Source organism: Micromonospora sp. NPDC049366 (assembly GCF_044466625.1).
In the GTDB taxonomy this organism is placed as follows: domain Bacteria; phylum Actinomycetota; class Actinomycetes; order Mycobacteriales; family Micromonosporaceae; genus Micromonospora.
In genome coordinates this window covers 1-111,498 of sequence record NZ_JBITMV010000006.1, presented here as the reverse complement: position 1 = coordinate 111,498, position 111,498 = coordinate 1, and the positions used below count along the sequence as shown (strand labels likewise).

The 111,498-nt window shown below is 73.0% G+C and carries 110 protein-coding genes, 3 tRNA genes and 4 pseudogenes (1 of these 117 only partly in view); 71 read left to right on the top strand and 46 right to left on the bottom strand.

The window, feature by feature from the left end:
• Window positions 1–188 carry the 5' end (the start) of a PP2C family protein-serine/threonine phosphatase gene (locus tag ACIBTV_RS11260; protein ID WP_396703875.1) on the bottom strand. 1,483 nt of this gene lie to the left of the window's left edge, so 188 of the gene's 1,671 nt are visible here — the first part of the coding sequence; its start codon is at window positions 186–188; the stop codon falls past the left edge of the window.
• A gap of 138 nt (window positions 189–326) precedes the next feature.
• Window positions 327–1,565 carry an ROK family protein gene (locus ACIBTV_RS11255; RefSeq protein ID WP_396703874.1) on the bottom strand — a complete coding sequence of 413 codons (1,239 nt, stop codon included), beginning with the start codon at window positions 1,563–1,565 and terminating at the stop codon, window positions 327–329.
• Window positions 1,566–1,640: 75 nt separating this feature from the next.
• Between ACIBTV_RS11255 and xylA the strand changes: the two genes are divergently transcribed.
• The 3 genes from xylA to ACIBTV_RS11240 all read left to right on the top strand — a co-directional run bounded on the left by xylA (window position 1,641) and on the right by ACIBTV_RS11240 (window position 5,884).
• Window positions 1,641–2,828: a xylose isomerase gene (gene xylA / locus ACIBTV_RS11250; protein WP_396703873.1), complete on the top strand. Its 1,188-nt coding sequence runs from the start codon at window positions 1,641–1,643 to the stop codon at window positions 2,826–2,828.
• 10 nt (window positions 2,829–2,838) lie between these two features.
• Window positions 2,839–4,290, top strand: coding sequence for a xylulokinase (gene xylB, locus ACIBTV_RS11245; RefSeq protein ID WP_396703872.1), 1,452 nt, complete (start codon window positions 2,839–2,841; stop codon window positions 4,288–4,290).
• Between the two features lie 163 nt (window positions 4,291–4,453).
• Window positions 4,454–5,884, top strand: a complete 1,431-nt coding sequence (locus ACIBTV_RS11240) for an MFS transporter (RefSeq protein WP_396703871.1) — start codon at window positions 4,454–4,456, stop codon at window positions 5,882–5,884.
• A gap of 57 nt (window positions 5,885–5,941) precedes the next feature.
• On the opposite strand, the gene ACIBTV_RS11235 is transcribed toward ACIBTV_RS11240, so the two are convergent.
• The 5 genes from ACIBTV_RS11235 to ACIBTV_RS11215 all read right to left on the bottom strand — a co-directional run bounded on the left by ACIBTV_RS11235 (window position 5,942) and on the right by ACIBTV_RS11215 (window position 12,238).
• On the bottom strand, window positions 5,942–7,615 hold the full coding sequence (locus ACIBTV_RS11235) for a glycoside hydrolase family 13 protein (protein WP_396704022.1): 1,674 nt from the start codon (window positions 7,613–7,615) through the stop codon (window positions 5,942–5,944).
• A gap of 68 nt (window positions 7,616–7,683) precedes the next feature.
• The gene (locus ACIBTV_RS11230; RefSeq protein WP_396703869.1) at window positions 7,684–8,748 is read right to left on the bottom strand and encodes a LacI family DNA-binding transcriptional regulator; all 1,065 of its coding nucleotides are present in this window, start codon (window positions 8,746–8,748) and stop codon (window positions 7,684–7,686) included.
• A gap of 63 nt (window positions 8,749–8,811) precedes the next feature.
• Window positions 8,812–9,780 carry a carbohydrate ABC transporter permease gene (locus ACIBTV_RS11225; RefSeq protein ID WP_396703868.1) on the bottom strand — a complete coding sequence of 323 codons (969 nt, stop codon included), beginning with the start codon at window positions 9,778–9,780 and terminating at the stop codon, window positions 8,812–8,814.
• 1 nt (window position 9,781) lies between these two features.
• On the bottom strand, window positions 9,782–10,828 hold the full coding sequence (locus tag ACIBTV_RS11220) for a carbohydrate ABC transporter permease (RefSeq protein ID WP_396703867.1): 1,047 nt from the start codon (window positions 10,826–10,828) through the stop codon (window positions 9,782–9,784).
• A gap of 66 nt (window positions 10,829–10,894) precedes the next feature.
• Window positions 10,895–12,238 carry an ABC transporter substrate-binding protein gene (locus tag ACIBTV_RS11215; RefSeq protein WP_396703866.1) on the bottom strand — a complete coding sequence of 448 codons (1,344 nt, stop codon included), beginning with the start codon at window positions 12,236–12,238 and terminating at the stop codon, window positions 10,895–10,897.
• A 238-nt stretch (window positions 12,239–12,476) separates the two neighbouring features.
• Here ACIBTV_RS11215 and ACIBTV_RS11210 point away from each other — a divergent pair, with 238 nt between their 5' ends.
• Entirely contained in the window at window positions 12,477–13,250 is a 774-nt protein-coding gene (locus tag ACIBTV_RS11210; RefSeq protein ID WP_396703865.1) for a peptidoglycan DD-metalloendopeptidase family protein, read from the top strand.
• Window positions 13,251–13,302: 52 nt separating this feature from the next.
• Here ACIBTV_RS11210 and ACIBTV_RS11205 read toward each other — a convergent pair whose 3' ends face one another.
• The 5 genes from ACIBTV_RS11205 to ACIBTV_RS11185 all read right to left on the bottom strand — a co-directional run bounded on the left by ACIBTV_RS11205 (window position 13,303) and on the right by ACIBTV_RS11185 (window position 15,743).
• The gene (locus tag ACIBTV_RS11205; RefSeq protein WP_396703864.1) at window positions 13,303–13,797 is read right to left on the bottom strand and encodes a TspO/MBR family protein; all 495 of its coding nucleotides are present in this window, start codon (window positions 13,795–13,797) and stop codon (window positions 13,303–13,305) included.
• Window positions 13,798–13,963: 166 nt separating this feature from the next.
• Window positions 13,964–14,110 (bottom strand): GPGG-motif small membrane protein, encoded by a 147-nt coding sequence (locus ACIBTV_RS11200; protein WP_172836512.1) that lies wholly within the window; start codon window positions 14,108–14,110, stop codon window positions 13,964–13,966.
• Between the two features lie 5 nt (window positions 14,111–14,115).
• A complete protein-coding gene (locus ACIBTV_RS11195) occupies window positions 14,116–14,877 on the bottom strand; it encodes a metallophosphoesterase (RefSeq protein ID WP_091595672.1) in 762 nt (253 codons plus the stop codon).
• 9 nt (window positions 14,878–14,886) lie between these two features.
• Window positions 14,887–15,162, bottom strand: coding sequence for a hypothetical protein (locus ACIBTV_RS11190; protein ID WP_396703863.1), 276 nt, complete (start codon window positions 15,160–15,162; stop codon window positions 14,887–14,889).
• Window positions 15,159–15,743 carry a nucleotidyltransferase gene (locus ACIBTV_RS11185; protein WP_091595676.1) on the bottom strand — a complete coding sequence of 195 codons (585 nt, stop codon included), beginning with the start codon at window positions 15,741–15,743 and terminating at the stop codon, window positions 15,159–15,161. The genes ACIBTV_RS11190 and ACIBTV_RS11185 overlap by 4 nt, the downstream gene beginning before the upstream one ends.
• Before the next feature lie 158 nt (window positions 15,744–15,901).
• Here ACIBTV_RS11185 and ACIBTV_RS11180 point away from each other — a divergent pair, with 158 nt between their 5' ends.
• Window positions 15,902–16,627: a dTMP kinase gene (locus tag ACIBTV_RS11180; RefSeq protein WP_396703862.1), complete on the top strand. Its 726-nt coding sequence runs from the start codon at window positions 15,902–15,904 to the stop codon at window positions 16,625–16,627.
• A gap of 11 nt (window positions 16,628–16,638) precedes the next feature.
• Here ACIBTV_RS11180 and ACIBTV_RS11175 read toward each other — a convergent pair whose 3' ends face one another.
• Window positions 16,639–17,328 carry an SDR family NAD(P)-dependent oxidoreductase gene (locus tag ACIBTV_RS11175; protein ID WP_396703861.1) on the bottom strand — a complete coding sequence of 230 codons (690 nt, stop codon included), beginning with the start codon at window positions 17,326–17,328 and terminating at the stop codon, window positions 16,639–16,641.
• 195 nt (window positions 17,329–17,523) lie between these two features.
• Between ACIBTV_RS11175 and ACIBTV_RS11170 the strand changes: the two genes are divergently transcribed.
• From ACIBTV_RS11170 to ACIBTV_RS11160, 3 genes are all read left to right on the top strand, one after another.
• Entirely contained in the window at window positions 17,524–18,438 is a 915-nt protein-coding gene (locus tag ACIBTV_RS11170; RefSeq protein WP_396703860.1) for a MurR/RpiR family transcriptional regulator, read from the top strand.
• A complete protein-coding gene (gene murQ, locus ACIBTV_RS11165; protein ID WP_396703859.1) occupies window positions 18,435–19,394 on the top strand; it encodes an N-acetylmuramic acid 6-phosphate etherase in 960 nt (319 codons plus the stop codon). Before ACIBTV_RS11170 ends, murQ begins: the two co-directional genes overlap by 4 nt.
• Before the next feature lie 412 nt (window positions 19,395–19,806).
• Entirely contained in the window at window positions 19,807–20,796 is a 990-nt protein-coding gene (locus tag ACIBTV_RS11160; protein ID WP_396703858.1) for an RNA polymerase sigma factor RpoD/SigA, read from the top strand.
• A gap of 73 nt (window positions 20,797–20,869) precedes the next feature.
• Here ACIBTV_RS11160 and ACIBTV_RS11155 read toward each other — a convergent pair whose 3' ends face one another.
• Window positions 20,870–21,844 carry an NlpC/P60 family protein gene (locus ACIBTV_RS11155; protein ID WP_396703857.1) on the bottom strand — a complete coding sequence of 325 codons (975 nt, stop codon included), beginning with the start codon at window positions 21,842–21,844 and terminating at the stop codon, window positions 20,870–20,872.
• A gap of 548 nt (window positions 21,845–22,392) precedes the next feature.
• Between ACIBTV_RS11155 and ACIBTV_RS11150 the strand changes: the two genes are divergently transcribed.
• Complete coding sequence (locus ACIBTV_RS11150; RefSeq protein WP_396703855.1) at window positions 22,393–22,875, top strand: DUF6232 family protein; 483 nt, start codon at window positions 22,393–22,395, stop codon at window positions 22,873–22,875.
• Between the two features lie 43 nt (window positions 22,876–22,918).
• Here the strand turns inward: ACIBTV_RS11150 and ACIBTV_RS11145 are convergent, their stop codons facing one another.
• Together ACIBTV_RS11145 and ACIBTV_RS11140 are read right to left on the bottom strand one after the other, a co-directional pair.
• Complete coding sequence (locus ACIBTV_RS11145; protein ID WP_396703854.1) at window positions 22,919–23,245, bottom strand: DUF3817 domain-containing protein; 327 nt, start codon at window positions 23,243–23,245, stop codon at window positions 22,919–22,921.
• A 25-nt stretch (window positions 23,246–23,270) separates the two neighbouring features.
• Window positions 23,271–23,708: a hypothetical protein gene (locus ACIBTV_RS11140; RefSeq protein WP_396703853.1), complete on the bottom strand. Its 438-nt coding sequence runs from the start codon at window positions 23,706–23,708 to the stop codon at window positions 23,271–23,273.
• Between the two features lie 132 nt (window positions 23,709–23,840).
• Here ACIBTV_RS11140 and ACIBTV_RS11135 point away from each other — a divergent pair, with 132 nt between their 5' ends.
• From ACIBTV_RS11135 to ACIBTV_RS11125, 3 genes are all read left to right on the top strand, one after another.
• On the top strand, window positions 23,841–24,179 hold the full coding sequence (locus tag ACIBTV_RS11135; RefSeq protein WP_396703852.1) for a DUF6158 family protein: 339 nt from the start codon (window positions 23,841–23,843) through the stop codon (window positions 24,177–24,179).
• On the top strand, window positions 24,179–24,517 hold the full coding sequence (locus ACIBTV_RS11130; protein ID WP_396703851.1) for a hypothetical protein: 339 nt from the start codon (window positions 24,179–24,181) through the stop codon (window positions 24,515–24,517). The genes ACIBTV_RS11135 and ACIBTV_RS11130 overlap by 1 nt, the downstream gene beginning before the upstream one ends.
• A 108-nt stretch (window positions 24,518–24,625) precedes the next feature.
• Window positions 24,626–25,171, top strand: a complete 546-nt coding sequence (locus ACIBTV_RS11125; protein WP_396703850.1) for a DUF1360 domain-containing protein — start codon at window positions 24,626–24,628, stop codon at window positions 25,169–25,171.
• A gap of 53 nt (window positions 25,172–25,224) precedes the next feature.
• Here ACIBTV_RS11125 and ACIBTV_RS11120 read toward each other — a convergent pair whose 3' ends face one another.
• The 3 genes from ACIBTV_RS11120 to ACIBTV_RS11110 all read right to left on the bottom strand — a co-directional run bounded on the left by ACIBTV_RS11120 (window position 25,225) and on the right by ACIBTV_RS11110 (window position 27,107).
• Window positions 25,225–25,434, bottom strand: a complete 210-nt coding sequence (locus ACIBTV_RS11120; protein WP_396703849.1) for a hypothetical protein — start codon at window positions 25,432–25,434, stop codon at window positions 25,225–25,227.
• 35 nt (window positions 25,435–25,469) lie between these two features.
• Window positions 25,470–25,703 (bottom strand): hypothetical protein, encoded by a 234-nt coding sequence (locus ACIBTV_RS11115; RefSeq protein ID WP_377520120.1) that lies wholly within the window; start codon window positions 25,701–25,703, stop codon window positions 25,470–25,472.
• A gap of 309 nt (window positions 25,704–26,012) precedes the next feature.
• Window positions 26,013–27,107: a 3-deoxy-7-phosphoheptulonate synthase gene (locus tag ACIBTV_RS11110; RefSeq protein WP_396703848.1), complete on the bottom strand. Its 1,095-nt coding sequence runs from the start codon at window positions 27,105–27,107 to the stop codon at window positions 26,013–26,015.
• A gap of 287 nt (window positions 27,108–27,394) precedes the next feature.
• On the opposite strand from ACIBTV_RS11110, the gene ACIBTV_RS11105 reads away from it, so the two are divergent.
• On the top strand, window positions 27,395–27,607 hold the full coding sequence (locus ACIBTV_RS11105; RefSeq protein WP_396703847.1) for a hypothetical protein: 213 nt from the start codon (window positions 27,395–27,397) through the stop codon (window positions 27,605–27,607).
• On the opposite strand, the gene ACIBTV_RS11100 is transcribed toward ACIBTV_RS11105, so the two are convergent.
• Entirely contained in the window at window positions 27,574–28,320 is a 747-nt protein-coding gene (locus ACIBTV_RS11100; protein WP_396703846.1) for a phosphodiesterase, read from the bottom strand. The genes ACIBTV_RS11105 and ACIBTV_RS11100 overlap by 34 nt on opposite strands.
• A gap of 134 nt (window positions 28,321–28,454) precedes the next feature.
• On the opposite strand from ACIBTV_RS11100, the gene ACIBTV_RS11095 reads away from it, so the two are divergent.
• The 3 genes from ACIBTV_RS11095 (at window position 28,455) to ACIBTV_RS11085 (ending at window position 32,411) form a co-directional block, all read left to right on the top strand.
• A complete protein-coding gene (locus ACIBTV_RS11095) occupies window positions 28,455–29,747 on the top strand; it encodes a M16 family metallopeptidase (protein WP_396703845.1) in 1,293 nt (430 codons plus the stop codon).
• On the top strand, window positions 29,744–31,090 hold the full coding sequence (locus ACIBTV_RS11090; RefSeq protein ID WP_396703844.1) for a M16 family metallopeptidase: 1,347 nt from the start codon (window positions 29,744–29,746) through the stop codon (window positions 31,088–31,090). Before ACIBTV_RS11095 ends, ACIBTV_RS11090 begins: the two co-directional genes overlap by 4 nt.
• 295 nt (window positions 31,091–31,385) lie before the next feature.
• The gene (locus tag ACIBTV_RS11085) at window positions 31,386–32,411 is read left to right on the top strand and encodes an aspartate-semialdehyde dehydrogenase (protein ID WP_396703843.1); all 1,026 of its coding nucleotides are present in this window, start codon (window positions 31,386–31,388) and stop codon (window positions 32,409–32,411) included.
• A 78-nt stretch (window positions 32,412–32,489) separates the two neighbouring features.
• On the opposite strand, the gene ACIBTV_RS11080 is transcribed toward ACIBTV_RS11085, so the two are convergent.
• Window positions 32,490–32,963, bottom strand: a complete 474-nt coding sequence (locus ACIBTV_RS11080; protein WP_396703842.1) for a PPOX class F420-dependent oxidoreductase — start codon at window positions 32,961–32,963, stop codon at window positions 32,490–32,492.
• 136 nt (window positions 32,964–33,099) lie between these two features.
• Between ACIBTV_RS11080 and ACIBTV_RS11075 the strand changes: the two genes are divergently transcribed.
• From ACIBTV_RS11075 to ACIBTV_RS11050, 6 genes are all read left to right on the top strand, one after another.
• Window positions 33,100–33,516 (top strand): CBS domain-containing protein, encoded by a 417-nt coding sequence (locus ACIBTV_RS11075; RefSeq protein WP_396703841.1) that lies wholly within the window; start codon window positions 33,100–33,102, stop codon window positions 33,514–33,516.
• A 221-nt stretch (window positions 33,517–33,737) separates the two neighbouring features.
• Entirely contained in the window at window positions 33,738–34,109 is a 372-nt protein-coding gene (locus ACIBTV_RS11070; RefSeq protein WP_396703840.1) for an SCP2 sterol-binding domain-containing protein, read from the top strand.
• Entirely contained in the window at window positions 34,109–36,169 is a 2,061-nt protein-coding gene (locus tag ACIBTV_RS11065; protein WP_396703839.1) for a glycogen debranching N-terminal domain-containing protein, read from the top strand. Before ACIBTV_RS11070 ends, ACIBTV_RS11065 begins: the two co-directional genes overlap by 1 nt.
• A 181-nt stretch (window positions 36,170–36,350) precedes the next feature.
• On the top strand, window positions 36,351–37,085 hold the full coding sequence (locus tag ACIBTV_RS11060; protein ID WP_396703838.1) for a lysophospholipid acyltransferase family protein: 735 nt from the start codon (window positions 36,351–36,353) through the stop codon (window positions 37,083–37,085).
• A gap of 150 nt (window positions 37,086–37,235) precedes the next feature.
• A complete protein-coding gene (locus ACIBTV_RS11055) occupies window positions 37,236–37,841 on the top strand; it encodes an isochorismatase family protein (protein ID WP_396703837.1) in 606 nt (201 codons plus the stop codon).
• A gap of 2 nt (window positions 37,842–37,843) precedes the next feature.
• On the top strand, window positions 37,844–38,821 hold the full coding sequence (locus ACIBTV_RS11050; protein WP_396703836.1) for a GlxA family transcriptional regulator: 978 nt from the start codon (window positions 37,844–37,846) through the stop codon (window positions 38,819–38,821).
• On the opposite strand, the gene ACIBTV_RS11045 is transcribed toward ACIBTV_RS11050, so the two are convergent.
• The 4 genes from ACIBTV_RS11045 to ACIBTV_RS11030 all read right to left on the bottom strand — a co-directional run bounded on the left by ACIBTV_RS11045 (window position 38,706) and on the right by ACIBTV_RS11030 (window position 42,679).
• Entirely contained in the window at window positions 38,706–39,440 is a 735-nt protein-coding gene (locus ACIBTV_RS11045; protein WP_396703835.1) for a hypothetical protein, read from the bottom strand. The genes ACIBTV_RS11050 and ACIBTV_RS11045 overlap by 116 nt on opposite strands.
• Window positions 39,441–39,514: 74 nt before the next feature.
• Window positions 39,515–40,228, bottom strand: a complete 714-nt coding sequence (locus ACIBTV_RS11040; RefSeq protein ID WP_396703834.1) for a response regulator — start codon at window positions 40,226–40,228, stop codon at window positions 39,515–39,517.
• Window positions 40,201–41,343, bottom strand: a complete 1,143-nt coding sequence (locus ACIBTV_RS11035) for a hypothetical protein (protein WP_396704021.1) — start codon at window positions 41,341–41,343, stop codon at window positions 40,201–40,203. Before ACIBTV_RS11035 ends, ACIBTV_RS11040 begins: the two co-directional genes overlap by 28 nt.
• 157 nt (window positions 41,344–41,500) lie before the next feature.
• The gene (locus ACIBTV_RS11030) at window positions 41,501–42,679 is read right to left on the bottom strand and encodes a sensor histidine kinase (protein WP_396703833.1); all 1,179 of its coding nucleotides are present in this window, start codon (window positions 42,677–42,679) and stop codon (window positions 41,501–41,503) included.
• A 245-nt stretch (window positions 42,680–42,924) separates the two neighbouring features.
• Here ACIBTV_RS11030 and ACIBTV_RS11025 point away from each other — a divergent pair, with 245 nt between their 5' ends.
• Window positions 42,925–43,899 (top strand): hypothetical protein, encoded by a 975-nt coding sequence (locus ACIBTV_RS11025; protein WP_396704034.1) that lies wholly within the window; start codon window positions 42,925–42,927, stop codon window positions 43,897–43,899.
• An 89-nt stretch (window positions 43,900–43,988) separates the two neighbouring features.
• Here the strand turns inward: ACIBTV_RS11025 and ACIBTV_RS11020 are convergent.
• The 3 genes and pseudogenes from ACIBTV_RS11020 to ACIBTV_RS11010 form a co-directional block, all read right to left on the bottom strand.
• Window positions 43,989–44,213, bottom strand: a pseudogene (locus ACIBTV_RS11020) (GrpB family protein); the annotation flags it as partial.
• A 178-nt stretch (window positions 44,214–44,391) separates the two neighbouring features.
• Window positions 44,392–45,009, bottom strand: coding sequence for a YdeI family protein (locus ACIBTV_RS11015; protein ID WP_396703832.1), 618 nt, complete (start codon window positions 45,007–45,009; stop codon window positions 44,392–44,394).
• A 105-nt stretch (window positions 45,010–45,114) separates the two neighbouring features.
• Window positions 45,115–45,190, bottom strand: a tRNA-Arg gene (locus ACIBTV_RS11010).
• Window positions 45,191–45,301: 111 nt separating this feature from the next.
• Between ACIBTV_RS11010 and ACIBTV_RS11005 the strand changes: the two genes are divergently transcribed.
• Entirely contained in the window at window positions 45,302–46,006 is a 705-nt protein-coding gene (locus ACIBTV_RS11005) for a hypothetical protein (RefSeq protein WP_396703831.1), read from the top strand.
• 282 nt (window positions 46,007–46,288) lie between these two features.
• Here the strand turns inward: ACIBTV_RS11005 and ACIBTV_RS11000 are convergent, their stop codons facing one another.
• Both ACIBTV_RS11000 and ACIBTV_RS10995 read right to left on the bottom strand, forming a co-directional pair.
• Window positions 46,289–47,413, bottom strand: a complete 1,125-nt coding sequence (locus ACIBTV_RS11000; protein WP_396703830.1) for an alpha/beta hydrolase — start codon at window positions 47,411–47,413, stop codon at window positions 46,289–46,291.
• Window positions 47,414–47,519: 106 nt separating this feature from the next.
• Window positions 47,520–47,951: an HPF/RaiA family ribosome-associated protein gene (locus ACIBTV_RS10995; RefSeq protein ID WP_396703829.1), complete on the bottom strand. Its 432-nt coding sequence runs from the start codon at window positions 47,949–47,951 to the stop codon at window positions 47,520–47,522.
• A gap of 288 nt (window positions 47,952–48,239) precedes the next feature.
• Between ACIBTV_RS10995 and ssb the strand changes: the two genes are divergently transcribed.
• The 3 genes from ssb (at window position 48,240) to ACIBTV_RS10980 (ending at window position 51,708) form a co-directional block, all read left to right on the top strand.
• Complete coding sequence (gene ssb, locus ACIBTV_RS10990) at window positions 48,240–49,049, top strand: single-stranded DNA-binding protein (RefSeq protein ID WP_396703828.1); 810 nt, start codon at window positions 48,240–48,242, stop codon at window positions 49,047–49,049.
• Between the two features lie 104 nt (window positions 49,050–49,153).
• Window positions 49,154–50,173 carry a cobalamin biosynthesis protein gene (locus tag ACIBTV_RS10985; protein ID WP_396703827.1) on the top strand — a complete coding sequence of 340 codons (1,020 nt, stop codon included), beginning with the start codon at window positions 49,154–49,156 and terminating at the stop codon, window positions 50,171–50,173.
• On the top strand, window positions 50,170–51,708 hold the full coding sequence (locus tag ACIBTV_RS10980) for a cobyric acid synthase (RefSeq protein WP_396703826.1): 1,539 nt from the start codon (window positions 50,170–50,172) through the stop codon (window positions 51,706–51,708). Before ACIBTV_RS10985 ends, ACIBTV_RS10980 begins: the two co-directional genes overlap by 4 nt.
• Window positions 51,709–51,861: 153 nt before the next feature.
• On the opposite strand, the gene ACIBTV_RS10975 is transcribed toward ACIBTV_RS10980, so the two are convergent.
• Complete coding sequence (locus ACIBTV_RS10975; RefSeq protein ID WP_396704020.1) at window positions 51,862–52,263, bottom strand: rhodanese-like domain-containing protein; 402 nt, start codon at window positions 52,261–52,263, stop codon at window positions 51,862–51,864.
• 226 nt (window positions 52,264–52,489) lie between these two features.
• Here ACIBTV_RS10975 and ACIBTV_RS10970 point away from each other — a divergent pair.
• From ACIBTV_RS10970 to ACIBTV_RS10955, 4 genes and pseudogenes are all read left to right on the top strand, one after another.
• Window positions 52,490–53,199 (top strand): annotated as a pseudogene (locus ACIBTV_RS10970) (uridine kinase); the annotation flags it as partial.
• Window positions 53,189–54,535, top strand: coding sequence for a dipeptidase (locus ACIBTV_RS10965; protein WP_396704019.1), 1,347 nt, complete (start codon window positions 53,189–53,191; stop codon window positions 54,533–54,535). The pseudogene ACIBTV_RS10970 and the gene ACIBTV_RS10965, both read left to right, overlap by 11 nt.
• A gap of 77 nt (window positions 54,536–54,612) precedes the next feature.
• On the top strand, window positions 54,613–54,819 hold the full coding sequence (locus tag ACIBTV_RS10960; RefSeq protein WP_396703825.1) for a hypothetical protein: 207 nt from the start codon (window positions 54,613–54,615) through the stop codon (window positions 54,817–54,819).
• Between the two features lie 61 nt (window positions 54,820–54,880).
• A pseudogene (locus ACIBTV_RS10955) lies at window positions 54,881–56,472 on the top strand (ATP-dependent DNA ligase).
• A gap of 45 nt (window positions 56,473–56,517) precedes the next feature.
• Here the strand turns inward: ACIBTV_RS10955 and ACIBTV_RS10950 are convergent.
• On the bottom strand, window positions 56,518–57,339 hold the full coding sequence (locus ACIBTV_RS10950; RefSeq protein ID WP_396703824.1) for an SURF1 family protein: 822 nt from the start codon (window positions 57,337–57,339) through the stop codon (window positions 56,518–56,520).
• Window positions 57,340–57,503: 164 nt separating this feature from the next.
• Here ACIBTV_RS10950 and ACIBTV_RS10945 point away from each other — a divergent pair, with 164 nt between their 5' ends.
• Both ACIBTV_RS10945 and ACIBTV_RS10940 read left to right on the top strand, forming a co-directional pair.
• Window positions 57,504–58,907, top strand: coding sequence for a cobyrinate a,c-diamide synthase (locus tag ACIBTV_RS10945; protein ID WP_396703823.1), 1,404 nt, complete (start codon window positions 57,504–57,506; stop codon window positions 58,905–58,907).
• Window positions 58,904–59,473, top strand: coding sequence for a GNAT family N-acetyltransferase (locus ACIBTV_RS10940; RefSeq protein ID WP_396703822.1), 570 nt, complete (start codon window positions 58,904–58,906; stop codon window positions 59,471–59,473). The genes ACIBTV_RS10945 and ACIBTV_RS10940 overlap by 4 nt, the downstream gene beginning before the upstream one ends.
• Window positions 59,474–59,578: 105 nt before the next feature.
• Here the strand turns inward: ACIBTV_RS10940 and ACIBTV_RS10935 are convergent, their stop codons facing one another.
• Window positions 59,579–61,705, bottom strand: coding sequence for a transglycosylase domain-containing protein (locus ACIBTV_RS10935; RefSeq protein WP_396703821.1), 2,127 nt, complete (start codon window positions 61,703–61,705; stop codon window positions 59,579–59,581).
• A gap of 132 nt (window positions 61,706–61,837) precedes the next feature.
• Between ACIBTV_RS10935 and cobC the strand changes: the two genes are divergently transcribed.
• From cobC to cobA, 4 genes and pseudogenes are all read left to right on the top strand, one after another.
• A complete protein-coding gene (cobC, locus tag ACIBTV_RS10930) occupies window positions 61,838–62,941 on the top strand; it encodes an Rv2231c family pyridoxal phosphate-dependent protein CobC (protein ID WP_396703820.1) in 1,104 nt (367 codons plus the stop codon).
• Window positions 62,941–64,026, top strand: a complete 1,086-nt coding sequence (gene cobT / locus ACIBTV_RS10925; protein WP_396704018.1) for a nicotinate-nucleotide--dimethylbenzimidazole phosphoribosyltransferase — start codon at window positions 62,941–62,943, stop codon at window positions 64,024–64,026. Before cobC ends, cobT begins: the two co-directional genes overlap by 1 nt.
• Complete coding sequence (locus ACIBTV_RS10920) at window positions 64,023–64,157, top strand: hypothetical protein (protein ID WP_396703819.1); 135 nt, start codon at window positions 64,023–64,025, stop codon at window positions 64,155–64,157. The genes cobT and ACIBTV_RS10920 overlap by 4 nt, the downstream gene beginning before the upstream one ends.
• A pseudogene (gene cobA, locus ACIBTV_RS10915) lies at window positions 64,154–65,350 on the top strand (uroporphyrinogen-III C-methyltransferase); the annotation flags it as partial. The gene ACIBTV_RS10920 and the pseudogene cobA, both read left to right, overlap by 4 nt.
• Window positions 65,351–65,353: 3 nt before the next feature.
• On the opposite strand, the gene otsB reads toward cobA, so the two are convergent.
• Together otsB and ACIBTV_RS10905 are read right to left on the bottom strand one after the other, a co-directional pair.
• Window positions 65,354–67,960, bottom strand: a complete 2,607-nt coding sequence (otsB, locus tag ACIBTV_RS10910; RefSeq protein WP_396703818.1) for a trehalose-phosphatase — start codon at window positions 67,958–67,960, stop codon at window positions 65,354–65,356.
• Window positions 67,957–69,357 carry a trehalose-6-phosphate synthase gene (locus tag ACIBTV_RS10905; protein ID WP_396703817.1) on the bottom strand — a complete coding sequence of 467 codons (1,401 nt, stop codon included), beginning with the start codon at window positions 69,355–69,357 and terminating at the stop codon, window positions 67,957–67,959. Before ACIBTV_RS10905 ends, otsB begins: the two co-directional genes overlap by 4 nt.
• 408 nt (window positions 69,358–69,765) lie before the next feature.
• On the opposite strand from ACIBTV_RS10905, the gene ettA reads away from it, so the two are divergent.
• The 4 genes from ettA to ACIBTV_RS10885 all read left to right on the top strand — a co-directional run bounded on the left by ettA (window position 69,766) and on the right by ACIBTV_RS10885 (window position 73,390).
• Complete coding sequence (gene ettA / locus ACIBTV_RS10900; RefSeq protein WP_091595776.1) at window positions 69,766–71,442, top strand: energy-dependent translational throttle protein EttA; 1,677 nt, start codon at window positions 69,766–69,768, stop codon at window positions 71,440–71,442.
• 24 nt (window positions 71,443–71,466) lie between these two features.
• On the top strand, window positions 71,467–71,910 hold the full coding sequence (locus ACIBTV_RS10895) for an acyl-CoA thioesterase (protein ID WP_396703816.1): 444 nt from the start codon (window positions 71,467–71,469) through the stop codon (window positions 71,908–71,910).
• A complete protein-coding gene (locus ACIBTV_RS10890; protein WP_396703815.1) occupies window positions 71,907–72,674 on the top strand; it encodes a hypothetical protein in 768 nt (255 codons plus the stop codon). Before ACIBTV_RS10895 ends, ACIBTV_RS10890 begins: the two co-directional genes overlap by 4 nt.
• 131 nt (window positions 72,675–72,805) lie before the next feature.
• A complete protein-coding gene (locus tag ACIBTV_RS10885; RefSeq protein ID WP_396703814.1) occupies window positions 72,806–73,390 on the top strand; it encodes a YbjN domain-containing protein in 585 nt (194 codons plus the stop codon).
• 56 nt (window positions 73,391–73,446) lie between these two features.
• Here ACIBTV_RS10885 and ACIBTV_RS10880 read toward each other — a convergent pair whose 3' ends face one another.
• The 3 genes from ACIBTV_RS10880 to ACIBTV_RS10870 all read right to left on the bottom strand — a co-directional run bounded on the left by ACIBTV_RS10880 (window position 73,447) and on the right by ACIBTV_RS10870 (window position 76,633).
• Window positions 73,447–73,827, bottom strand: coding sequence for a globin (locus ACIBTV_RS10880; RefSeq protein WP_396704017.1), 381 nt, complete (start codon window positions 73,825–73,827; stop codon window positions 73,447–73,449).
• A 156-nt stretch (window positions 73,828–73,983) separates the two neighbouring features.
• Window positions 73,984–75,372 (bottom strand): MFS transporter, encoded by a 1,389-nt coding sequence (locus tag ACIBTV_RS10875; RefSeq protein WP_396703813.1) that lies wholly within the window; start codon window positions 75,370–75,372, stop codon window positions 73,984–73,986.
• A 238-nt stretch (window positions 75,373–75,610) separates the two neighbouring features.
• A complete protein-coding gene (locus tag ACIBTV_RS10870) occupies window positions 75,611–76,633 on the bottom strand; it encodes a mechanosensitive ion channel family protein (protein WP_396704016.1) in 1,023 nt (340 codons plus the stop codon).
• A gap of 314 nt (window positions 76,634–76,947) precedes the next feature.
• Between ACIBTV_RS10870 and ACIBTV_RS10865 the strand changes: the two genes are divergently transcribed.
• Entirely contained in the window at window positions 76,948–77,481 is a 534-nt protein-coding gene (locus ACIBTV_RS10865; protein WP_091599477.1) for an HNH endonuclease, read from the top strand.
• 26 nt (window positions 77,482–77,507) lie between these two features.
• On the opposite strand, the gene ACIBTV_RS10860 is transcribed toward ACIBTV_RS10865, so the two are convergent.
• From ACIBTV_RS10860 to ACIBTV_RS10850, 3 genes are all read right to left on the bottom strand, one after another.
• Complete coding sequence (locus ACIBTV_RS10860) at window positions 77,508–78,284, bottom strand: class F sortase (protein ID WP_396704015.1); 777 nt, start codon at window positions 78,282–78,284, stop codon at window positions 77,508–77,510.
• A gap of 81 nt (window positions 78,285–78,365) precedes the next feature.
• On the bottom strand, window positions 78,366–78,905 hold the full coding sequence (locus ACIBTV_RS10855; protein ID WP_396703812.1) for a hypothetical protein: 540 nt from the start codon (window positions 78,903–78,905) through the stop codon (window positions 78,366–78,368).
• 98 nt (window positions 78,906–79,003) lie between these two features.
• Entirely contained in the window at window positions 79,004–79,486 is a 483-nt protein-coding gene (locus ACIBTV_RS10850) for an Lrp/AsnC family transcriptional regulator (RefSeq protein ID WP_396703811.1), read from the bottom strand.
• 146 nt (window positions 79,487–79,632) lie between these two features.
• Here ACIBTV_RS10850 and ACIBTV_RS10845 point away from each other — a divergent pair, with 146 nt between their 5' ends.
• From ACIBTV_RS10845 to ACIBTV_RS10780, 14 genes are all read left to right on the top strand, one after another.
• Window positions 79,633–80,535 (top strand): tryptophan 2,3-dioxygenase, encoded by a 903-nt coding sequence (locus ACIBTV_RS10845; protein WP_396704014.1) that lies wholly within the window; start codon window positions 79,633–79,635, stop codon window positions 80,533–80,535.
• A 20-nt stretch (window positions 80,536–80,555) separates the two neighbouring features.
• A complete protein-coding gene (gene kynU, locus ACIBTV_RS10840; protein ID WP_396703810.1) occupies window positions 80,556–81,863 on the top strand; it encodes a kynureninase in 1,308 nt (435 codons plus the stop codon).
• Window positions 81,860–83,194, top strand: a complete 1,335-nt coding sequence (locus tag ACIBTV_RS10835; RefSeq protein WP_396703809.1) for an FAD-dependent oxidoreductase — start codon at window positions 81,860–81,862, stop codon at window positions 83,192–83,194. The genes kynU and ACIBTV_RS10835 overlap by 4 nt, the downstream gene beginning before the upstream one ends.
• A 23-nt stretch (window positions 83,195–83,217) precedes the next feature.
• Window positions 83,218–84,699 carry a 2-hydroxymuconic semialdehyde dehydrogenase gene (locus tag ACIBTV_RS10830; protein WP_396704013.1) on the top strand — a complete coding sequence of 494 codons (1,482 nt, stop codon included), beginning with the start codon at window positions 83,218–83,220 and terminating at the stop codon, window positions 84,697–84,699.
• Between the two features lie 83 nt (window positions 84,700–84,782).
• Window positions 84,783–85,577, top strand: coding sequence for a 2-keto-4-pentenoate hydratase (locus tag ACIBTV_RS10825; protein WP_396704012.1), 795 nt, complete (start codon window positions 84,783–84,785; stop codon window positions 85,575–85,577).
• Complete coding sequence (locus ACIBTV_RS10820) at window positions 85,574–86,521, top strand: acetaldehyde dehydrogenase (acetylating) (protein ID WP_396703808.1); 948 nt, start codon at window positions 85,574–85,576, stop codon at window positions 86,519–86,521. The genes ACIBTV_RS10825 and ACIBTV_RS10820 overlap by 4 nt, the downstream gene beginning before the upstream one ends.
• Window positions 86,518–87,573 (top strand): 4-hydroxy-2-oxovalerate aldolase, encoded by a 1,056-nt coding sequence (dmpG, locus tag ACIBTV_RS10815; protein ID WP_396703807.1) that lies wholly within the window; start codon window positions 86,518–86,520, stop codon window positions 87,571–87,573. Before ACIBTV_RS10820 ends, dmpG begins: the two co-directional genes overlap by 4 nt.
• Window positions 87,570–88,343, top strand: coding sequence for a 2-keto-4-pentenoate hydratase (locus ACIBTV_RS10810; protein ID WP_396703805.1), 774 nt, complete (start codon window positions 87,570–87,572; stop codon window positions 88,341–88,343). The genes dmpG and ACIBTV_RS10810 overlap by 4 nt, the downstream gene beginning before the upstream one ends.
• Window positions 88,340–88,795, top strand: a complete 456-nt coding sequence (locus tag ACIBTV_RS10805) for a RidA family protein (protein ID WP_396703804.1) — start codon at window positions 88,340–88,342, stop codon at window positions 88,793–88,795. The genes ACIBTV_RS10810 and ACIBTV_RS10805 overlap by 4 nt, the downstream gene beginning before the upstream one ends.
• Window positions 88,792–89,316: a 3-hydroxyanthranilate 3,4-dioxygenase gene (locus ACIBTV_RS10800; RefSeq protein WP_396703803.1), complete on the top strand. Its 525-nt coding sequence runs from the start codon at window positions 88,792–88,794 to the stop codon at window positions 89,314–89,316. The genes ACIBTV_RS10805 and ACIBTV_RS10800 overlap by 4 nt, the downstream gene beginning before the upstream one ends.
• Complete coding sequence (locus ACIBTV_RS10795) at window positions 89,316–90,350, top strand: amidohydrolase family protein (RefSeq protein WP_396703802.1); 1,035 nt, start codon at window positions 89,316–89,318, stop codon at window positions 90,348–90,350. The genes ACIBTV_RS10800 and ACIBTV_RS10795 overlap by 1 nt, the downstream gene beginning before the upstream one ends.
• Before the next feature lie 133 nt (window positions 90,351–90,483).
• On the top strand, window positions 90,484–91,947 hold the full coding sequence (locus tag ACIBTV_RS10790; RefSeq protein WP_396703801.1) for an amidase: 1,464 nt from the start codon (window positions 90,484–90,486) through the stop codon (window positions 91,945–91,947).
• Window positions 91,948–92,022: 75 nt separating this feature from the next.
• Window positions 92,023–92,313, top strand: coding sequence for a hypothetical protein (locus ACIBTV_RS10785; protein WP_091595806.1), 291 nt, complete (start codon window positions 92,023–92,025; stop codon window positions 92,311–92,313).
• Window positions 92,300–92,707 (top strand): DUF5130 family protein, encoded by a 408-nt coding sequence (locus ACIBTV_RS10780; RefSeq protein WP_396703799.1) that lies wholly within the window; start codon window positions 92,300–92,302, stop codon window positions 92,705–92,707. The genes ACIBTV_RS10785 and ACIBTV_RS10780 overlap by 14 nt, the downstream gene beginning before the upstream one ends.
• Window positions 92,708–92,764: 57 nt before the next feature.
• On the opposite strand, the gene ACIBTV_RS10775 is transcribed toward ACIBTV_RS10780, so the two are convergent.
• On the bottom strand, window positions 92,765–92,890 hold the full coding sequence (locus tag ACIBTV_RS10775) for a hypothetical protein (RefSeq protein WP_396703798.1): 126 nt from the start codon (window positions 92,888–92,890) through the stop codon (window positions 92,765–92,767).
• A 59-nt stretch (window positions 92,891–92,949) separates the two neighbouring features.
• Entirely contained in the window at window positions 92,950–95,499 is a 2,550-nt protein-coding gene (pepN, locus tag ACIBTV_RS10770; RefSeq protein ID WP_396703797.1) for an aminopeptidase N, read from the bottom strand.
• A gap of 242 nt (window positions 95,500–95,741) precedes the next feature.
• Between pepN and ACIBTV_RS10765 the strand changes: the two genes are divergently transcribed.
• The 4 genes from ACIBTV_RS10765 (at window position 95,742) to ACIBTV_RS10750 (ending at window position 98,718) form a co-directional block, all read left to right on the top strand.
• Entirely contained in the window at window positions 95,742–96,344 is a 603-nt protein-coding gene (locus ACIBTV_RS10765) for a disulfide bond formation protein DsbA (RefSeq protein ID WP_396704011.1), read from the top strand.
• Window positions 96,345–96,502: 158 nt separating this feature from the next.
• Window positions 96,503–96,835 (top strand): hypothetical protein, encoded by a 333-nt coding sequence (locus tag ACIBTV_RS10760; RefSeq protein WP_396703796.1) that lies wholly within the window; start codon window positions 96,503–96,505, stop codon window positions 96,833–96,835.
• 121 nt (window positions 96,836–96,956) lie between these two features.
• Window positions 96,957–98,156, top strand: coding sequence for a DUF1015 family protein (locus ACIBTV_RS10755; protein ID WP_396703795.1), 1,200 nt, complete (start codon window positions 96,957–96,959; stop codon window positions 98,154–98,156).
• 94 nt (window positions 98,157–98,250) lie between these two features.
• Window positions 98,251–98,718 (top strand): ribose-5-phosphate isomerase, encoded by a 468-nt coding sequence (locus tag ACIBTV_RS10750; RefSeq protein ID WP_396703794.1) that lies wholly within the window; start codon window positions 98,251–98,253, stop codon window positions 98,716–98,718.
• 29 nt (window positions 98,719–98,747) lie between these two features.
• Here the strand turns inward: ACIBTV_RS10750 and ACIBTV_RS10745 are convergent, their stop codons facing one another.
• Window positions 98,748–99,077, bottom strand: coding sequence for a hypothetical protein (locus ACIBTV_RS10745; protein WP_396703793.1), 330 nt, complete (start codon window positions 99,075–99,077; stop codon window positions 98,748–98,750).
• A gap of 210 nt (window positions 99,078–99,287) precedes the next feature.
• Between ACIBTV_RS10745 and ACIBTV_RS10740 the strand changes: the two genes are divergently transcribed.
• The 5 genes from ACIBTV_RS10740 (at window position 99,288) to ACIBTV_RS10720 (ending at window position 104,411) form a co-directional block, all read left to right on the top strand.
• Complete coding sequence (locus tag ACIBTV_RS10740) at window positions 99,288–99,854, top strand: hypothetical protein (protein WP_396703792.1); 567 nt, start codon at window positions 99,288–99,290, stop codon at window positions 99,852–99,854.
• A 476-nt stretch (window positions 99,855–100,330) separates the two neighbouring features.
• Window positions 100,331–101,374 carry an L-dopachrome tautomerase-related protein gene (locus tag ACIBTV_RS10735; RefSeq protein ID WP_396703791.1) on the top strand — a complete coding sequence of 348 codons (1,044 nt, stop codon included), beginning with the start codon at window positions 100,331–100,333 and terminating at the stop codon, window positions 101,372–101,374.
• Between the two features lie 774 nt (window positions 101,375–102,148).
• Window positions 102,149–102,496, top strand: a complete 348-nt coding sequence (locus tag ACIBTV_RS10730; protein WP_396703790.1) for a hypothetical protein — start codon at window positions 102,149–102,151, stop codon at window positions 102,494–102,496.
• A 328-nt stretch (window positions 102,497–102,824) separates the two neighbouring features.
• The gene (locus ACIBTV_RS10725) at window positions 102,825–103,412 is read left to right on the top strand and encodes a tyrosine-type recombinase/integrase (RefSeq protein ID WP_396703789.1); all 588 of its coding nucleotides are present in this window, start codon (window positions 102,825–102,827) and stop codon (window positions 103,410–103,412) included.
• A 66-nt stretch (window positions 103,413–103,478) separates the two neighbouring features.
• Window positions 103,479–104,411: a hypothetical protein gene (locus ACIBTV_RS10720; protein WP_396703788.1), complete on the top strand. Its 933-nt coding sequence runs from the start codon at window positions 103,479–103,481 to the stop codon at window positions 104,409–104,411.
• A 129-nt stretch (window positions 104,412–104,540) separates the two neighbouring features.
• On the opposite strand, the gene ACIBTV_RS10715 is transcribed toward ACIBTV_RS10720, so the two are convergent.
• A tRNA-Gly gene (locus ACIBTV_RS10715) sits at window positions 104,541–104,614 on the bottom strand.
• Between the two features lie 319 nt (window positions 104,615–104,933).
• On the opposite strand from ACIBTV_RS10715, the gene ACIBTV_RS10710 reads away from it, so the two are divergent.
• From ACIBTV_RS10710 to ACIBTV_RS10685, 6 genes are all read left to right on the top strand, one after another.
• A tRNA-Pro gene (locus ACIBTV_RS10710) sits at window positions 104,934–105,007 on the top strand.
• A 143-nt stretch (window positions 105,008–105,150) separates the two neighbouring features.
• Window positions 105,151–106,503 (top strand): trigger factor, encoded by a 1,353-nt coding sequence (tig, locus tag ACIBTV_RS10705; protein WP_396703787.1) that lies wholly within the window; start codon window positions 105,151–105,153, stop codon window positions 106,501–106,503.
• A 174-nt stretch (window positions 106,504–106,677) separates the two neighbouring features.
• Complete coding sequence (locus ACIBTV_RS10700; RefSeq protein ID WP_091595840.1) at window positions 106,678–107,319, top strand: ATP-dependent Clp protease proteolytic subunit; 642 nt, start codon at window positions 106,678–106,680, stop codon at window positions 107,317–107,319.
• A 10-nt stretch (window positions 107,320–107,329) separates the two neighbouring features.
• Window positions 107,330–107,992 (top strand): ATP-dependent Clp protease proteolytic subunit, encoded by a 663-nt coding sequence (locus ACIBTV_RS10695; RefSeq protein ID WP_396703786.1) that lies wholly within the window; start codon window positions 107,330–107,332, stop codon window positions 107,990–107,992.
• Window positions 107,993–108,201: 209 nt separating this feature from the next.
• Window positions 108,202–109,497, top strand: coding sequence for an ATP-dependent Clp protease ATP-binding subunit ClpX (gene clpX / locus ACIBTV_RS10690; RefSeq protein ID WP_091595844.1), 1,296 nt, complete (start codon window positions 108,202–108,204; stop codon window positions 109,495–109,497).
• 107 nt (window positions 109,498–109,604) lie between these two features.
• Window positions 109,605–110,402 (top strand): carbon-nitrogen hydrolase family protein, encoded by a 798-nt coding sequence (locus ACIBTV_RS10685; RefSeq protein ID WP_396703785.1) that lies wholly within the window; start codon window positions 109,605–109,607, stop codon window positions 110,400–110,402.
• 19 nt (window positions 110,403–110,421) lie between these two features.
• Here the strand turns inward: ACIBTV_RS10685 and ACIBTV_RS10680 are convergent, their stop codons facing one another.
• Window positions 110,422–110,643, bottom strand: coding sequence for a hypothetical protein (locus ACIBTV_RS10680; protein WP_396703784.1), 222 nt, complete (start codon window positions 110,641–110,643; stop codon window positions 110,422–110,424).
• Between the last annotated feature and the right edge of the window lie 855 nt (window positions 110,644–111,498).

Below are 111,498 nucleotides of genomic sequence, written 5' to 3'. Positions count from 1 at the left end.
ATCGCGTTGATCAGGGTGACCCGGCCGGCGCCGTCGGTGGTGACGACGGCCTCGGCCAGGCCGGCCAGCAGCTCACGGGTCAGCCCGGGGTCGGCCGGCGGGCCGGTCGGGGCGGGCCGCCGGGCCGGTGGGCGAGGCGCCGCGTCGTCGACCGGCTCGGTGGTGCCGTCCCGACGGGTCGCGGTCATCGCCGCCGGTCGCCGGTGGCCCCGGTCCGTCGCCCTGTCCGCATCGCCGCTCCCCGCACCCTCCGCCGGGCATCGTTGCCTGGCGGCAAGCGTACCGATGGGTGCCACCACCGGCGCAGGCGCGCGGGTGGGCGGGGCTCAGGCCGCGCGGGCGAGCCAGCCGGCCGGTCGGGCGATGATCCGGCGGACCACCGAGCCGGCCGCGCCCACCGCGGCGGCGTCGGCGCCGAGCGTCGCCGACCGCACGGTGACCGGCGACCAGGCCGCGGTCAGCACCCGACGGGAGATCTCGGTGAGCACCGGCGGCCCCAGCCAGGGGGTGAGCGGGGCGTAGCCGCCGCCGAGGACCACGGTGTCGAGGTCGAGCAGGTTCACCACGCCGGCGACGGCCACCCCGAGCGCGGTGCCGGCGTCCTGCAGCGCGCGGAGCGCCTCGGCCGTGCCGGCGTCGGCCAACTCCGCCAGCCGTGCCGCGGCGGTGTCCGCCGGCAGGTCCGCCCCGGTCAGGCCGGCGGCGGCGAGGATCGCCTCCTGGCCCGCGTACTGCTCCAGGCAGCCCCGGCCGCCGCACCGGCAGGGGCGCCCCTCGGGCCGTACCGGCATGTGCCCGATCTCGCCGCTCCAGCCCCGGACGCCGCGGAAGAGGGCGCCGTCGAGCACGATCCCGGCGCCGATGCCGACCTCGCCGGAGATGTGCAGGAAGCTCGCCGGCCCGCCCCGGTCCGCGTGCAGTTCGCCGAGCGCGGCCAGGTTGGCCTCGTTGTCGACCACCAGCGGCGGTACGCCCTCGACCGGATCGGTGAGCGGCGGATGCGCGGCGAGCAGCGCCGGCACCGGCACGTCCCGCCAGCCGAGGTTCGGCGCGAGCCGGACGAGCCCGGCGTCGTCCACCAGCCCGGGCACGGCCAGCGCCGCGCCGGCCAGGGTGAGACCCTGCTCCGCCGCGTCGGCCCGCGCCCGCCCGGCCAGCTCGACCAGCCGAGCGAGCGCGTCGGTGGGCGCGACGGGCCGTAGGTCGGCCCGGTGCACGGTGTGGTGGCGCACCTGCCCGGCCAGGTCCACCACGCAGACGGCCAAGTAGTCGACGTTGATCTCCAGGCCGAGACCGGCGGGGCCGTCACCGGCCAGCACCAGCCCCCGGGCGGGTCGGCCGGCACCGGCGCGCGGCGCGGGGTCGGCCTCGGTGACCAGTCGGCCGCTGATCAGGTCTTCGACGACCGCGGAGACGGTGGCCCGGGTGAGGCCGGTCTCGGCGGCCAGATCGGCCCGCGAGGGCGCACGCTCGGCGGCGGCGATGCGGCCGAGCACCACGGCGAGATTCAGCTCGCGCAGGCTGCCTTGGCGGACGGCCGAGGCGGGAGCGGTGGCAGGTGACACCCCTTGACAGTGCCACAGGTCAGGCAAATAATTCAATCGCTGAACAAAATAATGGACCACACCCCGGAGGTTGCCATGGCACCCCGTCCCACCCCCGCCGACAAGTTCTCCTTCGGGCTCTGGACCGTGGGCTGGTCGGCCCGCGACCCGTTCGGCGACGCCACCCGCCCCGACCTGGACCCGGTCGAGTCGGTGCACCGGCTCGCCGAGCTCGGCGCGTACGGCGTCACCTTCCACGACGACGACCTGATCCCGTTCGGCGTCGACGCGGCCACCCGCGACCAGCACATCGCCCGATTCCGCAAGGCCCTCGACGAGACCGGCCTGGTGGTGCCGATGGTCACCACCAACCTCTTCACCCACCCCGTCTTCAAGGACGGCGGCTTCACCAGCAACGACCGCGACGTCCGGCGCTACGCGCTGCGCAAGGTGCTGCGCAACGTCGACCTGGCCGCCGAGCTGGGTGCCAAGACCTTCGTGATGTGGGGCGGCCGGGAGGGCTCCGAGTACGACGTCGCCAAGGACGTCCGGGCCGCGCTGGAGCGCTACCGCGAGGCCGTCGACCTGCTCACCCAGTACGTCATCGACCGCGGCTACGACCTGCGCTTCGCCCTGGAGCCCAAGCCGAACGAGCCGCGTGGTGACATCCTGCTGCCCACGGTCGGGCACGCGCTCGCCTTCATCTCCACCCTGGCCCACCCCGAGCTGGTCGGCCTCAACCCCGAGGTCGGCCACGAGCAGATGGCCGGGCTCAACTACGCCCACGGCATCGCCCAGGCGCTCTGGCAGGGCAAGCTGTTCCACCTCGACCTCAACGGCCAGCGCGGCATCAAGTACGACCAGGACCTGGTGTTCGGCCACGGCGACCTGATGAACGCCTTCGCGCTCGTCGACCTCCTGGAGAACGGTGGCCCGGGCGGCGCACCCGCGTACGACGGTCCCCGGCACTTCGACTACAAGCCGTCCCGCACCGAGGACATCGCCGGGGTCTGGGCGTCCGCCGAGGCGAACATGGCGACCTACCTGCTGCTCAAGGAGCGGGCCGCGGCGTTCCGCGCCGACCCGGAGGTGGCCGAGGCGCTCGCCGCCAGCAAGGTGACCGAGCTGGCCACCCCGACGCTCGCCGACGGGGAGAGCTACGCCGACCTGCTCGCCGACCGCTCCGCGTTCGAGGACTTCGACGTGGACGCGACCGCCGCGCGGGGCTTCGGTTTCGTCCGGCTCAACCAGCTCGCCGTCGAGCACCTGCTCGGCGCGCGCTGAGGCGGTCGTCATGCCGCTCGTCGCGGGGGTGGACTCGTCCACCCAGTCGAGCAAGGTCGTCGTCCGTGACGCGGAGAGCGGCGCCCTGGTCCGGCAGGGCCGGGCACCGCACCCGGACGGCACGGAGGTCGACCCGGCGGCCTGGTGGACCGCGCTGCGGGCGGCGGTCGACGCCGCCGGCGGGCTGTCCGACGTGGTCGCCGTGTCGATCGGTGGTCAGCAGCACGGCATGGTGGCGCTGGACGAGGCCGGCGAGGTCGTCCGGCCCGCCCTGCTGTGGAACGACACGCGCTCGGCCGACGCCGCCGCCGACCTGATCGCGGAGGCGGGCGGCGGGGAGACCGGCCGACGCTTCTGGGCCGACGCGGTGGGCAGCGTGCCGGTCGCCAGCTTCACCGCGACCAAGCTGCGGTGGCTGGCCCGGCACGAGCCGGAGAACGCGGCCCGGGTGGCGGCGGTCTGCCTGCCGCACGACTGGCTGACCTGGCGGTTGACCGGCGCGACCGACCTGGCCGCGTTGCGTACCGACCGGGGTGACGCCAGTGGCACCGGCTACTGGTCGCCGGCCACCGGTGAATACCGGTTCGACCTGCTGGAGCAGGCGTTCGGCCGGCGCCTGCGGGTGCCGACCGTGCTCGGGCCCGCCGACCCGGCGGGGGAGCTGCACTCGGGCGCCCTGCCGACGGACGGCCGGCCGGCCGGTCCCGCCGGTGGTGGGGTGCTGCTGGGGCCGGGGACCGGTGACAACGCGGCCGCCGCGCTCGGCGTCGGCGCCGGCCCGGGTGACGTGGTGATCTCGATCGGCACGTCGGGCACGGTGTTCAGCGTCGCCGAGGGGCCGTCCGCGGACGCCACCGGGATCGTGGCCGGCTTCGCCGACGCCACCGGCCGGTTCCTGCCGCTGGTGTGCACCCTCAACGCGGCCCGGGTGCTCGACGCCGCCGCGTCGATGCTCGGGGTCGGCCTCGACGAGTTGGCCGACCTCGCCCTCTCCGCGCCGGCCGGCGCGGACGGGCTGGTCATGGTGCCCTACCTGGAGGGTGAGCGGACCCCGAACCGGCCCACCGCCACCGGCGCGGTGCACGGGTTGACCCTGCGCACCGCCACCCCGGCGCACCTGGCCCGGGCGGCCGTCGAGGGCATGCTCTGCGCCCTCGCCGACGGCCTGGACGCGATCGTGGCGCAGGGGGTGACCCCGCGGCGGGTGATCCTGGTGGGCGGTGGCGCCCGCTCGGCGGCCGTCCGTCGGATCGCGCCGCAGGTGTTCGGCTGCCCCGTGGTGGTGCCGCCGCCCGGCGAGTACGTCGCCGACGGCGCCGCCCGTCAGGCCGCCTGGGTCGCGCTCGGTGGAAAGACGCCCCCGGAGTGGGCGGTCGAGGGCACCGAGGAGTACGCGGCGGAGCCGGTCCCGGCGGTCCGGGAGCGCTACGCCGAGGCCCGGGACCAGGTGATCAACCGCTGAACCGTCTCGTTGTCGATCCGCGGCAACTGTCGTAAATGAGCCCCCGGTCGATCCGACCGGGGGCTCGGCCGTCGTTCCGGCTCGAACCGGTGGCCGCGTTGCGGACCGACGGCTGAGCCACCCGGGCCACGCACCCCCCTCCCGGCCTGGTTGGCTGTCAGGCATGACCGTGGCCCGGGGTGGGATGGCGCGGGCCTGGGGCGGCGGTCCCGGGCACCGGCTGTACAGCGTCGTGGTGTTCGTGCTGCTCGCCTCGCTGGACAACGTGGCGATCGGGCTGATTCCGCCGCTGTACGGGCCGATCTCCGCGGCGTTCGAGGTGCCGCAGCGGCTCCTCGGGCTGGTCACCGCGGTGAGTTTCCTGGTCAGCGCGGTGGCCGCGGTCTGCTGGGCGTACGTGGGCGACCGGACCCACCGCAAGCCGCTGCTCATGATCGGCACGCTGCTCTGGGCGATCGGCACCGGCGGCAGCGCGCTCGCCGGCAGCTACGGCGTGTTCCTGATCGCGCAGTTCGTGGCCGCGATCGGCCTCGGCGCGGTCGGGTCCGTCGGATTCTCCGTGGTCACCGACCTCATCTCGCCCCGCCGTCGAGGTCTGGTGATGAGCTTCTGGGGGCTGTCCCAGGGCGCCGGGACGCTGGCCGGGACGCTGGTCGGTGGCCTGCTCGGCAGCGCCGACTGGCGGCGGCCGTTCTGGGTGCTGGCCGTCACCGGGCTGGTCGCCACCCTGGCCTACCTGTTCACGTACGACATCCGGCGCGGGCAGAGCGAGCCGGAACTGGCGGGCGCGCTCGCGGCCGGCGGCGACTACGACTACCGGATCAGCCGCGCCGACGTGCCCCGGATCCTGGGCCGGCGGACCAACCGGTGGCTGATCCTCCAGGGGCTGACCGCGCAGGCCGCCTTCGGCTCGCTGGTCTGGTTGCCGGTGCTGTTCACCCAACGCGCGGAGGCGCAGGGCTACTCCACCGCGACGGCGGTCGCCGTGGGCAGCGTCTTCGCCACCCTGTTCCAGCTCGGCGGCGTGTTCTCCATCGTCGGCGGGCTGATCGGCGACGCGGTGCAGCGGCGTACGCCCCGGGGACGCGCGATGGTCGCGTCGATCGGGATCCTCGCCGCGCTGCCGTTCTACCTGGTGCTCTTCTTCGTGCCGATCCGCATCGACGTGCCCGACGGCGCCGGCACCGGCGCGGTGGTCGGCGCCGTCCTGGGCAGCGTGTTCACCGAGCCGTCGGTCGGGCTCAGCCTGCTCGCCGCGCTGCTCGCGCTCGCCCTGACCTCGGCGAACGCGCCGAACTGGTTCGCGCTGATCGCCGACGTCAATCCGCCGGAGCACCGGGGGACGGTCTACAGCCTGGGCAACCTGGTCAACGGTGTGGGGCGGGCGACCGGCAACTACCTCGTCGGGGCCGCCTTCCAGGCCCTGCGTACGGCGTTCCCGCCGCCGTTGAACTACGCGGTCGGCCTGGCCGCGTTCCAACTCTTCTTCGTGCCGACCGGCGTCATGTACTGGCTGGCCTCGCGCACCTCGCCGCGGGACATCGACACCGTGAACCACCTGCTGCACAACCGGGGCGAGCGCCTGGAGGAGTGAAGACGGCGATGGGGGCCCCGGCGCGCCGGAGCCCCCTGGTCGGTGCCGTTGGTCGGGTCAGCCGCGGTACCAGACGGTGACGTCGGTCCCGACCGCCCCGTCGCCGGTGAGCGGGGCGCTGGAGTGCAGCACCTGCGCGCCGGACGGCAGCGGAACCGGCGACTCGCCGAAGTTGGTGAGCACGGTGAGCACGCCGTTGTCGAAGGTCAGCACCGTGTCACCGGACTCGCGCCAGCGCAGCGTCCCGTGGCCCAGCCCGTGCTCGTGGCGCAGCCGCAGGGCGGTCCGGTACATCTCGTACGTCGACCCGGGCACGTCCCGCTGCCGGTCCAGGGCGTACTCGGCCCAGGTCGCCGGCTGCGGGAGCCAGCTCGCGTCGGTCGGCCCGAAGCCGTACGACGGGGCGTCGGCCTCCCACGGGATCGGCACCCGGCAGCCGTCCCGGCCGCGCTGGGTGTGCCCGCTGCGCGCCCAGGTCGGGTCCTGGCGGGCCTCGTCGGGCATCGTGGTGTGCTCCGGGAGGCCCAACTCCTCGCCCTGGTACAGGTACGCCGAGCCGGGCAGCGCGAGCATCAGCAGGGTGGCCGCCCGGGCGCGCCGCAGGCCGAGCACGCCGTCCGGCTGCGGGTCGCCGATGCCGATGCCGTTCGGGCGCGGGGTGCCCACCGGCAGACCCAACCGGGAGGCGTGCCGGACCACGTCGTGGTTGGAGAGCACCCACGTGGTCGGGGCGCCGACCGCGTCGGTCGCCTCCAACGAGCGGGTGATCACCGCGTACTGGGCGGGCGCGGTCCACGAGGCGAGGAGGTACTCGAAGTTGAACGCCTGGTGCATCTCGTCCGGCCGCACGTAGCGGGCCAGCCGCTCGGCCGGCTCCACCCACGCCTCGGCGACCAGGACGCGCTCGCCGGGGTAGCCGTCCAGCACCCGCCGCCAGTCGCGGTAAATCTCGTGCACGCCGTCCTGGTCCCACATGGGCGGGCGGGGGCGGTCACCCTCGTTGCCGGAGAGGATCTCCTGGGGCTCCTGCCAGTCGGCCAGGTCGGCCTGCTTGATCAGGCCGTGCGCCACGTCCACCCGGAAGCCGTCCACGCCCCGGTCCAGCCAGAACCGCAGGACGTCCAGGAACTCGGCCCGGATCTCGGGGTTGTCCCAGTTGAGGTCGGGCTGGCCGGTGTCGAACAGGTGCAGGTACCACTGGCCGGGGCGGCCGTCCGGCTCGACGACCCGGGTCCAGGCCGGCCCGCCGAACACGCTCTGCCAGTCGTTCGGCGGCTGCTCACCGTCCGGGCCACGACCGTCCCGGAAGATGTACCGGGCCCGCTCGGGGCTGCCGGCCGGGGCGGCCAGCGCCGCGGTGAACCACCGGTGCGCGGAGGAGGTGTGGTTGGGCACCAGGTCGACGATCACCCGCAGGCCGCGCGCGTGGGCCTCACCGATCAGCTTGTCCGCGTCCGGCAGGCCGCCGAAGAGCGGGTCGACGTCCCGGTAGTCGGCCACGTCGTAGCCGGCGTCGGCCTGCGGCGACGGGTAGAACGGGGAGAGCCAGACCGCGTCGACGCCCAGCTCGGCGAGGTGGTCGAGGCGGGACGTGATGCCCGGCAGGTCGCCGATCCCGTCGCCGTTGGAGTCGGCGAACGACCGCGGATAGATCTGGTAGATCACCGCTTCGGTCCACCAGCCGGTGATCGGGTCGCCGGACGGACTCTGCTGTGACTGGTTGGTGTTCAGGGCCTTCTCCCGTGTGTTGTGCGGTCGTGCGGGTGCGGGGCCTCCGGCGGCGGTGGCGGAAGTCCCGTTCAGTGTGCCCGCGGTGGGGCGGTCGACTCACGGACGACGAGCCGAGTGGGCAGGATCACCGGCGGGTTCGCGGTGCCCGGGCCGGTGACCGGCGCGCGGGGCCGGACGGCGACGGAGTCGAGCGTCCGGCCGCCGAGCGGGTCGAGCAGGATGCGGGCGGCCAGCCGGCCCTGCTCCGCCGCCGGCTGCGCGATCGTGCTCAGGCCGAGCACGCCGGCCAGGTCGTGGTCGTCGATGCCGATGACGCTCACGTCCTGCGGTACGCGCAGGCCGGCGTCGCGCAGCGCGGTCATCGCGCCCATCGCCATCTCGTCGCAGGCCGCCACGATCGCCGTCGGTGGCTCGCCCCGGGCCAGCAGCTCCGTGGTGGCCCGGTTGCCGCCGTCGATGGTGAACTGTGACTCCACGTCGAGGCTCGGGTCCGGCCGGATGCCGGCGGCCCGGAGCGCCGTCTGGTAGCCGCGTCGCCGGTCGACGTGCGTGGTGTAGGCCAGCTCGTCGTCCGGGTCGCCGGAGATGTGCGCGATCCGCCGGTGGCCGAGGTCGAGCAGGTGCCGGGTGGCGGTCCGCGCGGCGGCCACGTCGTCGATGCGGACGCAGGGCCAGCCCGGCACGCCGGTGCCCGAGCTGATCGTCACGCCGGGCAGGTCGAGCGCGGCGAGCGCGGCCAGGTCGGCGGCGTGCAGCGGGGTGGCGACCAGGATGACGGCGTCCACCCGTTTCTGCAGGTTGGCGGTGCGCAGCACCCGTTGCCGGATCTGCTCCCGGCCGCCGAGGTTGTGCAGCAGCAGGTCGTAGCCGGACTGGTGGAGGAACTCCTCGACCGCCTCGACGACGGTGGCGAAGAACCATCGGGTGATCCGGGGGACCACCACCGCGACGGTGCCGGTCCGGCCGCCGGCCAGCCGGGACGCGCTCGGCGAGACCGCGTAGTCCAGTTGCTCGGCGGCGGCCAGCACGCGGCGGCGGGTCCCGGGCGAGACCGTCGGAAGGCCGCGCAGCGCCCGGGACACGGTGGCGGTGGAGACTCCCGCCAACCGGGCGACATCATCGATCCTCGTCACGGTTCCCCCGCTCCGTGTCCGCGTCCGCCGCCGCCCGTACGCCGGGCGGCGGCGGACGCGCGGTCAGCCCTTGACGCTGCCGGCGAGCAGACCTCGCACGAAGTAGCGCTGGAGGGACAGGAACACGATCAGCGGGATGACGATCGACACGAACGCGCCGGCGGTGAGCCGCTGCCACTCGTTGCCCCGCGTGCCGGCCATCTCGGCGAGGCGGACGGTGAGCGGGGCGGTCTCGTTGCTGCCGCCCGCGAAGATCAGCGCGACCAGCAGGTCGTTCCAGACCCAGAGGAACTGGAAGATGCCCAACGCGGCCAGCGCCGGGGTGATCAGCGGCAGCACGATGGTGCGGAAGATCCGCGGGTGGTTGGCGCCGTCGACGCGGGCCGCCTCCATCAGGTCGCCGGGGAGCTGTGAGATGAAGTTGTGCAGCAGGTAGACCGCGAACGGCAGGGCGAAACAGGTGTGCGCGAACCACACCTGGGCGAACTTCTGCTCGTCGACCAGGTCCCACGCCGGCAGCACCTGGATGCCACCGATGCTGACACCGGTGGAGAAGAACCGCAGCAGCGGCACCAGGGCCATCTGGAGAGGCACGATCTGCAGCGCGAAGATCGCGATGTAGACCCACTCCCGGCCGCGGAAATTGATCCACGCCAGCGCGTACGCGGCCAGCGCCGCGAAGGCGAGCGGGAAGAGCACCGACGGGATGGTGATCGCCAGGGAGTTGATGAAGTAGCTGGCGAGTTGCCCGGACGACGACGACCGCCCGAAGAGCACCTGCTGGTAGTTCTCCAGGGTGAACTGCGGGTTGGTGAAGGCGGTCCACCAACCGGTGGTCTTGATCTCGTCCTCCGGTCGGAGCGAGGAGATGAAGAGGCCGAAGGTCGGGATCGTCCAGACCACCGCGATGACGATCGAGACCAGGGTCGCCGTACGGCTGTTCAGCCGCTTGCGGACCCGTCCCGCGACGGTGGTGGAGGGGCCGGCGGTCTTCTGGGTGCCGGCGGCGACTGTGGGCGTGGCGGTGGTCATCTCAGCCCTCCCGCTGCTGACGGAGGTTGCGGATCTGGTAGATCACGACCGGGATGACCAGGATGAAGAGGAAGACCGCGAGTGCGGAGCCCTGCCCGTTCTGGCCGTACCGGAACGCCTGGTTGTACATCTCGTTGGCGATCACGCTGGTGTCGTAGTTGCCGTTGGTCGAGGTCCGGACGATGTCGAAGACCTTGAGCGTGGCGATGGTGATGGTCACGACGACGACGATCAGCGCCGGTCGGATGCTCGGCAGGGTGATCCGCCGGAACATCTGCCACGACGTGACGCCGTCGAGCCGGGCGGCCTCCACGATGTCCGCGGGGATCGCCTTGATGGCGGCGGAGAGCACCACCATGGCGAAGCCGGCCTGGATCCAGACCATGATCACGATCAGCAGCAGCGTGTTCAGCGGTGATTCGAGCAGCCACTGCTTGGGCTCGCCGCCGAGGCTGACCACGATCTGGTTGAGCAGGCCGATCTGGTCGCCCTCGCCCCGGTAGGCGTAGACGAACTTCCAGATGATGCTCGCGCCGACGAAGGAGATCGCCATCGGCAGGAAGATGAGGGACTTGGCGAACGCCTCGAACCTGACCCGGTCCACCAGCACGGCGTAGATCAGGCCGAACGAGGTCGCCACCAGCGGCACCAGGAGCACCCAGACCAGGGTGTTGATGAGTACCCGGACGATCGAGTCCTCGGAGAACAGCCAGCTGTAGTTGGCCAGCCCCACCCAGTTGTCGCTCTCCGCGTCCATCAGGGAGAGCAGCACGGTGCGGATGGCCGGCACGACCAGCCCGATGAGGAGCAGCAGCACCGTCGGCAACAGGAAGAAGAGCGCGAACAGGCCTTCCCGTGGCTTCTTCCGACGGGGGAGCGGGGCGCCGCTGGCGGACGCGGCGACGAGCTGCGCCTCCCGGCGGCGGGCGAACCAGGCCGGCACCACGTCGAGCAGGAGGAGCAGACCGCCCACCACCGCGACGAAAGCGATCAGCCCGTACATCAGCATGAGGAACTTCGGCTGTTCCTCCGCGAAGTCGAACTCCATCGACCCTCCCAGGTCCGGATCCGCCGGTGGGCCGGCCCGCGTGCGCGGGCCGGCCCACCGTTCAGATCACTTCCAGCTGCCTTCGATGCCCTGGAGCACCGACGCGGTGTCCTTGCCGTTGATCCAGTCGACCATGCCCTTCCAGAACGTGCCCGCGCCGACCGCGGCCGGCATCAGGTCCGATCCGTCGAAGCGGAAGACGCCGCTCTTGTCCTGCAGGATCTGGACGGAGAGCTTGTCGATCGGGCTGGCGACGTTGGCGATGTCCAGCTTGTTGTTCGCCGTGACCCAGTTGCCGAGCTTCGCGCGGCTGTTGACGTACTCGGCGGACGCCAGGTAGGTCTGCACCGCCTGGACCTCGGGGCGGTCGGTGTAGGCGACGACGAACTCGCCGGCACCCAGCACGGGCTTGCCCTTGGCCGGGTCGATGGCCGGAAAATAGAAGGCGAACGCGTCGCCGTCCTCGGCGACCTTCGTGCCCTCGGGGAACTGGTTCGCGTAGAACGACGCCTGGCGGTGCATGGCGCACTTGCCCGTGGTGACCGGCACGCCGGCCTCCTGGAAGGAGGTGGTGGCGATGCTCTTCACGCCACCGAAGCCGCCGTTGACGTACTTCTCGTTCTTGAGGATGGTGCCGGCCCGGTCGAGGGCGTCGGCGACCTTCGGGTCGTTGAACGGGATCGCGTGGGTCGTCCACTGGTCGTAGACCTCGGGGCCCTGCGTGCGCAGCAGCACGTCCTCGATCCAGTCGGTGGCCGGCCAGCCGGTGGCATCACCGGACTCGATGCCGGCGCACCACGGCTTGATGCCGCTGGCCGCGATCGTGTCGCTGAGCTTGATCATGTCGTCCCAGCTGGTCGGGACCGTCCAGCCCTTCTCCTTGAAGAGCTTCGGCGAGTACCAGACGAAGGACTTCACGTTGGCGCCGAGCGGCACACCGTAGAGGGTGCCGTTGATGGTGGCGTACTTCAGCCAGTCGGCCGGCATGTTCTGCTCGGCCAGCGCCTTGGTGTCGGCGCCGAGGGCCTTCAGCTTGCCGGCGTCGGCGAACCGCTTGACCAGACCCGGCTGCGGCACGAACGCCAGGTCGGGCGCGTTGCCGCCGTCGACCCGGACGGGGAGCTGCGCCTCGAACTCGCCGCTGCCCTCGTAGTCGATCTCGATGCCGGTGCAGTCCTCGAACTGCTTCCAGGAGTCCCGCAGCAGGTCAGCCTCGGCGTCACGGATGGACGCGTAGATGGAGACCTTCTTGCCGTCGTGACCCTCGTACTTCGAATAGGCGGCGCACTCGGCCGAGTCCGCTTTGTCGCTTCCCTTGTCGTTGCCGGTGCCGCAGGCGGTGGCGCTGAGCGCCAACCCGAGTACGCCGGCGATCACGAAGGCCTGGCGTGGTCTGGCAAAGACCGCCATGCCGTCCTCCTTTCTTGCCGGCGCGGTCGTGGTCGTGACCTGGCGCCGGTCCGATGGGCGTCCCCACATGTAAGCGCTTGCATCCGACGGGGTCCACCCCCTGTCAGACACGGACAAGTAACAATCTGGAAACCTCGCGGCCGGCCGTTGGTCGCGCTCCCACGCACCTTTCGAAGGCTGACGATATCTGTCACGCTGTACGCATCACATCGAAGGTTTTCAACATAGGAGGAGCTGGATGCGTAAGCGGTGGTTCAGCCTGATGGCGGCCGTCCTGCTGGTCGTCGGCGTGCTCGTGCCGGCGTCCCCGGCGGTGGCCGCGCCCACCTTCAAGGTGCCGTTCCCCTGCGGTCAGTCCTGGTCCGGCCAGACCCGCAGCGGCCACAGCCCGGCGTACGCGATCGACTTCAACCGCACCGACGACGCCGGCGACCCGGTGGTGGCCAGCGCCCCCGGCACCGTCGACCGGGTCACCGATCTCGGGGGTACCAGCTACGGAAAGTACGTCCGGATCAGTCACGCCGGCGGCTACCACACCTACTACGCCCACCTGAGCGGCTTCAACGTCTCCGTCGGCCAGAGCGTCGGCTACGGCAAGGTCATCGGCTGGGTGGGCAGCACCGGCGGCTCCACCGGCCCGCACCTGCACTACGAGCAGCGGCTCAACGGCAGTGACATCCAGGTCCGGTTCAACGGCGCCCTCGCCCTCTACTGGGGCACCAAGTCCTACAGCAGCGACAACGGCTGCTCCTCGGGCGCCGGCAGCGGCACGGTCGACACCAGCGGCACCCCGTTGACCGTCCGCTCCGGGCCCGGCACCGGCTACAGCTCGGTCGGCACGGTGGCCGACGGCACCCGGGTGACCATCCAGTGCCAGACCAGCGGCACCAGCGTCACCGGCACGTACGGCACCAGCTCGATCTGGGACCGGATCGGCTCCGGCCGCTTCATCTCCGACGCGTACGTCTACACCGGCTACGACGGCTACATCCCGAACGTCCCCCGCTGCTGATCCCGAGGCGACGGCGGTCCCCGGCGGGCGGCGCTCGCCGGGGACCGGTGGGTCAGGAGTTCAACCGCCAGATCGACAGGTTCAACGCGGCGGCGAACGTGACCCAGGCCCAGTAGGGCAGCAGCAGCGCCGCGGCCACCCGGGACACCCGGGCGAAGAGCACGACGGTGAGCCCGATCGCCAGCCACATCAGCACGATGTCGGCGAACGCCAGACCGTTGCGGCCCGCCCCGAAGAACAGCGGCGTCCAGATGGCGTTGAGCACCAGTTGGGCGGTCCACACCCAGAGTGCGGGGGAGAAGCCGACCCGACGCCACACCAGCCAGCCCGCGACTGCGATCAGCGCGTAGAGCAGCGACCACACCGGGCCGAACAGCCATGAGGGCGGCGCCCAGGCGGGCTGCCGCAGGTTCGCGTACTCGTCGGTGGTGCCCTGGACCCCCAGCCCGCCGATCGCGGCCGCGACGAACACCGCCGCCGCGAAACCGGCGAGGGCCCACCAGGCGCGTCGGCCGGAGGCGGCGGGCGCGTTCCGCGTGTTCCCCATGTCGCCCTCTTTCCCCCTGGTCGGCCAGGTCAGACCGCGCGGGACCGTCGTACGGCTGTCAGCGGGCCGGAGAAACAGCGCCGGAGTCGCCGTGTCCGGTGCTCCTGTCGGGAGGACGGAGACCGATCACGACGACCCCGGCGGGTCCAGGGGCCACGAGAGCCCGTCAGGTGTTGAAGATGCTGACGCCACCAGGGCCGACGAGCAGACCGACGATGATGAGGACGATGCCCCACAGGATCTGCCGGCGGAACAGTGCCAGGATGCCGGCAACGACCAGTACGACCGCGAGAATCCAGAGAATCAGCTCCATGGCGATCAGGTACCCGATGCGTCGACTCGGGAAACCTCGCCCGGATCGAGATGATCACCCAGGTGGAAGATGCTGTACGCCTGCTTGATCACCGGGTGCGCGACGTTGCGGACGCGTACGCCGCCCGGCGTCGTGCCGCGCTCCGAGCCCGCGTGCGCGTGCCCGTGCAGGGCCAGCGCGGTCGGCGCCGAGTCGATCGCCTGACCGAGCTGGTACGACCCGAGGAACGGGTAGATCTCCAGCGGCTCGCCGGCGAGCGTGTCGGGCACGGGGGCGTAGTGGGTCAGGGCCACCAGCAGGTCGCAGTCGAGGCTGTGCAGCGCGTCGGCCAGCCGGTCGGCGCTCTCCGTGGTCGTCCGGACGAACGCCTTCATCTCCGGCTCACCGAAGTCGCTGGCGCAGCGGCCGGCGAAGCCGCCGCCGAAGCCCTTGACGCCCGCGATCCCGAGCCGGCCACCGGCGCACTCCAGCACTACGCCCGTGCCCTCCAGCACGGTGATGCCCGCGTCCTCCAGCACCTTGACCACCTGCGGCACCTGGTCGCACTGGTGATCGTGGTTGCCGAGCACCGTGATCACCGGTACGCCCAACCCGCCGAACTCCTGCGCCACGCACTGCGCCTCGGCCTCGGTGCCGTGCCGGGTGAGGTCACCGGCGAGCAGTAGCGCGTCCGCGCAGTCGGGCAACTCCTCCAGCGCCGGCCGGAACCGGCCGACAACGTCCTTGTCCAGATGCACGTCGCCGACGGCAGCGATCCGGATCACCATGAACCTCCCTCAGGGCAGTTGCTCGATCTCCGTCGGCGCCTGCGTGCGGATCACCCCGATCTCGCTGGTGACCGGCAGGTCCGGGAACCGCTCGGAGACCCGGCGCAGGATCTCCTCCCGTCGGTGGCGGCTCTCGACCTCGCCGTAGAGGACGAGCCCGTTCTCCCGGCGGACCACGGTGATCCCCTGCTCGGCGACGGAGGGGTCCTCGGCCAGCAGCCGGTGGATCTCCGCCTCCAGGTACTCGTCGGGTGGCCCGATGCCGGTGTCGCGGTGCTGGGTCACGATGTCCCCTTCTCTGCCGAGGTGCCGGCATCCGGCACCACCTCGAGCCGGTCCAGCAGCACCAGGAACGCCTCGGCGTACGGCGAGTGCTGCGTCTCCTTCCGTACCCGTTCCCAGTCGATCTGCTCGCGCAGGGAGCGGGCCAACGGCAGCCCGCGGGCGAAGTCGCAGTAGTGCTGGGAGAAGCTGAGCAGCTTGTGCACCATGAGCTGGGTCGCGGAGAGCACCGGCATGTGGATCGCATCGACCGGGCGCACCACGGTGTCCGCGAACGTCTCCTCCGTCACCGGCGTCTCGATCGGCCGGTGGATCAGGTCCACCATCCGCCCGGCGTCGTAGACCTTCACGAGCCAGTCCTCCGGCGGACGCTCGGCGGTGAAGCCGGCCTCGACCAGCGCCTCCAGCGCCCGGTCGACGTCCTGCTCCCGGATGAGGAAGTCGACGTCGTGCTCGCTGGAGTGGCCGCCGTGCGCGTACACGGCGAAGCTCCCGCCGAGCGCGAACGGGATCTCGGACTGCTTGAGCACGGCGGCGACCTTCTTGAGGGTGTGTACCAGGGTCTCGTCCCCGCGCTCGGCCATCGGGTGCTCCCGTCGTCGTGAAACAGGCGGCTGGATTCGAACTCCCGTACCCGGCACTCCGCGCGCCCACACCTGCGTCCGTCGCGGGCAGGTGCGAACCGGGATCGAACGGGACATAACGCCAAGGCCGGCGGCGCCGGTCGGATAGCCTGTGCAAGGTGGTCAGATCACTGCGGGATCGCCGCCGTCGCCGCGGCCGACTGCGCACCGTCGCCCTGATCGGGATCGACGGTTCCGGCAAGACCACCCAGGCACATCGGCTCGCCGACGCGCTCACCGCGGCCGGCCGTCCCGCCACCTACCACCGCAACGCCGGGGGCCGCCGCTGGCTCGGCCGGATCGCGCAGCGGGTCGGCCGGTCCGACGCCCAGCGGCTCGTCGGCCGCGACGGCCTCCTGGCGGTCGAGTCCGTGCTGCGCTGGGTGGCCATCGCCGCCGCGCTGGTCAGCTGCCTGCTCACCGGGCGCACCGCCGTCATGGACCGCTACGCCGCCTGCCAGTACGCGAGCATCCGGGCGCACGGCGGGCACCGGTGGGAGCGCCTCGCCCGGGCGGGCTACCGGGTCTTCCCGAAGCCGCAGGTGACGTTCCTGCTCGCCGTGGACCCGGCCGAGGCGTACCACCGGATCGAGCGGCGCGGCACCGACCACGAGACGATGGGCTGGCTCACCGCGGCCGACACCGCCTACCGGACGTTGCCCGAGTATCCGACGTTCGTGCTGGTCGACGCCGGTCGCCCTGCCGAGGAGGTGTCCCGGCAGATCCAGCGGCACCTCGCGGGCTGGCTCCCGTCCGCCGAGGTGGGGGAGGCGCCGGCCGTATCGGACCCCCCGCCGGCACCCGGCGGCGTCGCCGCGCCGCTCGCCGCCCGGGGCCGCACCTGACCGGTCGCCGGTCAGGCCCGCCCGTAGACCGGCACCGCGGCGCCGCTGGTCGGTGCCGACTCGTCGGAGGCCAGGAAGCGGATCACCGAAGCGATCTCGGCCGGAGCCACCCACCGCGAGTGGTCGGCGTCCGGTTGCGCCGCCCGGTTGGCCGGGGTGTCGATGACGCTGGGTAGGACCGTGTTGGCACGCACGCCCGACCGCCGGTACTCCACGGCGACCGCGTTGGCGAAGGCGAGCACCGCCGCCTTGGCGGTCGCGTATCCGGCGGCCCCGGGGAACGGACTGAGCGCGGCCCGGGCCGAGACGCACACCACGGCGCCCCCGCCGGCGGCCACCAGGTGCGGCAGCGCCGCCCGGGTGACCAGGTAGGTGGGGCGCAGATTGACGGTGAGCATCCGCTCGAACTCGTCGACCGGCGTCTCGTGCACCAGCCCGCCGCTGGCGTAACCGCCGACGAGGTTCACCACCGCCCGCAGCGGCGCCGCCTCGTCACCGGCCGCCGTCTCGACCGCTCGCGTCGCGTCGGCCGGATCGGTGAGGTCCGCGGCCACCCGTACCAGGTCGTCGACCGCCGGCTCCGTGGCCGTGCTCCGACGCTCCGGTACGATCACCCGCCATCCCGCCTCGCGGAACGCGGCGGTGACCGCCCCACCCAGGCCGCCTGTCCCGCCGGTCACCAGTACGCTGCGTCGCACCATGGGGCCCACGCTAACCTCGCCGTCTGATCGCCGTACGCCGGGTGCCCGGTCGGCGGCGCGGGTCGTCCCGCTGGCCGACGCGGGGGCGTCGGGCGGATGCCACGCTGTCCCGGAGGGTGGGCCCGGTCGGCGGTAGTTTCCCCAACACGCGCGGTCATGGTTGACGCTCGCGCCTCATGAAAGTAAGTTTCATCCGTGGCGAAGAGTTCGAAGATTTCTGCGAGTCACGAGCCCGGTGGGCTGATCGTCCACATCAGTGGCTTGCTCCCGTCGCTGTCGCCGGCCGAGCAGCGCGTCGCCCGGCTGGTCGTCGCCGACCCGGCCGACGCGGCCCGCCGGACGATCACCGACCTCGCCACCGCGGCCGAGACCTCCGAGGCCACCGTCATCCGGTTCTGCCGGTCGGTCGGCATGGACGGCTACCCGCAGCTGCGCATTCGGCTCGCCGCCGAGGCCGCCCGCCGGATCGAGCCGCCGGACGCGCGCGTCGTCGGCGGTGACATCCCGCCGGGTGCCGACCTGGCGCAGATCATCGCGACCATCGCCTTCAACGACGCCCGCGCCGTCGAGGAGACGGCCGAGCAGCTCGACCCGGCCGTCTGCGAGCAGGTGGTGGACGCCATCGCCGGTGCCGGCCGGATCGACGTCTACGGCGCCGGCGCCAGCGGCTTCGTCGCCTCCGACTTCCAGCAGAAGCTGCACCGCATCGGCCGCACCGCCTTCTACTTCCCGGACGTGCACACGGCGTTGACCTCCGCCGCGCTGCTCGGGCGCGGTGACGTCGCCGTCGGCATCTCGCACACCGGCACCACCTCGGACGTGATCGAGGTGCTGGAACAGGCGCGTGGCCGGGGGGCGACCACCGTGGCGCTGACCAACTTCCCGCGCTCCCCGCTGACCGAGGTGGCCGACTTCGTCCTCACCACCGCGGCCCGGGAGACCACCTACCGGTCCGGCGCCATGGCGAGCCGGCTGGCCCAGCTCACCGTGGTCGACTGCCTGTTCGTCGGGGTGGCCGCGCGCAACCGGACCCGCGCGAAGAAGGCCCTGGAGGCGACGGCCGAGGCCGTCCAGTCGCACCGGGTGGGCGGCGGACGGAGGCGGGGATGACCGCCGGCGCCGTGGAGCCGGACGAGGTGTCGTCACCCAGCCCGGACCCCCGCCCGGTCATCCGGGTCGGCGCCCCCACCGAACGTCGTAACCCGCTCAGCGCCGACCTGGACCTGCTGTCGACGCGAGACATGCTCCGCGTGATCAACGACGCCGACCGGCGGGTGCCGGCCGCGGTCGCCGCGGTGCTCGACGAGATCGCCGCCACGGTCGACCTGGCCGTGGCCGCGCTGCGGGGCGGCCACCGGGTGCACTACTTCGGCGCCGGCACCTCCGGCCGGCTCGGGGTGCTCGACGCCGCCGAGCTCGCCCCCACCTTCAACTCGCCCCGGGGCTGGTTCTGTGCCCACCTGGCCGGCGGCCCGGACGCGATGTGGCAGGCCGTGGAGGACGCCGAGGACGACGACCGGGGCGGAGCGGCCGAGGCGGCGGAGTGCGTACGCGCCGGTGACCTGGTGGTCGGTCTGGCGGCCAGTGGACGCACCCCGTACGTCCTGGGGGCGCTCGCCGCGGCCCGCGCCAAGGGGGCCTCGACGGTGCTGCTCTGCGCCAATCCGGAGGCCGAGGCCGCCGGTTCGGTCGACGTGTTCATCGGGGTGGATTCCGGACCCGAGGTGGTCACCGGCTCGACCCGCATGAAGGCGGGCACCGCACAGAAACTGGTGCTCAACGCGTTCTCGACGGCCGTGATGGTCCGGCTGGGCCGGGTCTACTCGAACCTCATGATCGACATGGTCGCGACCAACGCGAAACTCCGGGGACGGATGATCTCGATCCTCGTGGAGGCGACAGGCTGCTCCGAGGAGGTCTCCCGCCGAGCGCTCGCCGAGGCCGACGGTGACCTGAAGACCGCCCTGGTCTCGCTGGTCTCCGGGGCCGGGGTTCCGGCCGCCCGCGCCGCCCTGGCACGCTCGGCCGACCAGGTCCGGGGAGCGCTCGCCCTGCTCGCTTCCTGACCCACCGGGCGCGCCGCCGGGCCCAGGGCATAGAACCGGGCTGCGGATTGTTCAACCAGGCGCGGGGTAATACCAACTCCGTGGATGAACCGACCCGTCCATCGGCGCGTATCCAGCAGTGACCAGGATCGCACCGCACTGGTGACCCGGGTCGCTGTGCCCCACGACATCGCGGTGTTGCCATATCGAGGGGCCGGCCGCGACCGGGGTCGCCGACCCGTCCGAGGTGCCCATCGGCGCGCCACCCGGGCGGGGTGCTGACAGCAAACATGGATTGGGCTCTCAGCTACTACTCAGGCATTCGTGACACTTTCGACTCACGACATGGAATCCCCGACACGTCTTATCTGTTGTGTAGGTGTCAGCGCCGGGGGGCACAGCGGAAGTTGCGGGGGAGCTGATGGACGTGGGGATGGCAAGGAACCGGGCAACCGGCGCGAGCGAGGGGACCGTGGGCAACGTGGACAAGAACATCGGCATGCGGACCGACGAGGTCGCCGAGGAGCGCGACCTGGTCGGCGTCTACCTGCACGAGATCTCCCGGACGCCACTGCTGGACGCCGCCAAGGAGGTCGACCTCTCCAAGGCGATCGAGGCCGGCCTCTACGCCGAGCACCTGCTCGACGAGGACCGCGTCCCCGCCGGTGTCGACCGGGCGGACCTGGAGCGGCTGGTCGTCGAGGGTGAGCGCGCGAAGGACCTGTTCATCCGCGCGAACCTGCGACTGGTCGTGTCGATCGCCCGTCGCTACGTGCGGTCGGGCATGCCCATGCTGGACCTGATCCAGGAGGGCAACACCGGCCTCGTCCGGGCGGTCGAGAAGTTCGACTACGAGCGGGGCTACAAGTTCTCGACGTACGCCACCTGGTGGATCCGCCAGGCGATCAGCCGGGCGATCGCCCAGCAGGAGCGCACCGTGCGACTGCCGGTGCACCTGGTGGAGGACGTCAACCGGATGCGCAACGTCGCCCGTCAGCTCACCCGTGAGCTGGGCAGCGACCCGGAGCCGGAGCAGATCGCGGCGGCGCTCGGCGTCACCGTCGAGCGGGTCAACGAGCTGGTCCGCTGGTCGCAGGACACCGTGTCGCTGGACACCCCGGTCGGCGACGACGGCGACACCAACCTCGGCGACCTGGTCGCCGACAGCGACGCCCCGTCGCCGGAGGACATCGTCCTGACCGGGCTGGAGCGGCAGCGCATCGAGGGTCTGCTCAACCACCTCGACGACCGCTCGGCGGGCATCATGCGGGCCCGCTACGGGCTGGAGGACGGCCGTGAGCACTCGCTCACCGAGGTCGCCTCGCGGTTCTCGCTCTCCCGGGAGCGGATCCGCCAGCTGGAGATCCAGGCCCTCGGTCGGCTCCGCGAGCTGGCCCGGGCCGAAGGGCTGCAGGCAGCCTGAGCTGGTAGTGAAGACGGCGAACGGCCGGCGTCCGATAGGGGGACGCCGGCCGTTCGCCGTCTTCCGGGTCGGGCTACCGCACCCGGCCGTAGCCGTGGATCGGCATCATGTTCATCCCGCGCTTGAGCACGTTGCGCCCGGCGCTGGGCGCGTCGATCACCTGGCCACCGCCGATGTACAGGGCGACGTGCCCGAGCCCGCTGTAGAACACCAGGTCACCCGGGCGGAGCTCGCCGCGACCGATGTGCGCCACCGCGGCCCACTGCATCCGGGCGTTGTGCGGCAGTGACTTGCCGGCCGCCCGCCAGGCCGCGAGGGTCAGGCCGGAGCAGTCGTAGCCGTTCGGGCCCTCGCCGGCCCACGCGTACGGCTTGCCGACCGCGCCGTACGCGTAGCGGACCGCCACCCCGGCCTGGCCGGAGATCGCCGGTGCCTCGTCTCGGGCGGCGGCCGGTCGCGGCGCCGGTGCCTCGGTCGCCCGGCCGTACGCCTGGCGGCGCAGCTCGTAGAGCCGGGCCAGGTCCCGCTCGATGCGTTTCTTGGCGTTGTCCAGCTCCCGGGCCTGGGCGGCCTGCCGGGCGAGCACCCGGCTCAGCCGGCTCTTCTCGTCGATGAGCTGCCGCTGGCTGGTGGTGAACCCCTCGATCTGCTCCTGGCGCTGCCGGGTCAGCTGGTCGATCGCGCCGAGCCGGTCGAGCACGGCGGCCGAGCCGCCCGGTCGCAGCAGCGCGTCGGCGGTCCGCAGGCCGCCCGTCTTGTACGCGGTCGCGGCCAGTTCGGCGACGTCCGCGCGGCTCTGCGCGGCCTGCCGTTCCAGCGGGCCGATGCGGGCCTGTAATCGGTCCGCCGCGGCCTTGTTGGACTTGATCTCCTCGGAGAGCTTGTTGTACGCCTCGACCACCCGCTCCAGCTCGCTGGAGGACTTCTCGATCTGCCGGGTGAGGTCGGCCGGAGACGGTTCGGCGTGCGCCGCCGTCGCCGGGGCGATCAGCGCGGCCGACAGGCCGGTGACCGCCAGCGTACGCAGCAGTCTGCTCAGGGATGACAAGAGCGGAAGGCTCCTCTCCCACGGCCGCCGGCGGCTTGCTGACGCCTTCGGCGGCACCGGACCGAGGCCCTCCGGGTGGTGGGCGCTGAGCCGGGCCGGCTCGCCGAATCTAACCCGGGACACCTGTCGCCCGCAGTGGAAGTCGGGGCGAATGTTGTCGAAGTGGTGGAAAGTGCGGCTGCGGCAGGTGACCCACCGTGATCACTAACGAGGCGAGCGCGCCGGAGACGCGCCTGGCTTGCGGCATTTGCAGGGGTGGATGACATTCGTCGTTGTCAGCGCATGCCGCCGGATTGCAGGCCGCCATAACCGACAAAGGCCGAAATGGATTCCCTTTCCCGGCAATGTCCCGTCGGACCCGGCCCCGGGTAGTCGGGGAAATGGCGGTACGTGTTGGCGACGCCACCACACAATGGACCGCGGAGCCGGGATTCCCGCCGACCGGCACCGATGCCACCACCTCGGCGGGGAGCCGACCCGGCCGACCGCCGCGGGAGGAATCCGTGAGTCCTGAAGGCGCCACCACACGAGCGCCGCGCTCACCGAGGGTGACCGGCGCGAAAACGACGCTGCTCTATGCCCGTCCCGGCATCATCGTGACCGTCGACCGATTCACCGTCGGCCGCCTCACCTTCCAGGTCGCCGAACTCACCCACCTGCGCAGCACCCGGGGCCCGCACGACCGGATCGCCGTGCGCGCCGTCGCCACCAGCGGAGCGGCGATCGGCGGCGTCGGGCTGCTGCTCGGCTTCAGCGGCGGGCTGCAACGGCTCACCGCCGGCGCGTACCTGCTCCTCGGCGCGGTGCTGCTGGTGCCCGTGCTGATCGCCGTCGCCGGCGACCGCTGGCGGCCGCCCCCGTACGAGCTGTGGGGGCTCTACCGGGGCGACAGTGTGCTGCTGTTCAGCACCGACGACGAGCGGCAGTTCGGCCAGGTCACCCGAGCCCTGGTGCGAGCCCGTGAGATGAACCGCTACGGCGGGTGGAACGAACCCCTCGCCTCGGTCGACCCCTGGCGACCGAGCCGCTGACCGGTCGGCGCCGGTCAGGCCGACCCCGGCCGGCGCCGACCGGTCAACCGGCGACCGGCTCCGGGGTGCGCTCGGCGGGGCGGTTGACCCAACCGGTCACCCGACGCTCGGCGTAGAACGAGACGAAGGGCACGGTGCCGGCCAGCATCACCGCGAGCATCCGCTTGAGCGGCCAGTCCGCCCGGCGGGCCAGGTCGAACGCGGCCACCAGGTAGACCATGTAGAGGAAACCGTGCGCCGGGCCGATGGTCTCCACCACGACCGGGTTGTCGAACACGTACTTCAGCGGCATGCCGACCACGACCAGCAGGATCAGCACCACGCCCACGATCCAGGCGATCGCGCGGTACCGGGTAAGGGCTCCGCCCACCTCTGTCCGTCCTTCCGAACCCGGCTCAGCCGGGGTAGTCACCGGGCTTCGCTCCCGGATTGGCGTTCAACCATGACAGGTAGTGGTTGTAGGCGGCCAGGTCGGCGTCCTCCACCCCGTCGGGTGCCACCGGCACCCGACGCACCCGCACCGGACGGCGTACCGCCGGTCGGTCGGCGACCGCCGCCGAGCCGTCCGTGACGGCGGCCGGAACCGGCGACGGCCCGCCCTCCGGCTCGGCGCCCGACGTCTCGTCGCCGCGCAGGGTGTGCCGCAGCTCACGCCACCACACGAAGACCACGAACGCCGCGAAGATCGGCCACTCGAAGGCGTACGCCCAGCTGAGCGTGTTGCCCGAGGCCGCGCGGCTGATCTGCCACCAACCCAGCGCGAGGAACGCGCCGACGAGCACGACCATGGCCACGTGGCGGGCGATCCACGCCGGTGTCCAGAGCCGATTCATGGCATCGAGGGTACCGGCACCCACGTGTCTCTCCGACGCGGCGTCGTAGTTGTGTCCGGCGATGTGAGGTTTGCTGGCACCCCGGTTGGGCAACCGTCTAGATGCCAGCCCAGACGAGACAGGGGGCCGACGATGACCGGATCGGTACGACAGGACGGATACCCGTCGAGCGGCGCTGCGGACGCCAGCCCCGAACAGCGGATGCCCGAGTGGAACGGCGACCACCTGGCCGACCCGGCCACCGCCGGCCTCGACGGCGGCGGTGAGCTGGGCATCGACCCGGCCGAGCTGGCCGACGAGGACCTGATCCGCGAGATGCACAGCCTGCACCGCACCCGGCTCGACACGCTGCGGCACGCCTCCGACTCGGCCCTCGCCAACCACCTGCGGCGCACGGCCGAGCTGGAGACCGAATACCTGGCCCGCCACCCCGCCCGTGAGGTCGACCCGAGCCGGCTGCGGGACGAGTGATGGGGGCACAGGCCGACCGCGGCATGTCCGCCCCACCGGAGGTCGTCTTCAGCACGGCGACCGACCCCGACCGGGCGTCCGCCTGGCTGCCCGGGGAGCTGCGCACCGACGGCGCCGCCGCGCCGGAGATCACCGGCGAGGAGCTGCGCGCCCGGTGGAACGCCCCGTCGCCGGCCGAGCTGTCCGGCGAGATCCGGGTCGACCCGGCGGACGCCGGGGGCGCGCGCGTCCGCTTCGAACTCCTGGGCGACACCGGCACGGCCGACGCCGACCGGCTCGCCGCGGAGGCGCTGGACGCCCTGGCCCGCGAGGTTGCCGACAACCTCCAGGCCGGCTGAGCCGGCCCGGGCCGGGCCGCGTCCGGCGGCACCGGACGGGCCGCCGTTCCCGCCGGCCGGGCCGACCCCGGCCGGCGACACCCGCAGGACGCGAGACGAGGAGATCGGGTGACCGACAGCGGCTTGAAGCAGAGGGTGGCGCGGCTGCGCCAGGCGTACGCGCCCCACGAGCACCGGCCACTCGGCGGCTACCTGGCCGCCATGGGCACGTACGCGGGCGTCACGGGCGCGCTCGCCGGCCTGGTCAAGGCGACCGGGCGGCCGGTGCCCGAGCGCCCCTCCCCGGCCGACGTGGTGCTGTTGTCGATCGCCACGCACAAGCTCAGCCGGCTGCTCTCCAAGGACGCCGTGACGAGCCCACTGCGCGCCCCGTTCACCCGCTACGACCGGCCCATCGGCAGTGGCGAGGTGATGGAGCAGGTTCGCGACTCGGGCAGCTCCGCCCGGCACGCGATCGGGGAGCTGCTGAGCTGCCCGTTCTGCCTCGCGGTCTGGGTGGCCACCGGGCTCACCGGCGGCCTGGTGCTCGCCCCGCGGCTCACCCGCCTGGTGGCCACCGCGCTGACCGCGGTCGCCGCGTCGGACTTCCTCCAGATGGGGTACGCCGTGGCGCAGCAGGCCGCCGAGGGCGGCGGTCACGACGACGAGGACTGACCGGGACACCAGGAGGGGCCGACGCGATCCGCGCCGGCTCCTCCTTCGTACGGTCAGGTCGGGGTCGTCCCGTGCTCCTGGCCGGCCCAGCCGCGGGGGGCCTCCGTCTCCCGCTCGTCCTCGTCGGCGTCGGTGATGACGTCGCGGTCCACCGCGGTGCGGTCGTGCTCGTTGGCGAAGTCCGGCTCGGGCAGCGTGTCCACGCCCTCCGGCGGTTGGCCCAGCGCCGGGACCTTCTCGTGCGGCTCCTCGTGATGGGACATCGGTTTCCTCCTTCCGCCGGGGGCGCGGGGGCTGGTCAGGTGACCGACCCGCCGAGCAGGTCCGCCGCCTCGTCCACCGCGTACTCGCCCTCGGGCAGCGCGGCGATGCGGGTGAGCCAGTGCGCGGGCAGCTCGGCCGCGACCGCCCGGCGGTAGATGTCCGCCTGGCTGATCCGCTCCTGGCCGTGGTAGAGGTCCTCGAGCAGGTCGTCGAGGCGTCGGGTGTCCGGCTCGTCGGTCACGGGTGCGTCGTCGGTCACGGCGATCAGCTACCCGTGCCCGAATCGGTCAAACCCGCCCGGCGTCGGCGGGGCCGCCCCGGAGACAGCGACGCCCCGGCCCGAGGGCCGGGGCGTCGCTGGGTGTCGGTGTGCAGGTCGCCTCTCGGCGAGTGGCTCGACGCGGCTCCAGCCGGACGGTATTCCGCGAAGGCAGTTGGGTGAGGCCCGGGGACACTGGACACACCGACACCCCACACAACCAGGCCACCCTACCTGTTCTTCCACCCCACCCTGTGCCCCCCGCCACACCCCGCCCCAACCGGCCGGGGCGGGGCGCCCCGGGAGGGGAGGGGTGGGTCAGGCGGGGGTGGGGAGGGTGGCGCGGCGGGCGCGGACGGCGGCGGCGAGCCGGTCGAGGACCTCGTCAGTGGTGTCCCAACCCATGCAGGCGTCGGTGACGGACTTGCCGTACTCCAGCTCGCGGGTGGGGTCGAGGTCCTGGCGGCCGGGCTGGAGGAAGCTCTCCAGCATGATGCCGACGATGCCGCGCTGCCCGGCGGCGAGCTGGGCGGCCACGTCGTCGGCCACCACCGGCTGGTTGCGGTGGTCCTTGCCGCTGTTGGCGTGGCTGGCGTCGACCACCACCCGCTCCGGCAGACCAGCGGCCCGCAGCAGGTCGATCGCGCCGGCGACCGACTCGGCGTCGTAGTTGGGGCGTCCGCCGCCGCCGCGGAGCACCAGGTGCCCGTCCGCGTTGCCGCGGGTGTGCATGATCGCCGGGGTGCCGGAGAAGTCGATGCCGGGGAAGACGTGCGGTACGCCGGCGGCGCGGATCGCGTCCACGGCGGTGCCGATGCTGCCGTCCGGGCGGTTCTTCATGCCGATCGGCATGGAGAGGCCGGAGGCGAGCTGGCGGTGCACCTGGCTCTCCACCGTGCGGGCGCCGATCGCGCCCCACGCCACCGTGTCCGCGATGTACTGCGGGGTGATCGGGTCGAGGAACTCGCACCCCACCGGCAGGCCGACGCGCAGGACGTCGAGCAGGAGCGAGCGGGCCAGCCGCAGACCGGTGTTGACGTCGCCCGAGCCGTCCAGCGCGGGGTCGTTGATCAAGCCCTTCCAGCCGACCGTCGAGCGGGGCTTCTCGAAGTAGACCCGCATGACGATCAGCAGGTCGTCGGCGACCCGGTCGGCCGCCACGCGCAGCCGTCGGGCGTAGTCCAGGGCCGCGGCCGGGTCGTGCACCGAGCACGGGCCGACCACGACGAGCAGGCGGTCGTCCGCGCGGTCGAGCACCCGGCCGACGGCGCGCCGGCCGGCCAGCACGGCCGAGGCGAGCGTGTCGTCCAGGGGCAGTTCGTGGTGCAGCAGGGCCGGGGTCGTCAGCGGCACGACACGATCGATCCGCTGATCACTGACCCGATCGGTCTCCGGGGTCGTCACGGTGGGCATCCTTTCGCCGACCGTGCCCCGGGGCCGGTGCCCGGGTCGAGCCGGCTGCTCGTACACGAAAGGGCAGGAACCTGAGGTCCTGCCCGGCCGGCTCGAAGAGGGTGACGTCAGATCATGGTGAAGTCACCGGCTCCTCCAGCCGGCTGCCTAAACCATCGATACGACCGCGTCACGGGACCAAGCGTACCCGACGGCCGGGGGAACCCTCAGCCACACGTCCGCCTGGCGGGACCGGCGCGCGGCGGGCCCGGGCGTGTGGACGGCCGGCCGGGGGTATGAGGGGTGCCATGACCGACGAGCAGAACGATCAGGACCGCGTCGACGCCCGCGCCCACCTGCTGCCCGAGGAGGCGGCGGTCGGCAGCGACGACCCCGAGGCGCAGGCGGAGGCGATCCTCACCGAGTCGGACCTCCGGGAGGACCGGAACATGGCGCCGGACACCTTCCTGGAGCACCGGACCTCCGATCAGACGGTGACCCCCAACGAGCCGCCGGACTGAACCCGGGCGCCGTGGGCCTCCCGGGAACCCCGGTAGGTCTGCGCCCGCAACCAGGCCATCGGCCCGACGGCGGACAGGCCGGCCGGCAGGTTGCCGATCGGGTCGAAGGCCAGCGCTGCGTCCTGTCGGGCGCTGAGCTGGGTGCCGATGCTGACCTGCCCGAACGGTCGCCACCGCCCGGTGGCGGACGCGACCGCGAGCACCAGCCGCGGCTCGTCCGCCCGGGTGGCGGCGCCGACGTCGGCGAGGCTGCGGCCCAGGTCGGTCGACTCCGGGTCGGCGAGCGCGGCCAGCCACACCCGCCGGCCACGGGCGTGCAGCGGCATGATCGTGGTGTACGTCCCGGCGAAGCGTCGCCGTGGCAGCGGCACCGCCCGCAGCGCCGGCGGCGCGGCGCTGGAGCTGGCCAACAGGTCGAACGGGCGTTCCTCGTCGAGATGGACGCGCACCGCCAGGCCCAGCACGTCCGGCCAGCTGCCCGGTGTCGGCACGCCCTTGGAGAGCCGGACCGTCGCCGGGTACCGCCCCGGCTCGTCGAGCAGAGCCACCCCGGTCGGCGGTCCCGCCGTACCCCAGATCGTCACCTCACCGGCGAACGAGCGGCCGGCCGGGTGGAGCGCGCGGGCCCGGCGCAGGTGGGCCAGCGCGGCGGCGGCCAGGCGCAGGGCGGAGCCGGCGCGGGACGCGATGGGGTGCGGGCTGGGCGCGGACATGCACCCCCGGTACCCGGGCCGGCGCGGTCGATGCGTCCGGACGGTGACGCCGCCCGGCTCATGGTGGATCGCCCCGGCTCGCCCGGCGGCCGCACGTCACGTTTCCGCCCTTGCGATCGGATAGCGTCGGGGTCATGCCCGACAGCGGTTACCCCTGGCCCATCGAGACGATCCGACTGGACAACGGCCTGCGCGTCGTCGTGAGCGAGGACCGCACCGCGCCGGCGGTGGCGGTGAACCTCTGGTACGACGTCGGTTCGCGGCACGAGCCGGAAGGGCAGACCGGGTTCGCCCACCTCTTCGAGCACCTGATGTTCGAGGGCTCGTTGAACGTCGCCAAGACCGAACACATGAAGCTGATCCAGGGTTCGGGTGGCTCGCTCAACGCCACCACCAACCCGGACCGGACGAACTACTTCGAGACCGTCCCCGCCGAGCACCTGGAACTCGCCCTCTGGCTGGAGGCGGACCGGATGGGCGGCCTGGTCCCGGCGCTGACCCAGGAGACGCTCGACAACCAACGCGAGGTCGTCAAGAACGAGCGGCGCCAGCGGTACGAGAACGTGCCCTACGGTGACGCCTGGCTGCGGCTGCTGCCGCTGCTCTACCCGCCCGGACACCCCTACCACCACGCGACGATCGGCTCGATGGCCGACCTGAACGCCGCCGCGCTGGAGACCTTCCAGGAGTTCCACCGGACGTACTACGCGCCCAACAACGCGGTGCTCACGGTGGTCGGCGACGTGTCCGCCGTGGAGGTGTTCGCGCTGGTCGACAAGTACTTCGGCGCGATCCCGGCGCGGTCGGAGATCCCACCCGCGCCGGACGGCCGGACGGTCCCGGCGACCGGGCGGCCCGCCGTCGAGACGGTCACCGCCGACGTGCCGGCCCCCCGGGTGTACGTCGCCCACCGCACCCACCCGTTCGGCAGCCCCGGCTACGACGTGATGACCGTGCTCGCCACGGTGCTCGGCAGCGGCCGGGGCAGCCGGCTCTACCAGCGGCTCGCCGACGGTGAACGGATCGCGCAGCCGGACCTCGTCGGGGCGTACGGGGTGGACCTGGCGCACGCGCCGGCACCACTGATCGCCACCGCCACGGCCCGTCCCGGGGTGAGCGCCGAGCGGCTGGCCGCCGGGCTGCACGCCGTCATCGACGAGTTGGTCACCGTGCCGGTCACCGCCAGCGAGCTGGACCGCGCCAAGGCGTTGCTCAGCACCGCGTGGTGGCGGCAGATGTCCACCGTGGACGGTCGGGCGGACACGCTGGGCCGCTACGCCACCCAGTTCGGCGATCCGGCCCGCGCCGCCGAGCGCCTGCCCGCCTGGCTCGCGGTGACCGCCGAGCAGATCGCCGAGGCCGCCGCCGAGGTGCTCGCCGCCGACGACCGGGTGACCCTGACCTACCACGCCGAGGAGACGTCGTGACCCTGATCGCCTCGCGCCCCGGCCCGGGCGCCGCCCGCCCCTACCGGTTCCCGCCGGTGGTCCGCCGCACCGTGGCCGGCGGTCAGATCGTCGCCGCGCACCTGCCCGGGCAGAACCTCGCGGTCGCGCTGCTGCTGCTCGACGCCGGCGCCGGCCGGGAGCCCACCGGCAAGGAGGGCCTCGGCGGGGTGCTCGCCAAGGCCCTGGAGGAGGGCACCGCCCAGCGGGACGCGGCCGCGTACGCGCTCGCCGTCGAAGGGCTCGGCACCGAGCTGGTGACCGGGCTGGACTGGGACTCGTTCCAGGTCAGCGTGCAGGTCCCGGTGGACCGGGTGACCGCCGCCGTGGAACTGCTCGCCGAGGCCGCCCGTACGCCCCGACTCGACCCGGAGGACGTCCGCCGGGTACGCGATGACGAGGCCACCGCGCTGCGGATGGACTGGGCCAACCCGGGCCCCCGGGCGGACGCGGCACTGCGCGCCGACCTGTTCGGCGCCGAGAATCGGTGGGGCCGGCCGATGTACGGCGACCCGGACTCGGTCGCCGGCCTGGACGTGGAGGACGTGACGGTCTTCCACTCCGAGTGGTTCATCCGCCCCGGCACCCTGATCGTCGCCGGCGACCTGGACCGGATCGACCTGGACGCGCTGGGCGCGGCGGCGTTCGCCGGCACCGGCGGCGGGCCGGTGGAGCGCGGCGGGCCGATCGAGGTGCCGCTGCACGACAGTCGGCGGATCCTCCTGGTCGACCGCCCCGGCTCGGTGCAGTCCACGCTGCGGCTCGGGCACCCGTCGCCGCACCGCGCCCACCCCGACCACGTGCCGACGAGCCTCGCCGGCACGGTGCTCGGCGGCGCGTTCACCTCCCGGCTCAACCACCTCATCCGTGAGGTGCGCGGCTACACGTACGGGATCCGGGGCGACTTCGCCTCGTCCCGCCGGTTCGGCCGGTTCGCGGTCAGCTCCGGTGTCCAGACGGCCGTGACCGCGGCCGCGCTGGTCGAGGCGGTCGGCGAGATCAGCCGTACGCAGAGCGGCGGGGTGACCGAGGAGGAGCTGGCGGTGGCCCGGTCGTGGCGGGCCGGCCAGCTGTCGGTGGAGTTGCAGAGCCCCCGGGCCATCGCCTCGGCGCTGGCCACGCTGGTGGTGCACGACCTGCCGGACGACTACCACGCCCGACTGCGGGAGGCGCTGCTCGCCGCCGACGTCGACCAGGTCAGCGCGGCCGCCGCCGCGCACCTGCACCCGGAGTCGCTGACGTTGGTGATCGAGGGTGACGCGGCGGTGATCCGTGACGAACTCGCCGCCACCGACCTGGGCGAGCTGATCGACATCCCCCGCTGACCCCCGGGTCCGCGCTCGTTCCCGGAGGAAGTGGCCGTCCGCGTGTGGCGGCCACTGCCTCCGGGGCCGGGGCCGGGGCCGGGGCTCGGGTGTGAGGTGGATCGCACGTCTGGACAGGCTTCGGCTCCCGGGTCGCTCGGTGCGGGATCTTGCGGGCGTCGCGGCTATCGACGGTGGTGTTTCCGCGGCGGGCCGGACCGCCGCGCCGGTCGCGTGGGCGGAACGGGTGTGACGTCTGCCCAGGCGCGGGGAAAGCGCTCCCCCTCCCGGCCCGGCGCTGGGTAGCCTCGCGGGCATGAGGATCGGCATTGTGGGGGCCACCGGCCAGGTCGGTGGTGTGATGCGGCAGGTGCTGGCGGAACGGGAGTTCCCGGCGGAGCAGGTGCGGTTGTTCGCGTCCGCGCGGTCGGCGGGGCGCGCCCTGCCGTGGCGGGACGGCGAGATCACCGTGGAGGACGCCGCCACCGCCGACTACTCCGGGCTGGACATCGTGCTCTTCTCGGCGGGCAAGGGCACCGCGAAGGAGCTCGCCCCCCGGGTCGCCGAGGCCGGTGCCGTGGTGATCGACAACTCGTCCGCGTTCCGGATGGACCCGGACGTGCCACTGGTCGTCGCCGAGGTGAACCCCCACGCCGCCGCCGCACGCCCCAAGGGCATCATCGCCAACCCGAACTGCACCACGATGGCCGCGATGCCGGTGCTGCGTCCGCTGCACGCCGAGGCGCAGCTGGTCAGCCTGGTCGTGTCGACGTACCAGGCGGTGTCCGGCGCCGGGCTGGCCGGCGTCGCCGAGCTGGACGAGCAGGTCCGCAAGGTCGCCGAGCACGCCAGCGGGCTCACCTTCGACGGCCGCGCGGTCGAGTTCCCGGCGCCCCGCTCGTTCGCGCAGCCCATCGCGTACAACGTGCTCCCGCTCGCCGGCTCGATCGTGGACGACGGCTCATTCGAGACCGACGAGGAGCAGAAGCTCCGCAACGAGAGCCGCAAGATCCTGGAGATCCCCGGCCTGAAGGTCTCCGGCACCTGCGTCCGGGTGCCCGTCTTCACCGGCCACTCGCTCCAGATCAACGCGCGGTTCGCCCGGCCGATCACCCCGCGGCACGCCCGGGAGCTGCTCGCGGACGCGCCCGGTGTGGCCCTCTCCGACGTGCCCACCCCGTTGCAGGCGGCCGGCCAGGACCCGACCTACGTCGGACGGATCCGGGCCGACGAGACCGTCGACAACGGGCTCGCGCTGTTCTGCTCCAACGACAACCTCCGCAAGGGCGCCGCGCTCAACGCCGTGCAGATCGCCGAGCTGGTCGCCGCCGAGCGCCGCTGATCGGACCCGCGCCGGCGGCTCGTGGAGGCGGAGAACGATCCGTCTCCACGAGCCGCGGCCCGGAAGCTCCCCGGCCGGTCAGGCCCGTGGCGGGATGCCGTACGTCCGCTCGACGTGCAGGCGCAGCACCAGCCGCCGCTCGGCGACCATCGCCCGCCGGTAGTCGTCCCAGTCGGGGTGCTCGCCCTGGATCGACCGGTAGACCCCCACGAGCTCCTCGACGGTGGCGTCGCCGGGATCGGCGGCCACCGGGGTCAACTCGGCGCGCGCCTCGACCACCGCGTACGCCCAGCCGTCCTCGCTGCTCACGTGGAAGGTGGCGCGCGGGTCCCGGCGCAGGTTGGCCGTCTTGGCCCGATCGTCGGTCACCGACACCCGGATGACGCCGGCCGCCCGGTCGAACGAGTGGACCACCGTGGACAGCTGCGGCCGGCCGTCCCGCCGGATGGTCGCGAGGACGCCCAGGTGACGGGCGGCGATCAGGTCGCTCAGGGCGCGTTCGGTCTGCTCGTCCGGCACGGTCTCCTCCACATCTCCGGTCGGAGGTCCCATCCAAACACGCCCCGCCGGCCCCCGCGACCGCCACGTCGACGAGGTGCCCGCGCACCGGATCGGCGGCCTCCCGACGGCGTTACCCCGCCCCGAGCGGCGGGTAGACGGCCCGTGCCGACACCGAGAGGGGAGCACCATGACAACGGTCGGAGAGTTCATGACGACCCGGTTGGTGACGATGGACGGCAACGACACGCTCACCGCCGCGGCACAGGAGATGCGCGACAGCGCCATCGGCGACGTGGTGGTGACCGATGGCGACAACGTGGTCGGCATTGTGACGGACCGGGACATCACGGTCCGGGCGGTGGCGGAGAACATGGACCCCAGCTCCACCCAGCTCAACCAGATCACGTCGAAGGACGTGGTGACGGTGAGCCAGTACGACGACGCGGTCGCCGCCGCCGACCTGATGCGTACCTACGCGGTGCGACGTCTTCCGGTCATCGACGACGGGCGCCTCGTCGGCCTCGTCTCGATGGGTGACCTCGCCGTCGAGCGGGAGCCGCAGTCGGTGCTCGCGGACATCAGCGCCGACGACCCGAACAACTGACCGTCCGCCGCGGACACCGTCGGCTCCCCGGGACTTCCCCGGGGAGCCGACGCGTCTCCCACCCCGACGGGCCGCGCTCCCGGGCGGGCCCACTCACCCCATCCGGGCGAGGTTGAGCCCGTGCCCGGCGGGGACCCGTTCTCCGACGTCGAGACGGCCGCCCGGCGGGGACGCGCAGCGGCCGGTAGCGGGCGCGACGGACCGGGAAGGGGAGGAACCCCATGCTGGACGCGACCACGAGGTTCTTCGAGGAGTTGGACCGGAGGGGGTACGAGCCACGGCTGGCGAAGACGGCCGGCACGCTCCGGGTCGACCTGTGCGAGGGTCCCCGTACCCACCACTGGTTCCTGCGGATCGACCGGGGCCGGGTGTCGGTGACCCAGGAGGGCCGGGAGGCCGACACGGTGCTCGGCACCAGCCCGGCGCTCTTCGAGGAGATCGCCGTCGGTCGTGAGCACGGGATCGCGGCGGTGCTGCGGGGGGACATGACGGTGATGGGGGACGCGCGGCTCCTCGTGCAGGTGGAACGCATCTTCCCTGGTAACCCGGGTGCCCGCGGCCCGCGCCGGCATTTTCAGGGGGAGGTGCGCTGATGGGTTCCACCAACACGATCCGGATCCTGGACGGCAACACGTTCGTGGTCTCCGAGGACACCGGGGACATCGAGGCGACGCCGACCGAGCCGACCGGCCTCTTCTCCATCGACACCCGGTTCCTGTCGAAGTGGGTGCTGACCGTCAACGGTGAGCGCCTCAACGCGCTCTCCTTCGACGACCTCCAGTACTACGAGGCCCGGTTCTTCCTGGTGCCCGGCATGGCCACGCACTACATCGACGCCAAGTTGTCGATCATCCGGGAGCGGGCGGTGGGTGGCAGCTTCCGGGAGCAGATCACCGTCCTCAACCACGACGAGAACCCCGTCGACCTGGAGATCCGGATGGAGGCCGCGTCGGACTTCGCGGACCTGTTCCAGGTGAAGGACGAGATCCTGAACAAGAAGGGCGAGATCTACACCGAGGTGGAGGCCGACCGGCTGCGGTTGGGCTATCGACGCGGCAACTTCACCCGAGAGACGATCATCGCCTCGTCCGCGCCGGCCCGGTACGACCGGGACGGCTTCGCGTACAGCATCCACCTGGAACCGAACCAGCAGTGGGAGACCCGGATCGACGTGCACACCGTGGCCCTCGGGCCGGGTGGCCGCGACCTGCGGTTGGGGGTCCGGGCACACGGCAGCGAACGGCTCGCGCTCCAGCACGACCTGGAGAAGTGGATCGCCGACGCGCCCAAGGTCAACAGTCAGCACGGCAAGGTCGCGGCGACGTACCGCCGGAGCCTCATCGACCTGGCCGCGCTGCGCTTCTCACCGCTCTCCCTGGGCGGGGCGACCCTGCCCGCCGCCGGCCTGCCGTGGTTCATGACGATGTTCGGCCGGGACAGCATCCTGACCTGCCTGCAGACCCTGCCGTTCACGCCGCAGCTGTCCAAGACCACCCTGCGCATCCTGGCGTCCCTCCAGGGCACCCGGTTCGACGACTTCCGGGAGGAGGACCCGGGTCGGATCCTGCACGAGATGCGCTACGGCGAGACCGCCGCCTTCGAGGAGCAGCCGCACTCGCCCTACTACGGCTCGGTCGACGCCACCCCGCTGTTCGTGGTGCTGCTCGACGAGTACGAGCGGTGGAGCGGCGACGTCGAGCTGGTCAAGGAGTTGGAGCAGGAGTCACGGGCGGCGCTGCGGTGGATCGACGAGTACGCCGACCTCGTGGGCAACGGCTACATCTGGTACGAGCGGCGCAACACCGACACCGGCCTGGAGAACCAGTGCTGGAAGGACTCCTGGGATTCCATCTCCTATTCGGACGGTCGGCTGCCGCCGTTCCCCCGGGCCACCTGCGAGGTGCAGGGGTACGCGTACGACGCCAAGGTGCGCGGCGCCCGGCTGGCCCGGGAGTTCTGGAACGACCCCGCGTACGCCGAGCAGTTGGAGCGGGAGGCGGCGGACCTGAAGGCGCGCTTCAACCGGGACTGGTGGGTGGCCGACGGCGAGTACTTCGCCCTCGGGCTCGACCCCGACGGACGCCAGTGCGACGTCCTCAGCTCCAACATCGGTCACCTGCTGTGGAGCGGCATCGTCGACCACGCCCGGGCGGAGAAGATCGCCGAGCACCTCGTCAGCCCCCGGCTCTTCTCCGGCTGGGGTGTGCGGACGCTGGCCGAGGGCGAGGTGCGCTACAACCCGATCGGCTACCACAACGGCACGATCTGGCCGTTCGACAACTCGTTCATCGCCTGGGGCCTGCGCCGCTACGGGTTCGCCGAGGAGGCGGCCACCATCGCCAGCGGCATCCTGGACGCGGCCACCTACTTCGACGGCCGGCTGCCGGAGGCGTTCGGCGGCTACCCGCGGGACCTGACCAAGTTCCCGGTCGAGTACCCGACGGCGTGCAGCCCGCAGGCGTGGTCGACGGGCACCCCACTGCTGCTGCTGCGGACCATGCTGGGCATCGAACCCCACGAGGGGCACCTCTCGGTCGATCCCCGGCTGCCGGTCGGCATGGGCCGCATCGAGGTGCTCGACATCCCGGGCCGCTGGGGCCGGGTGGACGCCTTCGCCCGGGGCCGGATGGAGCTGGACAAGCTGAGCGACTGACCGCCGGGGACCGGCCGGCGCCCGCGGTGCGAGCCCGCCCGGTCAGGCGGGCGGCAGCACGTGGGCGAGGAAGGCCGTCGTCACCGCCCGCAGGGCCACCGGCGGCCGGTGTGGGGGAGGAAGTGACGGAGACCGCTGCCGTTTTCAGGTTGGTCCCAGGCGCCCAGGGTAGATTCCGCGGATGCCGGAGCTCGTGTACCCGCCCGTGATCGCGTTCGCCAAGACGATGTTCCGGGTTCTCGATCTGCAGATCACCGTCGAGGGCGCCCACCACGTGCCCCGCAGCGGCGGGGCCGTGCTCGCCAGCAACCACGTCAGCTATCTGGACTTCATCTTCTGCGGTCTCGGCGCGCTGGACTCCCGCCGACGGGTCCGGTTCATGGCCAAGCAGTCGGTCTTCACGCACCGGGTCTCCGGCCCCCTGATGCGCGGCATGCGGCACATCCCGGTCGACCGGACGGCGGGCGCCGACTCGTACGCGGCGGCGGTGGACGCGCTGCGCCGCGGGGAGGTCGTCGGGGTCTTCCCGGAGGCGACGATCAGCCGCTCGTTCACCGTCAAGGACCTCAAGAGCGGCGCCACCCGGATGGCCCGCGAGGCCGAGGTGCCGGTGCTCCCGGTGGCGATCTGGGGCACCCAGCGGCTCTGGACCAAGGGCCGCCCCCGCACCCTGACCCGCCGGCACACCCCCATCTCCGTCCTCATCGGCGAGCCCATGGACCCGGCCGGCTGGCCGGACGCCCCCGCGATGACGGCCGCGCTCGCCGAGCGGATGAGCGCCCTGGTCGACCGCGCGCAGCGGGCGTACCCCGAGCAGCCGGCCGGACCGGACGACCGCTGGTGGCTCCCCGCCCACCTGGGCGGAACCGCGCCCACCGCCGAGGAGGCCGCCGCCCTGGACCGGCCGCGCGCCTGACGGCTCCGGCCCCGCACCGGGGCGCTCGCGGGGGCGGTCGCGCCGGGTCCCGTGGTCCACCCGACCGGCCCCGACAGTGGCCGGATCGTTCCGCAGCCGGGCACGATGGTGTCTGCCCTTCCCGGCCCCGTCCCCGCCAGGATCTACGTCATGAGCAGAGCAGCACTCGTCGTGATCGACGTCCAGGAGTCCTTCCGTCAGCGCGTTATCTGGGCGTACGGCTCGAACCCCGACATCGTCGGTCAGGTCGACCGGCTGGTGACCGCCGCCCGCGAGCGCGGCGACCTCGTCGTCTGGGTCCTGCACAGCGAGCCCGGCACCGGCGGCGTCTTCGACCCGGCAAACGGGCACGTCCGGCTGATCGAGGGCCTGACGCCGGTCGACGGGGAGCCGACGCTGGTCAAGACGTCGCACAACGCGTTCACCACGACCAACCTCCAGCAACTGCTCACCCTCGCCGAGGTGTCGGACATCACCGTCTGCGGCATCCGCACCGAGCAGTGCGTCGAGACCACCACCCGGCTCGGCTCCGACCTCGGCTACCGGATGACCTTCGTGACCGACGCGACGATGACGTTCCCCATCCCGCACCGGGACCTGCCGGAGACGGCCACGCTGGCGGAGATCCTCGCCGACCCCCGCACCCTGGGGAACGAGGAGATCATCAGCCGCACCGAGTACGCCCTCGCCGGGCGGTTCGCCACCGTCCGCACGGTGGACGAGGTGACCGGCGCCCTCACCGGCGCCCGGAGCTGACCGTGGCCCGGGTCGTCTTCCTGCTCGTCCCACAGCTGCACCTGCTGGACCTCGCCGGGCCGGCCCAGGTCTTCTCCGCCGCGGCCGACCTCGGCCTCGACTACCGGCTGCACTACGTGGCCGAGCGGGAACAGGTGCCCAGCGTGCAGGGGGTGCCGCTGGTCGCCGCCACCGAGTGGCCCGAGCTGACCCCGGACGACCTGGTCGTGGTGCCCGGATGGCGGCCCCGGGCGCACGGGCCGGGCGGACCGGTCGGCGCGGACGACCTGCGCGGGCTGGCCGCCCACCACGCCGCCGGCGGGACCGTCGCCAGCGTCTGCGCCGGGGCGTACGCCCTCGGGGCCGCCGGGCTGCTCGACGGCCGCCGCTGCACCACCCACCACGACGTGCAGGACGACCTGGCCCGGCGGCACCCTGCGGCGCGGGTGGAGCGGGACGTGCTCTACGTGGTCGACGACCGGGTGGTGAGCTCGGCCGGCATCGCCAGCGGCATCGACGTGGCGCTGCACCTGGTGGCCACCCGGCACGGCCCGGCAACCGCCGCGAGCATCGCCCGCACCATGGTCGTGTACGCCCGCCGCAACGGCCACGAACAGCAGGCCAGCGCGATGATGCGGCACCGCTCGCACCTGTCCGACGCGGTGCACCGGGTGCAGGACGTCATCGACAGCCGGTACGCCGAGCCCCTGCCGCTGGCGGACCTGGCCGCCGCCGGCGGCGTCGCCGAACGCACGCTGACCCGGCTGTTCCGCCAGGCCACCGGCCTCACCCCGCTCGGCTACCAGCAACTGCTCCGCGTCGAGCGGGCCGAGCACCTGATCGGGCACGGCGCCACCGTGGAGGCCGCGGCGCGCGGCGTCGGCTTCACCGATGCCCGAATGCTGCGTCGCCTGCGCGCCCGGGCCCGTCGGACCCCGCCGCCCGCCGGTAGTAATCGTCGCGGGAGTGGAACTCCACCGGCAGCGAGCCGGGCAGCGTGATCCGGGAGTCGTTGGCGATCAGCCCGGCGGTGGCCCGCAGCGCCAGCACGTCGCGCTCCTGTGGCGACAGGTCCACCAGGTGCGGGCGGGTCAGCCGGAACGCGGCAGCCGTCCGGCACACCCGCCGCGCCAACTCGATGATCTCGTCGGCCGGCCCGGCCAGGGCCAGCGCCGGCTGCTGGATGGTCCGCAGCGCGTCACACACGATCAGCAGCTGAGCGGGGTGGTCCGACCCGGCCGGCAGCATCTCCAGCCGGGACGGCCACTGCCACCGCACCTGCCCGCTCATCAGGCCGGGATGGCGACACCCCGAGCGGTGCCGGGCAGCCACCGGCTCGGCCCGGCCACCGGCCACGACCGCCAGCTGCGACCCCTCGCCCACCCAGACGATCCGCTGGTCGGTGACGGTGACCGACACCGGGTCGGGCAGCGTCCACGCCCGCCGCGTCTCCGTCGGGCCGAGCAGGTGCCCGGCGACCAGCAGCCGGTGCTGCCACAGCACCCGCTCGCCGCCCGCCGGCACCAGCAGGCGCCGACGGTCGAGCACCGGTCCCACCTCATCGTCCGGCGCGTCGAAGCGGTGCGGACCGATGAAGAAGGGGGACGCGTTCCCGTGCATCGTCACGACCTCCCGGGGCGGTTGACCTCACCGTCGAGACTGGCGGATTTCCAGCCCGGGTGTCATGACACCCGTTAGGGGGTCGGCCGGTCGTACCTCGCCTGTGACCGGTAGATGCCGATCTCCTCCGGCCGTACGAGGCCGTCCTCGATCGCCCGGGCGAGCAGCGCCGCCTTCGTGGCGGCCGGCCGCCCCGCTCGGGTGTACTTGATGCGCGCCCGATCGACGTACTGCTTGACGGTGTGTTCGCTGATCTGCATCCGACGGGCCACCGACGCCTTCGACATCGACTGGAACCAGAGCAGGAGCGCCTCGCGCTCCTTGTCGGAGAGGACCGGCCGGTCCGGACGCGGGTCGCCCACCATCGCGCCCGCCAACGCCGGCGGCACGTACGGGCGGTCGCTGGCCGCCGCCAGGACCGTGGCGACGCAGTGCTCCCGTCCCTCGTGCTTGGCGAGGAAGGCCACCGCGCCGGCGTCGAGCGCGGCGAGCATCGTCTCCGGGTCGGTGTGCTCGGAGTAGACGACGACCCGCCGGCCGGCGGCGCTCAGCTCGGCCAGCTTGTCCAGCGCCATCCGCCCGTGCAGGCGCAGGTCGAGCAGGACGACGTCGGCGTCCGGCGCGGCCCGCAGCACCTCGTCCGGGTCATCGCCGGTGGCGAGCACGGTGAGCCGGGGTTCGGTGGCGAGCCAGGCGCGTACGCCGTCGACGACCACCGGGTGGTCGTCGACGATGGCCACCCCGACCGGCCGATCGCCGCTCATCTCCGCCATCGGGTCTGCGCCCATCTGATCTCCCCGTCGCGCTCGTACACCCACTGCACCTGACCGTCACCGTCAGGGCCGGCCGGCGGGCCGGTGGCGTCCGGGCCGTCCCGGTCGGGCGTCACCAGACTGACCACCACCTCGTCCGGGCCGGCGACGACCGTCAACCGGGCCCAGCCGCGCGCGTCGGCCAGCAGGGCCGCGAACGGGTCGGCGAGCCGCCGGCGGATCGACACCGGCAGCGCCGGCGGCGTGCCGACGGTCACCAGCTCGATCGGCAGGCCGGTGCGCTCCGCCACGTCGGCCGCCGCGCGCAGCTCGTGCAGCAGCGGGTCGGGGACGTCGTCCGACTCGGCGATCAACCGGCGGAGTCGGGCGGCGGCCAGCATCGCCCGGCGCTGCACCTCCGGGTCGGTCGGGTCGGCGCGACCGTCGGCCAGCTCGGCGAGCACCGTCTCGGCGGTGCCGCTGACCAGGGCCAGCCGGTCGCGCCGGTCCCGCCGGGCCTGCTCGGCCGCGTCCCGTTCGGCGGCCACCGCGTGCGAGGCGGCGGCGGTCGCGGCGCGTTCCCGGGCCAGCGCGGCGATCGCCGCCCCGCCGACGAAGACCGCCACCGGCAGCGAGGACGTGCCGTAGACGTACATCGCGAAGCGGGCCAGGTCGGCCGACGCGGTGGCGCCGTGCCCGATGACCGCCACCAGCGCGATCAGCGAGTGCGCGACGAGCAGGGCCAGCAGCCCGACCACCCGCCGCCCCCACAGCGCCAGCACGAAGAACCAGGCGAGCGTGCCCCACACCCAGTTGGCGGCCGTGAACAGCTGCGACTCCCCGGCGGCGGCGAAGACCGTCCCGTCGACCACGAGCAGCAGGGCGACCAGCGGCCACGCCGGCAGCGGACTGCCGCGCAGCAGCCGGACGCCGGCCACCAGGCCGGTCACCGCCACGACGACCCAGGCCGCGAGCACGACGTCGGGCGCCGCCAGCTCCGACCGGGCGGCCAGCACCGCCGGGAGGGCGATCGCGGAGTGCCACGCCAGCGCGATGACGATCGACACGATGCGCGCGCCCCGGTCGGAGGCGTGCGCGACGGCGGCCGCCGCCTGGCGTACCCCGTCGGCGGCGGGCGCCCCGCCCGGCACGCGGGCTGCCGAGAGGCCGGCGGGTGCCGGTGCCGGAGCGGCCGTCGGCGGGGACGCCGCGGTGCGCCCCGCCGCGGTGTCGGTCGCGACCACCGTCGGCGGCGCGCCCGACGCCCCACCCCCGCCGTACGCCGGGCCGGGTAGGGCCGCGTTGAGGTCAGCCGACACCGGGCCACTCCAACCGGATGCGGGTGCCGGTGCCGGGCGCCGAGTCGATCCGGGCACTGCCGCCCACCGCGGCCATCCGGCCGAGCACCGACTCGCGCAGCCCGTACCGATACGGGGGAACCCCGGCCGGGTCGAAGCCCGGCCCGTCGTCCACGACCTCGACGGTGACACCGGCCGCGTCCCGACGCAGCCGCAGCTCGGCCGCCGCGCCGGGAGCGTGCCGGACCACGTTGGACAGTGCCGCGTAGACGCTCTCCGCGACCGCTTCGGCCACCGCCGTGGGCACCGCGCAGGACACCAGGTCGACGATCACCGGCAGGTCGGGCAACCGGTCGCGGACCGCCCGCAGCCGATCGTCCAACGACACCGGGCCGTCGCCGGGCAGCGCCCGGGCGTCGGCCAGAGCCGCGAGCGTACGCAGGTCGGCGGCGCACCGTCGGCGCAGCGCAGCCGACGGGCCGGCGACCGCGCCCTGGCCGACCATGGTCAGCGTGCCGAGCACGGTGTCGTGCAGGTCCCGGTTCTGCCGCCGCTCGGACTCCCGCGCGGTGCGGGCGACCAGCGCCTCCCTGGCCAGCCGCTGATGCTCGACGAACGTGCGGTCGGCGCGGCCGATCCGGCGGCGCATCACCCCCGTCATCACTGCCGTGCAGGCGGTCTGCACCAGCAGCGTCGCCGCGTGCGCGGTGGCCTCGCGGGGGTTACCGGCCGCGTTGGTGCCGGCCACGTAACCGGTGGTGACCAGCACACCGGCCGGCACCGACCACCGGGCCGGGGAGTTGGCCTGCGCGTTGATGACCGTGGTGCTGGCCAGCACGGCGATCCAGCTCCCCTCGCCGGGCAGCACCTCGGGGGCCACCAGCCGGGGGATGAGCAGGCAGGCCAGCGTGGTCAGCGCCACGTCGCCGGCCACCATCGCGAGGGTGACCCCACCGCGCAGGGCCCGCGCGGCATACCAGATCGACCACGCGGTGAGCACCGACACCGCGGGGATCAGCAACGCCACCTGCACCGGCGCGCTGCGCACCGAGAGGGCGACCACCGCGCCGAAGAGGCCGCAGGTGAGCCGGAGCAGCGCCGGCAGCGTGGTGAAGACGAGGTTGAGCGCGCCGCCGGCCGGGCTGTCCAGCACGGCGGACGGCGCGGTCCGAACAGGAACGGCCGGCATCGGGAGAGGCGTCCTTCCGACAACGACCCGGTCCGGGTCCCTGCGGGCATAGATCGACAAAGGAGAATAACACGCCATCCGACAATTGATCACACACCGTGTGTGATGTGTGATCGGCGGATGAACGGCGGCGCGTTGGCGCAGGTCGCGCGTCCACCACTCGCCGTCCGCCGATTACCGCACGTCAACCCCGTGCTTTCCGCGCCCGGCCGGAACCCGGCCGGCGTCGTTGCCGTCTCATCGACATGACGCGAAGAGTGACCATGGTCGCGGCGGGGATCCTCGGCGTCGTGCTCACCGGCTGCGGGGCGGACGGCCCGACCGGGGAGCGCCTGCGCGGCGACGGGCCGCTGCGGGTGACCGAGCGGTGGTCATCCTGCGCCGACGAGGCCCCGGTGACGGGCATGCTCCCCGCGGGGGCCACCGACGCGCCGGCCCTGCCCCTGCTCGACGACACCTTCACCCCGGTCGCCGCCGTCCTCTGCGGCCAACAGGTGCAGCGTCGCCCCGACGGCGGGCGGGAGGTGGTGGCGACCGAGCGGCGGGCAGGCGAGGTGACGGCCCTGGTCGCCGCGCTCCGGCTGCCCGATGAGCCGCGGTACGAGGGCCCCTGCACCCTCGAGATGGTCATCCCTCCCTGGCTCGCCCTGCTCGACCAGCAGGGTCGGTGGGTGCGACCCGGCATTCCGGTGGGGCCGTGCGGCAAGCCCCGCACCGAGGTCATTGAGGCACTGGACCGGCTCTCGACCACCATCGTCGCGACCCGCCCCGTCCAGGAGATCGAGTCGTCGGAGGCGGCCGCCGCCGGCTGCGCGCAGCACTGGGCGGACCTGGTCGCCACGCAGGTGGCCACGGGTGGCAGGACGGGCCCGGTGAGCGGGCCACCGCCGTACGCGGACCGGATCGTCCTGCGCCTCTGCGTCTACCAGGTCCCCGAGCGGGAACGCGGGAGCGGGAAGCCGGCCGGCGACTTCGCGTACGGCCGGATCCTGACGCCCGACCAGGCCGAGGCCGTGACCGGCGCCCTCGCGGCGACCGGGCCGGTGGCCGAGTGCGCGGCACACGCCGGCCGGTTCGCGGTCCTGCGGCCCGCGCGTGGACCCGGAGCCGACGTGTACGTCGAACTCGACGGCTGCCGCCGCGTGCTGGTCAGCGCGCCGGACGGGTCCACGTCGCTCGGGCAGGCCGCCCCGGCGCTCGCCGGACTGCTCGCCGGCTGAGCGGCGGACGGCCCGGGGGCGGCTACGCGGTGAAGACGCGCCCGAGGATCTGATCGATGACCTCGTTCTTCGCCAGGCTGTAGTCGCCGGCCCGACCGGGACTCGTCGGTCGTCTCGGGCAGCAGGACGTCGATGTCGATGACCGGCTTCGCCGCCAGTCCCGGCACCGACGTGGACCCGACGTGTTCGATGCCGACGACCAGGTCACCCAGGACCGCCTTCACCGACGAACTGGCTGCGGCGAAGCGTTCCGGCCACGTCGGGTCGTAGTCCTCGATGACGATGGACTGCCAGCTCTTCGGCGGCTCTCTCACCAGGCCGTCAGCTACCTGCTCAGGCGTTCCGTGGAAGCGCTGCACGACGTCGTCCGGATACTCGGTCACCTCTGCCTCCCTCAAGAACGAAGTCGGCCAGGATACGACACCGAACCGCGGCAGATGCCCGCGACGGGATGGACGAGCCGGGCGGTACCCGCGCCGCGTCCGGCCGCGCCTACGTCTCCGATCGCGGTGCGCCCGGAGGCTTGGCCCTCTGCGGGTGGATCGTCTCGTGACGGGCCAGCATGGCGACGAACTCGGCGATCTTCCGCTCGCGGGTCTGCGCCCGTTTGACGGCGTTGACGCGGTGAATGAGGGAGAACCGGTTGGTGCTGGTGAGGACGTCGAACATGGCCTGGGCGGCGGGCTCGGCGGCGATCGCGACGAGCAGGTCGGCCGGTACCTCGGCCTCCGACGGTGGGGCGTAGGCGGCGGCCCAGCGCCCGTCCGCCTTGGCGGCCTCCACCGCCGCGCGGCCAGCGGGCGTCAGACGGCCCTGCGCCTCCAACTCGGCCACCCGGGCGACGTTGCGTTGTGACCAGGAACTGCGAGGCCGGCGCGGGGTGAACCGGATCCACGAGCTCTCCTGGTCCCGTTTACGGGCCTGCCCGTCGATCCAGCCGAAGCAGAGTCCCTCGTCGACCGCCTGCTGCCAGGTCAGCGTGGTGACGGTGCCGCCCTTCCTGGTCAGGGCGAGCCAGACCCCGGGCGACGTGGCATGGTTGGCCGACAACCACGAGCGCAGCGCCTCGGCGTCCCCGACGATCAACTCATCCAGCTCAGCGCTCCCCATGACGGCAGGCTAACCCGACCCGTGGGTGGTCGGCTTCCCTGCGAGTGCTCCGGTGGCACCCGCTCGTGGCCGGTGGATGACTCGGAGGCTCAACTGTGGTGCGGGTGGTGCGCCCGGCAGGATTCGAACCTGCGGCCTTGGGATTAGAAGTCCCCTGCTCTATCCGCTGAGCTACGGGCGCGTGGCGTGAATGTCGCGCGAGAAGGGTACCGCCCGCCCGCCGGCTGATCGAGGCAACGGGTACCGACCGGATGGCGGCGGCTCGGCCGTGGTGGCGCGTACCCTCGGCTGGGTGCTGCTTGACCCCGACGCCGAGAACGACGTCGCCTACGAGCTCTGCCAAGTCGTCGGGCGGGCCATCCTGCCGTACCGCCGGACCGACGACGACCGCGACGGCGCCGGCACGGCCTTCTTCTTCCGCTCGGGGCGCGGAGAGTTCCTGCTGACCGCCGACGCTCTGACCGGCGGCGCGGCGGGTGAGGTCGGGCTGCGGGGGAGCGTCACCGAGCCGGCCGGGGTCGCGCCGGACGCCCTGCCGCTCGCCGGGGACACCGGCCGGTGGGTCCGCCGCCCGGAGATCGGGGTGGCGATCCTGCCGACCGCGGGCCTGCACGGGCACGCGCGCGAGGCGGGCTGGGCGTGGCGGACCCAGCCGGTGGTCGAGGCCATCGCGGCCGACGCCGCGGTGATCGGCCGACTCGACGCCACGGCCGGGTCGGCGTTCGTGCTGGCACACGGCGTACGTGAGGACGGCGGGCGTCCGTTGGAGGTGGCCATCGAACGGGTGGCCCGGGCGGACGACGAGGTACGGATCACCACCGAGCTGCCGGCCGGCTACGTCGGTGCGCCGGTCTTCGGTGTGCAGTCGGCCGGCGACGGCGAACTGGCCCTGCACTGCCTGGGTCTGGTGCTGCCGGCGGCACACGGCGGCCATCCGGTGGCGACCTTCGACCGAATCCGGTCGATCCTTCCGTCGGGCGCTCCGGGCTCGGACTGACCGGCCGGTGCGCCCGGCATCACCTCGGGCGGCCCGGCGTGGTGGCGTGGCCCGACGCAGTGGCTCGGGTCGTTGGCGGCCTGTTGGCCGGCGGCCTGCCGGCGGGGCCGGCTCGTCGGCGGTGTGACGAATGAGCCCCATGACTCTCCGTCATATCTATGACGGAGAGTCATAGCCCTTGCTGAGCGAGGACGCGCCGTGACGGGGTGAGGTTGAGGCGGCCCCGAGGCCCTGCGCTGTGGCGGGGAGTCGCGTCGGCGAGCCCGGGCACGTGCGCCCGGGTCAGCCGCCCGTCGGCGTCGCCTCGGCCGTGCCGGCCTCCGCGGCGCCCCGCCGGCTGGCCGGGATCGCCGCCATTGCCTCCGCACGGCGCGCCGCAGCCGCGTCGCTCGCCGGATCAGCGTCGCCCGCCGGATCAGCGTCGCCCGCCGAGCCAGCGCCGCCCGCCGGGGCGGTCGGGCCGGCGCCGAGGAACGCTTCGGCCCAGCGGCCGAGCTCGGTGAAGACCTTCTCGCGTACGGCGGGGCCGGAGAGCGTGAGGTCGTGCATCCCGCCGTCGAAACGGGCCAGGGTGACGTGGCGGCCGAGGCGGGGGGCGTACCGGACCATGTGCTCGACGTCCAGGACGGCGTCGGCGAGGCCGGCCGACTCGTGCCAGCTCCGGCCCTTGAACGAGCGTGTGGAGCAGGCCAGCAGCACCGGCACGGGGATGTCCAGCCCGGCGCGGAGCTGCCGCTGAGCGGTGCGGATCGCGCCCAGCCAGCCGGCGCGGACCGGGAAACCCGCGAGCGGCTTCCAGCTCAGGTCGTAGCTCCACTCGCCGCGGTGGTCGGAGTGGATGCTCTCGCCGTACACGGTGCCCAGACCGAACGGGAGGACCCGCTGTGGCGCCCGGCGGCCCAGGCGCGCGACGGCGGCCGCGAGGGGTCGCCGCACCGCCCAGGGGGCATTGATGTCGAAGAACGGGCTGTTGAGGAAGAGGCCGTCGACGACGCCGGCGTCGCGTCGGGCGTGTGCCCAGAGCGAGAGCAGCAGGCCGCCGGTGGAGTGGCCCATGGCGAGCAGGGTGTCGTGCCCGTCCTCGGTGCGGATGATCTCCGCGGCGGCGTCCAGCTCGGGGAAGTAGTCGGCGAGGTCCCGGCAGAAGTTCGGGGTCTGGTGGGGGAGCAGGCTGCGGCCGTACTTGCGCAGGTCGAGCGCGTAGAAGTCCCAGCCCCGCTCCGCGAAGAAGTCGGCGAGATGGGTCTGGAAGAAGTAGTCCACGAAGCCGTGCACATAGAGCACGGCACGGCCGGTGGGGCGGTCGGCGCGGCGCCGGACCAGGGTGGCGATGACCGGGCCCTCGTCGTCGGTGCCCAGGTCGATGGTGTGCCGCTCGAAAGGCGGGCCGAGCACGTCCGGTTCCACGAAGGCGACGGTACGCCGGCCGGCTACCGGGCGGTAGCCCCGAACACCACGGCCGCCGCGGCCCCCGTCCGGCCGCACCTGAGGGCGGGGGCCACGAGCGTACGGGTCAGACGGTCTCCGCGTCGGCCCGCTGCGGCTCGACGGCCGTCTCGTCGGGCAGCGGCGCGGCCTCAGCCGCCGGCTGGCCGATCTCGCGTACGTGCTTGTTGTGCCTCGGCTCCTGCCGGGTCTTCGCGTCGTTCAGCCGCCGGCGCAGGTCGTCCCGGGCGTCGTTGAGCGCGGCCCGCAGGTCCTCCTCCGAGGAGGTGGTGACGATCTTCTGTCGGCCGGCGATCCAGCACTCCAGCGTGACCTTCTGCCCCCGGGCATCGCGATCCTTGACCGACACCTCCAGTTCGGTGGCGTCGGCGTGGAAGGCGGCCAGCCGGGCGTCCAGCGTGCCGAACTGCTCCACGATCCAGTTCCGGTCGCCCTGGGAGAAACCGGCACCCATCCGCAGGCACTCGGCCACGGTCGCCGGGTTCGTGACGGCGCTCATCGCCGTACCTGACCAGGGACGCGGGTCGGGCCGGTGGTCGTCGTGATCATGAGCGTTGTCCCCTCGTTCGACGTGGTGCTCTCGGCGGTGCGTTGATCAAATCCATACCCAGCCGGACCGGATCCGGAACCGCCCCCGTAGCAGATGTGAGCTTGATCAGGGCGTTGTCCACAGGCGCTCCGGTCGTCCACAGGCCCGGCGGAGGTGGTGGCGCGGGGCCGTCGCGGCGGGCCAGGCTCGGCCCCGAGTCGACTCGCGAAGGCAAGCCCCACAGCCCCTGGAGGGACGATGTTCGACACGTACGTCACGATCGTCGGCAACGTGCTGACCGCGCCGGAGTGGCGGCGCACCACCCAGAGCAACACCCTGGTCGCCAACTTCAAGGTCGCCTCGACCGCCCGGCGGCTCGACCGGGACAGCGGCCGCTGGGTCGACGGCAACAGCCTGCGGGTGCGCGTGAACTGCTGGCGCAAGCTCGCCGAGGGGGTCGCCGCCTCGGTGATGGTCGGCGACCCGGTGGTGGTCTGCGGCCGGCTCTACACCCGCGACTGGACCGACGACGCCGGCAACCACCGCACCCTCTACGAGCTGGAGGCGGTGGCCGTCGGCCACGACCTGTCCCGGGGCCGGGGCCGCTTCCTGCGCAACCGGCCGAGCGCCACCACCAGCGCGGTCGAGGACGCCGAGGCGGAGAGCCGGGTCCACGGCGAGCCGACCGAGCCGGTGCCCGACGAGCAGGCCCCCGCGCTGCCCGACAACCGCCCGCCCGACGACGACTTCGACCTGTCCGACGCGTACCGGGGTGGGCGCGACGACCTGCCGGTGCGGCACCGGGACCCGTTCGCCCGCGCGGACGACGCCGCCGAGGAGCCGTACGGGCGGGCGCTCCACGGTGACGAGGGTCCGGCCGGCGACGACCTGGACGGCGACGGGGTGGGCGGCGGCGGCGACCTGGCGGGTGGCGACGAGCTGGACGGCGACGAGCCGGCGCCGGTGTCCGGGGAGCCCGTGGACGGCGACGAGCTCGACCCGGTGCGCGACCCGGCGCCGACCGGCCGCGGGCGGCGGGGGCGTGGGCGGGTGCCGCAGCCGGCGTGACCGCCCCCGGCTGACGCGACGGGGGTGGGGTGGCGACGGGCGCCGACCGTCGCCACCCCACGTGTCGGCGTGCCGTCTAGGCTGGCCGGCCGGAGGTGGTGCGCGTGCGGCGGTCGACGCCAGTGGCGAACGCGGCGGGGCTCGTGGCGGGCTACGCCCTGGATCGGCTGCTCGGTGACTCGCGGCGGTGGCACCCGGTGGCCGGGTTCGGCCGCGCGGCGGGTGCGCTCGAACGGCGGGTCTACCGCCCGGATCGTGCCGCCGGCACGACCTTCACGGCTCTCGCCGTGGGGCTCCCGGTGCTGCTCGGAGCGGCGGCCACCGTGGCCACCCGGAACCGGCCGGTCGCCCGGGCGGCGCTGGTGGCCGCCGGCACCTGGACGGTGCTCGGCGGGCGGACCCTGCGCCACGAGGCCGAGGTGATGGGCCGGGCGCTGCGCGACGGTGACCTGCCCGCCGCCCGGCAGCGGCTCGGCCACCTCTGCGGGCGGGACCCGTCGACGCTGGACGAGCCCGAACTGGCCCGCGCGACCGTCGAGTCCGTCGCCGAGAACACGTCGGACGCGGTCGTCGCCCCACTGCTCTGGGGCGCGGTGGCTGGCCTGCCTGGTCTCCTCGGCTACCGGGCGGCCAACACCCTGGACGCGATGGTCGGGCACCGCTCCCCGCGGTACGCCCGGTTCGGCACCCCGGCCGCCCGCCTGGACGACGTGCTCAACCTGGTGCCGGCGCGGGTGACCGGGCTGCTCACGGTCGCGCTGGCGCCGGTCGCGCGCGGCGACCGGAGTCGGGCCTGGCGGGTGTGGCGGCGGGACCGCAACGACCACCCGAGCCCCAACGCCGGTCAGTGCGAGGCGGCGATGGCCGGGGCGCTCGGCGTGCGGCTCGGCGGGCGCAACATCTACTTCGGCCGGTCCGAGGTGCGGCCGTTCCTCGGTGACGGTCCCCGCCCCGAGGCACGGCACCTCGGCCGGGCCGCCCGCATCTCCGGTGCGGTCGGGCTGGCCACGTTGGCCCTCGCGGCCGCCTACCCGGTGACCGCCGGTCGCCTGGTCGCCGCCGTCGGCCGCCGGACCCTGCGGACAGCGCTCGCGGCGGCGACCGGGCGGGAGCGGCGGCGATGAGCGGCGGCCTGCTGGTCGCCGGCACCACCTCCGACGCCGGCAAGAGCGTGCTCACCGCCGGCATCTGCCGCTGGCTGCACCGCCGGGGTGTGAAGGTCGCGCCGTTCAAGGCGCAGAACATGTCGAACAACTCGGCGGTGGTGGTCGGTCCCGACGGGCGCGGTGGGGAGATCGGCCGGGCACAGGCCATGCAGGCCGCGGCCTGCGGGCTCGCCCCGGACCTGCGCTTCAACCCGGTGCTGCTCAAGCCCGGCAGTGACCTCGCCAGTCAGGTGGTGCTGCTGGGCGAGGCGGTCGACACGGTCACCGCGGGCACCTTCCGCGACCTGCGTCCCCGGTTGTCGCAGACCGCGTACGCGGCGCTGGCCGAGCTGCGCGAGGCGTACGACGTGGTGATCTGCGAGGGTGCGGGCAGTCCCGCCGAGATCAACCTGCGGGCCGGCGACTACGTGAACCTGGGGCTGGCCCGGCACGCCGGACTCCCCACCATCGTCGTCGGCGACATCGACCGGGGCGGGGTGTTCGCGTCGATGTTCGGCACGGTGGCCCTGCTCGACCCGGCCGACCAGGCACTGGTCGCCGGCTTCGTGATCAACAAGTTCCGGGGTGATCTCGGGCTGCTCCGCCCCGGGTTGGACATGCTGCGACAGGTCACCGGGCGACCGACGTACGGTGTGCTGCCCTGGTCGCTGGACCTCTGGCTGGACGCCGAGGACTCCCTCGCGTACGGGCGGGTGCTCGGTCGGCCGGCCGCCCCGTACGGCACCGAGTGGCTGGACGTCGCCGTGGTCCGGCTGCCGAGGATCAGCAACGCGACCGACGTCGAGGCCCTCGCCACCGAGCCCGGGGTGCGGGTGCGGCTGACCGTCGAGCCCGCCGAGCTGGCCGCAGCCGACCTCGTCGTCCTGCCCGGTTCCAAGTCGACGGTGGCGGATCTCGCCTGGCTGCGGGAGACCGGCCTCGCCGACGCGGTGCTCGCCCACGTCGGCGCGGGTAAGCCGCTGCTCGGCATCTGCGGCGGTTTCCAGATGCTCGGCCGGGCCGTTCACGACCCGGTGGAGAGCGGTCAGGGTAGCGTCCCCGGCCTGGGTCTGCTCCCCATCGAGATCACCTTCGACCCGCGCAAGACCGTCCGGCAGGCGGTGGGCACCGCCGACGGCGTCCCGGTCCGCGGCTACGAGATCCACCACGGGTACGTCTCCTCGGCCGACCCGGATCTCACCCCGCTGCTGACCGACGCGAACGGTGCCGGCGAGGGCGCGGTGGTCGGCGCGGTCCACGGCACGCACTGGCACGGGACGTTCGAGTCCGACGGATTCCGGCGACGGTTCCTCACCGAGGCGGCCCGGCTGGCCGGACGTCGCGGCTTCCGGGTCGCACCGGACACGTCGTTCGCGGCGGCCCGGGAACGCTCCCTCGACCTGCTCGGTGACCTGGTCGAGGAGCATCTCGACACGGCCGCGCTGTGGCGCCTCGTCGAAACCGGCCCGCCCGCGAACCTCCCGTTCATCCCACCGGGAGCCCCAACCGCCTGACCCCGCCCGAGCCCGCCGCCCTGCGGCGCCCGTCCCGGCCCGCCGCGGTCGATCAAGCAGTTGTGGTGGTGGACAAAAGCCGCCACTGTGGACAAGACGGGCACCACAACCGCATGATCGACGGGAACGAGGGGGTGGGTGCGCGGGCGGGCGTCAGGGGCGGACGTCGGCGGGGGTCTCGGACAGCGGGAGGCCGGCGGCCACCCATGCCTGCACACCGCCGATCATGTCGGTTGCCCGTCGCAGCCCCAGCGCCTGCAGGCTCGCCGCGGCCAGACTGGAGCTGTAGCCGTGCCGGCACACCAGCACGATCTCGCGGTCGTACCCGGTGGCCTCGGGAATCCGCCAGGCACTGGCCGGGTCCAGTCGCCACTCCAGCACCGTCCGGCAGATGACGATCGCCCCGGGCAGGTCGCCCTGCTCGCGGCGCTGTCGGTCGGTACGGGTGTCGATCAGCAACGCGCCGCCGCGTACCGCCTCGGCGGTCTCGTGCGGAGTCAACCGGTTCAGCCCGGAGCGGGCCTGTTCCAGCAGGGCCTCGACGCCGGGGCTCATCACGTCACGGAGCACCTCCCGATCATGCCCAGCGCACCGATGGCCCGCCTCGTGAACGGGTACGCGGACGCCGGCGGGGGACACGATTCCCCCGGACGTGATCGGTCGCGCGGTAGCGCGTACTCCTAACGGGTTCGGCCGGCTCGGTCGGCATACTGGCGCGGTGGTGACGATCGCCGGACGGGGGGGCGAGGACGGCCCGGCCACGGGACGAGGGTGGGCGGTGATCCCGGTGGCGGTCGTCGAGCCGTACGCCGAACTGGCCGGGCGGGTGCTGGCCGGGCCGGCAAGGCTGGGGCGTACCCGACTGGTGGCGGTCGACGGGCCGAGCGGCGCGGGCAAGAGCCGGTTCGCGACGCACCTCGCGGACGCCGTCGCGCGCTCCACCGGCGTCCGCCCCCCGGTGGTCCGCACCGACGACCTGCTCGACGGTTGGGACGACCAACTCACCTTCTGGCACCGGCTGGAGGAGGGGGTTCTCGGGCCGATCCGCGCGGGGCGCCCCGGGGCCCACCACCGGTACAGCTGGGTGCGCCGGGCGTTCCTGCCCGATCCGCTGCCGGTCCCGGTCGGCCCGGTGCTGATCGTCGAGGGGGTGAGCGCCGCCCGTGCGTCGGTCGCGCCGGAGTTGACGCTCGCCGTCTTCGTCACCGCGCCGGCCCCGCTGCGGCTGGCCCGCGCGGTCGACCGCGACGGGCCGGCGATCCTGCCCGAGCTGCGCCGCTGGCACGCCGGCGAGGCGGCGCACTTCGCCACCGACGGCACGGCCGAGCGCGCCGACCTGGTGATCGACGGGGCGCCGGGGCTGCCGCACGACCGCACCCGGTATTACGCGCGTATCCCCTGGCCGGGCCGGGTTTCCGCCGACCGGGCCGACCTCGGCACGTAAGGCCGACATACGATGCCGGTCATGACCACTCCGATCATGTCCGAAGCCGAGGTCCGGGCCGCCGTCGAGCGGGAACTGCCCGGGGTTCGCGCCGACCTGGAACGCCTCGTCCGCATCCCCGGCATCGCCTTCGAGGGCTTCGACCACTCGCACGTCGAGCGTTCCGCCGAGGCGGTGGCCGAGCTGCTGCGCGGCTGTGGCCTCGACGTCACCATCGCGCGGTCCGGCGGGCAGCCGGCGGTGATCGGGAAGAAGGCGGCCCCGCCCGGAGCCCCGACGGTGCTGCTCTACGCCCACCACGACGTGCAGCCGGTCGGCGACCTGTCGCTGTGGGAGTCCGACCCGTTCGAGCCGGTGGAGCGCGACGGGCGGCTCTACGGTCGGGGCGCCGCCGACGACAAGGCCGGCATCATGGCGCACATCGCGGCGCTGCGCGCGTACGGTGACCGCCTCCCGGTCGGTGTGGTCCTGTTCATCGAGGGTGAGGAGGAGTACGGCTCCGACTCGCTGGAGCAGCTGCTCGCCGACCACCGCGACGAGATCGCCTCGGACGTCATCGTGATCGCCGACTCGGGCAACTGGGACATCGGCGTGCCGGCGCTGACCACCTCGCTGCGCGGCATCGTCAACTGCTTCGTCGAGGTCCGGACCCTGGACCACGCCGTGCACAGCGGGATGTTCGGCGGCGCCGTGCCGGACGCGCTGACCACCCTCGTCCGGCTGCTCGCCACCCTGCACACCGACGCCGGTGACGTGGCCGTCGAGGGCCTGGTCGGTCGGGAGGGGGCCACCGTCGACTACCCGGAGGAGCGGGTCCGCGCCGAGGCGGGGCTCGCCGAGGGGGTCTCGTTCATCGGCACCGGCCGGATCACCGACCGCCTCTGGACCAAGCCCGCCCTGTCCGTGTTGGGCATCGACGCCCCGGCCACCGGCGAGGCGCCGAACGCGCTGGTCCCGGCCGCGAAGGCCAAGATCAGCGTGCGGCTCGCGCCGGGCGACGACCCCAAGCGGGCGTACGCGGCGCTCCGCGCCCACCTGGAGAAGCACGCCCCGTGGGGCGCCCAGGTCGCGGTGACCCTCGAACACGACGGTGACCCGTGCGTCATCGACGCGACCGGCCCGATGTTCGACGCCGCCCGCTCGGCCTTCCGTACCGCCTGGGACGGCACCGACCCGGTCGACATCGGGGTGGGTGGCTCGATCCCGTTCATCGCCACGTTCCAGGAGATGTTCCCGCAGGCGGCGATCCTCGTGACCGGTGTGGAGGACCCGCACGCGCGGGCGCACGGGCCGAACGAGAGCCTGCACCTGGGTGAGTTCGCCAAGGTGTGCCTGGCCGAGGCGTTGCTGCTGGGCAAGGTGGCCGAGGCTGCGCGGGGCTAGGTGTCGAAACCATAACGCCCCGGTCGATTCTGGACTTTGCGGCGTGTCGTCCGGATGGCTGGTATAGCCTTTCGAACATGAGTACGAACGAGGTGATGGCCCGGTTGCAGGCCGCCGTCAGCGCTCTGGGGGACGTCGACGTCTCCGCGTGGCCCGAGGACACGCTCAAGGAACAGCTCGGTGAGCTCTCCGCCGCGCTGGTCTCACTCGACTCGATGCTCACCCGGGTCGCCGACGAGGTCCGCTCGCGTGGGCTGCGGATCGAGGAGCCGGTCCCGGCCTGACCCGCCGGGGCCGGCCCGGTCGCCCGGCAATGCCCTGGTCGTGTCGGGGGTGGCTGGCAGGATGAGAACCGTGCGGTTCCTCGATCTGGCAGCCACCTCCGCCGCCGTGGCCGCCACCGGCGGCCGGCGGGCCAAGGTGGAGCTGCTGGCGGGTGCGCTGCGTGCGCTCGACCCGGCCGAGGTGTCGGCCGGCGCCGGTTGGCTCGCGGGTGAGCTGCGCCAGCGGCAGACCGGGGTGGGCTACGCGAGCCTCCGCGACCTACCGCCGCCCGCGACCGAGCCGACGCTGACCGTCGCCGCTGTCGACGCGGCGATCGACGAGATCGCCGGGGTGCGCGGCGCCGGTTCGCAGGCCCGGCGGCGGGCCCTGCTGAACGGGCTCTACTCCGCCGCCACCGCTCAGGAGCAGCGGCTGCTGACCGGTCTGTTCAGCGGTGAGCTGCGGCAGGGCGCCCAGTTCGGGCTGCTGGCCGACGCGATCGCCCGGGCCGCCGACGTGCCGGTGACCGCGGTGCGGCGGGCGCTGCTGCTCGCCGGTGACCTGCGCGAGGTCGCGGTGGCCGCGCTCGCCGGGGGCACCGCGGCGCTGGCCGGGTTCGGCCTGCGGGTGGGGCGTCCGCTCGCCCCGATGCTCGCCCAGAGCGCACCCTCGGTCGACGAGGCGCTCGCCGCGACGGGCACCCCGGCGGTCGTCGACGTCAAGCTCGACGGCATCCGCATCCAGGTGCATCGGTCCGGGTCGGACATCGCGGTCTTCACCCGCAGCCTCGACGACATCACCGCCCGGGTGCCGGAGGTGGTCGCCGCCGTGCGCGCCCTGCCCGGCCGGGAGCTGGTCCTCGACGGTGAGGCGATCGGGTTGGACGCCACGGGCCGACCGCTGCCGTCCAGCAGACGTCGAGCCGGGCGGCGCGCCGGGTCACGCCGAGCAGCACGGGCCGCAGCCCGGTGGCGCCGGCGGTGTTGGCCGCGGCGGAGACCACCGGTCAGGCGGTGTTGACGCCCTACTTCTTCGATCTGCTGCACCTCGACGGCGCGGATCTGATCGACCTGCCGGGCCGTGACCGGTGGGCCGCGCTGGCGGGCGCGGTCGACGAGTCACTGCTGGTCGGTCGGCTGGAGGTCGACGGGCCGGAGCAGGCCGCCGCCGCGTTCGCCGCGGCCCTCGCCGCCGGTCAGGAGGGGGTTGTGGTCAAGGCACCCGACGCGCCCTACGACGCGGGTCGGCGCGGCGCGGCCTGGGTCAAGGTCAAGCCCCGGCACACGCTCGACCTCGTGGTGCTGGCGGTCGAGTGGGGCAGCGGCCGGCGCAAGGGCTGGCTCTCCAACCTGCATCTCGGTGCCCGTGACCCCGCCACCGGCGGGTTCGTCATGCTCGGCAAGACGTTCAAGGGCCTCACCGACGAGCTGCTGCGCTGGCAGACCGAACGCTTCCTCGACCTGGCCGTGGAGCGCGGTGACTGGGTGCTCCGGGTGCGCCCGGAGCAGGTCGTCGAGATCGCCTTCGACGGGGTGCAGACCAGCTCCCGCTACCCGGGCGGCGTGGCGCTGCGGTTCGCCCGGGTGGTGCGCTACCGCGACGACAAGACGGCCGCCGAGGCGGACACCATCGACGCGGTGCGGGCCATCCAGGCGGGCCCATCCGGCGGCTGACCGACCCCCGCACCGTCCGCAGCCACGGCGGCGGACGTACGCGAATCAGGCCCGGCTGGTCGGTGCGGGCTCGGCGGCGCGGTCGGCCGGCGCGGTCTCGATCCCCGCCGCGCGGCGTGCCTCCCGGCGGGCCGCCCAGCCGTAGCCGACGAGCGTCATCCCGGCGAAGAGCCACCACTGCACGACATAGCCGAAGTTCTGCCAGTTGTTGGTGTGACCCACGGGCACCGCGACGAACGTCGGGTCGGCGGCCGGGGTCTGCTCGTCCAGCAGCAGGTAGGCGCCGTAGACGGGGTAGGGCAGTTCGCGGGCCAGCCGCGGTACGGCGATCCGTCGGGTCTCCAGCCGGCCGTCCCGCCGGTCGACCGCGCCCGAACCGCTCTCGGTCTCGTGTATCCGGCCGACCACGATCACGTCACCGGTCGGTGCGGCCGGGACCTGCGGCTGGGCGGTCGCCCCACCGGCTGCCGGCGGGATCCACCCGCGGTCGACCAGGACGGCGCTGCCGTCGCCGAGCACCAGCGGGGTGAGGATCTCGAAGCCGACCTTGCTGTCCACGGTCCGGCCGCGGACCAGGACGGTGTTCGTCGGGTCGTACCGCCCGGTGACGGTGACCCGGGTCCACACCTTCTCCTCGGCCGGTGCCGGCCCGGTGGTGCCCGCCCCGCCGGACGGGGCGGCCAGCGCCTCCCGCAGCGGCGCCGGCGCCATCCGCTGGCCCGCGTCGATGCGCTCGTTGATCTCGGTGCGGCCCCGGTAGCGGTCCAGCTGCCAGTTGCCGAGCAACACCATCACCGCGGCGGCGACCAGGGTCAGCGCGAGAATGCCCAGCCAGCGCGGGCTCAGCAGGAACCGGTACACAGCCAAGAGGCTACTCGTATGACGGGAGCCACTGTCCGCGACGGCCCGGTAGCAGACCCGCGACAGGCCCGTGCGGAAGTGCTCGCCCGCCGGCGCGGACCGGTATGGTCACCGGGCGGACCGCTGCCGTGGTCCCCGCCGCGTCCCCCGTCGCCCACGAGGAGTCGATGATGACCGTCGTGCCGCGCCTGGTGTTCAGCGCGCCGTCCTCCGGGCACGGCAAGAACGCGCTGGCGATCGGGCTGCTCGCCGCGCTCCGGGACCGCGACCTGCGGGTCGCCGGGTTCAAGCTCGGGCCCGACCAGGTCGACGCCGCCTACCTCGGGCTCGCCTCCGGCCGGCCGGGTCGCTCGCTCGACCCCCGGCTGGTCGGTGCCGACCGGCTCGCGCCGCTGCTCGCGCACGGTGCCGCGGGCGCCGAGCTCGCCCTCGTCCAGGGCAGCATGGGTCTGTACGACAGCGTCACCGGCCACCCGGAGCGCGACTCGACGGCGGCGGTGGCCACCGCGCTGCGCAGCCCGGTGGTGCTGGTGGTCGACGTGGCGGCGATGGGCCAGTCGGCGGCCGCCCTGGTGCACGGTTTCCGGTCGTTCGACGAGCAGCTCTGGCTCGGTGGGGTGATCCTCACCCGGGTCGCCTCGTCCCGGCACGAGGCGATGCTCCGCGAGGCGCTCGACGACATCAACGTGCCCGTCTACGGCGCGCTGCGCCGCCAGGACCTGCCCCCGGTGCTGCCGAGCCGCCGGCTGGGCGTGCTGCCGGCGATCGGCGGGTCCGCGGAGGGCGAACGGGCCGTCCGCCGGCTGGGTGAGGCGGTCGCCGCCACGGTCGACCTGGACCGGCTGCTCGGATTGGCCCGTTCCGCGCCGCCGCTGCCGACCACCGCCTGGTCGCCGCAGGACGTGCTGGGCACCCCGGTGGCCGCGGCGACGCGCCCGGTGGTGGCGCTGGCCGGCGCGCCGGGCGGCAGCTTCAGCCCGCCGGAGACCGCCGAGCTGCTCCGGGCGGCCGGCGCCGAGGTGATCACCATCGACCCGCTGCGCGACGAGGCGTTGCCCGCGGGCACCCGCGCGCTGGTCGTGGGTGGTGGGCTTCCCGAGGCGTACGCCGAGCAGCTGTCCGCCAACCGCAAGCTCTGCATCGCCGTGGCCGAGCTGGCCCGCACCGGGCGGCCGGTGATCGCCGAGGGCGCCGGTCTGCTCTGGCTGGCCCGGGAGCTGGACGGGCTGCCGATGTGCGGCGTGCTGGACGCGGTCGGCGCCACCCGTGACGGGTTGGTGGTGGGCTACCGGGAGGCGACGGCCGCCACGGAGAGCGTGGTGGCCGCTCAGGGCGCGGTGCTGGTGGGGCACAAGGAGCACCGGGCGGTGCTCACCCCGCGCGCCGGCCAGCGGGCGGCGTGGACCTGGTCGGGCGGGGCCCCGGAGGGCTTCGTCTGGCGTAACGTGCACGCGTCCCAGCTCGCCCTGCACTGGGCCGGCTACCCCGAGATCGCGACGCGGTTGGTGACGGCGGCGCTGGGCGAGCCGGCCCCGGAGGCGGTGCACGCCGACTCGGACGGGGTGCCGGCGTGACCGGTCAGATCGCCGTACGCCGGTTTCCGGCGCTCACGGTCTCGACGCCGCGCACGGAGGTGCGGCAGCTCGTGGCGGCGGACGCGGCGGTGGCCGGGGAGATCTTCGCCGACAAGTTGACCCGGCGGTGGCTGCCGCTGGCCGACGACTCCGGCCCGATCGACGGGCACGCCTGGTGCACCGAGCTGGCGCGGCAGCGCCGGGACAGCGGCGACGGCGACCACTACGGGGTGGTCCGCCGGGAGGACGGCCAACTGGTGGGCTGCCTGTGGACGCGGCGTACCGACTGGGGCGCGCGGCTCACCGAGGTGTCGTACGCGATGGCACCGCACGCCCGGGGCTTCGGCCTGGCGGCGGAGGCGGTGGACGCGGTGGCGATCGCGCTGATCCTGGAGCACGGGTTCCAGCGGGTCGAGTTGCGGGTGGCGCCGGGCAACACCGCGTCCCGGCGGGTGGCGGAGAAGGCCGGGTTCAGCTACGAAGGCCTGCTCCGCAACGCCGGTTACGTCCGGGGCGCGCGCGTCGACCTGGAACTCTGGTCCTTCGTCTCCGCTGACCTCCGCTGACCGACGCCCCGCACCGCGCAGTTGATCACGAGGTTCGCGTCCGGATTCACGCGAACCTCGTGATCAACAGGGTTCGGCGGTGCGGGCCGCGGGCAGCGCGGGCCGTCAGCCGACCATCGCGTCCGAGGGCGGGTTGAACTGGCGGGTGGGTTTGCCCTTGAGGGCGTCGCGCAGGGTCTCCGCGACCGCGGCGATCGGGATCTGGGACTGTCCGTCACCGACCGCGTTGAACGGGTTGTCCGGGTCGGAGATGAAGCTCGCCGCGGCCAGCTCCGGCGTGTAGCCGACGAACCAGGCGGACCGGGTGCTGTCCGTGGTACCGGTCTTGCCGGCCACCGGTCGCCCGACGGTGCCCCGGACGCTGTCCGCCGTCGACCAGCCGCCGCAGCCGCCGCGGGCCGGGGTGTCGCCGGTCGGGCAGCGGGCCGCGTCGGTGGCGGCCCGCGCGGCGTCCGCGTTCACCACCTGCCGGCAGCGCGGCTTGGCGACCTCACGGGTGATGCCGGACGCGGTGGCGTACGTCGTCGGGGTGCCGTCCCGGTTCATGATCGCCTGCACGGGGATCGCCTCGCAGTAGCGGCCGTCGGCGGCGATGGCCGCGTACGCGTTCGCCATCTCCAGCGGCGTCGCGTCGGAGACGCCCAGGGTGAACGCGCCCCACTTCTTGGCCTTCCCGGGCGAGGCCTGTTCCCGGTCGACGTCGGTGCGCCAGCGCAGCCCCAGCTGCTCGGCCAGCCGGACCGCCTTGTCCGCGCCGACCTGTTCCTCCAGCCAGACGAAGTATGTGTTGACGGACTTGCCGAAGCCGGACCACATGGTCTGCTGCCCGGTCATCGCGCCGCTGGCGTTGGAGGGCGCCCAGCCGTCGTAGACGGATGACTTGTACCGGTGCGGGGCGTTGAACGAGGTGGAGAGCGGCATGCCGGCGTTGAGCGCGGCGAGCATCGGGAACATCTTGAACGTCGATCCGGCCTGGTAGCCCGGCAGGTCACCGCCGCCGAGCAGGGGCGCCACCGTGTTCGGGTAGTTCGCCTTCACCTTCGGCCCGGCCTCCGGGTTGGAGCTCTGCGGGTTGTCGGCCAGGTTCAGTGAGTACGTCCGGTTGACCGCCATCGCCTTCACCCGCCCGGTGCCGGGCTCGGAGACCACGATGCCGTTGGCGAAGGGGCTGCCGGTGCCGGCGCCGAGGTTCTTCTCCGCCGCCTCCTGCACCTTCGGGTCGATGCTGAGGACGATCCGGTAGCCACCGCGGCGCAGCTTGTCCATCCGCTCCAGCCGGTTCTCGCCGAACGCGGGCTGCGCGCTCCACCAGTTCTTCAGGTAGTCGCAGGCGAAGCCCCAGCTGTTGTACTTCTCGGGGATCGCCGCGCAGTCGTTCGGCGGGTAGGTGAGCTTCAGCCGGATCGGCTCGGACTTGGCCGCGGCGGCGGCGTCGGGCGAGAGGTAGCCAAGCTGGGTCATCCGGTCCAGCACGTAGTTGCGGCGACCGGTGGCGTCCTTCTGGTCGGAGGTGGCCGGGTCGTACTCGCTGGGCGACTTCACCAGCCCGGCGAGGGTGGCCGCCTCGACGGGGGTGAGGTCCTTCGGGGTCTTGGAGAAGAAGATCTCGCTGGCGGCGTAGATGCCGTAGGCGCGGTGACCGAAGTACGCGGAGTTGAGGTAGCGCTCGAGGATGTCCTCCTTGCTCATCTCCTTCTCCAGGTCCAGCGCCATCCGCATCTCCTTGACCTTGCGCAGGCTGGTCTGCTGGGTGGCCTCCTGGACCTCCTGGGGGGTCTTGGCGCTGTCCCGCAGGGCCATCCGGACGTACTGCATGGTCAGCGTGGAGGCACCCTGGGACACCCCGCTGGAGCGGGCGTTCGCGACGAACGCGCGGGCGACACCCTTCGGGTCCACGCCCTTGTGCTGGTAGAAGCGGGAGTCCTCGGCGGCCACGATGGCCTGCTGGATGTTCGGGGACATGTCCGACAGCTTCGTGTACTGCCGGTACTCCTCGTAGAACATCGTCAGGACGGTCTTGCCGTCCGGCGCGTACAGGTAGGAGGTCTCGGCGGGGAGCGCGGTGGTCAACAGCTTGGTCTTGTGTTCCATGGCGTGCACCGTGGCCTTCGCGCCCAGCCCGGTGAAGGCGACCACGGGATAGGCGACGGCGGCGATCACGATGCCGGCGATCAGTCCGGCGCGGAGGAGAGGAACGGCACGACCAGCGGCAGCAAGGGGTCGGTTGCTCACAGGGTCAAGCTATGACATTTCCGATTCGGAAATGAGAAGAATTCATAAACGGGCGGACGGGGGAGCGGTCGTGACGCGTCCCACGCCGTGATCGGCTGTCCCGTACGCCGCCTTCCCGGCAGGATCGCGGACATGCGTGGTCAGCCGAGCGGTGCACCAGCGCGTCCCGGCCCTGATCCGGCGCGCGTGGACGGGCCCGACCTCGCGCACCACGGCGACGCGGAGGTGGGCGAGGGCCTCGTCGACCTCGCGGTCAACGTGCGCCGGGCGCCGCTGCCGCCCTGGCTGGCCGCGCCGATCGCCGCCACCCTGACCGACCTGGCCCGCTACCCGGACCCGACGCCCGCACGGGCCGCCGTCGCCGCCCGGCACGGCCGCACCCCGGACGAGGTGCTGCTCACCGCCGGCGCCGCCGAGGGGTTCGTGCTGCTGGCCCAGGCGCTGCGCGGGGTGCGCCGGCCGGTCGTGGTGCACCCGCAGTTCACCGAACCCGAGGCCGCGCTGCGCGCCGCCGGACACCCGGTCGAGCGCGTGCTCCTCGACCCGGCCGACGACTTCCGCCTCGACCCGGCCCGGGTGCCCGCCGATGCCGACCTCGTGATGGTCGGCAATCCGACCAACCCGACCTCGGTCCTGCACCCGGCCGACACCCTCGCCGCGCTGGCCCGGCCCGGTCGGGTGCTGGTGGTCGACGAGGCGTTCGCCGACACCACCCGTGGGCCCGGCCACCCCGGCGAGCCGGAGTCCCTCGCCGGCCGCCGTGATCTGCCCGGGCTCCTGGTGATCCGCAGTCTCACCAAGACGTGGGGGCTGGCCGGCCTGCGTGTCGGCTACCTGCTGGGCGAGCCGGACCTGCTGGCCCGGCTCGCCGCCGTCCAGCCGCTCTGGGCGGTCTCCACCCCCGCCCTGGCGGCCGCCGCGGCCTGCGCCACGCCCGTCGCGGTCGAGGCCGAGCGCGCGATCGCCGGGCAACTCGCCGCCGACCGCGAGCACCTGGTGGCCCGCCTCGCCGACCTGCCGGGCGTACGCGTGGTCGGGCCCCCGGCCAGCGCCTTCGTCCTCATCCACCGGCCCGGTGCCGCCGCCCTCCGGGCCGCCCTGCGCGAGCGCGGCTGGGCGGTACGCCGTGGCGACACCTTTCCCGGCCTCGGGCCGGACTGGTTGCGGATCGCGGTCCGCGACCGGGCCACCACCGACGCGTTCATCGGGATACTGGGCGAGATTCTGGAGGCATGATGCTGGAGACCACGATCGCGGCGATCCGACCGCCGGACGAGCCCGCGATGGCCGCCGCCCGGGAACTGCACGGCCGGCTGACGAAGCCGGCCGGCTCGCTCGGTGCCCTGGAGGAGCTGTCCGTACGCCTCGCCGGCCTGGCCGGGCACTGCCCGCCGCCGCTGCCCGCGCCGGCCGCCGTGGCGATCTTCGCGGGCGACCACGGGGTGCACGCCCAGGGCGTGTCCCCGTGGCCCCAGGAGGTCACCGCGCAGATGATCGGCAACTTCCTGGCCGGCGGCGCGGTGGTCAACGCGTTCGCGCGGCAGGCGGGCGCCGCGGTCACCGTGGTCGACGTGGGGGTGGCCACCCCGGTCCCCGCCGCGCCCGGTGACGCCACGGCGCCGCTCGACCCGGCCACGCCCCGGCTGGTGAGCGCCACCGTCCGGCCGGGCACCCGGGACCTCACGGTGACCGCCGCGCTGACCCGGGACGAGGCCCGCGCTGCCGTGGAGACCGGCATCCGGGTCGCCGACGACCTCGTCGCGGCCGGCGCCGGCATCCTGCTCACCGGTGACATGGGCATCGGCAACACGACACCCGCCGCCGCGTTGATCGCCGCCTTCACCGGGGCCGACGCCGCCGCCGCGACGGGGCGGGGCACCGGGGTGGACGACCCGACGTACGCCCGCAAGGTCGACGTGGTCCGCGCGGCGTTGGAGCGGCACCGGCCCGACCCGGCGGACCCGCTGGGTGTGCTGGCCGCGGTCGGCGGTCTGGAGCACGCCGCGTTGGCCGGGCTGATCCTCGGCGCCGCCGCCCACCGGGTGCCGGTGCTGCTGGACGGGGTGATCGCGGTGTCCGCCGCGCTCGCCGCCGCCGCGTTCGCCCCGGACGCGGTCGGCGCCATGGTCGCCGGGCACCGCTCGGCCGAGCCGGGCGCCACGCTGGCGCTGCGCCGGCTCGGCCTCGATCCGCTGATCGACCTCGGGCTGTGCCTCGGCGAGGGCACCGGCGCGTTGCTCGCGCTGCCCGTCGTCACCGGCGCGGTGCGGGTGCTGCACGAGGTCGCCACCTTCGACTCCGCCGGCGTGGCGGAGAAGTGACCGGCCGGACGGGCGTGCTCTCCCGCGTCGCCGAGCGGGCCGACGTCGCCGTCGCGCGGCGGGCCGGTTTCCGCGTCGCGGGGCGGCCTGGGTTCCGCGTCGCGGAGCGGGTCGGCGGGGCCGCGGCGTGAGCGTCAACCCGTACCCCCTCGGGCTGCGTCTCGCCGGACGGCGGGTGGTCGTGGTGGGTGGGGGAGCGGTCGCGACCCGACGGGTGCCGGCGCTGCTGGACGCCGGCGCGGACGTCCTGCTGGTCGCCCCCGAGTTGACCCCGGCCCTGCGCGCCCACCTCGACGCCGGGCGCCTGCGGTGGACGCCGCGCCGGTTCGAGCCCGACGACCTGGACGGCGCCTGGCTGGTGCAGGTGGCGATCGACGACCCGGTCGCCGCGGCGACGGTCAGTACCGCCGCAGCCGATCGGCGTGTCTTCTGCGTACGCGCCGACGACCGTGACGCCGCCACCGCGTGGACGCCGGCGGTGACCCGGCACGGGCCCGTCACCGTCGCCGTGCTGGGCGGGGGCGACCCGCGCCGGGCGATGACGGTCCGGGACGCGATCCGCGAGCTGCTGGAGGCCCGGCCGGCCCCGGCCACCGACCCGGCCGCCGGACGGGGTCCGACGCCCGTGGTGGGCGGCCGGGTGGCCCTGGTCGGCGCCGGGCCGGGCGATCCCGAACTGATCACCGTGAAGGGCTGGCGGCTGCTCACCGAGGCGGACGTGGTGGTCGCCGACCGGCTGGTGCCCGGGCTGCTGCTGGACGAGATGCGCGCCGACGTGGAGCTGGTGGACGCCTCCAAGATCCCGTACGGACCGGCCCGGACGCAGCAGGAGATCAACCGGATCCTGGTGGACCGGGCCCGGGCGGGGGCGTCCGTGGTGCGGCTCAAGGGCGGCGACCCGTACGTCTTCGGTCGTGGCGGGGAGGAGCTGCTGGCCTGCGCGGAGGCGGGCGTGCCGGTGACCGTGGTGCCCGGTGTGACCAGTTCGGTCGCCGCGCCGGCGGCGGCCGGCATCCCGGTGACGCATCGGGGCGTGGCGCACGAGTTCACCGTGGTCTCCGGGCACGTCGCACCCGACTCGCCCGACTCACTGGTGCGCTGGGACGCCCTCGCGGCCCTGCGCGGCACGCTGGTGATCCTGATGGGGTTGAAGAACCTGGCCGCGATCGCCGACACGCTGCTGGCTCACGGCCGGCCGGCGGACACCCCGGCGGCCGTGGTCCAGGAGGGTACGACGACCGGCCAGCGGGTGCTCCGGTCGACGCTGGGCGCGGTGGCCGCCGACGTGGTCGCCGCCGACCTACGCCCACCCGCCGTCGTGCTCAGGTCACTGCTTGAGCATGTTGTCCAGCAGCAGGGCGCAGCGGATCAGACCGAGGTGGCTGTAGGCCTGCGGGTGGTTGCCCAGCCCGCGCTCGGCCAGCGGGTCGTACTGCTCGGGGAGCAGCCCGGTCGGCCCGGCGGTGTCGATCATCTGCGTGAACAGCTCCTCGGCGTCGGTGCGCCGGCCGGTCCGCAGGTACGCCTCGATCAGCCACGCCGTGCAGATGTGGAAGCCGCCCTCGCGGCCGGGCAGGCCGTCGTCCCAGTGGTAGCGGTAGACGACTGGGCCGCTGCGCAGGTCCGCCTCGATCTTGAGGACGGTGGAGAGGAAGCGCGGGTCGTCACCCGGTAGCAGCCCGGAGAGGCCGATCCAGAGCGACGAGGCGTCCATGTCCTCGTCCCCGTACGCGACGCTGTAGGCCTCGGCGTGCTCGTGCCAGCCGTGCTCCAGCACGTTGTCGGCGATGCGGTCGCGCAGCTCCACCCACTCCGGCCGGTCCTCGCCGCCGTGCTGGCGCATCACGTGCAGCGCCCGGTCGACGGTCAGCCAGCACATCACCTTCGAGAAGATGTGGTGCCGCGGTGGGAGGCGGGCCTCCCAGATGCCGTGGTCGGGCTCGTGCCAGCGGCGGCTGACCGCCTCGACCATCGACTCCAGCACCCGCCACTCGGTCTCGCGTACCGAGCCGCGCAGGTCGGCCACGGCGGCGATCAGGTCGGCGACCGGGCCGAACACGTCCAGCTGGAGCTGGTGGTTGGCCAGGTTGCCGACCCGCACCGGCCGGGAGCCGGCGTAGCCGGGCAGGGTGTCGATGACCGCCTCCGCGCCCAGCTCGTAGCCGTCGACGGTGTAGAGCGGGTGCAGCCGTTCGGGGTGCCCGCCGGTGCGCTCGACGACGCCGTCGATCCACCGCAGCAGCCCCTCGGCCTCCTCGGTCGAGCCGAGGTCGACCAGCGACCGGGCGGTGAGCGCGGCGTCGCGCAGCCAGCAGTAGCGGTAGTCCCAGTTGCGGACGCCGCCCAGCTCCTCGGGCAGCGAGGTGGTCGCGGCGGCCAGGATGGAGCCGGTGGGCGCGTGGCAGAGCCCCCGCAGCGTCAGCGCGCTGCGGACCACCAGGTCGCGGGCGGTGTTGGGCAGCTTCAGCGAGGCCACCCAGTCCTTCCACGGCTTTTCGGCCGCGGCCTGGCGCTCGTGCACCGGCACCCGGTGGTGCTCCACGCTGTGGGTGCCGAAGCGCAGCTCCAGCACGACCTGCCCGCCCGCGGCCCGCAGGTCGACGACCGCCTTGGCCGACTCGTACGGGCCGTCGGCGGTGATCTCCCACTCGACGCCGGGGGCGTAGAGCGCGATCGGCTCGTTCGAGCCGAGCACCAGCAGACCGTCGCCGACGGGTTGCAGCTGCACGGCGACCTGGCCGAACTCGGGCCGGGGGGCGAACTCGATCCGAGCTCGGCCGGTGCCGGTGAGCACCCGGACCAGGGTCGAGTCGCCGGAGACGATCGCGGGGCCGTCCGGCGTGGTCTCCTGCGCCGGCAGGTCCAGCCAGTCGGTGACGGTGAGGCCGGACCAGCGGGTCTCCACGGTCATGGTGCCGCTGCGGTAGCGCTGGCCCAGCGGGATGCCCTCGCGCTCCGGGGCGACGGTGAAGTGACCGGCCGGGCTGCCACCGACCAGGTCGGCGAAGATCGCCGCCGAGTCCGGCTTGGGGTGGCACAGCCAGGTGACCTTGGCGTCCGGGGTCAGCAGCGCGACGGTGCGGCCGTTGGCGAGCATGGAGTGCCGCTCGATGGGCACGGCCCGCTCGCCGAAGAGCCAGTGTCGCCGGGTCTCCAGCAGCAGGCCGAGCGCGCGGGCGGCCTCGATGGGCTCGGCGACCCGATAGTCGGCCTTCGTCTCGCCGGGGCCGATCTTGATGCCGACGTCGGGGCCGTGGAGGTTGCCGAAGGCGTTCTCGTCGGTCACGTCGTCGCCGATGAAGAGCACGGCGCTGGCGGAGAGCTGGGTGCGCAGCTGGTCGACGGCGGTGCCCTTGTGCGTGGCGACCACCGACAGCTCGATGACCTCCTTGCCCTGGGTGACGGTCACGCCCTCCCAGGTGGCGGGGCCGCTGCGGACGGCCTCGATGGCGCCGGCCGCGACCTCCGGGGCGACGCCGCGGGTGTGCACCGCGACGCTCGCCGGCTTGCGCTCCAGGCGGATGCCGGGGTGGAGCGCGGCGATCTCGCGCAGCGCGTCGCGCAGCCGGGTGCGTACCTCGATCAGCTCCGGGGAGAGCCGCTCGACGAAGCCGATGTCGAACTCCGAGCCGTGGCTGCCGACGAGGTGCACCTCGCTGGGCAGCCGGGACAGCGCGGCGAGGTCGCGCAGCGCCCGGCCGGAGACCACGGCCACGGTGGTCTGCGGGAGGGAGGCCAGCGCGCGGATCGCCGCCACCGACTCGGGAAGGGGCACGGCCTTGCTCGGGTCCTCGACGATCGGCGCGAGCGTGCCGTCGTAGTCGCAGGCGATCAGGAGCTGGGGCACCCGGGCGATCCGGCCGATGACGGCCCGCAGTTCGGGGTCCAGGACTCCGGTGGCGACGGCGGGGCCGCCGGAAACGGTCGTGCTCACGCGGCCTCCGCCTCCGGCACGCCGAGCTCGGTGAGGAACGACGTGGCCCAGTGGCCGACGTCGTTGGTTCGTAGGTGGCGCTGCATCGTCCGCATCCTGCGGCGGGCCTCCGGCTTCTCCACGTGCACGGCCCGAAGCAGGGCGTCCTTGACCGCGTCAGGGTCGTGCGGGTTGCACAAAAATGCCTGGCGCAGCTCGGTGGCTGCGCCGGCGAACTCACTGAGCACGAGCGCGCCGCCCTGGTCGGCGCGCGACGCGACGTACTCCTTGGCCACCAGATTCATCCCGTCTCGCAGCGGGGTCACCATCATCACGTCCGCGGCGACGTACATCGCGGCGAGTTCGCTGCGACTGTACGACTGATGCAGATAATGCACCGCCGGCACGCCCACCCTGCCGAATTCGCCATTAATCCGACCAACCTCGCGTTCCACCTTGACACGGAGGGCCTGGTAGTGCTCCACCCGCTCGCGACTCGGGGTGGCCACCTGCACCATGACGGCGTCCGGCACGCTCAGCTTGCCGTCGGCGAGCAGTTCCCGGAAGGCCTTGAGGCGAAGCTCGATGCCCTTCGTGTAGTCCAACCGGTCGACGCCCAGGATGATCGTCTTCGGGTTGCCCAGCTCCTCACGGATCTCCTTGGCCCGGGCCTGGACGGCCGGGTCGGCGGCCATCCGCTCCATCTCCTTCGTGTCGATCGAGATGGGGAACGCGCCGGCCTTCACCTGCCGGCCGTCGACCTGGATCATCTGCCCCTCGTAGCGCAGCCCGAGCAGGTGCCGGGCCAGCCGGACGAAGTTCTGCGCCGCCAGCCGCTGCTGGAACCCGACCAGGTCGGCGCCGAGCAGGCCGCGCAGGATCTCGGTGCGGAACGGCATCTGCATGAACAGCTCGATCGGCGGGAACGGGATGTGCAGGAAGAACCCGATCCGCAGGTCGGGCCGCAGCTCCCGGAGCATCGCCGGCACCAGCTGAAGCTGGTAGTCCTGGACCCACACCGTCGCGCCCTCGGCCGCGACGTCCGCCGCGGCCTCCGCGAACCGGGCGTTGACCAGCCGGTACGCCTCGCGCCAGCGGCGCTTGTAGGCCGGCGTCTCGACCGCGTCGTGGTAGAGCGGCCAGATGGTCGCGTTGGACTGCCCCTCGTAGTAGCGCTCCAACTCCTCGGCGCTCAGCGGCACCGGGTGCAGCCGGATGCCCTCCAGGTCGAACGGCTCGGGGGCGGCGCCGGTGCCACCGGCCCAACCGACCCAGGTCCCCTGGTGCTCGGCGAGAACGGGGTGCAGCGCGGTCACCAGCCCGCCGGGGCTGCGTCGCCACTGCCGCCCGTCGGGTGTGCTCACCTCGTCGACCGGCAGGCGGTTCGCCACTACGACAAAGGAGCTGCGGACGGTCACGTTCGGCCACCTCCGGGTGCTGACGGGTCAACCGCGAATGAGCGTACTGAGCGTAGCTGCGGCGTCTGGGACCCCGTGCCGGAGTTCCCTACCCGCGCCGCGCCCGCCCAACCCATAGGGTGATCTTGTCAACAAGCGCCTGGTCGTGGTGCCGATGGCGGCAATCCCGTGGGTCGCGTTCCCGTCTCCGCGCCGGCCCCGGGAGGGCGCCGGCCGACCGGTCCGGGCGGGAATCCGGCCCGCCGTGGCTGCCCCGGGCGGGGTGATGTGGGCGCGGCGGCCCGTACCTGTCAGGATTGACGACGGCGTGCGTGCGGCCGGCTCCCGGCCGGCGGCGGCGGGCGGACGTCCCGGCCGCGCCCCGCACCCGCAAGCTCGCGATCGCAACCGACGGAGGTAGCCCGCACCGTGGCCCAGTTCATCTACGTCCTGGAGAAGGCGCGCAAGGCGCACGGCGACAAGGTCGTGCTGGACAACGTGACGCTGAACTTCCTGCCGGGGGCCAAGATCGGTGTGGTCGGCCCGAACGGCGCCGGTAAGTCCAGCCTCCTCAAGATCATGGCAGGGCTGGACCGGCCGAGCAACGGCGAGGCGCGGCTCATGCCCGGCTTCACCGTCGGCATGCTCGCCCAGGAGCCCCCGCTCAACGACGCCAAGACCGTGCTCGGCAACGTCGAGGAGGCGGTCGCCGAGATCAAGGCCAAGCTGGAGCGGTTCAACAAGATCGCCGAGCAGATGGCGACGGACTACTCCGACGAGCTGATGGAGGAGATGGGCCGGCTCCAGGAGGAGTTGGACACCGCCGACGCGTGGGACATCGACTCCAAGCTCGAACTGGCCATGGACGCGCTGCGCTGCCCGCCGCCGGACGCCGACGTCACCAAGCTCTCCGGTGGTGAGCGCCGCCGGGTCGCGCTGTGCAAGCTGCTGCTGGAGGCGCCCGACCTGCTGCTGCTCGACGAGCCCACCAACCACCTGGACGCCGAGAGCGTGCAGTGGCTGGAGCAGCACCTGGCCAAGTACGCCGGCACCGTCCTGGCCATCACCCACGACCGGTACTTCCTCGACAACGTGGCCAACTGGATCCTCGAACTGGACCGGGGCCGGGCCTACCCCTACGAGGGCAACTACTCCACCTACCTGGAGAAGAAGGCGGCCCGGCTGGCCGTCGAGGGTCGCCGCGACGCCAAGATGAAGAAGCGCCTCACCGAGGAGTTGGAGTGGGTCCGCTCCAACGCCAAGGCGCGGCAGACCAAGTCGAAGGCCCGGCTCGACCGCTACGACGAGATGGCCGCCGAGGCGGAGAAGACCCGGAAGCTGGACTTCGAGGAGATCCAGATCCCGCCGGGCCCGCGCCTGGGCAACACGGTCATCGAGGCCCAGGGTCTGAGCAAGGGCTTCGGGGACCGGCTGCTGATCGACAACCTGTCGTTCTCGCTGCCCCGCAACGGCATCGTCGGCATCATCGGCCCGAACGGCGTCGGCAAGACCACCCTGTTCAAGACCATCGTCGGGCTGGAGCAGCCGACCAGCGGCAGCGTCCGGGTCGGTGAGACCGTCTCGCTGTCCTACGTCGACCAGAACCGGCAGGGCCTCGACGGTGACAAGACCGTCTGGGAGGTCGTCTCCGACGGGCTGGACCACCTGATGGTGGGCAAGGTCGAGATGCCGTCCCGGGCGTACATCGCGGCGTTCGGCTTCAAGGGACCGGACCAGCAGAAGCCGACCAAGGTGCTCTCCGGTGGCGAGCGCAACCGGCTCAACCTCGCGTTGACGCTCAAGATCGGCGGCAACGTGATCCTGCTCGACGAGCCGACCAACGACCTGGACGTGGAGACGCTCTCCAGCCTGGAGAACGCGCTGCTGGAGTTCCCCGGCTGCGCCGTGGTCATCTCGCACGACCGGATGTTCCTCGACCGCGTCGCCACGCACATCCTGGCCTGGGAGGGCGACGACCAGAACCCGGCGAAGTGGTTCTGGTTCGAGGGCAACTTCGAGGCGTACGAGAAGAACAAGGTCGACCGGCTCGGTGCCGAGGCGGCGCGGCCGCACCGGGTGACGTACCGCAAGCTGACCCGCGACTGAGCACGACGGACGGGGTGTCAACCCGTGAGTGACCGGTTCGTCTACCACTGCACCCTGCGGTGGTCCGACCTGGACGCGTTCGGCCACGTCAACAACGCGCGCTTCCTCTCGCTCTACGAGGAGGCGCGGGTGGCGTTGATGTTCGCCGGTGCCCGGGCGGCTGGGGTCGACTCGTTCGGCGCCGGCGTGGTGATCCGCCGGCACGAGGTCGACTACCTGCGCCCGGTGGGCTACGACGTCGGCCCGCGCACCGTCGAGGTGGCCCCGACCGTACGCATCGAGCTGTGGGTGGAGGAGATCCGGCCGTCCCGGTTCACGGTCGCCTACGAGCTCTACGACGGTGAGGTGCTGGCGAGTCGGGCGCGTTCGGTGCTCGTCCCGTTCGACCTGGACCGTCAGCTGCCCCGACGGATCACTGATCAGGAGCGGGCGTTCCTGCTCGGGTACGCCCCCGGCGGCGCCGCGTGAGCACGCGGGGCGCCGCCGGCCCGGCGGGACGCGGTGGTGGCGGCGTGGTGGCCGGCGGGCACGGGATCACCGGGGTCGCCGACGCCGGGGCGTTCCTGGCCCGCCTGGTCCGGCTCGATCCGGCGCTTCCGGTCCGGCTGCGCCCGGCCGACGGCGGCCGCACCGCGCTCTGGGCGCGGCTGCCGTGGCAGGTGCTGGTGGTCCGGACGGTCGCCGGTTCGGGGGCGGGAGACGTCACCGTCGCCGCCGCCGAGCTGCTGGCCGAGCTGGAGCGGTCCGGCCCGGTGCTGCCGCCCCGGCGGGACGGGGAGTGGCGCTGGCCGCTTCCGCCACCGGCCAGCCGGCGGGTGGAGACGATCCCCGCCGGGGACGTGTGGCGGATCGCCCGCGCCGCCGCCGGTGCCCTGCGCGACGCCACCGAGCACGGGGTGGCGGGCCGGGCGGTGGGGCAGCGCGCCCTACGTGACGCCCTGCTCGACCACGTCGCCGTGCTGGTCACCCCGGACGATCCGCCCGGCGCGCCGATCGAGGTGTCGCAGCGGCTGGTCCAGGGACTGGTCCGGATGGGCTTCCTCGGTTCTCCGGGTGTCGCCCGGCCCGCCGACGCGTCCGCCCCGGCCGCCGATGCCGCCGGTCCGGCGGCCGACGTCCAGGTCCGCGTCGCCAGCCGTTGGGTCGGGTTGGTGGGACCTTACGGAGCGGCCTGGTCGCAGAAGGCCACCGATCTCGCCTTGACGCCCCTGGGGGGTCGTCCGAACGGGTGACCCGCGGTCGTCCTTCTGGTTTGGGGCGACCGTTGGGGGGATGCCTCAACCCGGCTGTCCGGGTACCGTCCATCCTCGGATCCAACGCACGGTAGGCGGCTGGATCCGCTGGGGAGTGAGGTGCGCGAGCGATGCCGTGGTGGTCATGGCGCCCGGGTCCGGCCGGCGGCGGCGATCCGGAGAGCCGAAGCGGGATCACAGTGGAGGACAACGTCCGGGTCGGGCCACCGAGCCCGCGCCAGCCGGGAGACGACTGCACGACCAACGACCGCCCGCTGATCGCGGGAATGCCCGCCACCGTCGAGCCGGTCACGCTGAGCCGGGTCTGCGACGCGCTCGACCTGCTCGACGTGCGCTATCTCGCCGACGGCGACGGCAACCTGCTGGCCATGTGGGAGCGGCACGCCGTGCTGGTCACCCTGGAGGGGCCGGAGGACGAGATCCTGGTCATGCGGGCGCGTCCACACGCGACGGTCCCGCCCGACTGGGCCGACCGGGCCTACCGGGTGGTCAACGAGTGGAACCACACCCGCCGGTTCTGCAAGGCCTACATCGGCGACCCGACCGAGCGCGGGCAGCTGCCCATCTACGCGGAACTGCAGGTGCCCCTGGGCGCCGGCACGCACGACGCGCTCCTGGTCGAGATGCTCGACTGTGGCGCCGCCGTGGCGACCAGCTTCGTGGACTGGCTGCACGACGAGGGCGCCCTGCTCTGACCTCCGCACGGCGGCGGTGGCCGCGACCACCGCCGCCGGTGCGCGTCGTCCGGCCGTCAGGCCGGATCCTCCATCACGTTCACCATGAAGTACGCGGCCCGCTCCAGGTAGTCCCAGAGCGCGGTGGCGTGCTCCGCGGGCAGGTCGAGCCGATCGACCGCCCGGCGCATGTGCAGCAACCAGGCGTCCCGCTCCGCCGCACCGATCCGGAACGGCGCGTGCCGCATCCGCAGGCGCGGGTGGCCGCGCTGGGACGAGTAGGTGTTGGGGCCGCCCCAGTATTGGATCAGGAAGAGGGTCAGGCGGTCGGCCGCCGGCCCCAGGTCCTCCTCCGGGTACATCGGCCGCAGCAGCGGGTCGGCGGCGACGCCGGCGTAGAACTCGTCCACCAGCTTGCGGAAGGTGGGCTCGCCGCCGATCGCCTCGAAGAGCGTCATCGACGGCCGGGCGTGGTCGGATTCGCCTGCGGGGTTCACCGTTCCATCCTGCCAGGCGCTCCGTGGGCGGACCGGCCTGGACGGCTGGCGACGGCTGTGCGTCGGGTCACGGCGCCACGGTGGGCTCCCACAGGGCCCGGCCGGCTCCGTGGGCCCTCAGGTGACGGCGTGCCGGCGTCGGCCGCCCTCGCCCGGTTGTCCGGACGCCGGGTCGTTGCTCGGGCGGGGCCGCACCTCGGTCACGCCCTCGGGGCCGGTCGTCCCCCGGTTCGCCGCGCTCGCCGCCGCCACGGTGGCGTCCACGGTCTCCCGGCTCGGCCACCGCAGGACGACGACCAGCATCAGCACGGCCCCGGCGATGCTCCACAGGCCGACCACGCGCGGAATGTTGAAGCGGTCCGCGAGGACACCGGTGACCAGGACGGACAGGCCCTGGATGACCTGGACCCCGGTGGCCATCACACCGAAGGCGCGGGCACGGAACGCGTCCGGCAGGGCCCGGACGAAGAGCCCGTTGGCCGTCGGCAGCATCCCGGCGACGGCGAAACCGCAGGCCGCGGCGAGCAGGGCCACCACCCACGGCGGCGGGTTGAGCAGGGCGGGCACCAGGGTCAGCGGGGCGATCACCGCCAGCGGCCGCAGCAGGGCCAGCCGCCGTGCCGGCCCGACCGCCCGGCCGATCAGCAGCCCGCCGAGGATGAACCCGACCGGGGTGGCGGCCATGATGACGGCCTGCGCGAGGCCCGCGTTGATCCTGTCGTCGGGACGGCTGTTGGCCCAGCCCGCGGCCAGCCCCTCCGGCACGATCGAGAAGAGCATCGCGCTGAACACCAGCACGGCGATCGCCCGCAGCACCGGCGTGCCGAACACGATCTGGAAGCCCTCGGCCGTCTCCCGCAGCAGGTGGGTGCGGTGTGCCGGGCTGAGCGCCGGCGGCCGGTCGCGGACGCCGACGCGGACCAGGACCGCCGAGGCGGCGAAGGTGAGCGCGTTGATCAGCAGCGCCGCGACCGGGCTGAGCGAGCCGATCGCGGCGCCCATGAGGTAGCCGAGGATCTGACAGGCCTGACTCACGCTGGCGTTGAGCGACAGCCCGAGCACCAGGCGGTCGCCGGCGAGGATCTGCGGCAGCAGCGCCGACTTGGCCGCCTGGCTGGGCGGGTTGGCCAGGGTGGTGAGGAAGAGCAGCGCCAGCACGGCGGGCACCGGCAGGCCCGGGATGGCGATGATCAGCATCAGCACCATCCGGATCAGGTCGCAGGCGACCATGACCCGGCGGTAGGGGTAGCGCTCGGCGAGCGCCGCGAGCAGTGGACCACCGGCCATCCACGGCAGGTAGCTGACCGCGAAGGCGGCCGCGGAGAGCGCGACGGAGGAGGTCGTCTGGTAGACGAGGAGGGTCACCGCCGCCTTGGCGAGGTAGTCGCCGACCCAGGACAGCGCGCCAGCCGTGAAGACCGCCCGGAACTCCCGCTGGGCGAAGACCTCGTGGAAGGTGGCTTGCCCTTCCGCTGAGGATCGCTCGTCGGACACCGTCGCCTCCATCGTTCCCCAGGGCGCCACTCTCGACGGCGTCGGCCCCGGGAACTGTCGTCAGGACTAGGGATCAGCGAGGACGCCAGCACGCATCGGTGGGAACGCGTGCCCCGGATTCTGCCCGATCGTCTGACAACTGGCTAGGGCGAACGGATAGATGGTCGCATCTCCGACTGAACGAACGGACGATACCTGAGGGGCCGCGTGGCCGCGACCCCCCTGGATTGTCGGTCAGCCGGAAACCGGCTCAGGTGGCCCCGCCCCGCCCGTCCTCGGCGGGGGCCGGCGGCCGGGTCGGTAGGCCCGGGAAGAGCCGGGCGGCGGCGATCTGCGCGGTGATCCCCGAGTTCTCCAGCGCCTCGGCCAACCGGCGCCGCAACTCCCGGCCCACCGCGAACTGACCGTCGGCGGTCGTCTTCACCACCGTCCGGATCACCGCGCCGTCCACGGTCATCTGCTCGACGCCCAGCACCTCCGGCGCCTCGACGATCTCCGGCGACAGTTCCGGGTCGACCGCGACGGAGGCCGCCGCCGTACGCAGCACCGCGGTCGCCTCCTCGGTGCCGGCGAAGCCGATCGGCAGGTCCACCACCACCAGCGCCCAGCCTTGGCTCTTGTTGCCCACGCGGATGATCTCGCCGTTGCGGATGTACCAGAGCACGCCCCGCCCGTCCCGGACGGTGGTGACCCGCAGCCCGACCGACTCGACCACGCCCGTCGCCTCGCCGAGGTCGACCGTGTCACCGACGCCGTACTGATCCTCGATGAGCATGAACAGGCCGGCGATGAGGTCCTTGACCAGGCTCTGCGCGCCGAAACCGAGGGCCACACCGGCGATGCCGGCGCTGGCCAGCAGCGGCGCCAGGTCGAAGCTGAACTCGCGCAGGATCATCAGCAGCGCGATGCCGAAGATGAACGCCGTCGTCATGCTGCGCAGCACCGAGCCGATGGCCTCGGCCCGCTGCCGCCGTCGCTCCGGGATGAACTCGCCGGGCTCGGCCGCCGCGGTGGGGATCCGCTCGCGCAGCGGCCGCAGCATCGTCGGCACCCCGGCGTCGGTGGTCGTCCGCACCAGCCGGTTGATCGCCCGGTGCAGCGCCCAGCGGGCCACGAACGCCACCAGGAGAATCAGCAGCACCCGCAGCGGCTTCAACAGGATCCAGTAGCTGCCCTCGGCGAACCAGGCCGACTTGGTGACGCTGAACAGCCACTGGCAGGAGGTGCTGCCCTGGCAGTCGGGCTCGTTGGCGGCGGGTAGGGCGGAAAGCATCAGTCCGGCGGCACTCACCCTGCTTTCGTACCGCAACGGGCCGGCTGCTCTGCCGCCGACCCACCGGCGGGTGACGGGCGCCCGTTCGCGCGTGACGCACCGGTGAACGGACGAGGGTAAAACCGGTCATCCTGCCACGCCCGCGGACCGCTTCCGGAGGGACCCCGGATTAGTACGTGCAATCTGGGGTCCGATCAGGGACTATTGGCGCAACGGACGTCGGTGATCCGACCGGCGTCGACCGTGTGGGCCGTCGTGCCCGATTCCGGTCGGCGGCCGCGGCGGTGGCCCGCTGAACCGGGAGGGTGATCGCGATGCCTGACATACGACCCGCGGTGGGCTCCGGTGCGCTGGTCCTCAATGCCACCTACGAGCCGCTGTGTGTCGTGTCGGTGCGTCGTGCCGCGATCCTCGTCCTCTCCGCCAAGGCCGTCTGCGTCGCCGACGGTGACGGCGTCCTGCACAGCGCCCGGGACGCCCTGCCGGTGCCCTCGGTGGTCCGCCTGACCCGGTTCGTCCGGGTGCCCTACCGCACCCACGTGGGCCTGTCCCGCCGGGCGATCTTCGCCCGCGACGGATGGCGGTGCGCCTACTGCCGGGGGCCGGCCGAGACCATCGACCACGTCTTCCCCCGCAGTCGCGGTGGGCGGCACGCCTGGGAGAACGTGGTCGCCGCCTGCGCCCGGTGCAACCACACCAAGGGCGACAAGACCCCGGCCGAGCTGGGCTGGCGGCTGCACTCGCTGCCCGCGCCCCCGAAGGGCACCGCCTGGCGGGTGCTCGGCCACCGGGCGCCCGACCCCCGCTGGGCCGACTGGCTCGATCTGCGCGAGCCCGAGGCGGCCTGAGCCCGGCCGGTCCCGGCGGTGCGCCGTCACGTCCGGCGTGCCTTCACGAGCGAGGCGAAGACGACCACGTTGTCCGCGTAGCCGGTCTCCCCGCCGACCCACCGGCCGCCGCAGGTGATCAGTCGCAGGTTGGGGCGGCTGAAGTCGCCGAACACCTCGTCCACGGGCAGCTCCTCCTTGTCGAACCGCTCGACCGAGGTCACCTCGAAGACCGCCACCGTGCCGTCGGACCGGCGTACGTCCACCCGGTCACCGGTGCGCAGCCCCTTCAACTCGTGGAAGACGGCCGGTCCGGTGGTGGTGTCCACGTGGCCGACGATCACCGCCGGTCCGTACTGGCCGGGGGTGGGGCCCTGGTCGTACCAGCCGGCCTCCTGCGCCCGGGACGCGTCGGGGACGCCGATGGTGCCGTCCGCGGCGATGCCGACGTTGTGCACCGGTGCCCGTACGTCGATCGACGGGATGGTGAGCGCCACCGGTTGGCTCGCCGGCAGCACCGGGAACTTCTTCGGCGGCGGCCGGAGCCCGGCGCTGATCTGGTCCGGCAGGACGTTGAGCCCGGTGACCCGCTCGACGCCGAGCATCGCCACGATCAGCACCATGAGCGACGCGATCACCAGCACCGGCACGCCGGGGCCGCCGCGGCGGTGGGATCGGCGGGTGGGCGCGACCCGGGCGGCCGGCTGGGGCCGCAGCGGCGGCGCCTCCGGGTCGGTGGTCGGCACGCCGGCCGTGACCGCGTGCCGGGCGACCAGTCGCAGCCGGCCCGACGTGCGGACCACTAGCCGACCGGACGCGCGCAGGGCCGACCGGGTCACCGCCCGGAACCGCCTCGGGTCCGGACGCCTGCGGTGTGCGGGTGAGCGGGCCATGACGCCCCCGGGTCAGGATCCCGGCCCGGTCCGTCGGCGGCTGCCCGCCATACCGAGCGCCACCGCGGCGGCCACGGCCGCCACCCCGCCGATCAGCAGCAGGGAGCCGGTGCCCCGGCCCATCGCGGTGCCACCGCCGCCGGTGGCCGGGCCCTTGCTGGGCTGCGCCATGTTCAGCACGGTGAGCGTGGTGGTGGCGGTGTTCCCGTTCTTGCAGCGGAGGTTGACCGGATAGTCCCCGGGAGCCCGGTCGCTGGGCACGGTCGCCGAGCCGGTCAGGAAGCCGTTGTCCGGCCGGAGGAACACCCGGTTGAAGGCGTCCGAGGTGACCTCGGCCTCGCGGTTGTTGTCGTTGTCGCAGCCGGCGCGGATGTGGATCCGGCTGCCGGCCTGGACGCTGTTCGGCGTCACCTCGACGAAGGTGTTCTCGCCCGCCCGCGCGGGCGCCGCGCCGACCAGGACGAACGCCGCGATCAGGGCGAACGCCCAGAGCAGCCTGATGATGGTCGACGGGGCGGGAAACACGCCACCGTCCGGTCGCAGACCCCGCATGATCCTCCCTCCCGGCACCGGTGTACCGGTCCTGCTGGGGCGACCCGCGGTGCATTCCCCCTGCTCTGCCGGCTAACCCGGCGGCGGCTCGGGCGGGCTCAGCGGCGCCGGCCGCCGGCAGCGGTGGCGTCCGGGCCGGGGCTCGGCGGGAGCGGGGTGATCGGGTGCCAGTCCAGCGGGGTGGAGAGCACCATCGTGCTCGACGGCTGGCCGTACGGGGCGAGGCGGTCGATGACCCCCTCGAACTCGTCGATCGAGCCGGCCGCCACCTTGAGCATGCTGCACGCGTCACCGGTGATCCGGTGGATCTCCAGGATCTCCGGCCAGTCGGCCACCTCGGGATCGCGCAGGATGCAGCGCGATCCGTAGCAGGACATGCGGATCAGGGCCACCACGCTGCGGCCGGCCCGGCTCAGGTCCACCCGGGCGTGGTAGCCGGTGATGACGCCGGACTCCTCCAGTCGGCGTACGCGCTCGGCCACCGCCGGCGGGGAGAGGTGCACCCGGCGGGAGAGCTCGCTGAAGGAGAGGCGCGCGTCGGCCTGCAACTCCCGCAGCAGCGCCCAGTCCATGTCGTCCACGGGGCCACCTTACTTTCCTGAACCCGAACCGCCCTCGCGCCTTATGGGCGGCAGGTCGGTACGCCGCAGAGCCGTTGATCCGGCATTCCGTACGCGCGTCCGGTCGGACCATCATTGGCGTGATCGGGTTCATGGAGGAGACGACGGTGGAACAGACGGAGCTGCGGGAGCGTACGCCGACCGTGGCGGTGCGGCCGGTCACGCCCAGACAGCGGGCGGCCACGGCCGCGCGCAACGGTGGCGAGCCCACGCTGGAGTTCGCCGAGCGGGTGCCCTACGACGTGTACACCCACGCCAGCACCCTGCACGGGTTGCAGCAGACACTCAGCGACGACCCCGGCGAGATGTCCTTCCTGATGGTCAGCCAGATCATGGAGCTGTACTTCGGGCTGACCCGGTTCGAGCTGCGCGAGGCGCAGCGGCTGATCCGCGAGGACCGGGTGTGGGACGCGCTGGCGCCGCTGCGCCGTGCCGGGCTGCACCTGGAAGGGCTCAACGCCGCCTGGCGGGGCCTGCGCTGGATGACGCCGGCCGACTTCAACCGCTTCCGCAACCTGCTCGGCGAGGGATCCGGCTTCCAGTCCGCGATGTACCGCCACCTGGAGTTCGTGCTCGGTCTCCGCGACCCGGCGCTGATCCGGCCGTTCCGTCGGCAGACCGAGGTCCACGCGGAGCTGACGGCCACGTTGGCCGCGCCGAGCCTCTGGGACGACGTGATCGCCCTGCTCGCCCGCCACGGCTTCGACCTGCCCGCCGCGCTGCTGGAACGGGACGTCGCCGTCGAACACCAGGCGGACCCGCACGTCGAGGCGGCCTGGGTGGAGATCTACGCCGACAACGGGCCGGACAACCACCTGCGCCTGCTCGGTGAGGCGCTCACCGAGGTCGCCGAGCAGTTCGGCGACTGGCGGTGGCAGCATGTCAAGGCGGTGCAGCGGACGATGGGCGCCAAGGTCGGCAGCGGCGGGTCCGCCGGGCTGGCCTGGTTGCAGCGCAGCATGGCCCGGGTGGTCTTCCCGGAGCTGTGGTCGGCCCGCACCAGCATGTGACCGGAGAGCGAGACACCCCGATGAACGCCCCCCACCCCGTACCGTCACGCCTTGCCGCCGCAGAGGCCGAGGCGCACCGGCTGGACGCCGACGACCCCGGGCACCGCCACCTCTTCCTCGTGCCGCCCGCCGACGGCGGCCGGTACGCCGAGGCCGCTTACCTGGCCGGCAACTCCCTCGGACTGCAGCCCCGGGCCACCCGGGACGAACTCCTCGCCGACCTGGACGCCTGGGGCCACCTCGGTGTCGAGGGGCACCTGGAGGCCGAACGCCCCTGGCTGCCGTACCACGAGATGCTCACTGCGCCCGCCGCGCGACTGGTCGGCGCCCTGCCGGCGGAGACCGTGGTGATGAACTCGCTCACGGTCAACCTGCACCTGCTGATGGTCAGCTTCTACCGCCCGCAGGGCCGGCGGACGCGGATCGTCATCGAGGACAGCGCCTTCCCCTCGGACAGCTACGCCGTCCGCAGCCAGGCCCGCTTCCACGGCCTCGACCCGGACAGCACGGTGGTCCGGCTGCGCCCCCGCCCGGGTGAGGACACGCTGCGCACCTCCGACGTGTGCGACTTCCTGGCCGCCGAGGGCGACACCGTGGCGCTGGTGCTGCTGGGCGGGGTCAACTACCTCACCGGCGAGTTGATGGACATTCCCGCGATCACGGCCGCCGGCCGGGCCGCGGGCGCGGTGGTCGGCTGGGACCTCGCGCACGCCGCCGGCAACGTTCCCCTGTCCCTGCACGACTGGGACGTGGACTTCGCCGCCTGGTGCTCCTACAAGTACCTGAACTCCGGTCCCGGCGCGCTGGCCGGCGTCTTCGTGCACGAGCGGCACGTCGGCGACCCGGGGTTGCCCCGCTTCGAGGGCTGGTGGAGCACCGAGGCCGCGACGCGCTTCGAGATGACGCCGACCTCCCGGCCACCGGCCACTGTGGAGGCATGGCAGATCAGCAATCCGCCGATCTTCGCGATGGGCCCGGTGCGGACCTCGCTGGAGCTCTTCGACCGGGTGGGCATGCCGGCGCTGCGGGAGCGCAGCGTGCGGCTCACCGGCTACCTGGAGCGGCTCCTCGACGAGGTGACGGCCGACCGGCCGCTGACCGTGGTCACCCCGCGCGACCCGCGGCGGCGCGGCTGCCAGCTCTCCGTACGGATCGGGGTGGGCAGCGCCAACGAGTTGACGAAGCGGCTGCGGCATGAGCACGGTGTGATCGCCGACGCCCGGGAGCCGGACATCGTCCGGTTCGCGCCGGTGCCCCTGTACTCGACGTACCACGACTGCTGGCGGGTCGCCGACGCGCTGGCCGCGACGGTGGAGGCCGCCTCATGAGCACCGAACACGAGGAGATCGCCGTCGTCGGCGCCGGGCTGGCGGGCTGCCTGACCGCCTGCTTCCTGGCTCGGCGCGGCTACCGGGTGGCACTGTACGAGCGGCGGCCCGACCCGCGTACCGGACGGGTCGAGCGGGGACGATCGATCAACCTGGCGCTCTCCGAGCGGGGCCTCGACGCGCTGCGCCGCATCGGGCTGGACGAGCAGGTCATGGCCGACGCGCTGCCGATGCGCGGTCGGATGATCCACCCGGTGGCGGGGGAGCCGCAGTTCCAGTCCTACAGCGCGTCGGGCGACCGGGCGATCAACTCGATCAGCCGGGGCGCCCTGAACAACGCGCTGCTCGACGCGGCGTCGAAGCTGCCCGGCGTGCGGATCGCGTTCGATCACCGGCTGGTCGGGCTCGCCCCGGCCACCGGGGAGATGACCTTCGAGACGCCGCAGGGCAAGGTCACCGAGACCGCCACGGTGGTGCTCGGCGCCGACGGGGCCGGCTCGGCCGTACGCGGGCAGTTGGTCGGTCACGGGCTGCTCACCGAGAGCCTGGACTTCCTCGACTACGGCTACAAGGAGTTGAGCATCCCGCCGCTGGGCGGCGACTTCGCGCTCGACCCGGACGCCCTGCACATCTGGCCGCGCGGCACCTCGATGATGATCGCCCTGCCGAACCCGGACCGCTCCTTCACCTGCACGCTCTTCTGGCCCACCCACGGCACGGCGGCGTTCGCCTCGCTGGGCAGCCCGGCGGCGATCGAGCGGCACTTCGCCGAGCACTACCCGGACCTGATCCCGCTCGCGCCCGACCTGGTGGACGACTACCAGCACAACCCGGTCGGCGTGCTGGGCACGGTGCGCAGCACGCCCTGGCAGGTGTACGGGCGGGTCGGCCTGCTCGGCGACGCGGCGCACGCCATCGTGCCGTTCTACGGCCAGGGCGCGAACTGCGCCTTCGAGGACGTGGTGGAGCTGGACCGCTGCCTGGACGAGTGCGCCGACGACTGGGCGGCGGCGCTGCCGCTGTTCCAGCAGCGGCGGCAGGGCAACGCCGAGGCGATCGCGCGAATGGCCCTGACCAACTTCGTGGAGATGCGGGACAAGGTCGCGTCGCCGCTGTTCCAGGCCCGCAAGCGGGTCGAACACGCGCTGGAGCGGGCCCTGCCCGGCCGGTACGTCTCCCAGTACGAGCTGGTGTCGTTCTCCACCACCCCGTACGCGGAGGTGCGCCGCCGGGTGCGCCGGCAGCACCGGGTGCTCGGTGTGGTCGTCGCGGGCGCGGCGGCCCTGGTGGCCGGCGCGGTCGGCGCGGCCGTGCGAGGGAGGCGGCGATGACGGTGCGGTGGGATCCCCGGTTGATGACCGGGCGGGCGCCCGACGGCCCGCCCCTGCTGCGCAACTTCGTGGGCGGTGAGTTCGTCGCCGCCGGCCGCACCTTCACCAAGCGCAGCCCGGTGACCGGTGAGCCGGTGTTCGAGGTGGCCGAGGCCGATGCGTCCTGTGTGGACGACGCGGTCGGCGCCGCCCGAGCCGCGTTGCGCGGCCCCTGGGGCCGGATGGGGGAGCGGGAGCGGGCCGAGGTGCTGCGCCGCGTCGCCGACGAGCTGGAGCGCCGCTTCGACGACCTGGTCGCCGCCGAGGTCGCCGACACCGGAAAGTCGATCTCGCAGGCCCGCGCCCTGGACATCCCGCGCGGCGCGGCGAACTTCCGGGCCTTCGCCGAGATCGTCGCGACCGCGCCCACCGAGTCCTTCACCACGGTCACCCCGACCGGCGGCCGGGCACTCAACTACGCCGTCCGCAAGCCGGTCGGCGTGGTGGCCGTGATCGTGCCGTGGAACCTGCCGCTGCTGCTGCTCACCTGGAAGGTGGCGCCGGCGCTGGCGTGCGGCAACGCGGTGGTCGTCAAGCCCAGCGAGGAGACGCCGGCGTCGGCGACGCTGCTGGCCGAGGTGATGGCCGCGGCCGGCGTGCCGGACGGGGTGTTCAACCTGGTGCACGGTTTCGGGCCGGACTCGGCCGGCGAGTTCCTCACCCGGCACCCCGGCGTCGACGCGATCACCTTCACCGGCGAGTCGGCCACCGGCAGCGCCATCATGCGCGCCGCCGCCGACGGGGTGAAGGCGGTCAGCTTCGAGCTGGGCGGCAAGAACGCCGGCCTGGTCTTCGCCGACACCGACCTGGACGCCGCCGTGGCCGGCTCGGTCCGGTCCAGCTTCACCAACGGCGGTCAGGTGTGCCTCTGCACCGAGCGCATCTACGTGCAGCGGCCGGTCTTCGAGGAGTTCACCGCGCGGCTGGCGAAGCGGGCCGGCGAGCTGGCGTACGGGTGGCCGACCGACGAGGCCACCGCGACCATGCCGCTGATCTCGCACGGCCACCGGGCCAAGGTGCTCGGCCACTACGAGCTGGCCCGGGCCGAGGGCGCCGAGGTGCTGACCGGGGGTGGCACGCCGCGCTTCGGTGACGCCCGCGACGGCGGCGCGTACGTGCAGCCGACCGTGCTCACCGGGCTCGGGCCGGACGCCCGGACCAACCGCGAGGAGATCTTCGGTCCCGTCGTCCACGTCGCCCCCTTCGACGACGAGGAGGAGGCGTACGCGCTGGCGAACGGCACCGAGTACGGGCTGGCGGCGACGGTGTGGACCCGTGACGTGGGCCGGGCGCACCGGGCCGGTGCCCGGCTCGACGCCGGCATAGTCTGGGTCAACACCTGGTTCCTGCGCGACCTGCGCACCCCGTTCGGCGGGGTGAAGGCGTCCGGGATCGGGCGCGAGGGCGGGATCCACTCGCTGGACTTCTACTCCGAACTCACCAACGTCTGCGTGGACCTGTCATGAACGGGCGCGGCGAGGAGCGGCATGAGCGTACGCGGGAAGCGGACCACCGGCCGGGCACCCCGGAGTCGTCGGACGGTGACGGCGTGAACGTCGACGTCGAGGCCGCGAACCGGGAGTTGGCCGAGGCGCGCAGCAGCGGGAAGCCGTGCGCCCCGCTGCGCGGCCGGCTGCTGCCGGAGGGGGACGTCGAGGCGGCGTACCGGGTGCAGCAGCTCCAGGCGCGGGCCTGGCAGGGGCGTGGCGAGCGGCGGGTGGGCGCGAAGATCGGGCTGACCTCGCGGGCGGTGCAGGAGGCCTTCGGGGTCTTCCAGCCCGACTTCGGGATCCTCACCGACGTCATGGCGGTCGCCGACGGCGCCGAGGTGCCGATCGACCGGCTGCTCCAGCCGCGGGTGGAGGCGGAGATCGCCTTCGTGCTCGGCGCGGACCTGCCCGACGAGCTGCTCACCACCGTCGACCTGATCCGGGCGGTCGACCACGTGCTGCCGGCGATCGAGATCGTCGACTCGCGGATCGCCGACTGGGACATCTCCATCGTGGACACCGTCGCCGACAACGCCTCCAGCGGGCTGTTCGTGCTCGGCACCACGCCCCGCCGGGTGGCGGACGTGGACCTGCGGCTGTGCGGGATGGTCCTGGAGCACGCCGGTGAGCCGGTCTCGGTCGGCGCCGGGGCGGCCTGCCTCGGCAACCCGCTGCACGCGCTGGCGTGGCTGGCCGGCACCCTGGCCCGCTCCGGCGACCCGTTGAAGGCCGGGGACGTGGTGCTCTCCGGCGCGCTCGGCCCGATGGTGCCGGTCACCCCCGGCGCCGCGTACGAGGCCCGGATCTCCGGTGTCGGCTCGGTGCGGACCTGTTTCTCCAAGGAGGCCCAGTGACCGTCGGTGTGGCGGTGATCGGTTCCGGCAACATCGGCACCGACCTGATGATCAAGGTGCTGCGGCTGAGCGACAGCCTGCGGATGGTCGCGATGGCCGGCATCGACCCGGCGTCCGACGGCCTGGCCCGGGCCCGGCGGCTCGGCGTGGCGACCACCGCCGAGGGCGTGGACGGGCTCGTGGCGATGCCCGAGTTCGCCGACGTCGAGCTGGTCTTCGACGCCACCTCGGCGGGCGCGCACCGCCGGCACGACGAGGTGCTGCGCGCGCACGGCCGCACGGTGATCGACCTGACCCCGGCGGCGATCGGCCCGTACGTCGTGCCGCCGGTCAACCTCGACGAACACCTGCACGAGCCCAACGTCAACATGGTCACCTGCGGCGGCCAGGCCACCGTGCCGATCGTCGCCGCGGTCGGCCGGGTCACCCCGGTCGCGTACGGGGAGATCGTCGCCTCGATCGCCTCGAAGTCCGCCGGGCCGGGCACCCGCGCGAACATCGACGAGTTCACCGAGACCACCGCCCGCGCCATCGAGGTGGTCGGCGGCGCCGAACGCGGCAAGGCGATCATCGTGCTCAACCCGGCCGACCCGCCGCTGCTGATGCGCGACACCGTCTACTGCCTCTGCCCCGACGCCGACGCCGACCGGGCCGCCATCGCCGCCTCGGTGGCGGACATGGTCGCCACCGTGCAGGAGTACGTGCCGGGCTACCGGCTCAAGCAGGACGTGCAGTTCGACCGGGTCGACACGTACGTGCCGTCGCTGGGTCGGCACCTCGTCGGCCTCCAGGTCTCCGTCTTCCTGGAGGTCTCCGGCGCCGGGCACTACCTGCCCGCGTACGCCGGGAACCTCGACATCATGACCTCGGCCGCGCTGCGGACCGCGGAGCGGCTGGTCGCCCTCCGGTCGGCGGCGCCCGGCGCGCTGGAGGTGACCGCGTGACCGACCTGTACATCCAGGACGTGACGCTGCGCGACGGCATGCACGCCATCGCGCACCGCTACACCGTCGACCAGGTGCGGTCGATCGCCGCCGCGCTGGACGCCGCCGGGGTGGCCGCGATCGAGGTGGCGCACGGTGACGGACTGGCCGGGTCCAGCGTCAACTACGGGCACGGCGCGGCCGGCGACGCCGACTGGATCGCGGCGGCGGCCGAGGTCCTGACGACCGCGCGGCTGACCACCCTGCTGCTGCCCGGCATCGGCACCATCGCCGACCTGAAGGCCGCGAAGGCGCTCGGCGTGACCAGCGTGCGGATCGCCACCCACTGCACCGAGGCGGACATCTCCGCGCAGCACATCTCCTGGGCCCGCGAGAACGGCATGGACGTCGCCGGGTTCCTGATGATGTCGCACATGAACGACCCGGCCGGGCTGGCCGACCAGGCCAAGCTGATGGAGTCGTACGGGGCGCACTGCGTCTACGTCACCGACTCCGGCGGCCGGCTGCTGATGTCCGACGTGGCCGAGCGGGTCGACGCGTACCGGCAGGTGCTCGACCCGCACACGCAGATCGGCATCCACGCCCACCACAATCTGTCGCTGGGCGTGGCGAACAGCGTGCTCGCGGTCGAGCACGGCCGGATCGTCGGGGACGGCCCGCTCGGCTCGCCGGCCGGCCGGACGGTCCGGGTGGACGCGTCGCTGGCCGGCATGGGCGCCGGCGCCGGCAACGCCCCGCTGGAGGTGTTCGTCGCGGTCGCGGAGCTGCACGGCTGGAAGCACGGCTGCGACGTGTTCGCGCTGATGGACGCCGCCGACGACCTGGTCCGCCCGTTGCAGGACCGGCCCGTCCAGGTGGACCGGGAGACGCTCTCGCTCGGCTACGCCGGGGTCTACTCCAGCTTCCTGCGCCACGCCGAGCGCGCCTCCGCCCGGTACGGCGTTGACGTCCGCTCGATCCTCGTGGAGTTGGGCCGGCGCCGCATGGTCGGCGGCCAGGAAGACATGATCGTCGACGTCGCGCTGGACCTCGCGGGCGGGGGAAACTCATGATCGGGCCGGACACCGCGGGCATCGCCGAGCGCCTCGGCGAGGCGGCGGACACCGCCACCGCCATCGCCCAGCTCGCCGCCGAGACGGGCCTGGACGCGGATGCCGCGTACGCGGTGCAGACCGCCCTGCTCCAGCGCCGCCTCGCGCGGGGTGAGCGGCTCGTCGGCCTCAAGATGGGGCTGACCAGCCGGGCGAAGATGGCCCAGGTTGGGGTGAACGAGGTCATCTGGGGCCGGCTCACCGACGCGATGCGGGTGCCCGACGGGGGCAGCGTCGACGTCGGGGCGTACATCCACCCGAGGGTGGAGCCGGAGGTGGCGTTCCTGCTGGACCGGCTGCCCGAGCCGGGCGAGCCGGTCGGCGACTTCACCGACGCGGTCCGCGCCGTCGCCCCCGCGATCGAGCTGATCGACTCCCGGTACGCCGACTTCACCTTCTCGCTGCCCGACGTGATCGCCGACAACACCTCCGCCGCCGCGTTCGTGGTGGGGCCCTGGTCGCCGGTGCCGGACGGGCTGGAGAACCTCGGCGTGCTGCTGGAGGTCGACGGTCGGGTGGCGCAGGTCGGCTCGACCGCGGCGATCCTCGGCGACCCGCGCCGCGCCCTGGACGAGGGCATCCGGCTGGCCGGTCGGCACGGTGTGCGGCTGCGCGAGGGCTGGGTGTTCCTCGCCGGCGCGGCCACCGCCGCCGTGCCGCTGCGGCCCGGCGCGCACGTGCGTGCCGTGGTCGAGAAGCTCGGTACGGCGTCGCTGAAGGCGCTGCCGTGAGCGGGTCGAACGGTGCCGACCCGGGCGTCGTGAGCGCCCGCGTCGTCGCGGGCAAGGCCGTGCCGCGCGGTGCCTTCCCGCACGTCAAGGTCGCCGGTGGCTTCGTCTTCGTCTCCGGTACGTCGTCCCGCCGCCCCGACAACACGTTCGCCGGCGTCGCGGTCGACGAGTTCGGCACCACCGACCTGGACATCCGGGCGCAGACCCGGGCCGTCGTCGAGAACATCCGCGACCTGCTGCGCTCGGTCGGGGCCGACCTGTCCGACCTGGTCCAGGTCACCTCGTACCTGGTCAACATGAACGACTTCGGTGGCTACAACGAGGTCTGGGCGGAGTTCTTCGACGCCACCGGCCCGACCCGCACCACCGTGGCCGTGCACCAACTGCCGCACCCCCACCTGCTCATCGAGATGCAGGCCGTGGCCCTTCACCCCTCCGGAGGTCAGTCGTGAGCGAGATCGCCGAGCCGTTCAGCTTCCCGGGCTGGATCGCGGACAATCAGCACCTGCTCAAGCCGCCGGTCGGCAACAAGGAGATGCTGCCGGGCAGCGACGACTTCATCGTGATGGTCGTCGGCGGGCCGAACCAGCGCACCGACTTCCACGTCGACCCGTACGAGGAGTTCTTCTACCAGGTCAAGGGCAACATGCACGTCAACCTGATGCTCCCGGAGGGCCCGCGCACGGTCCACATCCGCGAGGGTCAGATGTGGATGCTGCCCCGCAACACCCCGCACTCGCCGCAGCGCCCCGAGGCCGGCTCGATCGGCATGGTGATCGAGCGGGTCCGCGAGGAGGGCACGCTGGAGAAGTTCCAGTGGTACTGCGCGGAGTGCGGCAACAAGGTGCACGAGGTGGAGCTCCAGGTCCGCGACATCGCCGCCGACCTGCCGCCGGTCTTCCAGGCGTTCTACGCCGACGAGAAGGCGCGTACCTGCTCCGACTGCGGCGCGCTGCACCCGGGCAAGGGCTGATGCCGGCTCCGGTGCGGGAGCGGTCGGACGGCCGGCGGTCGCCGGTGGTGGACGTGCACACGCACGTCGTACCGAAGGGCTGGCCGGCCCTCGACGCGGCGTGCGGCGGGTCCGGCTGGCCCTGGCTGCGGGTCGACTCCGAGCGCGCCGCCATGATCATGGTCGGTTCGACCGAGTTCCGGCCGATCGGCGCGGAGTGCTGGGACGCGCCCACCCGGCTGGCCGACATGGACGCCGACGGCGTCGACGTGCAGGTCGTCTCGCCCACCCCGGTCTTCTTCAGCTACGACCGGCCGGCGCGGCAGGCGGTGCAGGTGGCCCGCATCTTCAACGACCTGACGCTGGAGGTCACCGCGGCCGGCGGGGACCGGCTGGTGCCGTTCTGCCAGGTGCCCCTGCAGGACCCGGACGCGGCCTGCGCCGAGCTGGACCGATGCCTCGACGCCGGCCACGTCGGGGTCGAGATCGGCAACCACGTCGGCGATCGCGACCTGGACGACGCGGGTGTGGTCGAGTTCCTCCAGCACTGCGCGCGGGTGGGCGCCCCGGTCTTCGTCCACCCGTGGGACATGCCCGGCGGCCCCCGGCTGGACCGGTGGATGGCCCGCTGGTTGACCGGCATGCCCGCCGAGACGCACCTGTCGGTGCTGGCGCTGATCCTCGGTGGCGTCTTCGACCGGGTGCCGGCCTCGCTGCGGATCTGCTTCGCGCACGGCGGCGGCAGCTTCCCGTTCTGGCTGGGCCGCGCCGACAACGCCTGGCACCGCCGGGGCGACCTGGTCCGGGGGGCGTCCACCGCGCCGCCCAGCTCCTACGTCGACCGCTTCCACGTCGACTCGGTGGTCTTCGAGCCGGCGGCGTTGCGGCTGCTCGTCGACACGGTGGGGGAGGACCGGGTGCTGCTCGGCAGCGACTACCCGTACCCGCTGGGGGAGCGCCCGGTCGGGCAGGTGGTCCGCAAGGCCGACTTCCTCACCACCGATCAGCGGGACAAGCTGCTCTCCCGCAACGCGCTGCGCTTCCTGTACGGCTGAGCGGGCCGCCGCCGTCCCGCGCCCTCCGGGCGCCGCCGCCGTCCGGTCCCGCCCTGCGGGCCGGACGCGTGGGCCGGCGGCGGTCCGGCGCGTGAGAGGTGCGTCGTGGCTGGTCGACCGGCAGGATGAGGGTATGGCCGAGCCGCACGACCTGACCGCGCTGGAGCAGGCCGCCGCGATCGCCCGCGGCGAGCTGTCCAGCGCCGACCTGGTCGCGCACCACCTCGACCGGGTGGCCGCGCTCGGCGACACGGTCGGCGCGTTCGTGACGGTCACCGCCGAGCTCGCCGCGCGGGCCGCCGAGGCGGCCGACGCCGTGCCGTCCGACCAGCGCGGCCCGCTGCACGGCGTCCCGACCGCGATCAAGGACCTCACCCTCACGGCCGGCGTGCGGACCACCTTCGGCTCGGCCGCGTTCGTGGACTTCGTCCCACCGGTCGACGCCGACGTGGTCCGCTTCATGAAGGCGGCCGGCCTGGTCAGCCTCGGCAAGACCACCACCTCCGAGCTGGGGTGTTCGCTCTACTCCGAGGGGCGGGTCGCGCCGCCGGCCCGCAACCCGTGGAACCTGGCGTACACCGCCGGTGGATCCAGCGGCGGCGCGGCGGCGGCCGTCGCGGCCGGGCTGGTCCCGGTCGCGCAGGGCTCCGACGGCGGTGGTTCGCTGCGCATCCCCGCGGCCCTCTGCGGCCTGGTCGGCTACAAGCCCAGCCGCGGCCTGGTCTCCGGCGGCCCGGTCGGATTCGGCGCGTTCGGCCTGCCCACCCACGGGCCCGTCGGGCGTACGGTCACCGACGTCGCCGCCCTGCTGGACGTGCTGGCCCAGCCGGTGCCCGGCGAGCCCTACCTGCCGCCCGCCGCGCCCCCCGGCGGCTACCTCGCGGCCGCGCGCGCCGCCGCGCCGGGCCGGCTGCGGATCGGCCGGTTCACCGCCCCGATGCTCGCCGACGAGCCGGTCCACCCGGACTGCGTGGCCGCCGTCGACCGGGCGGCCGCGCTGCTCGCCGCCGCCGGCCACGAGGTGGTCGAGGTGCCGCCGCCGCTCGGCCCCACCACGTGGCCGCTCTTCGAGATCGTCTGGTACGTCCTGGCGTTGTCACCCGTCCCGCCCGAGCGGGAGAGCGAGCTGCTGCCGCTGACCCGGTTCCTCCGGGGCCGGGGCGCCGGGATCTCCGCCGGCACCCTCGCCGCCACGCTCGGCGAACTCCAGGCGCAGGTACGCCTCGGCGCCCGCCGGACGGCCACCTGCGACCTGCTGCTCTGTCCCACCCTCGCCGCGCCGCAGGCACCGGTCGGCTGGTTCACCGCCGACGGCGACCCGGAGGCGGATTTCGACCGGCAACGTCGGTTCTCGCCGTACTGCGCCATCTTCAACGTGACGGGGGAGCCGTCCGTCTCGCTGCCGGTCGGCGTGACGGCGGACGGGATGCCGGTCGGGGTGCTCCTCACCGGCCGCTACGGTGACGACGCGCGGCTGATCGCGACCGCTGCGGAACTGGAGAACTCCAGTGGCGGATGGGATCGCCACCCCGCGATCTGGCGAGCCGTCGACTCCGCTAACGTGAATGGCAGCGGAGTCGGGCGGTCGACGCCCTGAACCTGTCCACCCGACCTGGCTGTCCGAGGTCACTTCTTCCGCCTGGGGGCGTTGGGATTGTCTGTTACCGACACGTTGCTGGTCTTCGTCGGCATCCCGGCGGCAGCCGTACTGGTGATCGGCGGCCTGGCGTACGTGGCCAGCCGTGGTGGCGGTGGTGGCGGCGGCGCGAAGCGCTACCGCCCGGGCCGGCCCTTCGACTTCACGCCGGTCTGGTTCCTGGCCCGGCCGGAGCAGCTGGCCGACCCGGCCGGCGCCGCCCTGGCCGCGGGCGCGCAGGCGCCGGCGCTGACCGCCCACAAGCAGGAGTTGGCCGGCCGGGAGGCGCCGGCCGGTGGAACCGGAGGCGCAAGTGACCGTTGGTGAGACGCACCTCCGCGCGGGCAACCCGCCGGAGGTGCTGGACGGCCCGTTCTCGACCCGCCAGCTGCTGCGCATCGACGAGGCGCTGCGCCTGGCCGACCAGGGCACCGGCCTGGTGTTCTCGGTCTTCGTCGGGGGCCTCGACGAGCCGATCCGCGAGCACGCCGAGCGGCTGCACCGTCAGCTCGCCGACCCGGACCGCTCGGTGCTGATCGCGGTGTCGCCCAACCAGCGGCAGCTGGAGGTCGTGACCGGCCGGCACGCGCGCAAGCGCATCCCGGACACGTACGCCAAGCTCGCCGCGCTCTCCATGGTCGCGGCGTTCGGCGGCGGTGACCTGACCGGCGGCATCATCAACGGCCTCGACCAGTTGGCCAGCCACGCCGGCCGGGGCTGACCCCGTACGCGCCAGGAAGCCCGGTCCGCCGCAGGCGGACCGGGCTTCCTCGTCAGATCAGCGGGGCCAGGCACCCGGATCGAGCCGAATCGGCCACGGCTCGGTCACCTCGACCGGATCGTCCGGGCCCACCGTGCCGAGCAGGTCGTAGTGCAGCGCACGTTCACCTCCTTCCGCGACCATGACGGCCCGGGGCCGGTGTGGGCGCGCGCCCACACCGGCCCCGGCCGGTCGTCCCCTGCTCAGGCGGTGCGGGCGTCCCGCTCGCGGGCCCGCAGGGCGCGGACCACGCCGTCGCGCCCCTCGGCCACGAGCCGGCGCAGCGGCGCCGGGTGCCCCTCCTGCGCCAGCCAGGCGTCGGTGGCCGCCACGGTGTCGTCGTCCACCTGGTAGGCCGGGTAGGCGAGCTGGGCGAACTCCTGCGCCGGCTCGCTGTCCCGGCTGGCCCACACCTGGCCGACCGCCTCGAAGTACTTCTCCCGGTAGGGAGCGACCAGGTCGACCTGGGTGGGGTGCACGAAGCCCTGCAGCAGCGCCCGGTGCCGCCAGTTCGGGAGCGCCTGCGCACCGGTCAGCTGGGCCCAGACGGCCGCCTTGTTCTCCGCGGTCGGCAGCAGCGCGTGCACGTAGGCCGCCTCGCGCTCGCCGCTCGCGGTGCGGTCCCCGGCCAGTTCGGCGTCCACCTCGGCGGCGCCGGCCGCGCCGTTGGCGACCAGCGCGCCGAGCACGCCCCAGCGCAGCTCGGTGTCGATGGTCAGCCCGGACGGCACGCCCGTGCCGTCCAGCCAGCCGCGCAGGGTCGCCAGGTCCTCGCTGGACCGGGCGGCCGAGGCGTACGCCCGCGCCCAGGCGAGCTGGAAGCCGCTGCCGGGCTCGGCGGTGGCGAGCGCCGCCTTCGCGGTGCGGGCCAGGTCCGCCCAGCCCGTCGGCGCCCACGCCGGGTCGGCGTAGAGGGTGAGCGTGGTGGTGGCCTGCCGCAGAGTCGCGGTGACCAGGTTGATGTCGTTCTCGGCGGGCAGCCCGGCCAGCACCAGCGCCACGTAGTCGCGGGCGGACAGTTCGGCGTCGCGGATCATGTCCCACGCGGCGGTCCAGCAGAGCGCGCGCGCCAGCGACGACTCGAAGCCGGCGATGTGCTGCACCACGGTGGCCAGCGACCGCTCGTCGAGCCGCAGCTTCGCGTACGTCAGGTCGTCGTCGTTGAGCAGCAGCACGTCGGCCGCCGGCACGCCGACGAGGTCGGTGAGCTCGGTGCGGTCCCCGGCCACGTCCACCTCCAGCCGCTCCCGGCGGACCAGCCGACCGTCGGTCAGGTCGTAGAGGCCGACCCCGATGCGGTGGGTACGCAGCGTCGGGTAGCCGGACGGCGCCTCCTGCCGGACCACGACCTGTGCGTAGCTGCCGTCCGCGCCGATGGTCACCTCCGGGCGCAGCGTGTTGACCTGGGCGGTCTCCAACCACTGCGCGGCGAACTTGCGCAGCTCCCGACCCGAGGCCGCCTCCAGCTCGGAGAGCAGGTCGTCGAAGGTGGCGTTGCCCCACGCGTGCTTGCCGAAGTAGGCCCGCAGACCCGCCAGGAACGGCTCCTCACCCACGTACGCGACGAGCTGCTTGAGCACGCTCGCGCCCTTGGCGTACGTGATGCCGTCGAAGTTGACCTCGACGGCCTCCAGGTCCGGCATCTCGCAGTAGACCGGGTGGGTGGAGGAGAGCTGGTCCTGCCGGTAGCCCCAGTTCTTGCGGATCGACAGGAACGTCGTCCAGGCGTCGCCGAAGCGGGTGGCGTGGGTGTTGCACCAGTGGCTCGCCCACTCGGCGAACGACTCGTTGAGCCACAGGTCGTTCCACCAGCGCATGGTCACCAGATCGCCGAACCACATGTGGGCCAGCTCATGCAGGATCGTGTTGGCGCGCTGCTCGTACTCGAAGTCGGTGACCTGCGACCGGAAGATGTAGTGCGACTCGGCGTGCGTGACGCAGCCGAAGTTCTCCATCGCGCCGGCGTTGAAGTCGGGCACCCAGAGCTGGTCGTACTTGGGCAGCGGGTAGCGCACCCCGAACTTCTCGTGGAAGAAGTCGAAGCCCTGCTTGGTGATGAGGAAGAGGTCGTCCGCGTCGAGGTACTGCGCCATCGAGGCCCGGCAGTAGACGCCCAGGTCGATGCCGTCGTGGCTGTCCCGCACCTCGTGGTACGGGCCGGCGCAGAGCGCGGTGATGTAGGTGCTCATCCGCGCCGACCGGTCGAAGTGGATGGTCTTCAGGCCCTCACCCGCCGGCTCCTCGCGCTCCACCGGCATGTTGGAGACCACCCGCCAGTGGTCCGGAACCGTGGCGTGCCAGGTGTATTCGCTCTTCAGGTCGGGCTGGTCGAAGCAGGCGAACACCCGCTGGGCGTCGGCCGTCTCGAACTGGCTGTAGAGGTAGGTCTCACCGTCGACCGGGTCGACCGTGCGGTGCAGCCCCTGACCACTGTTGGAGTAGCCGAAGTCGGCGTCCACCACCAGCGTGTTCTCGCTGTCCAGATCGGACAGCGTGAGACCCTTCTCCGCCGACCAGTCGGTCAGGTCCACCGGCGTGCCGTTGAGCGTCGCCGAACGCACCGACTCGGCGGCGACCTCGATGAACGTGGTGGCCCCCGGCTCGGCGCAGCGGAACCGCACCTCCGTCGTGGACCGGAACGTGCGGCCCTCGGCCGCCTGCACGGCGGTCGACAGGTCCAGACTGATGTCGTACCCGGTCACATCGAGCAGTCGGGCCCGCTCGGTCGCCTCGACCTGTGTCAGGTTGCGCACTCCCGGCACTTTTCGTCTCCATCCCACTCTCGTAACGCCGCCGTGGCGCCTCCGCCGGCCACTGATCGTGGTCGGCCCGGCACCGAGTCTTCCATGCACCGGGCCACCGCGGTGGCCGAGGTCACGCTCTCACTCCGGTGTCGGTCGATGGTCCGGGGGGTGAAGATTCGAGTGAGGCGCCGCAGGCGCGGCGTCACCCGTCGTGAAGGGACCGCACCGTGACCGATCGTGTCACCGTCGACATGTGGTTCGATCCGGCCTGCCCGTGGGCCTGGATAGCCTCCCGCTGGCTGCTCGAGGTCGAGCAGGTCCGTGACCTGGATGTCCGTTTCCACGTGATGAGTCTCGCCGTGCTCAACGAGGGCCGGGACGAGCTACCGGAGCAGTACCGGGAGTTCCTCCGCACCGCCTGGGGCCCGGTCCGGATCTGCATCGCGGCAGAGCAGCGCTACGGCACGGACGCCCTGCGTCCGCTCTACACCGCGCTCGGCACCCGGATCCACCTCGGCAAGGAGGAGCGGGGTCAGGAGCTGTACGTCGCCGCGCTGACCGAAGCCGGCCTGGACCCGGCGCTCGCCGCCGCGGCCGACAGCACCGAGTACGACGAGGCCCTGCGGGCCAGCCACGAGGCGGGCATGCGGCCGGTCGGGCAGGACGTCGGCACCCCCGTCATCCACGCGCCCGGCCCGGACGGCAAGCCTGTCGCGTTCTTCGGACCGGTGATCACGCCGGCGCCGAAGGGGGAGGCCGCCGGACGGCTCTGGGACGGCGTCCTGCTGGTCGCCGGCACCCCGGGCTTCTACGAGCTGAAGCGGACCCGCGAGCAGGGGCCGATCTTCGACTGATCCGGGCGGTGGCCCCGGCGCCGGTGGGTCCCGGGGCCGGGGCAACCGTTGTTAACACCGTGCCGGGGCCCGTCACCGGGGCGCTGTCGATGTCGTTTTGCCGGATGTCCGCCGCAGCGATTCGCAAACCGCAACCTGCAGCTCGTGGAGGCATCCCGATGGCCAAGCACCGCCTCGTGTCCGGTGACGATCCGCTGACCCGGGAGGAGGCGGCCGACACACCGGCGTACTGGTCGGTCGACGACTCCCGCTGGCCCACCCTCCGGCCCGACCTTCCCTCGGACGTCGCGGACCTGCTCGCCCCGCCGATCGTGGTGGGGGTGGCCCGGGTGGCGCCCACGTCGCGGCTGACCCCGCCCGGTGCCGTCGCCGCCCCGGTCCGGCGCACGCTGCCCAGCCCCGCCGTCGGGCCCGCCCCGGCGCCGACGCCGGCCGCCGTCGGCCCGGTGCCCAGCGGACGACACCGCCGCCCGGCCGAACGGACCAGCTGATCGTGGCGACGGCCGCCGGGCCGTCGCTGCCACCGGTGGGCGACGGTTGTCGCTTTCACCTGGTGGACGGCGGCCCGGGTCCGCGTCCCGGTCAGCCGCGGCGACGGTAGCGTCAGCGGGCATGACGGTCGTGCATCCGATCGCCCGGGCCTGGATCACCACTGGCGGCACCGGCGCGCAGAACTACGACGAGTTCGCCGACGACGCGGAGATCACCGCGATCATCGAGGCGAACCCGCACAGTGCCCTCGGCATCGAGATGCCGCACCGGGCCCCGGAGAGCCTCGGGAAGTCGTTCCTCGACGCCCTGCCCGACGCGGTGGCGCGCCTCGGCGAGGCCAAGGCCGACGGCAGCTACACCCCCGCCGAGCAGGTGGTGGTGCTCTACCGGATCAGCGCGCCGGGGGAGGAGCCGGCCTACGGCCTCTTCGCCATGGTCGACACCGACCAGATCTCCACCCGGGCCGACGAGCCCGGCCTGGTGATCCGCAACGAGGACGTCTTCATCGCCAAGGTGCGCGAGCGGGTCGCCCTGGCCGATGCCCTCGGGCACCTGCTCTCACCGGTGCTGCTGCTCCAGACCGGGCAGGGCGAGCAACTGCACGAGGCCCTCGCCGCCGCGGTCGAGGCGGCCGGCGCACCCGCGGCCACCGACACCGACCAGGCCGGGCGTACGCACGCCATCTGGCTGGTCGGCCCCGGCCCGCGGCAGGACGAGCTGACCGCGCTCGCCGGAGGCGGGGAGCTGGTGGTCGCCGACGGCAACCACCGCAGCCTCGCCGCCCAGACCGGCGACCTGCCGCGCTTCCTGGCGGTCGTCACCACGCCCGCCTCGGTCGCCATCCAGCCCTACAACCGGCTGGTCAGCGAGCTGACCACGACCGGCGCCGACCTGCTCGACCGGCTCGCCGCGGCCGGCGCGCGGATCACCCCGATCGACGGCCCGGTGGAGGTCCCGGCGACCGGTGGCACCGTCCACCTCCGGCTCCCCGGCCAGGGGTACGCGGTGACGCTGCCCCCCGTCGACGGCGGCCGGCTGGAGAACCTCGACCACGCCCTGGTCGAGCGGCTGCTGCTGCGCGACGCGCTCGGCCTCGACCCGGGCGACAAGCGCATCACGTACGTCGGCGGTGACTACCCGGCGAGCTGGCTCACCGGCGAGGTCGACGCCGGCCGGGCCGAGCTGGCCGTCCTGATCGCCCCGGTGACCGTGGACGACTTCGTCGCGGTGAACCTGGCCCGGGAGAAGATGCCGCGCAAGAGCACCTGGTTCACCCCGAAGGCGCGCGGCGGCCTGGTCGTCGCCGAACTCACCCGCTGACCGGACGGGCCCGCCGTCCGGGTGCTGTGACGAAATCACCTCGGTGACGCGGCCGAAGCGGCACACCGGGCGGCGGCCTGACAGACTTCGCGGTATGCGCGTCTACCTGGGATCCGACCACGCCGGCTACGAGTTGAAGGTGCACCTCGCCAACTACCTGGCCAAGCACGACCACGAGGTGGTGGACGTCGGTCCGCACGTCTTCGACCCGGACGACGACTACCCGGCTTTCTGCCTGAACACGGGTGCCCGGGTGGTGGCCGACCAGGGCAGCCTCGGCGTGGTCATCGGCGGCTCCGGCAACGGGGAGCAGATCGCCGCGAACAAGATCGATGGGGTGCGGGCGGCGCTGGCCTGGAGCCTCGAGACGGCCCAGCTCGCCCGCGAGCACAACGACGCGAACATCGTGGCGATCGGCGCCCGCCAGCACACCCTGGACGAGGCGACCGCGATCGTCGAGGTGTTCCTCAGCACGCCGTTCTCCGGCAACGAGCGGCACGCGCGGCGGATCATCCAGGTCGCCGAGTACGAGCAGAGCCGGGAGCTGCCGCCGCTGCCCTGACCGGGGCGGAGTTCCGCGTCGCCGGGTGTTCAGCGCGGGGAGCGGGGCAGCTCCTCGCGCGGCACCCAGTTGCGTCGTACGACGACCACCCGCGCCTCGGCCTCCGCCAGGTCCTCGTCGGTCGGCCGGCTCGCGTCGCGGGCCCGCAGGGCGGCGCTCAGCCCGACCTGTGAGGAGCCCGATCCGACCAGCCCGCGCAGCCCCCGCTCCCCGTCCCGGTCATCACCGGCCGGGCCGCGTCGGCGGGGCGGCTCCCCGTCGTGAACCCCGGCGGTGCTGGCCGACGGGCCCTCGGTCCGTCCCGCGACGTCCCCCTCCGGATGCCGCATCCGCCGCCGTCGTCGCTCCGCGTCGCCCATACCCCGACCGTACCGCCGCCCCCTGGCCGCCGGCTCGCCGTGGCCCGGTCCGCGGCGTTGGTGACACGGTGGGGTCGGCGACCGGTTTGCGCCGTGGCTACGCTCGGGTCTGGGACGGCCGCCGGATCGGGCCGGTTCCGGGCGGCCCGCCGACCGGGCCGGGTTCCGGACGGCTGCCGGATCGAGCCGTCGGCAGGGGGAGGAAACGAGATGTCGGACCAGACGCAGCCCTGGGCGGAGCGCACCGTCGAGGTGCCGCCGCAGTCCGGTGCGGGCGTGCCACAGTCCGGTGTCGGGGTGCCGCCGCAACGGGACGGGTTCCGCCGGGGCGTGGCCCAGGTGGGGCAGCCACGGGAGCGGCGCACCGAGCCGTTCCCCACGGTCGACCAGGAGCCGACCGGCACCGGCTGGCCGGACGCGCCGGCGCCGCGCCGTCCGCTGAGCTGGCACGTCGCCCAGTTGAAGCGCGGCGGCGAGTGGAGCACCGCGGGCGGGTTGTTCGCCTTCGTCTGCTGGGGGATCTGGGCGATCTCCGGCGAGGGTGACCTGACCGGGCCCTTCCTGATCTTCGTGCTGAGCCTGCTGGTGGCGGTCGGCCTCTTCGCGCTGTCCCGCCTCGTCGGGCGGGTCGTCATCGAGCGGCAGATGGGCCGCGTACGCCGCAGCGCCCGCGGCGCCCACCTGGTCACGGCCGTGTTTTTGGCCGGCCTGGGCGTCGCCTGGCTCCAGCAGACCGAGTGGGTCGTCTCCGCCTGGAACTGGATCAGCAACAACTGACGCCCCGCCGCGGGCCGCTGCGACTCCCCGGCCTCCCGGGGCTGAGCGGGTGTGACCGGGCGACGGTGGCCGGGCGGTACGCCGGGCGGGCGGCGTCGCCCGCCGGCGTACCGGTCGCGGGATGCCGCGACCCCGGTCGTTCTCCCACCAGGATGCGGCTTCTTACCCGGCGGTCCACGGTTCATCCGCGCAGCCAGGCACCCGGCTGCGGGTGCGCGACCGGGTTGGCCGCCCGACCTCCGTGGAGTCGGGCTGACCGCCGCCCCCCGACACCCCGACGTCCGGAAAGTCGAGTCGATCACGGTGCTGGCGGCCCGAGGACGACGGGCCGGCCGGCAGGTTGGGTCAGCGCTTGCCGGTGGACTCGATGTCACCGGTTCTCCAGTTCGGCGCATGGATCGATGACTGTCGGGCCGTGGCGGCGTTTCGTGGCGGGCGGAGAGGGAACGCGGAGGCCCCGCCGGAAGGAGGCGCAGATGCCGGACCTGCCCAGCCGGGAGGATCCGCGCCTGACCCGGGTCGTCGCCAACGATCGCATCTGCACCGGTGTCACCACCGTCGACGGGCGCATCTTCGTGAGCTTCCCCGGCGCGGACGAGCCCGGTGTGCAGGTCGCCGAGGCGTTGCCCGACGGGCGGCGGAGACCCTGGCCGGACACCGCCTGGAACGCCGTCCGCGACGACCCTTCGCCGGACGGGACGTACGTGCACGTCAACGGCCTACGCACCGGCCCGGACGGACAGCTGTGGATCATCGACTCGGGCGCGCCGGAGCTGGGCCGGCCGCAGGTGCCCGGCGGCGCCCGGCTGATCGTCGTCGACCCGGGCTCGGGCGAGGTGACCCGGATCCACGACCTCGGCGCGGCGGTGCGGGAGACCAGCTACCTCGACGACGTGCGGTTCAACGGCGACACGGCCTACCTGACCGACGCCGGCGCGCCGGGGCTGATCGTGCTCGACTTGACGTCTGGCCAGGCCCGCCGGGTGCTCGACGGCCATCCGAGCACGGTCGGCGCGCGGCTGATGGCCGACGGCGAGGTGCTGCACGACCCGGACGGCGCCGAGATCGTCCTGCACGCCGACCAGTTGGAGGTGTCGCCGGACGGGCGGTACCTGTACTACCAGCCGGCCTCGGGCGGGCTGTCCCGCGTCGAGACGCGCTGGCTCGACGACTCGACGGTCGCGCCGGAGACGGTGGCCGCGCACGTCGAACGCTGGTTGGAAACGCCGACGACCGGCGGCACCGCCATCGACGCGGCGGGCACGATCTACCTCAGCGACGTCGAGTGCCGACGGGTCCTCACCATCTCCCCGGATCGTGAGGTCGCGACGCTGGTCGCCGACCCGCGCCTGATCTGGGTGGACGCCATGTGGATCGACAGCGACGGTGACCTGTGGCTGCCCGCCGCGCAGCTGCACCGGACGCCGGGCCTCTCCGGCGGCACCGGCCGGGTCGACTACCCGGTCTGGATCTACCGGATGAGCATCGGCACGGGCCCGGCGCCGAACGACCACGCCTGAACGCCACCGCCACCGGCCCGGCCCGGCCCGGCCCGGCCCGCTATGGTCGCCCGATGCCTGAGCTGATCGCGCCGACCGTCCGTCTCCACGCAGCCTGGCAGCCTGGCGGGAGGCGCACGCCGAGTGGGGCCCCGGCACGCACGAGGACGGGTTCGGGCTGCGGCCGTCCGACGACACGCGGTCAGCGGCCGGGTTCGCGGCCTGGGTGGGCCGGCTGGCCGCCGCGTCGGAGCCGCGCGACGGCACAGCGAGGTGCGCGTTCCGGTGGATCGTCGAGGACGACCGGGTGCTCGGCGGGATCGCGCTGCGGTTCGGACCCGACGACGTGGTGCGGCGGATCGGCCAACTTCCGGGCCATCGCCGAGTCCGTACGCGAGGTCGCCGACCTCGACCGCGGGTAGACCGCGGTCATGGCGACGCCCGGTCAAGCATGATCGACTCCGGATCCTTGAAGTCGGGGTATCCGAGGCGGCCGGATACCGCGCTTGCACTGACCTCGAGTGGATCACGTGGCGAAGGCCCAGGTGCCGCGATCATGCGGTCCGCCTGGGCCTTCGTGGGTGGAGCGGGCGACGGGAATCGAACCCGCACCGTCAGTTTGGAAGAGCGTGCTCAACCGGCCGTGATGTCCGAAACGCCTGCGACCGGCGGCAGAGCCGAATGCCGCTCGTGCCCGCTCATGACCGGTGTGCGCCACGGTTACTGGCCCGTGGATGGCCATCACGGCCTCCGGCTGCGCCTGCACGTCTGGTCTTGGAATGCGACGATGCCACGGTGAGCGACTACGCTGACCGGATCGATCAGGGCGCATACGTCAATGATCCGATCGTGGAGGTCTACCGCGATAACCCGGCCGACGCCCTCTGCGTGCCCGAGCGAGTGTTCTGGCGCTTGTCACACGTGGCGAAGGGCTACGAGTTGCACCTGTTGCCGCTGCTCGGAGGTTCCGATCCAGTCCGGCTGAACCGACCCATGATTCAAACGCTGGTCGACGAGCTGCGTTTCGTGGCTGACCGACTCGATGACCCCGTTGTGGAGCTGTGGGGCGCCCAACTACTCAAGGCCGCTCAGACGGCCTTGTGGCAACCGGGCGACACGCACCTCACCGTGGAAGGCGAATGAGGCTCCAAGGATTTCCTCGCAGGTATCCGCGAGACCGCCGCCACGCTGCTCCCATCCCCCGCATAGGTGCCAAACACTGCGACGCCCGGTCGGGGTCAAGGGTGGCCGGAGGCCATCGGCTTGCCGACGCGCAGCGCCCTTGACGCCGGCCGGGTGGCGTAGAGGATCCGGCATCCTGGGGGATGGGCACGTCCTGGTCGTCATCGTCGTCGAACCGCGGGCAGCGCCCACGAGAGTTCGGGGGCAAGCAGCTCTGCTGCGCGGCAGCCGATCGCCCCGACCTCGACGGAGAGCAGTATCGGCGGCGATCGTCCCGCCTCAGCCGTTCATGCCCTTGATTCTGTCCGCCAGCGTGGCCGGCCGGCCCGGCCGATGCCGGCCGGAGGTCGCCAGCAGGCCGGGGCCGGGCCGGCGCGGCCCGCTTGCGGGCCGCCTTGACGCCGGCACGGTCCGCGTCACCCGCAAGCTCGCCGCGCTGCGGAGTCACCTGGAATTCGGGCCACCCAAGTCGGCCGCCGGGGTCCGGGTCGTCGCCCTGCCCGCCGCCGCAGTGGAGACCCTGCGAGCGCATCTGGCCGAGTTCACCGCCTCCGACGCAGACGCCCTGGTCTTCACCGGCGATAAGGGCGCGCTCCTGCGATCCGGCAACTTCGGCCGGGCGGTCAAGTGGCCCCGGACGGTCGCAGCGCTCGGGCTGCCCGGCTTCCACTTCCACGACCTGCGGCACACCGGGAACACCCTCGCCGCAGCCTCTGGCGCGAGCACTCGCGAGCTGATGCAGCGGATGGGGCACGCGAGCATGCGGGCGGCATTGATCTACCAGCACGCGACCAGCGAGCGGGACCGCGAAATCGCCTCGGCCATGGACCGGCGGATCGTTCGGCAGATCCGGCGCAAGGGCGGCCAGCGCAGCTAGGCAGCCGGAGCCAGTAGTCTGCTCGCCCGTCGACCACCGCCGCGGCTTCGAAGGATGGTGATAGGCGTGACTCCACTACCGGTAGACCTCCAGCTGGACGTGGACGGATCGGCTAGCGACCTGAGTGAGGTGGCGTACGAGTGGCTGGCCGGGGTGTCGGCGCGGTTGCTGCCGGACGAGCGGCAGCAGCTGGCACCCCTCCCCGCCCGTGTCACGAAGGGACTGGGGGAGCCAGGTTCCCTCTTCGGCGTGCTCGCGGTATCGCGCGGAGGGATCACCGCTCCTGCGAAGATGGCGGAGCGCAACTGCTCCGCTTCTGGGCTGTCCTGGCTGAGGAAGGAACTGGCCGACCTCCCGGACATGGCGGTCCTTGATATCGGCGTCTTCGACGAGATGGGGCACCGGGGCAAGCGACTGCTGATGCTCGTTGTTCGCCGTCATCCGGTTTCGCCCCAGTGGCTCCGGCTGTCGGTGCTGGAAAGTGACGAGGGGCTCGACGGATCGGCCGAGAGCTTGCGGTTGCAGCAGGGGTGGCTGGAGACGCTTCGCACTTACGCGGAGAGGTGGGATCCAGGGTTTGGCCACATCTCCTATGGCCACGGACTCGGCGCGACGGCGCTGGAGGACTGTTTGCCGCCCCGTGTCTACCCTCCAGAGCAGCGTGAGCCCGAGCACACGGTGGCCGAGTGCCGGCGGTACCTGCGGGGATACTCGTGGTTGACGATTGTCCCGAAGGAGCTGGCCGCGCAACTCGGCGGCCAAGTGGCGGTGACGGAGACGGGTGCCTTCAGCCGGGTGGACGCCCTGGCCGGTGGCGCACTGTGGCTTCAGGCCACGGAGCGATTCGAGGAGTTTCACGACGATGCCGTGACACGCGTCTTCGGCGCTCTCGCCCCGGTGCTGCGGCCGGGCCTGCCCGTTGAGATCCCCCGGTATCGGGGTCAGTCCCCTCACCTGCTGGTCTTCGAGGACGCAGCCGAACGTGCCGGGAAGCGGTAGCGCGCTCGGAGTGGCGAGCGCCGGAGCGAGCGTGTAATGGCCCACGGATGGCCCGCAAGATCGAAGCGGCGGAGTGCCCGACCGGTCCAGGACCGGGCCACAGCGCCTCTGACCTGGGCCGGGGGCCGGTGGAGCGGGCGACGGGAATCGAACCCGCACCGTCAGTTTGGAAGACTGAAGCTCTGCCATTGAGCTACGCCCGCGTGCGCCCGGGACGGACCTGGACGCGCCGACAGCGTACCCGGTCCCGTCGTGCCCCGCGCAGCCGCGTGCCGGCCCGCCACGCCGGGAAGGTGCCCAAGATCCGCGCACTTGCAGGGAAATAGTGCCCTCCGAAGTGCGGGGAGACCACTATTCCCATGGAAGTGCGCCCGCCACCCGCCCTCGCGGCCGGCGGCGCGGGGAGGGGTGGTGGCGGGCGGGGGAGTGGCCTCGGTGATCGGGCTCGGGCGGCGCGAAGTGTCGGGTTGGCCGTGCCAGTCGCCCGGGCCGGGGCGCGACGGCATACACTCTTCGTCGCCACGGGGTGTGGCGCAGCTTGGTAGCGCACTCGCTTTGGGAGCGAGGGGCCGTGGGTTCAAATCCCGCCACCCCGACTGTCGTCCGCGGCCGGGTCGTCCCGGGTGCCGCCGTTTCCCGCGCGGTTCCCGGGCGCTGCCGGAGCGCCCGGTCGGCTCGCCTACACTCGATGGGCTGAATCACGCCCAGACTCAACTGAGATCCGTCAAGGAGTACGCCTGTGAAGAGCACCGTCGAGACTCTGAGCCCGACGCGCGTGCGGCTCGCCATCGAGGTGCCGTTCGTCGAGCTCGAGCCGAGCCTCAGGAAGGCGTACCGGGAGATCGGGCAGCAGGTCCAGGTTCCCGGCTTCCGCAAGGGCAAGGTGCCGTCCGCCGTCATCGACCAGCGGGTGGGCCGGGGCACCGTCCTCAACGAGGCGGTGCAGGAGGCCATCCCGCAGAACATCCTCGCCGCGGTCCGCGAGCACGACCTGAAGACGCTCGGTCGTCCGGAGGTCGAGATCACCGAGTTCAACGACGGTGACTCGCTCAACTTCACCGCCGAGGTCGACGTCCGCCCGGAGATCACCCTGCCTGACCTGTCGACGGTCGAGGTGACCGTGGACGAGCTGCAGATCGACGAGAGCGAGATCGACGAGCAGGTCAAGAACCTGCGGGAGCGGTTCGCGACCCTCAAGACCGTCGAGCGGGCCGCCCAGGAGGGCGACTACGTCCAGATCGACCTCAACGCCACCGTCGACGGCGAGGACGTGCCGGGTGGCTCGGCTAGCAACATCTCGCACGAGGTCGGAAGCAAGCAGCTCCTGCCGGGCCTGGACGAGGCCGTGGTGGGCCTGGCCGCGAACGAGAGCACGACCTTCAGCACCCAGCTCGTCGGCGGCGACTTCGCCGGCCGGGACGCCGAGGTGGCCGTGACCGTGCGTACGGTCAAGGAGAAGGAGCTGCCGGAGCTCAACGACGAGTTCGCCCAGATGGCGAGCGAGTTCGACACCATGGAGGAGCTCCGCAACGACCTGCGCGAGCGGGTCACCCGCGGCAAGCAGGTCGAGCAGATCTACGCCGCCCGGGACAAGGCCCTGGAGCAGCTGGTCGCCGCCGCCGAGGTGCCGGCGCCGGAGGGCGTCGTCCGCGAGGAGGTCGACAGCCGCAAGCAGGCCATGATCGACCAGCTGGAGCGGATCGGCGCGACCCTGGAGGACTACCTCGCCTCGGAGGAGAAGACCGAGGAGCAGATCGACGCCGAGCTGGTCGAGGCGGCGACCGAGGGTGTCAAGATCCAGCTGCTGCTGGACACCCTGGCCGACGCCGAGGACGTCCAGGTCTCGGACGACGAGTTCGGCCACGAGATCGTGCACCGCGCCCAGCGCGCCGGGATGGCCCCGCAGCAGTACTACGACCAGCTGGTGCGCTCGGGTTCCGCCCCCGCCGTCTTCGGTGACGTCCGGCGCGGCAAGGCGCTCGCCTCGGTGATGGAGCGGATCACGATCAAGGACGCCGCCGGCAACGAGGTGAGCCTCGACGCGCTGCGCGCCGCCAACGAGGCCGAGCACCACCACGACCACGAGCACTGATCCTCGAAGGGTGAGGCCGCCGTCAGCCGCTCGCGGCTGACGGCGGCCAAAACCCTTTTCCGGGTACGTCCCGAGGGTGGCTGCGCTGTAAGCGAACAGTGTCACGACCGGGACTCTGCCGCCCGGCCGAGCGGTTAGTGTCGGGTAGGACGGTACGGAGAGCGAAGGGCTGCCATGACCGACATGCACATCCCAGCGAAGCCGCTCCGGGCGATCGATGCCCGAGGTGGCGACACCATTGGCAACCTCGACGACTCGGTCTACAACCGGTTGCTCAAGGAGCGCATCATCTTCCTGGGCAGCGAGGTGACCGACCAGGTCGCCAACCGCATCTGCGCGCAGCTGCTGCTGCTCGCCGCGGAGGACCCGGACCGCGACATCAACCTCTGGATCAACTCGCCGGGTGGCTCGGTCTACTCCGGCATGGCGATCTACGACACGATGCAGTTCATCGACAACGACGTGTCCACCGTGGCGATGGGCATGGCGGCCTCCATGGGCCAGCTGCTGCTCTGCGCGGGCACCAAGGGCAAGCGTTACGCCCTGCCGCACGCGCGGATCATGATGCACCAGCCGTCGGGCGGTGTGGGCGGCACGGCCGCCGACATCGCGATCCAGGCGGAACAGATGCTCTACACGAAGCGGATGTTCCAGGAGCGGGTGGCGCACCACACCGGCCAGTCGCCGACCCAGATCGAGGCCGACTCGGACCGCGACCGTTGGTTCACCGCCCAGGAGGCCGTGGACTACGGCTTCATCGACAAGGTCATCACCGGAGCCACCCAGGTTCCGGAAGGTGCCGGGACCCTGAGCTGAGGAGCTGACGATGACTGACCTGAGTTTGCCGCCCCAGTTCGCGGCCGTGCACAACCGCTACGTGCTGCCGTCGTTCGTCGAGCGCACGTCGTACGGGGTCAAGGAGTCGAACCCGTACAACAAGCTCTTCGAGGACCGGATCATCTTCCTCGGCGTGCAGGTGGACGACGCGTCGGCCAACGACGTGATGGCCCAGCTGCTGACGCTCGAGGGCACCGACCCGGACCGCGACATCATCATGTACATCAACTCGCCGGGTGGTTCGTTCACCGCCATGACGGCGATCTACGACACCATGCAGTACGTCCGGCCGGACATCCAGACGGTCTGCCTGGGCCAGGCGGCGAGCGCGGCCGCGGTGCTGCTCGCGGCCGGCACGCCGGGCAAGCGGATGGCCCTGCCGAACTCGCGGATCATCATCCACCAGCCGGCCACCGAGGGCGGCTACGGGCAGGGCTCGGACATCGAGATCCAGGCCCGGGAGATCCTGCGGATGCGGACGCAGCTGGAGGAGATGCTCTCCCGCCACTGCAACCAGCCGGTCGAGAAGGTCCGCAAGGACATCGACCGCGACAAGATCATGACGGCCGAGGAGTCCCGCGAGTACGGGCTGGTCGACACGATCCTGACCAGCCGCAAGAAGGGTCTGCTGGCCGCCAACGCGGCCAGCTGAGCAGTGCCGGGTCGGAGGTCGGCCGGGGCGATGATCCCGGCCGACCTCTGACACACCCGTTTTGGGGGTCGGAGAAAGCTCTCGCAGCGGGTAACGTCGGGTCTGTACCGCTTCGCTGGGTCGGACCGGCGTGGTGAACGAGACGGGCGGGGCATAGCCGCCGCAGGTCATGGCCGGGTCCCCGGCCGGTGGATGCAGGGAGAACGTAGGTGGCACGGATCGGTGACGGCGGCGACCTACTCAAGTGCTCCTTCTGCGGCAAGTCGCAGAAGCAGGTCAAGAAGCTCATCGCGGGCCCCGGGGTCTACATCTGCGACGAGTGCATCGATCTCTGCAACGAGATCATCGAAGAGGAGCTGGCCGAGTCCGGCGAGGTGAAGTGGGAAGAGCTTCCCAAGCCGATGGAGATCTGCCAGTTCCTCGACAACTACGTGGTGGGGCAGGACCAGGCCAAGAAGGCGCTCGCTGTCGCGGTCTACAACCACTACAAGCGGATCCAGGCCGAGACGGCCGGCGGGTCGGGCTCCGGTGGCGACGCCGTCGAGCTGGCCAAGTCCAACATCCTGCTGCTCGGCCCCACCGGGTGCGGCAAGACCCACCTGGCGCAGACGCTGGCCCGGATGCTGAACGTCCCGTTCGCGATCGCCGATGCGACGGCGCTCACCGAGGCCGGCTACGTCGGCGAGGACGTGGAGAACATCCTCCTCAAGCTCATCCAGGCCGCCGACTACGACATCAAGCGCGCCGAGACGGGCATCATCTACATCGACGAGGTCGACAAGATCGCCCGCAAGTCGGAGAACCCGTCGATCACACGCGACGTGTCCGGCGAGGGTGTCCAGCAGGCGCTGCTCAAGATGCTGGAAGGCACGGTGGCCAACGTGCCGCCGCAGGGCGGGCGGAAACACCCGCACCAGGAGTTCATCCAGATCGACACCACGAACGTGTTGTTCATCTGCGGCGGTGCCTTCGCCGGCCTGGATCAGATCATCGAGGCGCGCACCGGGCACGGCGGCACCGGCTTCGGCGCCCGGCTCCGGGCCGTCTCCGAGCGCTCCACCGACGACATCTTCAGCCAGGTGATGCCGGAGGACATGCTCAAGTTCGGGCTCATCCCCGAGTTCATCGGTCGGCTCCCGGTGATCACGAGCGTGCGCAGCCTGGACCGTCAGGCGTTGGTCCGGATCCTCACCGAGCCCCGCAACGCGCTGGTCCGGCAATACCAGCGCCTCTTCGAGCTGGACGGCGTCGAGCTGGAGTTCGAGCCGCCGGCGCTGGAGGCGATCGCCGACCAGGCCATGCTGCGCGGCACGGGCGCCCGCGGCCTCCGCGCGATCATGGAAGAGGTCCTGCTCTCCGTGATGTACGAGGTGCCGAGCAACCCTGACGCCGCACGGGTGCTGATCACCCGCGAGGTCGTCCTGGAGAACGTCAACCCGACCATCGTGCCCCGCGAGTTCACGGGCCGCCGTGCCCGGCGGGACCGCGAGGAGAAGTCGGCCTGACCCGCCGCCCGCCGTGCCCCGGCCTACGGCATCGCCGCGCTGGGGCACGGCGCACGGCAGCCGCTCATCCCTGTTCCGGCGTCCGCTGTCCCCGTACGCTGAGAAGCATGCGCGTCGCCGTCTGCCAGCTGAACGCCCGCGATGACCGCAAGGCGAACCTCGCCGCCGCGGAGGCGCTGCTGGAACGTGCCGCCGCCGGCGGCGCGGACCTCGCGGTCCTCCCGGAGTACGTCGACTACCTCGGTCCGGGCGCGGGCATGCCGGAGCCGGAGCCCGTCGACGGGGAGGTCGGTCAGTTCTTCGCGGCGGCCGCCCGCCGGCTGGGGATGTGGCTCGTCGCCGGGTCCTTCCACGAGGTCGGCCCCGACCCGCAGCACACCTTCAACACCTCGCTGGTCTTCGACCGCACGGGCACCCTCGCCGCCAGCTATCGCAAGATCCACTTGTACGACGTGGAGATCCCCGGCCGGGTCTCGTACCGGGAGTCGGCGACGGTCGCCCCGGGGGAGCAGCCGGTGACGGTGAGCGTGGAGGGCGTCCGGGTCGGCCTGTCGATCTGCTACGACCTGCGCTTCCCGGAGCTCTACCGGCGGCTCGCCGCCGAGGGCGGCGCCCAGGTGCTCGTGGTGCCGGCCGCGTTCATGATGCACACCGGGCGCGACCACTGGGAGGTGTTGTTGCGCGCCCGGGCGATCGAGAACCAGTGCTACGTCCTGGCCGCCGGTCAGATCGGCGACCACGAGCCGGGGCGGACCTGCTACGGCCGCAGCATGGTCGTCGACCCGTGGGGGACCGTGGTCGCCCAGATGCCGGACGAGCCCGGGGTCGCGTACGCGGACCTGGACCTGGACCGGCTGGCGACGATCCGCGCGGAGCTGCCCAGCCTGGCCAACCGGCGGCTCTGACTCCCAGTAGCTCTGACTCTCAGCCCTGCAGCAGCACGCCCACGAGCGCGAAGCCGGCGATCGCGGCGGCGGTGACCAGCAGGGCTGTCGTCATCCGGGACCGTCCGCGGCGTGCGAGCCGACCCACCGAGAGCACGACGACGACGAGCACGAACGCGCCGATGACCAGCTGCCAGAACGGCTGGAGCAGCCCGAGCAGCGCCTCCTCGGCGACGAGTACCGCCGGCGCGTCGTCATCCATGCCAGACACTCTGGCACGCCCGAGCCCTGTGCGCTGCCGTGCGACGCGGCAGGATTCGCCACCGGCCACCGCCCGCAGCGGGTGCGCCGACCGTTGCCACCACAACCGGCCCCTGGAGCTGTGCCATCCCCGGTTGGGGAGCGGTCACCGCTCTGCTGCGGTGGCGCCGATTCATGAGCCGTCCCGACTGGACGAGCGTGGACGGACATGCGGGTGCGTTTGAGGGGCGCCGAGTCGCGTGAGTGGACGGACGAGCGGACCCCGGTGAGTGGAAGCGGGCGCCGGCGGCTCTGCCGCTCGTGAATATGCCCAGCTCCCGGGCCTGTAGCCAACGGTGGAGCCGCCTTCGGAAAGCCAATGATCACCGTTGATTTGCCTTCTGGGGGCTGTCCGCGTAACTTTCTCTCTGCACGCGGGAGGCCGGACAAACCGGCCGACAACGGGCGCCAGGATCGCGGTGGTGACACCGACGAGACTGAGACGGGCGGTGCGACACGCTCCGGGGAATCCGGGGTTGCGATCGCGAAGCCGACCGGGTAGAGTTTCGAAGCCGGCAGGAGCCGGGCGGATGGCCGCGAAGCGGCGATCGGCCGGTCTGCGGTTTCCCACGACAACAACGACCGCCGATTATCGGCGTGCGTCGACGTGGGTCCGACCAAACTCTTGATCACCTCCTCACCGAGGTTGACCACGAAGTTCGAGTCGGGTAGGTTGGAGAGGTTGCCCCGAAAAGGGGCCCCGCAGTGCGGGGTTGCTGATCGGTGTGTGGTTGTTCTTTGAGAACTCAACAGGGTGCTTGATAAGCCAGTGCCAAATTGATTTATACCCCGGACTGGTCGGGCTTTTGTCTGGCTG

Coding starts and splice junctions, on each gene's coding strand:
- xylA (WP_396703873.1), top strand. CDS start 1,641: ATGGCACCCCGTCCCACCCCCGCCGACAAGTTCTCCTTCGGGCTCTGG.
- xylB (WP_396703872.1), top strand. CDS start 2,839: ATGCCGCTCGTCGCGGGGGTGGACTCGTCCACCCAGTCGAGCAAGGTC.
- ACIBTV_RS11240 (WP_396703871.1), top strand. CDS start 4,454: ATGACCGTGGCCCGGGGTGGGATGGCGCGGGCCTGGGGCGGCGGTCCC.
- ACIBTV_RS11225 (WP_396703868.1), bottom strand. CDS start 9,780: ATGACCACCGCCACGCCCACAGTCGCCGCCGGCACCCAGAAGACCGCC.
- ACIBTV_RS11220 (WP_396703867.1), bottom strand. CDS start 10,828: ATGGAGTTCGACTTCGCGGAGGAACAGCCGAAGTTCCTCATGCTGATG.
- ACIBTV_RS11215 (WP_396703866.1), bottom strand. CDS start 12,238: ATGGCGGTCTTTGCCAGACCACGCCAGGCCTTCGTGATCGCCGGCGTA.
- ACIBTV_RS11210 (WP_396703865.1), top strand. CDS start 12,477: ATGCGTAAGCGGTGGTTCAGCCTGATGGCGGCCGTCCTGCTGGTCGTC.
- ACIBTV_RS11205 (WP_396703864.1), bottom strand. CDS start 13,797: ATGGGGAACACGCGGAACGCGCCCGCCGCCTCCGGCCGACGCGCCTGG.
- ACIBTV_RS11200 (WP_172836512.1), bottom strand. CDS start 14,110: ATGGAGCTGATTCTCTGGATTCTCGCGGTCGTACTGGTCGTTGCCGGC.
- ACIBTV_RS11195 (WP_091595672.1), bottom strand. CDS start 14,877: ATGGTGATCCGGATCGCTGCCGTCGGCGACGTGCATCTGGACAAGGAC.
- ACIBTV_RS11185 (WP_091595676.1), bottom strand. CDS start 15,743: ATGGCCGAGCGCGGGGACGAGACCCTGGTACACACCCTCAAGAAGGTC.
- ACIBTV_RS11175 (WP_396703861.1), bottom strand. CDS start 17,328: ATGGTGCGACGCAGCGTACTGGTGACCGGCGGGACAGGCGGCCTGGGT.
- murQ (WP_396703859.1), top strand. CDS start 18,435: ATGACCGCCGGCGCCGTGGAGCCGGACGAGGTGTCGTCACCCAGCCCG.
- ACIBTV_RS11160 (WP_396703858.1), top strand. CDS start 19,807: ATGGCAAGGAACCGGGCAACCGGCGCGAGCGAGGGGACCGTGGGCAAC.
- ACIBTV_RS11140 (WP_396703853.1), bottom strand. CDS start 23,708: ATGAATCGGCTCTGGACACCGGCGTGGATCGCCCGCCACGTGGCCATG.
- ACIBTV_RS11135 (WP_396703852.1), top strand. CDS start 23,841: ATGACCGGATCGGTACGACAGGACGGATACCCGTCGAGCGGCGCTGCG.
- ACIBTV_RS11130 (WP_396703851.1), top strand. CDS start 24,179: ATGGGGGCACAGGCCGACCGCGGCATGTCCGCCCCACCGGAGGTCGTC.
- ACIBTV_RS11120 (WP_396703849.1), bottom strand. CDS start 25,434: ATGTCCCATCACGAGGAGCCGCACGAGAAGGTCCCGGCGCTGGGCCAA.
- ACIBTV_RS11110 (WP_396703848.1), bottom strand. CDS start 27,107: ATGCCCACCGTGACGACCCCGGAGACCGATCGGGTCAGTGATCAGCGG.
- ACIBTV_RS11105 (WP_396703847.1), top strand. CDS start 27,395: ATGACCGACGAGCAGAACGATCAGGACCGCGTCGACGCCCGCGCCCAC.
- ACIBTV_RS11100 (WP_396703846.1), bottom strand. CDS start 28,320: ATGTCCGCGCCCAGCCCGCACCCCATCGCGTCCCGCGCCGGCTCCGCC.
- ACIBTV_RS11095 (WP_396703845.1), top strand. CDS start 28,455: ATGCCCGACAGCGGTTACCCCTGGCCCATCGAGACGATCCGACTGGAC.
- ACIBTV_RS11085 (WP_396703843.1), top strand. CDS start 31,386: ATGAGGATCGGCATTGTGGGGGCCACCGGCCAGGTCGGTGGTGTGATG.
- ACIBTV_RS11080 (WP_396703842.1), bottom strand. CDS start 32,963: ATGGGACCTCCGACCGGAGATGTGGAGGAGACCGTGCCGGACGAGCAG.
- ACIBTV_RS11075 (WP_396703841.1), top strand. CDS start 33,100: ATGACAACGGTCGGAGAGTTCATGACGACCCGGTTGGTGACGATGGAC.
- ACIBTV_RS11070 (WP_396703840.1), top strand. CDS start 33,738: ATGCTGGACGCGACCACGAGGTTCTTCGAGGAGTTGGACCGGAGGGGG.
- ACIBTV_RS11065 (WP_396703839.1), top strand. CDS start 34,109: ATGGGTTCCACCAACACGATCCGGATCCTGGACGGCAACACGTTCGTG.
- ACIBTV_RS11060 (WP_396703838.1), top strand. CDS start 36,351: ATGCCGGAGCTCGTGTACCCGCCCGTGATCGCGTTCGCCAAGACGATG.
- ACIBTV_RS11055 (WP_396703837.1), top strand. CDS start 37,236: ATGAGCAGAGCAGCACTCGTCGTGATCGACGTCCAGGAGTCCTTCCGT.
- ACIBTV_RS11045 (WP_396703835.1), bottom strand. CDS start 39,440: ATGCACGGGAACGCGTCCCCCTTCTTCATCGGTCCGCACCGCTTCGAC.
- ACIBTV_RS11040 (WP_396703834.1), bottom strand. CDS start 40,228: ATGGGCGCAGACCCGATGGCGGAGATGAGCGGCGATCGGCCGGTCGGG.
- ACIBTV_RS11030 (WP_396703833.1), bottom strand. CDS start 42,679: ATGCCGGCCGTTCCTGTTCGGACCGCGCCGTCCGCCGTGCTGGACAGC.
- ACIBTV_RS11025 (WP_396704034.1), top strand. CDS start 42,925: ATGACGCGAAGAGTGACCATGGTCGCGGCGGGGATCCTCGGCGTCGTG.
- ACIBTV_RS11015 (WP_396703832.1), bottom strand. CDS start 45,009: ATGGGGAGCGCTGAGCTGGATGAGTTGATCGTCGGGGACGCCGAGGCG.
- ACIBTV_RS10995 (WP_396703829.1), bottom strand. CDS start 47,951: ATGAGCGCCGTCACGAACCCGGCGACCGTGGCCGAGTGCCTGCGGATG.
- ssb (WP_396703828.1), top strand. CDS start 48,240: ATGTTCGACACGTACGTCACGATCGTCGGCAACGTGCTGACCGCGCCG.
- ACIBTV_RS10980 (WP_396703826.1), top strand. CDS start 50,170: ATGAGCGGCGGCCTGCTGGTCGCCGGCACCACCTCCGACGCCGGCAAG.
- ACIBTV_RS10975 (WP_396704020.1), bottom strand. CDS start 52,263: ATGAGCCCCGGCGTCGAGGCCCTGCTGGAACAGGCCCGCTCCGGGCTG.
- ACIBTV_RS10965 (WP_396704019.1), top strand. CDS start 53,189: ATGTCCGAAGCCGAGGTCCGGGCCGCCGTCGAGCGGGAACTGCCCGGG.
- ACIBTV_RS10960 (WP_396703825.1), top strand. CDS start 54,613: ATGAGTACGAACGAGGTGATGGCCCGGTTGCAGGCCGCCGTCAGCGCT.
- ACIBTV_RS10945 (WP_396703823.1), top strand. CDS start 57,504: ATGACCGTCGTGCCGCGCCTGGTGTTCAGCGCGCCGTCCTCCGGGCAC.
- cobC (WP_396703820.1), top strand. CDS start 61,838: ATGCGTGGTCAGCCGAGCGGTGCACCAGCGCGTCCCGGCCCTGATCCG.
- cobT (WP_396704018.1), top strand. CDS start 62,941: ATGCTGGAGACCACGATCGCGGCGATCCGACCGCCGGACGAGCCCGCG.
- ACIBTV_RS10885 (WP_396703814.1), top strand. CDS start 72,806: ATGCCGTGGTGGTCATGGCGCCCGGGTCCGGCCGGCGGCGGCGATCCG.
- ACIBTV_RS10880 (WP_396704017.1), bottom strand. CDS start 73,827: ATGACGCTCTTCGAGGCGATCGGCGGCGAGCCCACCTTCCGCAAGCTG.
- ACIBTV_RS10875 (WP_396703813.1), bottom strand. CDS start 75,372: ATGGAGGCGACGGTGTCCGACGAGCGATCCTCAGCGGAAGGGCAAGCC.
- ACIBTV_RS10870 (WP_396704016.1), bottom strand. CDS start 76,633: ATGCTTTCCGCCCTACCCGCCGCCAACGAGCCCGACTGCCAGGGCAGC.
- ACIBTV_RS10865 (WP_091599477.1), top strand. CDS start 76,948: ATGCCTGACATACGACCCGCGGTGGGCTCCGGTGCGCTGGTCCTCAAT.
- ACIBTV_RS10855 (WP_396703812.1), bottom strand. CDS start 78,905: ATGCGGGGTCTGCGACCGGACGGTGGCGTGTTTCCCGCCCCGTCGACC.
- kynU (WP_396703810.1), top strand. CDS start 80,556: ATGAACGCCCCCCACCCCGTACCGTCACGCCTTGCCGCCGCAGAGGCC.
- ACIBTV_RS10835 (WP_396703809.1), top strand. CDS start 81,860: ATGAGCACCGAACACGAGGAGATCGCCGTCGTCGGCGCCGGGCTGGCG.
- ACIBTV_RS10830 (WP_396704013.1), top strand. CDS start 83,218: ATGACCGGGCGGGCGCCCGACGGCCCGCCCCTGCTGCGCAACTTCGTG.
- ACIBTV_RS10810 (WP_396703805.1), top strand. CDS start 87,570: ATGATCGGGCCGGACACCGCGGGCATCGCCGAGCGCCTCGGCGAGGCG.
- ACIBTV_RS10795 (WP_396703802.1), top strand. CDS start 89,316: ATGCCGGCTCCGGTGCGGGAGCGGTCGGACGGCCGGCGGTCGCCGGTG.
- ACIBTV_RS10790 (WP_396703801.1), top strand. CDS start 90,484: ATGGCCGAGCCGCACGACCTGACCGCGCTGGAGCAGGCCGCCGCGATC.
- ACIBTV_RS10775 (WP_396703798.1), bottom strand. CDS start 92,890: ATGGTCGCGGAAGGAGGTGAACGTGCGCTGCACTACGACCTGCTCGGC.
- ACIBTV_RS10765 (WP_396704011.1), top strand. CDS start 95,742: ATGTGGTTCGATCCGGCCTGCCCGTGGGCCTGGATAGCCTCCCGCTGG.
- ACIBTV_RS10760 (WP_396703796.1), top strand. CDS start 96,503: ATGGCCAAGCACCGCCTCGTGTCCGGTGACGATCCGCTGACCCGGGAG.
- ACIBTV_RS10755 (WP_396703795.1), top strand. CDS start 96,957: ATGACGGTCGTGCATCCGATCGCCCGGGCCTGGATCACCACTGGCGGC.
- ACIBTV_RS10750 (WP_396703794.1), top strand. CDS start 98,251: ATGCGCGTCTACCTGGGATCCGACCACGCCGGCTACGAGTTGAAGGTG.
- ACIBTV_RS10745 (WP_396703793.1), bottom strand. CDS start 99,077: ATGGGCGACGCGGAGCGACGACGGCGGCGGATGCGGCATCCGGAGGGG.
- ACIBTV_RS10740 (WP_396703792.1), top strand. CDS start 99,288: ATGTCGGACCAGACGCAGCCCTGGGCGGAGCGCACCGTCGAGGTGCCG.
- ACIBTV_RS10735 (WP_396703791.1), top strand. CDS start 100,331: ATGCCGGACCTGCCCAGCCGGGAGGATCCGCGCCTGACCCGGGTCGTC.
- ACIBTV_RS10725 (WP_396703789.1), top strand. CDS start 102,825: ATGCCCTTGATTCTGTCCGCCAGCGTGGCCGGCCGGCCCGGCCGATGC.
- ACIBTV_RS10700 (WP_091595840.1), top strand. CDS start 106,678: ATGACCGACATGCACATCCCAGCGAAGCCGCTCCGGGCGATCGATGCC.
- ACIBTV_RS10695 (WP_396703786.1), top strand. CDS start 107,330: ATGACTGACCTGAGTTTGCCGCCCCAGTTCGCGGCCGTGCACAACCGC.
- ACIBTV_RS10685 (WP_396703785.1), top strand. CDS start 109,605: ATGCGCGTCGCCGTCTGCCAGCTGAACGCCCGCGATGACCGCAAGGCG.
- ACIBTV_RS10680 (WP_396703784.1), bottom strand. CDS start 110,643: ATGGATGACGACGCGCCGGCGGTACTCGTCGCCGAGGAGGCGCTGCTC.